This window comes from Cellulosimicrobium cellulans, from assembly GCF_007679345.1.
Classification (GTDB): domain Bacteria; phylum Actinomycetota; class Actinomycetes; order Actinomycetales; family Cellulomonadaceae; genus Cellulomonas; species Cellulomonas cellulans_A.
On record NZ_VEGH01000003.1, the window covers coordinates 57,672 to 167,517 of the forward strand.

Annotated in this window: 119 protein-coding genes (1 of these 119 running past the window's edge); 68 read left to right on the forward strand and 51 right to left on the reverse strand. The window is 76.5% G+C overall.

Going from position 1 to position 109,846, the window contains the following annotated elements:
* The 3 genes from dinB to FS882_RS04640 all read right to left on the reverse strand — a co-directional run.
* Positions 1–392, reverse strand: the start of a protein-coding gene (gene dinB / locus FS882_RS04630; RefSeq protein WP_158371380.1) for a DNA polymerase IV. It extends 850 nt beyond the left edge of the window; 392 of the gene's 1,242 nt are visible here — the first part of the coding sequence; its start codon is at positions 390–392; its stop codon lies off the left edge, out of view.
* A 42-nt stretch (positions 393–434) separates the two neighbouring features.
* Entirely contained in the window at positions 435–815 is a 381-nt protein-coding gene (locus FS882_RS04635; RefSeq protein ID WP_158371382.1) for a hypothetical protein, read from the reverse strand.
* 104 nt (positions 816–919) lie between these two features.
* Positions 920–2,788, reverse strand: coding sequence for an anthranilate synthase family protein (locus FS882_RS04640; RefSeq protein ID WP_158371385.1), 1,869 nt, complete (start codon positions 2,786–2,788; stop codon positions 920–922).
* A gap of 210 nt (positions 2,789–2,998) precedes the next feature.
* Here FS882_RS04640 and FS882_RS21560 point away from each other — a divergent pair, with 210 nt between their 5' ends.
* From FS882_RS21560 to FS882_RS04705, 13 genes are all read left to right on the forward strand, one after another.
* A complete protein-coding gene (locus FS882_RS21560; RefSeq protein ID WP_158371387.1) occupies positions 2,999–3,298 on the forward strand; it encodes an ArsR/SmtB family transcription factor in 300 nt (99 codons plus the stop codon).
* Complete coding sequence (locus FS882_RS21565) at positions 3,295–3,684, forward strand: VOC family protein (protein ID WP_158371389.1); 390 nt, start codon at positions 3,295–3,297, stop codon at positions 3,682–3,684. Before FS882_RS21560 ends, FS882_RS21565 begins: the two co-directional genes overlap by 4 nt.
* Positions 3,685–3,856: 172 nt before the next feature.
* Positions 3,857–4,354, forward strand: a complete 498-nt coding sequence (locus tag FS882_RS04655) for a hypothetical protein (RefSeq protein WP_262348066.1) — start codon at positions 3,857–3,859, stop codon at positions 4,352–4,354.
* A 229-nt stretch (positions 4,355–4,583) separates the two neighbouring features.
* A complete protein-coding gene (locus tag FS882_RS04660) occupies positions 4,584–5,465 on the forward strand; it encodes a manganese catalase family protein (RefSeq protein ID WP_158371392.1) in 882 nt (293 codons plus the stop codon).
* Between the two features lie 10 nt (positions 5,466–5,475).
* The gene (locus FS882_RS04665) at positions 5,476–6,363 is read left to right on the forward strand and encodes a hypothetical protein (RefSeq protein WP_158371395.1); all 888 of its coding nucleotides are present in this window, start codon (positions 5,476–5,478) and stop codon (positions 6,361–6,363) included.
* A gap of 89 nt (positions 6,364–6,452) precedes the next feature.
* Positions 6,453–6,896 (forward strand): phage holin family protein, encoded by a 444-nt coding sequence (locus FS882_RS04670; protein ID WP_410053265.1) that lies wholly within the window; start codon positions 6,453–6,455, stop codon positions 6,894–6,896.
* Positions 6,889–7,530 carry a DUF3618 domain-containing protein gene (locus FS882_RS04675; RefSeq protein ID WP_158371400.1) on the forward strand — a complete coding sequence of 214 codons (642 nt, stop codon included), beginning with the start codon at positions 6,889–6,891 and terminating at the stop codon, positions 7,528–7,530. Before FS882_RS04670 ends, FS882_RS04675 begins: the two co-directional genes overlap by 8 nt.
* Positions 7,531–7,645: 115 nt before the next feature.
* Entirely contained in the window at positions 7,646–8,617 is a 972-nt protein-coding gene (locus FS882_RS04680) for an ABC transporter ATP-binding protein (RefSeq protein ID WP_158371402.1), read from the forward strand.
* Between the two features lie 80 nt (positions 8,618–8,697).
* Positions 8,698–9,366 (forward strand): ABC transporter ATP-binding protein, encoded by a 669-nt coding sequence (locus tag FS882_RS04685; protein WP_158372040.1) that lies wholly within the window; start codon positions 8,698–8,700, stop codon positions 9,364–9,366.
* Entirely contained in the window at positions 9,363–12,758 is a 3,396-nt protein-coding gene (locus FS882_RS04690) for an FtsX-like permease family protein (RefSeq protein ID WP_158371405.1), read from the forward strand. Before FS882_RS04685 ends, FS882_RS04690 begins: the two co-directional genes overlap by 4 nt.
* Positions 12,755–15,478, forward strand: a complete 2,724-nt coding sequence (locus FS882_RS04695; protein ID WP_187365135.1) for an FtsX-like permease family protein — start codon at positions 12,755–12,757, stop codon at positions 15,476–15,478. Before FS882_RS04690 ends, FS882_RS04695 begins: the two co-directional genes overlap by 4 nt.
* A 183-nt stretch (positions 15,479–15,661) precedes the next feature.
* Complete coding sequence (locus FS882_RS04700; RefSeq protein WP_158371410.1) at positions 15,662–15,955, forward strand: hypothetical protein; 294 nt, start codon at positions 15,662–15,664, stop codon at positions 15,953–15,955.
* An 81-nt stretch (positions 15,956–16,036) separates the two neighbouring features.
* Positions 16,037–16,990: a M15 family metallopeptidase gene (locus FS882_RS04705; RefSeq protein ID WP_158371412.1), complete on the forward strand. Its 954-nt coding sequence runs from the start codon at positions 16,037–16,039 to the stop codon at positions 16,988–16,990.
* A gap of 12 nt (positions 16,991–17,002) precedes the next feature.
* Here the strand turns inward: FS882_RS04705 and FS882_RS04710 are convergent, their stop codons facing one another.
* Positions 17,003–17,878, reverse strand: coding sequence for a formate/nitrite transporter family protein (locus FS882_RS04710; protein WP_262348067.1), 876 nt, complete (start codon positions 17,876–17,878; stop codon positions 17,003–17,005).
* 130 nt (positions 17,879–18,008) lie between these two features.
* Here FS882_RS04710 and FS882_RS04715 point away from each other — a divergent pair, with 130 nt between their 5' ends.
* Both FS882_RS04715 and FS882_RS04720 read left to right on the forward strand, forming a co-directional pair.
* The gene (locus FS882_RS04715) at positions 18,009–19,661 is read left to right on the forward strand and encodes a sensor domain-containing diguanylate cyclase (protein WP_158371417.1); all 1,653 of its coding nucleotides are present in this window, start codon (positions 18,009–18,011) and stop codon (positions 19,659–19,661) included.
* 144 nt (positions 19,662–19,805) lie between these two features.
* On the forward strand, positions 19,806–20,606 hold the full coding sequence (locus FS882_RS04720; protein ID WP_158371420.1) for an NAD-dependent epimerase/dehydratase family protein: 801 nt from the start codon (positions 19,806–19,808) through the stop codon (positions 20,604–20,606).
* 13 nt (positions 20,607–20,619) lie between these two features.
* On the opposite strand, the gene FS882_RS04725 is transcribed toward FS882_RS04720, so the two are convergent.
* Positions 20,620–21,231 (reverse strand): DinB family protein, encoded by a 612-nt coding sequence (locus FS882_RS04725; RefSeq protein ID WP_158371422.1) that lies wholly within the window; start codon positions 21,229–21,231, stop codon positions 20,620–20,622.
* Positions 21,232–21,415: 184 nt separating this feature from the next.
* Here FS882_RS04725 and FS882_RS04730 point away from each other — a divergent pair, with 184 nt between their 5' ends.
* The 4 genes from FS882_RS04730 to FS882_RS04745 all read left to right on the forward strand — a co-directional run bounded on the left by FS882_RS04730 (position 21,416) and on the right by FS882_RS04745 (position 24,754).
* Positions 21,416–22,168 (forward strand): hypothetical protein, encoded by a 753-nt coding sequence (locus FS882_RS04730; RefSeq protein ID WP_158371425.1) that lies wholly within the window; start codon positions 21,416–21,418, stop codon positions 22,166–22,168.
* 212 nt (positions 22,169–22,380) lie between these two features.
* Positions 22,381–23,121 carry an ANTAR domain-containing protein gene (locus tag FS882_RS04735; RefSeq protein ID WP_158371428.1) on the forward strand — a complete coding sequence of 247 codons (741 nt, stop codon included), beginning with the start codon at positions 22,381–22,383 and terminating at the stop codon, positions 23,119–23,121.
* Between the two features lie 150 nt (positions 23,122–23,271).
* Positions 23,272–23,829: a flavodoxin family protein gene (locus FS882_RS04740; protein WP_158371430.1), complete on the forward strand. Its 558-nt coding sequence runs from the start codon at positions 23,272–23,274 to the stop codon at positions 23,827–23,829.
* Between the two features lie 70 nt (positions 23,830–23,899).
* Entirely contained in the window at positions 23,900–24,754 is an 855-nt protein-coding gene (locus tag FS882_RS04745; RefSeq protein WP_262348068.1) for an aminotransferase class IV, read from the forward strand.
* 15 nt (positions 24,755–24,769) lie between these two features.
* On the opposite strand, the gene FS882_RS04750 is transcribed toward FS882_RS04745, so the two are convergent.
* Positions 24,770–25,927, reverse strand: a complete 1,158-nt coding sequence (locus FS882_RS04750; RefSeq protein ID WP_158371433.1) for a M20/M25/M40 family metallo-hydrolase — start codon at positions 25,925–25,927, stop codon at positions 24,770–24,772.
* Between the two features lie 59 nt (positions 25,928–25,986).
* Positions 25,987–27,294, reverse strand: coding sequence for an EAL domain-containing protein (locus FS882_RS04755; RefSeq protein WP_158371435.1), 1,308 nt, complete (start codon positions 27,292–27,294; stop codon positions 25,987–25,989).
* A gap of 119 nt (positions 27,295–27,413) precedes the next feature.
* Here FS882_RS04755 and FS882_RS04760 point away from each other — a divergent pair, with 119 nt between their 5' ends.
* The 3 genes from FS882_RS04760 (at position 27,414) to FS882_RS04770 (ending at position 30,669) form a co-directional block, all read left to right on the forward strand.
* Positions 27,414–29,288, forward strand: a complete 1,875-nt coding sequence (locus FS882_RS04760) for a glycosyltransferase (RefSeq protein WP_158371438.1) — start codon at positions 27,414–27,416, stop codon at positions 29,286–29,288.
* On the forward strand, positions 29,233–30,381 hold the full coding sequence (locus tag FS882_RS04765) for a hypothetical protein (protein WP_158371440.1): 1,149 nt from the start codon (positions 29,233–29,235) through the stop codon (positions 30,379–30,381). Before FS882_RS04760 ends, FS882_RS04765 begins: the two co-directional genes overlap by 56 nt.
* A gap of 78 nt (positions 30,382–30,459) precedes the next feature.
* On the forward strand, positions 30,460–30,669 hold the full coding sequence (locus FS882_RS04770) for a hypothetical protein (RefSeq protein WP_154730199.1): 210 nt from the start codon (positions 30,460–30,462) through the stop codon (positions 30,667–30,669).
* A gap of 119 nt (positions 30,670–30,788) precedes the next feature.
* Here the strand turns inward: FS882_RS04770 and FS882_RS04775 are convergent, their stop codons facing one another.
* Together FS882_RS04775 and FS882_RS04780 are read right to left on the reverse strand one after the other, a co-directional pair.
* Positions 30,789–31,373 (reverse strand): Dps family protein, encoded by a 585-nt coding sequence (locus FS882_RS04775; protein ID WP_158371443.1) that lies wholly within the window; start codon positions 31,371–31,373, stop codon positions 30,789–30,791.
* Between the two features lie 133 nt (positions 31,374–31,506).
* The gene (locus FS882_RS04780; protein ID WP_262348105.1) at positions 31,507–32,433 is read right to left on the reverse strand and encodes a DNA ligase; all 927 of its coding nucleotides are present in this window, start codon (positions 32,431–32,433) and stop codon (positions 31,507–31,509) included.
* A gap of 77 nt (positions 32,434–32,510) precedes the next feature.
* On the opposite strand from FS882_RS04780, the gene FS882_RS04785 reads away from it, so the two are divergent.
* The 5 genes from FS882_RS04785 (at position 32,511) to FS882_RS04805 (ending at position 36,703) form a co-directional block, all read left to right on the forward strand.
* Entirely contained in the window at positions 32,511–33,554 is a 1,044-nt protein-coding gene (locus FS882_RS04785; RefSeq protein ID WP_158371448.1) for a Ku protein, read from the forward strand.
* Between the two features lie 3 nt (positions 33,555–33,557).
* Positions 33,558–34,622 (forward strand): PHP domain-containing protein, encoded by a 1,065-nt coding sequence (locus tag FS882_RS04790; protein ID WP_262348069.1) that lies wholly within the window; start codon positions 33,558–33,560, stop codon positions 34,620–34,622.
* 140 nt (positions 34,623–34,762) lie between these two features.
* Positions 34,763–35,044, forward strand: coding sequence for an HU family DNA-binding protein (locus FS882_RS04795; protein WP_147796772.1), 282 nt, complete (start codon positions 34,763–34,765; stop codon positions 35,042–35,044).
* Positions 35,045–35,189: 145 nt separating this feature from the next.
* On the forward strand, positions 35,190–35,612 hold the full coding sequence (locus FS882_RS04800; RefSeq protein WP_154730203.1) for a Fur family transcriptional regulator: 423 nt from the start codon (positions 35,190–35,192) through the stop codon (positions 35,610–35,612).
* 35 nt (positions 35,613–35,647) lie between these two features.
* Positions 35,648–36,703, forward strand: coding sequence for a threonine aldolase family protein (locus tag FS882_RS04805; RefSeq protein WP_158371452.1), 1,056 nt, complete (start codon positions 35,648–35,650; stop codon positions 36,701–36,703).
* Positions 36,704–36,910: 207 nt separating this feature from the next.
* Here FS882_RS04805 and FS882_RS04810 read toward each other — a convergent pair whose 3' ends face one another.
* Positions 36,911–38,803 (reverse strand): DEAD/DEAH box helicase, encoded by a 1,893-nt coding sequence (locus FS882_RS04810; RefSeq protein ID WP_158371454.1) that lies wholly within the window; start codon positions 38,801–38,803, stop codon positions 36,911–36,913.
* Positions 38,804–39,055: 252 nt separating this feature from the next.
* Positions 39,056–39,472: a CoA-binding protein gene (locus FS882_RS04815; RefSeq protein WP_158371457.1), complete on the reverse strand. Its 417-nt coding sequence runs from the start codon at positions 39,470–39,472 to the stop codon at positions 39,056–39,058.
* Between the two features lie 132 nt (positions 39,473–39,604).
* Here FS882_RS04815 and FS882_RS04820 point away from each other — a divergent pair, with 132 nt between their 5' ends.
* The 8 genes from FS882_RS04820 (at position 39,605) to FS882_RS04855 (ending at position 45,163) form a co-directional block, all read left to right on the forward strand.
* Positions 39,605–40,216, forward strand: a complete 612-nt coding sequence (locus FS882_RS04820; RefSeq protein ID WP_158371459.1) for a CDP-alcohol phosphatidyltransferase family protein — start codon at positions 39,605–39,607, stop codon at positions 40,214–40,216.
* Positions 40,213–41,169, forward strand: coding sequence for a DUF881 domain-containing protein (locus tag FS882_RS04825; RefSeq protein ID WP_262348070.1), 957 nt, complete (start codon positions 40,213–40,215; stop codon positions 41,167–41,169). The genes FS882_RS04820 and FS882_RS04825 overlap by 4 nt, the downstream gene beginning before the upstream one ends.
* Position 41,170: 1 nt before the next feature.
* Complete coding sequence (locus FS882_RS04830; protein ID WP_147796766.1) at positions 41,171–41,503, forward strand: small basic family protein; 333 nt, start codon at positions 41,171–41,173, stop codon at positions 41,501–41,503.
* A gap of 5 nt (positions 41,504–41,508) precedes the next feature.
* Entirely contained in the window at positions 41,509–42,300 is a 792-nt protein-coding gene (locus FS882_RS04835) for a DUF881 domain-containing protein (RefSeq protein WP_158371461.1), read from the forward strand.
* A 122-nt stretch (positions 42,301–42,422) separates the two neighbouring features.
* The gene (locus FS882_RS04840; protein WP_158371464.1) at positions 42,423–42,941 is read left to right on the forward strand and encodes an FHA domain-containing protein; all 519 of its coding nucleotides are present in this window, start codon (positions 42,423–42,425) and stop codon (positions 42,939–42,941) included.
* A complete protein-coding gene (locus tag FS882_RS04845) occupies positions 42,938–43,747 on the forward strand; it encodes a MerR family transcriptional regulator (protein WP_316043618.1) in 810 nt (269 codons plus the stop codon). Before FS882_RS04840 ends, FS882_RS04845 begins: the two co-directional genes overlap by 4 nt.
* Before the next feature lie 118 nt (positions 43,748–43,865).
* Positions 43,866–44,432: a bifunctional nuclease family protein gene (locus FS882_RS04850; RefSeq protein WP_158371466.1), complete on the forward strand. Its 567-nt coding sequence runs from the start codon at positions 43,866–43,868 to the stop codon at positions 44,430–44,432.
* Positions 44,433–44,581: 149 nt separating this feature from the next.
* A complete protein-coding gene (locus tag FS882_RS04855; RefSeq protein ID WP_158371468.1) occupies positions 44,582–45,163 on the forward strand; it encodes a MerR family transcriptional regulator in 582 nt (193 codons plus the stop codon).
* 219 nt (positions 45,164–45,382) lie between these two features.
* Here FS882_RS04855 and FS882_RS20855 read toward each other — a convergent pair whose 3' ends face one another.
* From FS882_RS20855 to FS882_RS04885, 7 genes are all read right to left on the reverse strand, one after another.
* On the reverse strand, positions 45,383–46,237 hold the full coding sequence (locus tag FS882_RS20855) for an endonuclease/exonuclease/phosphatase family protein (RefSeq protein ID WP_187365136.1): 855 nt from the start codon (positions 46,235–46,237) through the stop codon (positions 45,383–45,385).
* Complete coding sequence (locus FS882_RS20860; RefSeq protein ID WP_187365137.1) at positions 46,234–49,659, reverse strand: hypothetical protein; 3,426 nt, start codon at positions 49,657–49,659, stop codon at positions 46,234–46,236. The genes FS882_RS20855 and FS882_RS20860 overlap by 4 nt, the downstream gene beginning before the upstream one ends.
* Positions 49,652–50,497, reverse strand: coding sequence for a hypothetical protein (locus FS882_RS04865; RefSeq protein WP_158371470.1), 846 nt, complete (start codon positions 50,495–50,497; stop codon positions 49,652–49,654). Before FS882_RS04865 ends, FS882_RS20860 begins: the two co-directional genes overlap by 8 nt.
* Positions 50,494–52,674, reverse strand: coding sequence for a glycoside hydrolase family 3 N-terminal domain-containing protein (locus tag FS882_RS04870; RefSeq protein WP_158372051.1), 2,181 nt, complete (start codon positions 52,672–52,674; stop codon positions 50,494–50,496). The genes FS882_RS04865 and FS882_RS04870 overlap by 4 nt, the downstream gene beginning before the upstream one ends.
* A gap of 67 nt (positions 52,675–52,741) precedes the next feature.
* The gene (locus FS882_RS04875) at positions 52,742–53,641 is read right to left on the reverse strand and encodes a carbohydrate ABC transporter permease (RefSeq protein ID WP_316043619.1); all 900 of its coding nucleotides are present in this window, start codon (positions 53,639–53,641) and stop codon (positions 52,742–52,744) included.
* A 2-nt stretch (positions 53,642–53,643) separates the two neighbouring features.
* A complete protein-coding gene (locus FS882_RS04880; RefSeq protein WP_158371475.1) occupies positions 53,644–54,594 on the reverse strand; it encodes a carbohydrate ABC transporter permease in 951 nt (316 codons plus the stop codon).
* Positions 54,591–55,883, reverse strand: coding sequence for an extracellular solute-binding protein (locus FS882_RS04885; RefSeq protein ID WP_158371477.1), 1,293 nt, complete (start codon positions 55,881–55,883; stop codon positions 54,591–54,593). The genes FS882_RS04880 and FS882_RS04885 overlap by 4 nt, the downstream gene beginning before the upstream one ends.
* A gap of 186 nt (positions 55,884–56,069) precedes the next feature.
* Here FS882_RS04885 and FS882_RS04890 point away from each other — a divergent pair, with 186 nt between their 5' ends.
* Positions 56,070–57,158 (forward strand): LacI family DNA-binding transcriptional regulator, encoded by a 1,089-nt coding sequence (locus FS882_RS04890; RefSeq protein WP_158371480.1) that lies wholly within the window; start codon positions 56,070–56,072, stop codon positions 57,156–57,158.
* Positions 57,159–57,161: 3 nt separating this feature from the next.
* Here FS882_RS04890 and FS882_RS04895 read toward each other — a convergent pair whose 3' ends face one another.
* Positions 57,162–57,932, reverse strand: a complete 771-nt coding sequence (locus FS882_RS04895; protein ID WP_158371483.1) for a ParA family protein — start codon at positions 57,930–57,932, stop codon at positions 57,162–57,164.
* A 100-nt stretch (positions 57,933–58,032) separates the two neighbouring features.
* Here FS882_RS04895 and FS882_RS04900 point away from each other — a divergent pair, with 100 nt between their 5' ends.
* Positions 58,033–58,719 carry an MBL fold metallo-hydrolase gene (locus FS882_RS04900; RefSeq protein ID WP_158371485.1) on the forward strand — a complete coding sequence of 229 codons (687 nt, stop codon included), beginning with the start codon at positions 58,033–58,035 and terminating at the stop codon, positions 58,717–58,719.
* 118 nt (positions 58,720–58,837) lie between these two features.
* Here FS882_RS04900 and FS882_RS04905 read toward each other — a convergent pair whose 3' ends face one another.
* From FS882_RS04905 to FS882_RS20865, 3 genes are all read right to left on the reverse strand, one after another.
* Complete coding sequence (locus tag FS882_RS04905; protein WP_158371487.1) at positions 58,838–60,100, reverse strand: endo-1,4-beta-xylanase; 1,263 nt, start codon at positions 60,098–60,100, stop codon at positions 58,838–58,840.
* 38 nt (positions 60,101–60,138) lie between these two features.
* Complete coding sequence (locus FS882_RS04910) at positions 60,139–61,143, reverse strand: LacI family DNA-binding transcriptional regulator (protein WP_158371489.1); 1,005 nt, start codon at positions 61,141–61,143, stop codon at positions 60,139–60,141.
* Positions 61,144–61,205: 62 nt separating this feature from the next.
* Positions 61,206–61,373: a hypothetical protein gene (locus FS882_RS20865; RefSeq protein WP_187365139.1), complete on the reverse strand. Its 168-nt coding sequence runs from the start codon at positions 61,371–61,373 to the stop codon at positions 61,206–61,208.
* Between the two features lie 225 nt (positions 61,374–61,598).
* Here FS882_RS20865 and FS882_RS04915 point away from each other — a divergent pair, with 225 nt between their 5' ends.
* Complete coding sequence (locus tag FS882_RS04915) at positions 61,599–62,732, forward strand: AI-2E family transporter (protein WP_262348071.1); 1,134 nt, start codon at positions 61,599–61,601, stop codon at positions 62,730–62,732.
* On the opposite strand, the gene FS882_RS04920 is transcribed toward FS882_RS04915, so the two are convergent.
* On the reverse strand, positions 62,716–63,477 hold the full coding sequence (locus FS882_RS04920) for a class I SAM-dependent DNA methyltransferase (RefSeq protein ID WP_262348072.1): 762 nt from the start codon (positions 63,475–63,477) through the stop codon (positions 62,716–62,718). The genes FS882_RS04915 and FS882_RS04920 overlap by 17 nt on opposite strands.
* Before the next feature lie 109 nt (positions 63,478–63,586).
* Here FS882_RS04920 and FS882_RS04925 point away from each other — a divergent pair, with 109 nt between their 5' ends.
* The 10 genes from FS882_RS04925 (at position 63,587) to bsh (ending at position 70,502) form a co-directional block, all read left to right on the forward strand.
* Entirely contained in the window at positions 63,587–63,922 is a 336-nt protein-coding gene (locus FS882_RS04925) for a cupin (RefSeq protein WP_158371495.1), read from the forward strand.
* Between the two features lie 87 nt (positions 63,923–64,009).
* Complete coding sequence (locus FS882_RS04930; protein ID WP_158371498.1) at positions 64,010–64,735, forward strand: class I SAM-dependent methyltransferase; 726 nt, start codon at positions 64,010–64,012, stop codon at positions 64,733–64,735.
* 89 nt (positions 64,736–64,824) lie between these two features.
* Entirely contained in the window at positions 64,825–65,373 is a 549-nt protein-coding gene (locus FS882_RS04935) for an alpha/beta hydrolase (RefSeq protein ID WP_158371501.1), read from the forward strand.
* A gap of 103 nt (positions 65,374–65,476) precedes the next feature.
* A complete protein-coding gene (locus tag FS882_RS04940) occupies positions 65,477–65,899 on the forward strand; it encodes a YciI family protein (protein WP_158371503.1) in 423 nt (140 codons plus the stop codon).
* Positions 65,872–67,173, forward strand: coding sequence for an RNA polymerase sigma factor (locus FS882_RS04945; RefSeq protein ID WP_158371505.1), 1,302 nt, complete (start codon positions 65,872–65,874; stop codon positions 67,171–67,173). The genes FS882_RS04940 and FS882_RS04945 overlap by 28 nt, the downstream gene beginning before the upstream one ends.
* A gap of 96 nt (positions 67,174–67,269) precedes the next feature.
* Complete coding sequence (locus tag FS882_RS04950; RefSeq protein ID WP_158371507.1) at positions 67,270–67,512, forward strand: hypothetical protein; 243 nt, start codon at positions 67,270–67,272, stop codon at positions 67,510–67,512.
* A gap of 5 nt (positions 67,513–67,517) precedes the next feature.
* On the forward strand, positions 67,518–67,871 hold the full coding sequence (locus FS882_RS04955; protein ID WP_158371510.1) for a VOC family protein: 354 nt from the start codon (positions 67,518–67,520) through the stop codon (positions 67,869–67,871).
* A gap of 267 nt (positions 67,872–68,138) precedes the next feature.
* Complete coding sequence (locus tag FS882_RS04960; RefSeq protein ID WP_262348108.1) at positions 68,139–69,149, forward strand: EAL domain-containing protein; 1,011 nt, start codon at positions 68,139–68,141, stop codon at positions 69,147–69,149.
* 62 nt (positions 69,150–69,211) lie between these two features.
* Positions 69,212–69,382, forward strand: coding sequence for a DUF1059 domain-containing protein (locus FS882_RS04965; protein ID WP_158371515.1), 171 nt, complete (start codon positions 69,212–69,214; stop codon positions 69,380–69,382).
* A gap of 172 nt (positions 69,383–69,554) precedes the next feature.
* Positions 69,555–70,502 (forward strand): choloylglycine hydrolase, encoded by a 948-nt coding sequence (bsh, locus tag FS882_RS04970; protein WP_158371517.1) that lies wholly within the window; start codon positions 69,555–69,557, stop codon positions 70,500–70,502.
* Positions 70,503–70,512: 10 nt separating this feature from the next.
* Here bsh and FS882_RS04975 read toward each other — a convergent pair whose 3' ends face one another.
* A complete protein-coding gene (locus FS882_RS04975) occupies positions 70,513–71,079 on the reverse strand; it encodes a dihydrofolate reductase family protein (protein WP_158371519.1) in 567 nt (188 codons plus the stop codon).
* A gap of 32 nt (positions 71,080–71,111) precedes the next feature.
* Positions 71,112–72,077: a prolyl aminopeptidase gene (pip, locus tag FS882_RS04980; protein WP_316043620.1), complete on the reverse strand. Its 966-nt coding sequence runs from the start codon at positions 72,075–72,077 to the stop codon at positions 71,112–71,114.
* A gap of 78 nt (positions 72,078–72,155) precedes the next feature.
* Between pip and arr the strand changes: the two genes are divergently transcribed.
* Positions 72,156–72,566 (forward strand): NAD(+)--rifampin ADP-ribosyltransferase, encoded by a 411-nt coding sequence (gene arr / locus FS882_RS04985; RefSeq protein WP_158371523.1) that lies wholly within the window; start codon positions 72,156–72,158, stop codon positions 72,564–72,566.
* Between the two features lie 49 nt (positions 72,567–72,615).
* On the opposite strand, the gene FS882_RS04990 is transcribed toward arr, so the two are convergent.
* Entirely contained in the window at positions 72,616–73,401 is a 786-nt protein-coding gene (locus tag FS882_RS04990) for a PaaX family transcriptional regulator C-terminal domain-containing protein (RefSeq protein ID WP_158371525.1), read from the reverse strand.
* 94 nt (positions 73,402–73,495) lie between these two features.
* Here FS882_RS04990 and FS882_RS04995 point away from each other — a divergent pair, with 94 nt between their 5' ends.
* Genes FS882_RS04995 through FS882_RS05005 form a run of 3 tightly spaced genes read left to right on the forward strand, consistent with a single transcriptional unit; the run spans position 73,496 to position 76,430 of the window.
* Entirely contained in the window at positions 73,496–74,587 is a 1,092-nt protein-coding gene (locus FS882_RS04995; protein ID WP_262348073.1) for an alpha/beta hydrolase family protein, read from the forward strand.
* Positions 74,584–75,555: a phosphotransferase enzyme family protein gene (locus FS882_RS05000; RefSeq protein WP_158371528.1), complete on the forward strand. Its 972-nt coding sequence runs from the start codon at positions 74,584–74,586 to the stop codon at positions 75,553–75,555. Before FS882_RS04995 ends, FS882_RS05000 begins: the two co-directional genes overlap by 4 nt.
* A gap of 59 nt (positions 75,556–75,614) precedes the next feature.
* Complete coding sequence (locus FS882_RS05005) at positions 75,615–76,430, forward strand: TIGR02569 family protein (protein ID WP_158371530.1); 816 nt, start codon at positions 75,615–75,617, stop codon at positions 76,428–76,430.
* A gap of 63 nt (positions 76,431–76,493) precedes the next feature.
* Here the strand turns inward: FS882_RS05005 and FS882_RS05010 are convergent, their stop codons facing one another.
* The 3 genes from FS882_RS05010 to FS882_RS05020 form a co-directional block, all read right to left on the reverse strand.
* Positions 76,494–76,727, reverse strand: a complete 234-nt coding sequence (locus FS882_RS05010; protein WP_158371532.1) for a hypothetical protein — start codon at positions 76,725–76,727, stop codon at positions 76,494–76,496.
* Positions 76,728–76,737: 10 nt separating this feature from the next.
* Positions 76,738–77,292, reverse strand: a complete 555-nt coding sequence (locus FS882_RS05015) for a GNAT family N-acetyltransferase (protein WP_262348074.1) — start codon at positions 77,290–77,292, stop codon at positions 76,738–76,740.
* An 83-nt stretch (positions 77,293–77,375) separates the two neighbouring features.
* Entirely contained in the window at positions 77,376–77,786 is a 411-nt protein-coding gene (locus FS882_RS05020) for a VOC family protein (protein WP_158371536.1), read from the reverse strand.
* A 96-nt stretch (positions 77,787–77,882) separates the two neighbouring features.
* Here FS882_RS05020 and FS882_RS05025 point away from each other — a divergent pair, with 96 nt between their 5' ends.
* Positions 77,883–78,872 (forward strand): helix-turn-helix transcriptional regulator, encoded by a 990-nt coding sequence (locus FS882_RS05025; RefSeq protein ID WP_222848131.1) that lies wholly within the window; start codon positions 77,883–77,885, stop codon positions 78,870–78,872.
* Positions 78,873–78,915: 43 nt separating this feature from the next.
* Here FS882_RS05025 and FS882_RS05030 read toward each other — a convergent pair whose 3' ends face one another.
* Positions 78,916–79,335, reverse strand: coding sequence for a hypothetical protein (locus tag FS882_RS05030; RefSeq protein WP_158371540.1), 420 nt, complete (start codon positions 79,333–79,335; stop codon positions 78,916–78,918).
* An 81-nt stretch (positions 79,336–79,416) separates the two neighbouring features.
* On the opposite strand from FS882_RS05030, the gene FS882_RS05035 reads away from it, so the two are divergent.
* From FS882_RS05035 to FS882_RS05045, 3 genes are all read left to right on the forward strand, one after another.
* Positions 79,417–80,685, forward strand: coding sequence for an MFS transporter (locus FS882_RS05035; protein WP_262348075.1), 1,269 nt, complete (start codon positions 79,417–79,419; stop codon positions 80,683–80,685).
* 4 nt (positions 80,686–80,689) lie between these two features.
* The gene (locus tag FS882_RS05040; protein WP_158371544.1) at positions 80,690–81,028 is read left to right on the forward strand and encodes an ArsR/SmtB family transcription factor; all 339 of its coding nucleotides are present in this window, start codon (positions 80,690–80,692) and stop codon (positions 81,026–81,028) included.
* Positions 81,029–81,121: 93 nt separating this feature from the next.
* On the forward strand, positions 81,122–81,793 hold the full coding sequence (locus FS882_RS05045) for an HAD family hydrolase (protein WP_158371546.1): 672 nt from the start codon (positions 81,122–81,124) through the stop codon (positions 81,791–81,793).
* A gap of 70 nt (positions 81,794–81,863) precedes the next feature.
* Here the strand turns inward: FS882_RS05045 and FS882_RS05050 are convergent, their stop codons facing one another.
* Entirely contained in the window at positions 81,864–82,403 is a 540-nt protein-coding gene (locus tag FS882_RS05050) for a TetR/AcrR family transcriptional regulator (protein ID WP_158371548.1), read from the reverse strand.
* An 85-nt stretch (positions 82,404–82,488) separates the two neighbouring features.
* On the opposite strand from FS882_RS05050, the gene FS882_RS05055 reads away from it, so the two are divergent.
* Entirely contained in the window at positions 82,489–83,460 is a 972-nt protein-coding gene (locus FS882_RS05055) for an SDR family NAD(P)-dependent oxidoreductase (RefSeq protein ID WP_158371550.1), read from the forward strand.
* 85 nt (positions 83,461–83,545) lie between these two features.
* On the opposite strand, the gene FS882_RS05060 is transcribed toward FS882_RS05055, so the two are convergent.
* The 5 genes from FS882_RS05060 to FS882_RS05075 all read right to left on the reverse strand — a co-directional run bounded on the left by FS882_RS05060 (position 83,546) and on the right by FS882_RS05075 (position 86,828).
* Positions 83,546–83,944: a hypothetical protein gene (locus FS882_RS05060; protein ID WP_158371552.1), complete on the reverse strand. Its 399-nt coding sequence runs from the start codon at positions 83,942–83,944 to the stop codon at positions 83,546–83,548.
* A 2-nt stretch (positions 83,945–83,946) separates the two neighbouring features.
* Complete coding sequence (locus FS882_RS20870) at positions 83,947–84,405, reverse strand: hypothetical protein (RefSeq protein ID WP_187365140.1); 459 nt, start codon at positions 84,403–84,405, stop codon at positions 83,947–83,949.
* 178 nt (positions 84,406–84,583) lie between these two features.
* Positions 84,584–85,105, reverse strand: a complete 522-nt coding sequence (locus FS882_RS05065; RefSeq protein ID WP_158371554.1) for a putative immunity protein — start codon at positions 85,103–85,105, stop codon at positions 84,584–84,586.
* 42 nt (positions 85,106–85,147) lie between these two features.
* Entirely contained in the window at positions 85,148–85,903 is a 756-nt protein-coding gene (locus FS882_RS05070) for a hypothetical protein (protein WP_158371556.1), read from the reverse strand.
* A gap of 1 nt (position 85,904) precedes the next feature.
* Positions 85,905–86,828, reverse strand: a complete 924-nt coding sequence (locus tag FS882_RS05075; RefSeq protein ID WP_158371558.1) for an ABC transporter ATP-binding protein — start codon at positions 86,826–86,828, stop codon at positions 85,905–85,907.
* 79 nt (positions 86,829–86,907) lie between these two features.
* Between FS882_RS05075 and FS882_RS05080 the strand changes: the two genes are divergently transcribed.
* Positions 86,908–87,561, forward strand: coding sequence for a TetR/AcrR family transcriptional regulator (locus FS882_RS05080; protein WP_158371560.1), 654 nt, complete (start codon positions 86,908–86,910; stop codon positions 87,559–87,561).
* 42 nt (positions 87,562–87,603) lie between these two features.
* On the opposite strand, the gene FS882_RS05085 is transcribed toward FS882_RS05080, so the two are convergent.
* Together FS882_RS05085 and FS882_RS05090 are read right to left on the reverse strand one after the other, a co-directional pair.
* A complete protein-coding gene (locus FS882_RS05085) occupies positions 87,604–88,176 on the reverse strand; it encodes a TetR/AcrR family transcriptional regulator (RefSeq protein WP_262348077.1) in 573 nt (190 codons plus the stop codon).
* Positions 88,173–89,705, reverse strand: a complete 1,533-nt coding sequence (locus FS882_RS05090) for an MFS transporter (RefSeq protein ID WP_158371564.1) — start codon at positions 89,703–89,705, stop codon at positions 88,173–88,175. The genes FS882_RS05085 and FS882_RS05090 overlap by 4 nt, the downstream gene beginning before the upstream one ends.
* 165 nt (positions 89,706–89,870) lie before the next feature.
* On the opposite strand from FS882_RS05090, the gene FS882_RS05095 reads away from it, so the two are divergent.
* The 3 genes from FS882_RS05095 to FS882_RS05105 are packed head-to-tail and all read left to right on the forward strand — an operon-like array spanning position 89,871 to position 92,240.
* Complete coding sequence (locus FS882_RS05095; protein ID WP_262348078.1) at positions 89,871–90,716, forward strand: ABC transporter permease; 846 nt, start codon at positions 89,871–89,873, stop codon at positions 90,714–90,716.
* A 19-nt stretch (positions 90,717–90,735) separates the two neighbouring features.
* The gene (locus FS882_RS05100) at positions 90,736–91,512 is read left to right on the forward strand and encodes a hypothetical protein (protein ID WP_158371568.1); all 777 of its coding nucleotides are present in this window, start codon (positions 90,736–90,738) and stop codon (positions 91,510–91,512) included.
* The gene (locus tag FS882_RS05105; RefSeq protein WP_158371570.1) at positions 91,509–92,240 is read left to right on the forward strand and encodes a potassium channel family protein; all 732 of its coding nucleotides are present in this window, start codon (positions 91,509–91,511) and stop codon (positions 92,238–92,240) included. Before FS882_RS05100 ends, FS882_RS05105 begins: the two co-directional genes overlap by 4 nt.
* Before the next feature lie 103 nt (positions 92,241–92,343).
* Here the strand turns inward: FS882_RS05105 and FS882_RS05110 are convergent, their stop codons facing one another.
* The 4 genes from FS882_RS05110 to FS882_RS05125 all read right to left on the reverse strand — a co-directional run bounded on the left by FS882_RS05110 (position 92,344) and on the right by FS882_RS05125 (position 96,793).
* The gene (locus tag FS882_RS05110; RefSeq protein WP_158371572.1) at positions 92,344–93,699 is read right to left on the reverse strand and encodes a flavin monoamine oxidase family protein; all 1,356 of its coding nucleotides are present in this window, start codon (positions 93,697–93,699) and stop codon (positions 92,344–92,346) included.
* A 106-nt stretch (positions 93,700–93,805) separates the two neighbouring features.
* Positions 93,806–94,360 (reverse strand): TetR/AcrR family transcriptional regulator, encoded by a 555-nt coding sequence (locus FS882_RS05115; protein ID WP_158371574.1) that lies wholly within the window; start codon positions 94,358–94,360, stop codon positions 93,806–93,808.
* Positions 94,361–94,450: 90 nt separating this feature from the next.
* Positions 94,451–95,596, reverse strand: a complete 1,146-nt coding sequence (locus FS882_RS05120; RefSeq protein ID WP_187365141.1) for an FAD-dependent oxidoreductase — start codon at positions 95,594–95,596, stop codon at positions 94,451–94,453.
* 33 nt (positions 95,597–95,629) lie between these two features.
* On the reverse strand, positions 95,630–96,793 hold the full coding sequence (locus tag FS882_RS05125; RefSeq protein WP_158371578.1) for an ABC transporter ATP-binding protein: 1,164 nt from the start codon (positions 96,791–96,793) through the stop codon (positions 95,630–95,632).
* Between the two features lie 70 nt (positions 96,794–96,863).
* On the opposite strand from FS882_RS05125, the gene FS882_RS05130 reads away from it, so the two are divergent.
* Positions 96,864–97,304 carry a TrkH family potassium uptake protein gene (locus FS882_RS05130; protein ID WP_158371580.1) on the forward strand — a complete coding sequence of 147 codons (441 nt, stop codon included), beginning with the start codon at positions 96,864–96,866 and terminating at the stop codon, positions 97,302–97,304.
* Positions 97,305–97,397: 93 nt separating this feature from the next.
* Here the strand turns inward: FS882_RS05130 and FS882_RS05135 are convergent, their stop codons facing one another.
* The 5 genes from FS882_RS05135 to FS882_RS05155 form a co-directional block, all read right to left on the reverse strand.
* The gene (locus FS882_RS05135; protein WP_158371582.1) at positions 97,398–98,072 is read right to left on the reverse strand and encodes a response regulator transcription factor; all 675 of its coding nucleotides are present in this window, start codon (positions 98,070–98,072) and stop codon (positions 97,398–97,400) included.
* Positions 98,069–99,430: a sensor histidine kinase gene (locus FS882_RS05140; protein WP_158371584.1), complete on the reverse strand. Its 1,362-nt coding sequence runs from the start codon at positions 99,428–99,430 to the stop codon at positions 98,069–98,071. Before FS882_RS05140 ends, FS882_RS05135 begins: the two co-directional genes overlap by 4 nt.
* Positions 99,431–99,456: 26 nt before the next feature.
* On the reverse strand, positions 99,457–100,302 hold the full coding sequence (locus FS882_RS05145; RefSeq protein ID WP_158371586.1) for an ABC transporter permease: 846 nt from the start codon (positions 100,300–100,302) through the stop codon (positions 99,457–99,459).
* Entirely contained in the window at positions 100,299–101,273 is a 975-nt protein-coding gene (locus FS882_RS05150; protein WP_158371588.1) for an ABC transporter ATP-binding protein, read from the reverse strand. Before FS882_RS05150 ends, FS882_RS05145 begins: the two co-directional genes overlap by 4 nt.
* 153 nt (positions 101,274–101,426) lie before the next feature.
* Positions 101,427–101,819: a MerR family transcriptional regulator gene (locus FS882_RS05155; RefSeq protein WP_158371590.1), complete on the reverse strand. Its 393-nt coding sequence runs from the start codon at positions 101,817–101,819 to the stop codon at positions 101,427–101,429.
* 66 nt (positions 101,820–101,885) lie between these two features.
* On the opposite strand from FS882_RS05155, the gene FS882_RS05160 reads away from it, so the two are divergent.
* Positions 101,886–102,575, forward strand: coding sequence for an SDR family oxidoreductase (locus FS882_RS05160; protein WP_158371592.1), 690 nt, complete (start codon positions 101,886–101,888; stop codon positions 102,573–102,575).
* 254 nt (positions 102,576–102,829) lie between these two features.
* Here FS882_RS05160 and FS882_RS05170 read toward each other — a convergent pair whose 3' ends face one another.
* Both FS882_RS05170 and FS882_RS05175 read right to left on the reverse strand, forming a co-directional pair.
* A complete protein-coding gene (locus FS882_RS05170) occupies positions 102,830–103,249 on the reverse strand; it encodes an arsenate reductase ArsC (protein ID WP_158371594.1) in 420 nt (139 codons plus the stop codon).
* Positions 103,250–103,266: 17 nt separating this feature from the next.
* Complete coding sequence (locus FS882_RS05175; RefSeq protein WP_158372057.1) at positions 103,267–104,217, reverse strand: metalloregulator ArsR/SmtB family transcription factor; 951 nt, start codon at positions 104,215–104,217, stop codon at positions 103,267–103,269.
* A 451-nt stretch (positions 104,218–104,668) separates the two neighbouring features.
* On the opposite strand from FS882_RS05175, the gene FS882_RS05180 reads away from it, so the two are divergent.
* On the forward strand, positions 104,669–105,352 hold the full coding sequence (locus FS882_RS05180; RefSeq protein WP_158371596.1) for a hypothetical protein: 684 nt from the start codon (positions 104,669–104,671) through the stop codon (positions 105,350–105,352).
* Positions 105,353–105,396: 44 nt separating this feature from the next.
* Here FS882_RS05180 and FS882_RS05185 read toward each other — a convergent pair whose 3' ends face one another.
* Positions 105,397–106,191 (reverse strand): MerR family transcriptional regulator, encoded by a 795-nt coding sequence (locus FS882_RS05185; RefSeq protein WP_158371598.1) that lies wholly within the window; start codon positions 106,189–106,191, stop codon positions 105,397–105,399.
* Positions 106,192–106,269: 78 nt separating this feature from the next.
* Between FS882_RS05185 and FS882_RS05190 the strand changes: the two genes are divergently transcribed.
* From FS882_RS05190 to FS882_RS05200, 3 genes are all read left to right on the forward strand, one after another.
* Positions 106,270–106,626 carry a nuclear transport factor 2 family protein gene (locus FS882_RS05190; protein ID WP_158371600.1) on the forward strand — a complete coding sequence of 119 codons (357 nt, stop codon included), beginning with the start codon at positions 106,270–106,272 and terminating at the stop codon, positions 106,624–106,626.
* 47 nt (positions 106,627–106,673) lie between these two features.
* Positions 106,674–107,462, forward strand: a complete 789-nt coding sequence (locus FS882_RS05195; protein ID WP_158371602.1) for an SDR family oxidoreductase — start codon at positions 106,674–106,676, stop codon at positions 107,460–107,462.
* Between the two features lie 217 nt (positions 107,463–107,679).
* Positions 107,680–108,333 carry a GNAT family N-acetyltransferase gene (locus FS882_RS05200; RefSeq protein ID WP_262348079.1) on the forward strand — a complete coding sequence of 218 codons (654 nt, stop codon included), beginning with the start codon at positions 107,680–107,682 and terminating at the stop codon, positions 108,331–108,333.
* Positions 108,334–108,439: 106 nt separating this feature from the next.
* Here FS882_RS05200 and FS882_RS05205 read toward each other — a convergent pair whose 3' ends face one another.
* On the reverse strand, positions 108,440–108,826 hold the full coding sequence (locus FS882_RS05205; protein WP_158371604.1) for a hypothetical protein: 387 nt from the start codon (positions 108,824–108,826) through the stop codon (positions 108,440–108,442).
* A 546-nt stretch (positions 108,827–109,372) separates the two neighbouring features.
* Here FS882_RS05205 and FS882_RS05210 point away from each other — a divergent pair.
* The gene (locus FS882_RS05210) at positions 109,373–109,828 is read left to right on the forward strand and encodes a hypothetical protein (RefSeq protein WP_158371606.1); all 456 of its coding nucleotides are present in this window, start codon (positions 109,373–109,375) and stop codon (positions 109,826–109,828) included.
* Positions 109,829–109,846: the final 18 nt, after the last annotated feature.

Genomic DNA, 109,846 nt, shown 5'->3' on the forward strand with positions numbered 1-109,846 from the left:
AGCCGGACCGGCGCCGCGTCGACGCGGTGCAGGCCGCGCACGTCCAGGAACGCCTCGTCGATCGACACGCCCTGCACCGCCGGCGTGGTGTCGCGGAAGATCGCGAAGACCGCACGGCTGGCGGCCGTGTACGCCTCGAACCGCGGTCGCACCACCACCAGCCCGGGGCACAGCGACCGGGCCTGCCGCGCGCTCATCGCGGTCCGGACGCCGCGGCGCTTCGCCTCGTAGGACGCCGCGAGCACCACGCCGCCCCCGACGGCCATCGGGCGCCGGCGCAGCCGGGGGTCGTCGCGCTGCTCCACGGAGGCGTAGAACGCGTCGAGGTCGGCGTGCAGGATCCCGGCGACGGGCGGGTCGAGCGGGTCGGGCGGGTCGGGCGGCGAGGGCATGGAACACATGTTCGACCCGGGGTCTGACACCCCCGCCCGGTCCTACAGCGGCGGCCCGTCCATCCGGGTCGCCAGGAGGCCGGAGCCCAGGAGCGCGCCCAGGGCCGCGCCGCCCAGCCCGAAGCCCAGGGCGCCGACGTCCCCCAGCGCGACCAGCCGCACCAGCGACGCCAGCAGCAGGGCGGCGCCCGCCAGCAGGGCCGCCAGCCCGAGCGCCGCGAGCAGCCCGTCGACGAACGTCGCCCGGGTGGCCCCGGGGTCGAGCAGCCAGCCCGTGCCGAGCGCGGCGGCGGCGGCCAGGGGGAGCAACAGCGCGCCGCCCGGCCGGCCGAACCAGCCCGGGACGAGCAGCAGCACGGCGCCCGCCAGGGTGACGACGGCGAGCCAGCCGGAGGCGGTCGAGACGCCGGTGCGCGAGGCCATGGGAGGTCACGCTAGCGGGCGCGCCGCCGGGCCGCCGTCGCGCCGCCGCCGTCGCGCCGCCGCCGCGCCGCCGCCCCGCCGCCGTCGTCCGGTGCCGGCCGGTGTCACCCGGCGTCGGCCGCGGGGGCGAGGGCGTGGCCCACCAGCCGGCGCAGCGTCGCCAGCCCGTCGGAGGACAGCACGCTCTCCAGGTGCCCCTGCACGGAGGCGACGCGCGGGCCGCGCAGCGCGTGCACGACACCGGCGGGGTCGGCGGCCACGTCGAGCCCGAGCAGCGGCGTCCGGGCCTCCCCGGGCAGGTGCCGGGCGGCGAACGTGTTGTAGAAGCCGATCGCCGGCCGCTCGCCGAACACGTCCACCTCCAGCCGCACGCCCTGGCGCGGGGCGGGCAGCGGCGCGACCGGCAGGCCGGCCTGGAGCGCGAGCACCTGGTGGCTCAGGCAGACCGCGAGCACCGGCGCGCCGGTGCCCAGCCGCCGCGCGAGCAGCGCGTGCAGGCGCGCCACCCGCGGGTCGTCGAGGCGGCGCGGGTCGCCGGGTCCGGGCCCGAGCACCAGCAGGTCGGCGTCGGCGTCGTCCGGCACGTCCTGCCACGGCACGACCCGGGCGTCGAGCCCGAGGTGCCGCAGCTGGTGGGCCAGCATCGTCGTGAACTGGTCCTCGGCGTCCACCACCAGGGCGGTGCGGCCCGCGACGGCCGGGTCCGGCTCGATCGCCTGGGGCCGCAGCCAGAACGCCGCGAGGCGGTCGTTGCGCGCGGCCAGCGCTGCCGCGACCCCCGGTTCGTCGGCCAGCACCGGGGCCCCGCCGCCGCCCACCGGCGCCACCGCCCCGATGGCGGTGAGCACCCCCGCGGCCTTCGCGTGCGTCTCGGCGACCTCGCCGTCGGGGGAGGAGTGCCGGACCAGCGTGGCGCCCACCGGCACGGTGACCCGGCCGGTGGCGTCCAGGTAGGCCGTGCGGATGAGGATGGGCGCGTCCACCTCGTACCCGGGCGCGCCGTCGGGCCGCGTCGTGCCGTCCGGCTCCAGCAGCGCCAGCACGCCCGAGTAGTAGCCGCGGGGCGTCGTCTCGTGCCGGGCGATCACCGCGCAGGCGTTGCCCATCGGCGACCCGGTGACCGTCGGCGCGAACATCGTCAGCCGCAGCACCTCCCGCACGTCGAGGTCGGTGCGGCCCTCGAGCACGTACTCGGTGTGCGTGAGCCGGGACATCTGCGCCAGGTACGGCCCCAGGATGCGGCCGCCGTCGGGGCAGACGGCGCTCATCATCTTCATCTCCTCGTCGACCACCATGAACAGCTCCTCGCTCTCCTTGGTGTCGGCCAGGAAGGCGAGGAGCTCGGCGCCGGTCGGCTGCGCGGCGCCGTGCCGGAAGGTGCCGCTGATCGGGTTCATCCGCGCGACGCCCCCGGACACGGACACGTGCCGCTCGGGGGTGGCGCCGGCCGCCGCGAGCCCGGGCGTCCGCACGGCGAACGTCCAGTAGGCGCCGGACTCGCGCTCCAGCAGCGCGCGGAACCAGCCGAGCACGGCCGGCCCGGGCGCGGCGTCGGTGCGGGCCACGAAGTCCCGGCGCAGCACGAAGTTCGCGCCCTCGCCGCGGCCGATCTCGTCCTCGATCACGGCCCGGACGCGGTCGGCGTACGTCGCGTCGTCGACGTCGAAGCCCACGGGCTCCACCGGCACGGCGGCGGGGAGCACCGCCAGCGCGTCGGCGAGCGGCACCCGCTCGCGGTCCCGGACGAGCAGGCAGCGCAGCGGGGCGCCGTCGTCGTGCGCGGCGAAGCCCCGCTCGCGGACCTGCCGGAACGGCACGAGCGCGAGCACCGTGCCGCCGTCGAGCGGCACGTCGGCCAGCCGGTCGACGTCGAGCACGTCGCCGACCAGGACGTCCAGCCAGTCCGCCCCGCGGCGGTGCAGCACCGCGAAGGGGGTGGCGTCGTCGTCGAGCAGGGAGCGGAGCAGGGTCATCGCGGGAGCCGTTCGGTCGGGGACCGGGTGGTCCCGCCGCGCCCGCGGCCACGACCACCCGGATCAGGGGCGGTCGTCGACGCGTCGAGGGGTCCGCCTAGGAGGCGGGCCACCAGCTCTGCGTCGTGAACATGCGCCCACGGTACTGCACGCCCGGCCCGCGACGGCCGGGGGTTGATAGGCAACCGTACGGTTGCCTATGGTGGCGCCGTGGACGAGGTGTTCCGGGCGCTGGCCGACCCGACGCGGCGACTGCTCCTCCAGGAGCTGCGCCGGCGGGACCGGCAGACCCTGTTCGAGCTGTGCACCCGGCTCATCACCGCCCACGGGGTCGCCGTCACGCGGCAGGCGGTCTCGAAGCACCTGGGCGTGCTGGCCGACGCCGGTCTGGTCCAGGTCACCCGGGCGGGGCGCACCACCGTGCACCGCCTCGACCCCGGTCCGCTCGCCGGCGTCGCCGGCTGGCTGGCCGCGATGTCCGCACCCGCAGCTCCCGAGGAGTCCCCGTGATCATCACCACCGCCTCCGTGTTCGTCGACGACCAGGCCAAGGCGCTCGCCTTCTACACCGACGTGCTCGGGTTCCGTCCCAAGAACGACGTCCCGCTCGGGGCCCACCGCTGGCTCACGGTCGTGTCGCCCGAGGCGCCGGACGGCGTCGAGCTGCTGCTGGAGCCGGGGGAGCACCCGGCGGTCGGGCCGTTCAAGGCCGCGCTGGTCGCCGACGGCATCCCATTCACCAGCTTCGGCGTCGCCGACGTGCACGCCGAGCACGCCCGGCTCGAGGCGCTCGGCGTGCGGTTCGTCCAGCCGCCGACCGCGGCGGGTCCGGTCACCGTCGCCGTCCTGGACGACACCTGCGGCAACCTGATCCAGATCGCCTCGGCGGCGGGCTGACCGGCCCGGCGCGCGCGGCCGCCCGCGCCGAGGGGGCCGCCCGCGCCGAGGGAGGCCGCCCGCGCCGAGAGAGCACCCGACACGTCGAGCGGGTAGTCGCCGACTACCCGCTCGACGCGTCCCGTACTCGCTCGCGGTGGTGGGCCCGGGCGGGTCGCCGCACGATGGCCGCATGAGCGACGACGCACCGCAGCAGCAGCCCGCCGACCGGCCCGAGCCCTCGCGGGGCGGTGGCTCCGCCGAGCGGCCCGACGCGGCCCACCTGCCGCCCGAGGGCGTCCCCGACGCCGTGGTGGAGGCCGTCGGCGGCGTGACCGCCGCGTTCGAGGTGGTCGAGCACGCCCGCGGCATGCTCTACGCCTTCCACCGGCTCATCGGCCGGGCCGACGCCGAGCTCGCCGAGGCGCTGGACCGGCTCGCCGACGCGGGGCACCCCGACGTCGCCGAGGAGCTGCGCGCCGAGATCGTCGGCCGGAACGTGCTCGAGGGGCGCTGGACGTTCCAGGTCGTCGAGGACTTCGACGACGGCTACTACCGGGCGTTCGCCGACGCCGAGCGCCGCACCCGCGACCGGCTGGTGGCCGGCCGCCGGCACGTCTACGAGTCGCAGCTGAAGGAGCGCAACCGCACGCACGGGCGCCCGGGCCACGAGGCGCGGCCGCCCGGCTGACCGCCGCGGGCATCGGGGCCGCGGGCGCGCAACCACCCGCTCGGGAGGCGGGTTCACCCGGACGGACCTAGCGTCGTGGCAGGCGACGGGTCTGGTCCCGTCGTCCTCGTGCCGGTGCAGCAGGGCGCCGGCGCCACGCCCGGTCCGGCGTGGCGCCCGACCGGCGCCCCTCCGCGACCGCGGCTCCGCAGACGACACTGCCCCGGGGTCCCGGGGCGCGGAGGTCGCGATGTTCTTCCACCGTCAAGAGCTGCAGTTCAAGTCCACGCCCGACAAGCCGGACGCCGTGTACGCCCGCAAGCTCCAGGAGGTCCTGGGCGGGCAGTACGGCGAGATCACGGTCGCGATGCAGTACGGGTTCCAGTCCTGGAACACGCACCTGCCCGGGAAGTACCGCGACCTGCTGTACGGCATCGGTGCCGAGGAGTTCGGCCACGTCGAGATGCTGGCGACGATGATCGCGCAGCTGCTCGAGAAGGCCCCCATCGGGATCACCGAGGAGGCCGTGCAGAAGGACCCGACCATCGCCGCGATCATCGGCGGCACGGACGTCCAGCACGCCATCGTCGCCGGCGCGGGCGCCCGCCCGGTCGACAGCAACGGCAACCCGTGGAGCGCCGGCTACATCACCGCGAGCGGCAACCTGCTGGCCGACTTCCAGGCGAACGCGAACGCCGAGATGCAGGGCCGCGTCCAGGTGGCCCGGCTCTACCACATGACCGACGACAGCGGCGTCCGGGACCTGCTCGCGTTCCTGCTGGCGCGGGACACCATGCACCAGAACCAGTGGATCGCCGCGGCGCGCGAGCTGCAGGAGGAGGGCTTCGAGGGCATCCCGACCCCGAGCAACTTCCCGATCGACCAGGAGCACCGCGAGGTGTCCTACCAGTACATCAACTTCTCGGACGGGGCCGACGCCGACAAGGGCTCGTGGGCCTCGGGCCCGACCCCGGACGGCCTGGGCGAGTTCACCTACGTCGCCGAGCCGCCCGCCGGCGTGCCGATGCCGCCGCCCACGCAGCCCGACCCGCGGCTGTACGGCACCACGGCCAAGCCCAACCCGGTGGAGAAGGCCACCGGGAAGCTCAAGGACACCTTCAAGAGCGAGTGAGGAGGACGCGATGAGCACCGAGGACAGCGGCGCAGCCGCAGCGGTGGGGACGGCGAAGGAGCAGGCGTCCGGACTGGCGCACGCGGCCGCGGACAGCGGCCAGGGGGTGCTGCACGAGGCCAAGGGCCAGGCGGCGGACGTCGTCCACGAGGCGACGAGCCAGGCGCGGGACCTGCTGGGCGAGGCGCGCGCCGGCCTGACCAGCCAGGCGTCGGACCAGCAGGCGCGGGCCGCCTCCAGCCTCCGGTCGCTCGGTGACGAGCTCGGCCGGATGGCGGACGGCTCGGAGCAGGGCGGTCTCGCGGCCGACCTCGTCCGGCAGGTCGCCGGGCGCACCGGGTCGGTGGCGAGCTGGCTCGAGAACCGCGAGCCGGGTGACGTGCTGGGCGAGGTCACCGACTTCGCGCGGCGCCGGCCCGGGGTGTTCCTGGCCCTCGCGGCCGGCGCCGGCGTGCTCGCCGGGCGGCTGACGCGCGGGCTGAAGGACGCCCCGCCGTCGACCGGCTCGACGGGACCGACCCGCACGACGGGGTCGACCGGTTCGTCCCTGCCCGGCGCGACCACCGGCCTGTCCACCCCGACCGCGGGCTCCGCGGGCGGGTCGCCGGCGGCCACCACGCAGGACCTGTCCCCGGCGCTCGCCGCCACGGGCGGCCCGGGCGTGGTCGCGGGCGGCACGGCGGAGGTGACCGACGTCGACGCCGAGTTCGGCGGCGGGCAGCACCGCGAGCCGGGCCCGGTCGACGACGGTGGTCCGGGCTCCGAGGAGCAGGCCTGGGCGGCGGCGGGCGGCGAGGCCCCGGTCACCCCGACGCCGGGCCACCTCCCGACGGCCGACGACCAGGGCACGGCGGGCGGCGACCCGCTGGCCGGCCTCCGACGCGAGGACCAGCCGTGACCGGGCCGGGGGACCCGACCGTCGCCGCGGCCCCCGGCGCGGGTCCCGGAGGAGCGGGCACGGGCGGCACGGCGGGCGGCGTCCCTCCCCTGGGCGACGCCCCCGGCACGGCGCCGGCGGGGACGGCACCGTCCGGGGCGGGCGAGGACCGCCCGTCGCTCGGCGACCTGATCGGCAACGTCACGCAGGACCTCTCGGCGCTGGTGCGCCAGGAGGTCGAGCTGGCGAAGGCCGAGCTGACGCAGTCCGCCAAGCGGGCCGGCCGGGGGAGCGGCATGCTCGCCGGCGCCGGCGTCGCCGGGCACTTCGTCCTGCTGTTCCTGTCCGTCGCCCTGTGGTGGGCGCTGTCCCACCCGCTGGGTCACTCGTGGTCGGCGCTGGTCGTCGCGGTGATCTGGGGCGTGATCGCGGCGGTGCTCGCGCTGCGCGGGCGCGCCGAGCTGCAGCGGGTCAAGGGAGCGCCGCGCACGGCGGAGACGGTCAAGAAGATCCCGAACGCCCTCAAGGGTGACGAGGAGGCGAACCATGAGTGAGAACCCGGACGAGATCCGCGCCCGGATCGAGGCCACCCGCGCGGACCTGAGCGCGAACGTGGACGCGGTGGGCGACGCGCTGGACCCGCGCCAGGTGGCGCACCGCCAGGCCGAGAGGGTCCGCAGCAAGGTCGGCTCGGTCCGCGACCGCGTCATGGGCACGGTGCACGACGCCCGCGACACGGTGAGCGGGGCGGCGGGCAGCGCGTCGGGCTCGGCGCACTCCGCGGCCGGCTCGGCGTCGTCCGCGGCGCACAGCCTCGCCGAGGGGGTGCAGGGCGCGCCGTCGACGGTCGCCCGCAAGGCGGAGGGCAACCCGCTGGCGGCGGGCCTGATCGCCTTCGGCGTGGGCTGGCTGGCGGCGTCGCTGCTGCCCTCCTCGCAGAAGGAGCAGCAGGCGGCCCAGGCGGTCAAGGACCAGGCGCAGCAGCTCGCCCCGCAGGTCAAGGAGGCCGCGGGCCAGGTCGTCGACGAGCTGCGCGAGCCGGCGCAGCAGGCCGTGGACCAGGTCAAGGAGCGCGCCACCGAGGCGGTCGGCACCGTCAAGGAGCAGGGCACCCAGGCCGCGAGCGACCTGAAGGACCAGGCGCAGGAGTCGGCCCAGGAGGTGCGGCAGGCCCCGCAGCAGGGCTGACCCGCACCGACGACGCCGCCCCGGGGGCAGCACGCTCCCGGGGCGGCGTCGCGCGCGCCGCCCGCCACCGCCGCGACGGGCGGGTAGAGTCCCGCCGTCGTCCGAGGGGGGCACCGTGCAGCGCAGCATCGTGGAGGAGCTCGGCGACCGGCTCGCGGCGCCCGAGGAGTTCGGCAGCCGGGCCCTGGTCGCCTGCGACGCGGTCGTGCGCATCTTCCGGTCCGGCGGGGTGGAGGTGCAGGCCCTGCAGGGGCTCGACCTGCTGGTGCACGCCGGGGAGATGGTCGCCGTCGTCGGCGCCTCGGGGTCCGGCAAGTCGACCCTGCTGCGCATCCTGTCGGCGGCGGACACGCCGAGCGCCGGGCGGGTCCGCGTCGGCCGCTGGGACCTCGGCGCGCTGAGCGCCCGGGACCGGGTGACCTACCGCCGCACCGTGGTGGGCACCGTCCGGCAGCAGACCGCCCGGAACCTCGTGCCCTATCTCACCGCGCGGCAGAACGTCGCGCTGCCCCTCACCCTCGCGGGCGCGCCGCGTCGGCAGCGGACCGCGCGGGCGGGCGAGCTGCTCGACCTGGTCGGCCTCGCGGACGCGGGCGGCCGCCGCCCCGCCGAGCTGTCCGGCGGGGAGCAGCAGCGCGTGGCGATCGCCGTGGCGCTGGCCAACGGCCCCCGGCTGCTCCTGGCGGACGAGCCGACCGGCGAGCTGGACACGGTCACCGGGCAGCAGGTCTTCGACGCGCTGCGCGCCGCGCAGCGGGACGCCGGCACCACGGTGGTCGTCGTGACGCACGACCCGACGGTCAGCGGTCAGGTGGAGCGCACGGTCGCCATCCGGGACGGGCGGACCAGCAGCGAGGTGCTGCGCCGGTCCCACGTGGGCGACGACGGCGCCGCCGCGGTGGTGGCCGAGGAGTACGCCGTCATGGACCGCGCGGGCCGGGTGCAGGTGCCGCGGGAGTACCGCGAGGCGCTCGACCTGACCCGGCGGGTGCGGCTCGCGCTGGAGGCGGACCACGTCGCGGTGCGGCCCGACGACTCCGGGACGGGCGCCGGCGGGCCCGGCCGCCGCCGGCACGGTGCCGCGTGACCGGGGACGCGCGCGCCGCGGAGACGGCCGGGGCCGCCCCGGCGGGGACGACGCCGGGCGGGGGGAGCGCGCCCGGTCCGATGGTCCGGGTCCGCGGCGTGCACCGCACCTACGGGTCCGGCCGGTCCGCCGTGCACGCGCTGCGCGGCGTCGACCTGGACGTGGCACCCGGCGAGCTCGTCGCGCTGGTGGGCCGGTCCGGGTCGGGCAAGACCACCCTGCTCAACGTCGTCGGCGGCCTGGACCGTCCGGACGCCGGGTCGGTGCACGTCGACGGGACCGACGTCGCGGCCCTGGACCCGGCCGGCCAGGTCCGGCTGCGCCGGGACGTCGTCGCGTTCGTGTTCCAGACGTTCGGGCTGGTGCCGGTGCTGAGCGCGGCGGAGAACGTCGCCGTGCCCCTGCGGCTGCGGGCGCTGCCGGTCGCCGACCGCGAGCGCCGGGTGGCCCTGCTGCTGCGGCTCGTGGGCCTGGACGGGCACGCGGGCCTGCGCCCCGACGAGCTGTCCGGCGGCCAGCAGCAGCGGGTCGCGATCGCCCGCGCGCTCGCCGGGTCGCCGCGGCTGCTGATCGCCGACGAGCCCACGGGCCAGCTCGACACCGAGACCGGCCTCGCGGTGATGGCGCTGATCCGTGCGGTCGTCGAGGCGGAGGGCATGGCCGCGGTGGTCTCCACCCACGACCCGGTGATGATCGGGTTGGCGGACCGGGCGGTGCGTCTGGTCGACGGGCGCGTGCTGCCGGCATGAGCGCCGCCTGGGCCCGGGAGGCGCCCGCGCTGGCGCGGCACCGCGCCCGGGCGCAGGCGCCGTTGCTGGCCGCCGTGACCGCCACCGCCCTCGTCGCGCTGACGGTGCTGGCGACGTGCGGTCTGCTGCTCACCTCCGGCCGGCGGGACGCGCTCGATGCCGCGCTGGCCGCGGCCGGGGTGAGCGGGACGCAGGTGGTGGCCCGGGTGGTCCCGCCCGCGGGGGCCGGCGCGGCGGACGCCGACGCGCTGGTGCCCGAGGTGGCGGCGGTGGCCGCGGCCGCCCTCGCCCCGCTGCCGGGCGCCGCGGTGACCTGGACGGAGTCGCCGCTGCTCGCGCTGCCCGCGGACCGCGCGGGCAGCGGGTCCGGCTCCGGTTCCCCGGACGACGCCGGGTCCCCGGACGACGCCGGGTCCCCGGACGACGCCGGGGGCGCGGGCTACGTCTACCTCTCCGACGCGGAGGACCTGCCCGGGGTCGCGCGCCTCGTGGCGGGGTCGTGGCCCGGGGACCGGGCGGGGGACGACGGGGCCGCCGTGGCCGACGCGGGGCCGGGTGCCGCGGGGGCGCCGGGGGCGGTCGACGTCGCCGTGCCGGCCGTCACCGCCGCGGCGCTGGGCCTCGCGCCGGGCGACACGCTCGTCCTGGCCCCGTCGCCCGACGCACCGGCCGCCCCGGCGAGCACCGTCGTGCGGGTGGTCGGCCTCTTCCAGCCTCTGCACCGGGGCGACCCCGGCACCCCGGTGTGGCGGCGGGACCTCCTCGGCGGCGCGGGCGTGGACCCGGACCACCCGCGCCCAGGGACCTCGGGCCGGCAGTCGTCGCCGGCGTACGGGCCGCTCGTGGTCGCCCCCGGCACGCTGCCTGCGGCCGGGACCGGCGTCGGTGCCGTCACGGTGACCCTCGTCCCCGAGCCGGCGGGGGCGCCGGTCGCGGCGCTGGAGCAGGCGGCGCGCGGCGCGGCGCGGCTCCGGCCCGCGCTCGTGGACGCGCTGGGCGGCCGCGTCGACCGCGCGGTCGTCCGGACGTCGTTGCCCGCGACCGTCGGCTCGGCCGCGACCCAGCACGCCGTGGCGGGGGCGGCGGTGCTGACGGCGGGTCTGGTCGGCGTCGCCCTGGCGGCCGCCGCGCTGCTGCTGGCGGGCCGGCTGCTGGCGACGCGACGGTCGGCCGAGCGCGCGCTCCTGCTGGACCGGGGGGCGAGCCGGCGCCAGCTGCTCGGCCTCGCCGTCGCGGAGGCGGCCGCCGTCGTGGTCGTGGCCGGGGCGCTGGCCGTTCCGCTGGGCGTGGCGGGCTACCACGCGCTGACGGCGGTCCCGCTGGTCGCCGGCGCCGGGATCGTGGCCCCCCGCGGCGTGCCGGTGCCCCTCGTGGTGACGGTCGCGGCCGGGGCGGTCGCGCTGCTGGCGGCGCTGGTCGCGCCCGCCGCCGGGCCCCCGGGCGGTCGCCGGCGTGCGGCGCGGGCGTCCCGGTTGGCGCGGTCGGGCGGCGACGTGCTGCTCGTCGCGGTCGCGGTGCTCGCGGCGCTGCGGCTGCGCGCAGGCGGGCCGGGGGACGCGGTGCGGGTGCTGGCGCCGGTGCTCGCCCTGCTCGCGGCCTCCGTCGTCCTGCTGCGCGTCGTGCCGCTGCTGGCGCGCCCCGCGGAGCGGCTCGCCCGCCGGTCGCGGCGGTTCGTGCTGCCCCTGGCCGCGCTCGACGTGGCGCGCCGGCCCCGGGCCGCGGTCGCGCTGCTCCTCCTGGTGCTCGCGGCCGCCGGTGCGACGTCCGCCGCGGGCTGGGCCGCGACCTGGTCCCGGTCGCAGGTGGAGCAGGCGCAGGTGCTCGTGCCCGCCCCGGTGGTCGCGTCCGACGTCCCGGGCTCGCCCACGGAGCAGGGCGCGCTCGTGCGGTCCCTGGCGCACGGCACGGCGCTCCCGGCGACCGACCGGGTCACGGGCTTCGGCACCCTCGCCGTGACCGGGCCCGAGGACGCGGAGCCCCGGCTGATCGCGGTCGACACCGGGGCGGCGGCGTTCGCCGGCCGCCTTCCGGAGGGGGCCAGCTGGCCGGCGCTGACCGCGGGGCTGGAGCCGGACGACGACGACCTCGCGGCGGCCCTGCCGTTCCCCGCGGGCGGTGCCCTCGCGGTCCGGGTGTCGGGGACCTCCGGGAGCGCGTACCCGCTGTCGGTCACGCCGACGCTCGTCCTGGACGACGGCCACGGCGTCCGGGTGCGCGCGGCCGGGGAGCGGGTGCCGCTCGACGGGGCCGAGCACGCCGTGCCCCTCACCACCCCCGGCGCGTTCGCCGCCGCGGACGGCGGGGCGCGGGTGCTGGCGGTCGTGCTGCAGGTGCACGCGGACGCCGTGCTGGACGAGGGCGAGGGCGGGGTCGCCGACGTCGCCGTCGCGGTGCGGTGGGACGGCGCGGACGGCACGGACGGCGCCGACGGCGCTGCGGCCGGCGGGACCGGGTCCGACGGGTCCGGCGGCTGGTCCGCGCGGCCCACCACCGCCACGCTCGCGAACCAGTCGCTCGCGGACCCCGCGGTGACCGCCGGGCCGGGCGTCGTGCGCGGCACCGGCGAGGTGGACGTGTCGCGGGCGTCCTACCTGCCGACCGTGGTCGTGCTCACCGCGTTCCCGCCGGCGGAGGTGCTGCCCGTGCTCGTGACCGAGGACCTCGCGGCGGCCGCGGGCCTGGCACCGGGGGACCCGCTCCAGGTCGCGGTCGGCGGCACGCCGCTGCCCGCGACCGTCGCGGCGGTGGCGCCGTACCTCCCGGGCGCGGTGGACGGCCCGGCGGTGCTCGCGGACCTGCGTGCCCTGGACCGGGTGGCCGTCGGTCAGGCCGAGGCGACCCCGCTGGTGGACGCCTGGTGGCTGCCCGCGGACGCCGACGTCGCCGCGCTGCGGGACGCCGGCGCGGCGGTGACGACCCGGGCCGGCGCCGCCGACGAGCTCCGGGCGGGCCCGCTGCGCGTCGGGGTGCTCGCCGCGCTCGGGCTGCTGGTGGTGGCCGCCGTCGCGCTCGCGCTGGTCGGCTGCGCGCTGCACGCCGTCGAGACCGCGGAGGACCGCGGACCGGAGGTGGCCCGGCTGCTCGCGGTGGGCGCGTCCCCGCGCTCGGTCGCCGCCGTCTCCGTCCTGCAGCACGTGGCGGTGGACGTCCTGGCGGTCGTCGGGGGCACCGCCGCCGGGGCCGCCGTCGCGCGGGCGCTCGCGCCGGCGCTGACGATCTCCGCGACCGGCGGCCGGCCGGTGCCGGAGGTGGCGCCCGTGTGGTCCTGGCCGGCCGCGGGCGGCATCGCGGCGGTGCTGCTCGTCGGGTCCGCCGCGGTGGTGCTCCCGGTCGTGACCGCGCTGGTGCGCCGCGCGTCCGCCGCGCACCTGCGCCTCGGGGACGCCGAGTGACCGGCCGGCACCGGGTCCGAGGCGCTCGCCGGCGCCCCGGTGTCGACCTGTCGACGCTGCCGCGGCGCGCGGCGGCGCAGCCCGGTCCGCTGGTGCTCGTCGCGGTCCTGGTCGCGCTGGTGGTGGCGCTGGTCGCCGCCGTGCCGCGCGCGGTGGCACGCGTGTCCGACGCGGCGGTGCAGGCGGCGGTGGCGCGCGCGGGCGCCGACACCGACCTGGTCCTCACGACCACGACCGCCTTCACCGAGACCGGGCAGGGCTACGACGGCTCCGCGGAGCTCGCGCGGGAGGCCGCGGACGCCGTCGCCTCCGGCCTGGCCCTGCGGCTGGGTCCCGTCCTGCGGCCGCCGGTGGTGTCGACCACGTCGACGCCGCTCGCGCTCCCGGCCGGGTCCGCCGACCCCGGCGCCGCCCGCGGCGAGACGTCGCTGCGGCTGGTGTGGACCCCCGCGGACGACGCGGTCGAGTGGACGTCCGGCGGCGAGCCCGCGGGCCCGGGGACCGCGTCCACGTCCGCGCCGGTCCAGGTCGGGCTCGCGGAGGACGTGGCGGGGGCGCTGGGCGCCTCCGCCGGGGACCCGCTGCACCTCGCCGCCGGCGACGGGACGCCGGTCGAGGCGCTGGTGTCCGGGGTGTTCCGGCCGGCCGACCCGGACGCGGCGACCTGGCACGACCTGCCCGACGTGCTGGAGCCGCGGGTGTCCCGGGTCGGGCCGGCGACGGTCACCACGGCCGCGGCGCTGCTGTCCGACGACTCGCTCGCGGCCGCGGTGGCGGCGGTCGGGCCGCGGGAGGTGCAGCGCACGGTCCGGGTGGCGTTCGAGCCCGGCCGGGTCGGCGCCGCCGCGGCGGAGCGGGTGCTCGGCGAGCTGCCGGCGGTCCAGGCGTCACCGGGCACGGTCGGCTGGGGCGCGGCCGGGGGCGCCCTGCACTCGAGCGCGGTCGGGGTGCTGCGCGCCGCGGTCGCGGAGCTCGCGGCGGCGCGGGCGGCGGCGACGGCGCTCGTCGTCGGCGGGGCCGCGGTCGGGGCGCTGCTCCTGGTCCTCGTCGCGGGCCTGCTCGCGCGCCGGCGGACCGGCGAGCTCGCCACGCGGCGGTCCCGCGGCGCGACGCTGCCCGCCCTCGCGGCCGAGCTCGCCGCCGAGGCGGTCGTGGTGGTCGGGCTGGGCGTCGCGGCGGGGCTCGGGCTGGCGGCGGCCGTCGTGCCCGGCCGGGTGCCGGTGGCCGCGGTGCTCGTCGTGGCGGCCGTGGCGGTGCCGGCCCTGCCGGCGGCGGCACTGCGCGTGGCGCGCGGGGACGCCGACCCCGCGCGGGGCCGGGCGCACGGCGGGGTGCGGGATGCCGGCGCCCGGCGGCTCGCGGCGGAGCTGGCGCTGGTCGCCCTGGCGGCGGGCGCCGTCGTGGTGCTGCGGTCGGGGGGAGCGGGGGACGGCGGACCCGCCCGCGCCGCGGCGGGTGGCGCGTCCGCGGCCACGGCCGCGCCGGACCTGCTCGCGGCCGCGGCGCCCGCGCTGCTCGCCGGGGTCGCGGCGGTGCTCGTCGCGCGCCTGCTGCCGGGGGCCGTGCACCGGCTCGCGCCCCTCGCGGAGCGTTCGCGCGGCGCCGTCCCCGTCCTCGCGGTCGCCCGGGCCCGGTCCGACGGGTTGGCGCCGCTGCCCCTGCTGGCGGTCGCCGCGGCGGCCGCGCTGGTGGTCGTCGGGGCCTCGTGCGTCACGGCCGTGCGGGACGGGCAGGAGGCGGCCGCGTGGGCGTCCGTCGGCGGCGACGCCCGGGTGGCGGGGGAGCCGGACGCCGACCTCGCGGCGGCGGCGGCGGAGTGGTCCGGGGCGCCCGGCGTGACCGCCGCGGTCGCCGCCCGCGTCGCGCGGGACGTGCCGGCGCGCACCGCCGCCGGGTCGACGCGGGTGGACGTGGTGGCCGGGGAGCCGGAGGCGCTCGCCGCCCTGGCGGGGGCGCTGGCGGCCACGGGGCACGCGTCGGCGGCCCCGGGAGCGGGGGACCCGGGGACCGAGGTCGCCGCCGGGGGCGAGGTCGTGCTGCGCTGGGACGGCGAGGAGCGCTCGGTGCACGCCCTGGGCCTCGCGGTGCCCCGGCCGTCCGCGGGCCGGGACGACGCGCGCGCGGTCGTCGCGGTGGACGTGACCGAGCTCGGCGGCGAGGCGGCCGTCCCGCCCACCACGGTGTGGCTCGTCGGCCCCGGGGCCGAGGCGGCGGTCCGCGCGGGCGCGCCGCCGGGGGACGCCGAGGTGACGGCGCGGTCGGCCGTCCTCGCCGACCTGCGGGCGGACGTGCTGCCCCGGGCGCTGGTGGGGGCGGCGGCCGCCTCCGTCGCCCTGCTGCTCGCGTTCGTCGTCCTCGCGGTGCTGGTCGCCGCGGCGGCGGGCGGCCCGGCGCGCCGCCGCACCCTCGACACGCTGCGCACCGTCGGTCTGACCGACCGCGAGGCCGGCGGTGTGGCCGCGGGCGAGGTGCTCCCCGCGGCGCTGCTCGCCAGCGCGGCGGGCGCGGTGGCCGGCTGGGCCGTGCCGCCGCTCGTGCTGGTCCCGCTGGGGCTCGCGGGCACGGGCTCCGGGCTGCCGGCCGCGCCCGGGTCGGTGGCCTGGGCCGCCGCCGCGCTACCCGTCGTGGCGGGGCTCCTCGCGGCCGCCGGGGTGCTGCGGGCCGAGCACGCGCGGCGGCGGACCCGCCGGCTCGGCGAGGTGTTGCGCACGGGCGCCTGACGGCGCGCCGTGGGCCGGAGGTCCCACCCAGGACCGGCCGTCCGCCACCCACCCGGGCCGCCTGCGCCACCTAGCGGTGGCGGTGCGCCACCCAGGCCACCACTCACCCGGCCGCCGGCCGCCCAGTCTGGACGGACGAGCCGCGGCGGACCGGCCGCCCGGCCCGACCCGCGGGAGACGCGCGTGCCGACCCAGTCCCGACCCGCCGCCGTGCTCGACGGCACCACCGACCCGCTGACCAAGGCCCGCCTGCTCGCCGCGGTGCTCGGCCGCCCGATGTCCGGCGCCGAGCTGGACCGGCGGGCGCGCGTCGACGGCGTCGCCGACGCGGTCGACGAGCTGGTGCTCGCCGGCTCGGTCCGGCGCACGCCCGACGGCGGGATCGAGCTCGACCCACGGCGCCGCACGGCGGCCCTCGACGCCCTGGCCCGTGATCTCGGGGCGGGCGACGCGCGGGCACGCCGCCCGCGCGCGTGACGCGGCAGGTCGGGCTGTCCCTGCGGGGCGATCCGTCGGAGACTGGGGGCTGACCCGCCCCCCCGGACCTGGAGCGACCTCGTGACGACGCGCCCGCAGCACCGCCGCCGCCCCACGCCGGGCGCCCACGGGCGGAGCGCACGGCGGAGGTTCGCCCGGCCCGTCCAGGTCGCGTCGGTCGCGGTGCTCGGCGGCCTCCTCGCCGCGGTGGCGTTCCAGGACGTGCCGGCCCCGCCGCGACCGGCCGACGGGCCGGCGGTCGCGGCGCCCGCGCGCGAACCGGCGCCCGCCCCGGCACCGGCCCTCGACCCGCCGGCGCTCGGCGCGCTCCCGGGGCCCGGTCCCACCGGCGTGGCCGCCCCGGCGGTGGTGCTGCCCCCGACCGAGGTCCCGGACGTCCCGGCGGCGGGCACCGCGCTGGTGCCGCCCGCGCCGGCGGGGCTCGACCTCGCGCTGCATTCCACCGACGACCCGGCGAGCCCGTGGGTGGTCGTCAACAAGGCACGCCCCCTGGACCCGGCCGGCTGGGCACCCGCGGAGCTGGCCGTCGTGGCGGGGTACCAGGTGCGCCCGGAGGTCGCCGACCCGCTCGCCCGGATGCTCGCCGCCGCCGCGGACGACGGCGTCACGCTCGCCCTGCGCAGCGCCTACCGCTCGTACGACGACCAGGTGCGGGTGCACGCCGACCTCGTGGCCCGGGTCGGTCAGCAGCGCGCGGAGGAGGTGAGCGCCCGACCGGCGCACAGCGAGCACCAGACGGGCCTCGCGGTCGACGTCGGCAGCACCACCCGGCCGGACTGCGACTTCCAGGACTGCTTCGGGGAGACCGACGAGGGCCGGTGGGTCGCCGCGCGGGCCGGCGAGTTCGGGTTCGTCGTGCGGTACTCCGCCGAGAACCGGGCGGTCACCGGGTACGCGCCCGAGGGCTGGCACCTGCGCTGGGTGGGCACGGACCTGGTGGCGGAGCTCGACCGCCGGGGTGTCACGACGCTCGAGGAGGCGTTCGGGCTGCCCGGCGGCCCGGACTACCGCTGAGCACCGCCCGTCCTACCGCGGGTCGTCCGGCGTGCTCGTCCCGCGGCCCTGCTGGCGCAGCCACTGCGAGTCGTCGTTGACGTAGGCGTAGTAGAGGCCGATCAGCAGCCCGCCGCCGATGAAGTTCCCGATCAGCGCGATCGCGACGTTCCCAGCCGCCAGTCCGACGTCCAGGCCCTCCTGCAGGCCGACGATCGTGAACAGGACCGTGTTCGCCACCGAGTGCTCGAGACCGAGGAACGCGAAGATGAACACCGACGTGATCATCACCAGGCACTTGGTCAGGTCGTCCTTGATCAGCCCGTTGTAGACCAGCAGCATCGCCACGTTGATGCAGAAGTTGCAGAGCACCGCCCGCACCAGCAGGTCGACCCAGCCCCCGGGCCCGTCCGCGACGTAGGCGAGCTTGTGCTCCACCGACGCGACCATCTCGTCGAGCGGGGCGCCGTCGACCAGCGTGGACAGGCGCAGCAGGACCGCGACGAACAGGCCGCCCACGGCGTTCCCGAGGTAGCACAGGCCGAGCATGCGCAGCGCCCGCAGCCAGCTGGTGCGGCGGTGGTACGCCCCGATCGAGACGATCATCATGTTCGAGGTGAGCAGCTCGGACCGCGAGTAGTAGATGAACACCAGCGCCCAGCCGAACACCACGGCGCCCACCAGCCGGCCGACCGGCCGCACCGAGCCGTCGCCGATGCCGGCGAACGCCCCGAGCACCGCGTAGTAGGTGGCGTAGAGCAGCCCGATGAGCACCCCGGCCATGGCCGCGCGCTGCAGGTACCGGCGCGCCAGGCCGCCGGACATCGTCGTCTTCGTCTCCAGCACCTCGAGGGCGGTGCTGATGAACTGCTTGCCCGGGAAGAGGGACTGCGGGTCGGCGGTGCTCACCGCGCACAGCGTGCCACACCGTGCACCCGCACGCCCTCCGGGTGAAGACGCGCCGATCGGCTCATCACCGCAGGTCGCGGGCCCGATCACACAGGTGACCCGCGATGGACCGCGGGCGGGACGAAGGACCATGACGGCCACAGCGACCGACGCATCCGCACCACCGGCAGCACCCACGGACTGGGAGGCGGCGGTGGACGAGCTGGCGCTGCTCGCCGACTCGGACGCCGGCGCCTGCGTGCGCCGGGCCGAGGACCTCATCGCCGAGGCCGCCGCCCGGCGCGCGGGCGGGGCCGAGATGCGGCTCGCCTACTACGCCGCCGTGGCGCACCACGCGCTGGGGGAGGACCGGCGCGCGCTGGAGCGGGCGGTCCGCGCCGAGCACCTCGCGCGCGAGCGCGGCGCCCTGGTCTGGCAGTCGCGCGCGCTCGCCCGGCAGGGCCTGGTGCACCACGAGCTGGGGCACACCGAGGACGCCGTCGACCTGCTGACCCGGGCGGCCGAGCTGCGCCGCGAGGCCGACGACGTGGCGGGGACGGCCGACGTCCTCACCATCCTCGGGTCGGTGTACACGTCCATGCCCCACTTCGCGCCCCAGGCGGCGGGCGTGCTCACGCAGGCCCGCCGGCTCTGGCTGGCCGCCGGGGACCCCGACCGCGCGTCGATCGCGTTGGCGAACCTCGCGCGCACCTTCGTCGAGGCCAGCCGCCGGCTCCTCGCCGACAACCCGCGCGGCGCCCGCGCGTCCGCCCGCCGGGCCCTGGCGCTCGCGCTGGAGGCGGTCGACGAGGCCGACGCGGCGGGGCTCGTGCGCACGGCCGTCGACGCCCGGCTGACCGCGGCCGTCGCGCACCTGCTCGCGGGCGACCGGGAGGCCGCGGCGGTGGTGCTGGACGCGGCCGGCGCCATGCTCGCCCGGTTCCCCGCGGCCGGGCTCCGGCTGTCCCTGCACCGGATCCGGGCCGGGATGCTGCTCGACGCCGGCCGGCTGCCCGAGGCCGTCGCGGAGGCGCGGGCCGGCATGACGGTGTGCGACGCGCTGCGCCGCCCCGCCGAGCGCACCGAGCTGCTCCGCGTGCTCGCCGACGCGCACGAGGCGCTGGGCGACCCGGTCGCCGCGCTCGCCGCGCTCCGCGAGCTGCACGCCCTGACGGTGCGGCTCGGCGACGCGCAGGCCGAGCGGCGGGCCGCCCTGCTGGGTGCCCGGATGGAGGTCGAGCAGGCGGAGCGGCAGGCAGAGGCCGAGCGCCGCCGGTCCGAGGCGCTGGAGGAGCGCAACGCCCGCCTCGCGCACGAGGCCGCCCACGACGGGCTCACCGGCCTGGCGAACCGGCGCACCCTGGACGTCCAGCTGGACCGGTGGGTGGCCGAGCGCGGCGCGTTCGCGGTCGCCCTGCTCGACATCGACCACTTCAAGCGGGTGAACGACACCTACTCGCACCAGGTCGGGGACGCCGTGCTCGTGCGCGTCGCGGACGCCCTGCAGCACGCCCTGCGCCGCGACGACCTGGCGGCGCGGTACGGCGGCGAGGAGTTCGCGGTCCTGCTCGACGGCCTCAGCGGCAACCGGACGGTCGACGTGTGCGACCGGCTCCGGGCGACGATCGCGGGCCTCGCGTGGGACGACCTCATGCCCGGAGCCCGGCTGACGGTGAGCATCGGCGTCGCGGAACGGCACCCCGGCGAGCCGGTCTCCGGCCTGCTGAGCCGCGCGGACGGGGCGCTCTACCGGGCCAAGGCGGCCGGGCGGGACCGGGTGCGGGTGGCCGACCCGGCGGCCTGACCGCCGGCGCGTGGCCCGCGGCTCCGCCGCCGGGCTCCGCCGAGTCGGCGATACCGCACTGCGGGCCGGGCCCGGGTCGCAGACCGCAGACGGAGACTCGGCGCCCGCGCGCGCGACCGGCGGTCCGGCCGCAGAATGCCGGGCATGGAGCAGCGCGACGTCGTCGTCACCGGGGCGGCCGGGCGGATCGGCACCTACCTGCGCACGGCGGACGGCGGGCTGCCGGCCCGCGGCTGGCGGCTGCGGCTCGTGGACGCCGACATCCCGGACGACCCGGCGCCCGCGCCCGACGAGCCGTTCACCGCCGTCGACCTGACCGACGAGGAGGCCGTGGACCGGCTCGTCCCGGCGCTGGCCGGCGCGTCCGGCGTCGTGCACCTCGCCGGGATCCCCTCCGAGGACACCTGGACCCGCGTCCGCCGGGCCAACGTCGACGGCACCTACCGGGTCCTGGAGGCGGCGCGCCGGTCCGGGGTGCGCCGGGTGGTGCTGGCCAGCTCGAACCACGCGGTCGGCTACTACCCGACCGACCGGGAGGCGCGCGTGGACGGGCCCGCGCGGCCGGACTCGTTCTACGGCGTGTCGAAGGCGGCGGCCGAGGCGCTCGGCAGCCTCTACGCGGACAAGTACGGCCTGGAGGTCGTGTCGCTGCGGATCGGGCTGTGCGCCGACCGGCCGGCGAGCACCTTCGACCTCGGGATCTGGCTGAGCCCGGCCGACGCGGTGCGGCTGGCCGACGCCGCGCTGCGCGGCCCGGTCGACGGTCCGGTGGTGGCGTACGGGGTGTCCGCGAACACCCGGGCGTGGTGGGACCTGTCGACGGCACGCGCGCTCGGCTACCGGCCGGAGGACGACGCGGAGCGGTTCGCCGGGGAGGTCGAGCCGTACGACGGCCCCGCGGGCGTCCTCGGGCACGGGATGGTGGCGGCGGACCCGCTGCCCTGACGGCGGACGGCCGTCAGCCCGCGGCGCCCGCGCCTCCCGCCGCGCTCGCGCCCGCCGCCGCGCGGGCCGCGTCCTCGACGCGGGCCCGGTACGCCGCCCACGCGTCGCCGTCGTGGAACGGCAGGTTCGGGTCGTCCGGCCGGGAGCCCACCGCGCCGTCGATCGTCTCCCGCACGATGTCCGCGTGGCCCGCGTGCCGCGCGGTCTCCGCGATCACGTGCACCAGGATGCGGTGCAGGGTGACGTCGGCGCTCTCCGGGCGCCACCACGGGACCCGGCCCGGCGCGTCGAGCGGCAGCGCGGCGATCGTCGCGTCCGCGTGCGCGGCCGAGAACGCGTGCAGCTCGCGGACGGCGTCCAGCGACTCGTCGGCGGGCAGCCACATGTCCGCGTTGGGCTCGGCGTCGTCGGCGAACCAGGGCAGGGCGCGGCCGTGCGGGCGGTCGAACACCTCGCCGAAGTAGTCGAGCTGGACGCTGGCGACGTGCTTGACGAGGCCCGCGACGTTGGTGCCGGTGGGGGTCAGCGGCCGTCTGGCGTCGTACTCGGAGAGCCCGTCGAGCTTCGCGAGCAGGGAGTCCCGGCTCTCGCGCAGGTACTGGTGCAGCGTCGCCTTGTCGTCCATGCGCCCAGTCTGCCCCGGTGGTCCGACAGGCCCCGCGACGGGCGCGGCGGGGCGCGCGGCCGGGCCCGCGGCCGGGGTGCGCAGCCGGGGTGGGACGCCCCGGCGCCCGGGTGCGCACCCGGACGGGGGAGCGCCGTCCGCCGCTCCGGGTGCGCGCCGGCCGGTCCGATCCGAGACTGACCCCGTGACCGACCGGCTGCTCCTGCTCCGCGCCCTGGCGGAGGCCGTCGCGCGCTCGGGCGGGGCGCCCGACGGCGGCGTCTGCCCGCCCGCGGTGGAGCGCCTGTGCAGCGCCGCGGCGGCGCTGCTCGGGGCGTCCGGCGCCGCGCTGACCTGCGCGCCCGCGGGCGCCGCGCGGTACACGGCGTGCGCGACCGACGACGTGGCGGCCCGGCTCGCCGAGCTCGAGGAGCTGGTGGGCGACGGGCCGGCGTCCCGGGCGGCCCGGCACGGGCGCAGCGTCGGGACCGTGCTGGGGCCGGGCGCGCCGGGACGACCCGCCGAGCTGCCGCCCGACGTCCCCGAGGTGCCGCCGGTGTTCGCGGTGCTGGCGGGCGGCGTCGTCGACCCGGGGGCCGCGGTGTCGGTCCGGTCCTGGCCCGTGCGGGTGGACGGACGACCGGTGGCGGCCCTGACCGTGCACGGGCCGGCGCGGTGCGCGACGACCGAGGCGCTGGCGGACGGCCAGGTGCTCGCCGACGCGCTCGGGCCCGCTCTGGTGGGGCCCGCGGTGGCGGCGCGCTCGGCGCGGGCGCGGCGGCACCGGGCGGTCGGGATGCTGGTGGCGCAGACCGGGCTCGCCCCGGACGACGCGGTGGCGCTGCTCCGGGCCCGCGCCTGGTCGGAGGACGTGCCGGTGGCGGACCTGGAGGACGCGGTGCTCGCGCGCCGGGCCACCTTCGCGGACGGCGGCGCCGCCGGCCCGCTGACCGCCTGACCGCCGGTCGGGCGCCCGGATCCGCCCGGATCCGGTGGCTCGCGGGTCACCCGGCAGGGCTAATCGGCGCGACGCGGGCACGATCTCGGGACGAATCGGGCATCTCGACCCGAGGTGCCGTGCCACGATGTCCGTGCGCGCCGGCAGCGCGCGACCGGTGCAGGGTCTCGGCGAGGAGTCCCGCACGTGCTGCCCAGGGGGACGGACGGACGATGGCTGAGGTGTGTGCGGTGTGGCCGGGCACGGAGCCCGCGCGCAGCGTGCTGGCGCTCCTGGAGGACCTGGCCCGCCTGGTGGCGGGCCGGACGGGGAGCCCCGTCGAGGGCGCGGTGCACGCGCAGCGGCGCGGCGCGGACTGGCTGATCGCGTCGGCGGGGGACCGGCTCACCCGTACCGGGGCGGCGGCCGACGGCACCGGCCCGTGGCGCGACGCGGTCGGCGCGGGCGCCCCGCTCGTCCTGGCGGACCTGCGCGACGCGGCCGGCCCGGCGGCCGGGCCCTGGCGCGCCGCGGCGCTGCGCGCGGGCTTCCGCAGCGTCCTGGCGATCCCTGCGCCGTTGAGCCGCGGCGGCACGGCCGCGCTGACCCTGTACCTGGACGAGCCCGGCTCCTGCGACCCCGAGGTCGTGCGCCGCGCGGCGGGCTTCGCCGGGGAGATGGCGTCGCTGATCGAGCTGCACAGCACCATCCCCGCCCGCGACCCGGTGCTCCCGGAGGCGGAGGCGGCGCGGCTCACCCGGGCCTCCGTCGACCACGCGGTCGGCGTGCTCATGGAGGTGCGCGGCTGCGACGAGGAGGAGGCGCGGCACGTGCTCGACGTGCTGCGCGCCTCGCAGGGCCGGACCCTGGAGGCCGTCGCGGCGGCGGTCGTGCGCCGCGCGGTGCGGCCCGGCGGGCCCGGTGGGCGCGGCGGCCTCGGCGGCGGGTCCGCCAAGGCGGCGCGCCGGTCCTGAGCCGCCCCGGCCCGCGGGCGCGCCGGCGTCCCGGCGAGGTGCCCGACCCGGGACCGTGGGCCCATCCGCGCGCCCGACGGCGCCCCTAGCGTGGCCCGCACGAGCGGCGCGGCGTCGCGCCGCCCGCCGCGGGAGCCAGGGGAGGCAGCCATGCGCGCGCACGTCGTGTACGAGAGCATGTTCGGGAACAGCCACGCCGTCGCCGAGGCGGTGGCCGCCGGTCTGCGGGACGCGGCGCCGGGTGCGGACGTCGAGGTGGTGAGCGTGCTCGCGGCGCCCGACGCGCTGCGCACCGACCTGGTCGTCGTCGGCGGCCCGACCCACGCGTTCTCGCTCAGCCGCCCCGAGACGCGGCGGAGCCGCGCCGACCACCTCGAGGACCCCGAGGCCCGCCGCCGCGCGGCGGCCGAGCCCGACGCCGACAGCGGGCGGGGCGTGCGCGAGTGGCTCGAGGGGCTCGACACCGCCGACGGCACCCCCGCCGCGGCCTTCGACACCCGGGTGGACCGGCCCGTGCCCAAGCGCGCGTCGGCGGGCATGGCCAAGCGGCTGCGCCGGGCGGGCTGCCGGGTGGTGCTGCCGCCCGCGGGGTTCCACGTCGCCGGGATGCACGGGCCGCTGGTCGACGGGGAGCTGGACCGGGCGTCGGCGTGGGGACGGGAGGTCGCCCGGGCGGCCGGGCTGACCGGGGCGGCCCACCCCGCCTGACGTGCGCGGCTAGGCTGCCCGGGACGGCCCGCGGAGCGCGCGGGCGCGCGAGGGACGCGGGAGCGCAGCGGTGGCGGACGTGACGTCGACGGTGTTCTGGGTCAACGGGCGCCTGGTGCCCGAGGCGGAGGCGACGACCTCCGCCCGGGACCACGGGTTCGTGGTCGGGGACGGGGTCTTCGAGGCGGTCAAGATCGACCACGGCCGGCTGTTCGCGATGTCCCGGCACGTCGAGCGGATGGCCCGGTCGGCGGCCGGCATCGGCCTGCCGGGCTTCGACCCGGACCTCGTCCGCCGTGCGGCGCAGGAGGTGGTGGCGGCGAACGCCGACGTCCTGACCACCGGCTTCGACCTGCTCCGCATCACCTTCACCGGCGGCCCCGGCCTCCTCGGCAGCGGCCGGGTCGACGGCCCCCCGACGCTGGTGCTGGGCGTCACCCCCGGCCACGACCCGGAGCCCGCGACCGGCGTCGTCACGGTGCCGTTCCGCCGCAACGACGTCGGGGCGCTCACCGGCCTGAAGACGACCTCGTACGGCGAGAACGTGCTCGCCCTCGCCCGGGCGCACGCCGCCGGGGCGAGCGAGGCGGTGTTCGCGAACACCCGGGGGCAGCTGTGCGAGGGCACGGGCACCAACGTGTTCGTGGTGCGCGACGGCGAGCTGCACACGCCGCCGCTGTCCTCGGGCTGCCTCGCGGGGGTGACCCGTGCGCTGGTGCTCGAGTGGCACGGCGCGCGGGAGGTGGACCTGCCCTACGACGCGCTGACCACGTCGGACGAGGTGTTCCTGACCTCGACCGCGCGGGACGTGCAGGCGGTGGTGGCCGTCGACGGGGTGCCGGTCGGCGGGGGAGTGCCGGGACCGGTGACGCGCGAGGTCGCCCGGGTGTTCGCCGCGCGCCAGCGCGAGCTCGTCGACCCCTGATCCCGCGCGGCCGCCTCACACCCGGTGCAGGGTGGCCGCCAGCAGCACCGCGCGCGTCGCGAGCGTCGGCAGCCGCACGTGCTCCGTCGCCGCGTGGGCACCGCCGCCGCCCGGGCCGAAGCCGTCGAGCGTCGGCAGACCCGCCGCGCCGGTGAGGTTCGTGTCGGCCGCGCCGGGCGCGGGCGCCCCCGTGACCTCCTGCCCCACCCGCGCCGCGGCCGCCGTCACCGCCGCGAGCAGCCCGGCCGACGCCGCGCCGGGCTCCCAGGCGGGCCGGCGGGACAGCACCTCGGCGCGCACCTCCGCGCCGGCGCGCACGGGCGCCGGGTCGGTCAGGTGCCGCAGCACGGCCCGCTCGCTCGCCCCGGTCACGAACCGGAGACCCAGGTCGGCACGGGCGTGCTCGGCGACGACGTTCGTCCGGGTGCCGCCCGCGAGGACGCCGACGTTGGCGAGCACGGACGGGTGACCCGCGAGGAACCGGCGGGCCGCGAGCAGCTGGTCGACCAGCTCCTCGGTCGCGGACACGCCCGTGTCCGGGTCGACCGCCGCGTGCGCGGCCCGGCCGGTGACGTGCAGCCGCAGGCGCGTGGACCCGCGCCGCGCGGTCTTCAGCCCCCCGTGCGCGCCGGGGGCCTCGAGGCCGAGCGCGTACGCGGAGCCGCGGGCGGCGTCCCGGATCAGGCCGGTGGTGGCGGGCGAGCCCACCTCCTCGTCGGGCGTCACCAGCAGCCGGACGGGCCGGTGGCCGAGCCCGGCGTCCCGCAGCAGCTCCGCGGCTGCGAGCGCCACGACGATCCCGCCCTTCATGTCGTACGTGCCCGGCCCGTGCAGGACGTCGCCGTCCCGGCGCACCGGCACCGCGCCGACCGCGTGCACCGTGTCGTGGTGCGCGAGCAGCAGCGCGGGGGCGTCGTGGGCGCGCGGGCCGCGGCCGGGCAGCTCCAGCACGACTGCGTCCCCGGCCGCCGGGTCGGCGGTCGGGGCCCGCCCACCGCGGAAGCCGGCCACCCGGGCGTCCGCCACCACGAGGTCGGCGAGCGCGTCCAGCGCGTCGACGGCGCCGGTCGGGGTCTCCTGGCGCACGTAGCGCTCCAGGCGCCCGGCGTCCGCAGGCAGCCGGCGCCGGGCGGCCTCGTCGAGCCCGGCCAGGGCCGCGGCCTCGCCCCTCATGCCCCGACCGTAGGCGCGCCGGCCCGCCCCCGCCCGCTCGGCGCCGGAGGGCCGGTGGGTCAGGTCGCCGGGTCCGCCCGGAACCGGCGCAGCAGGCTCTGGGCCGCCTCCGCCACCAGCCCGTGGTCGTGCGTCACCGCGAACGCGAACTCCCGTTCGTCGTCCTCGGGCGACCCGACGGGCGCGCCGACCGCCGCGGAGTGCCGGGAGCGCGGCCCGTCGATCTCCCGCCCGACCAGGGCCACCGACTCGTGCGCCCCCAGCACGACCACCGCCCACTCCCGCGCGAGCGGCTCGGCCGGGTCGAGCGAGGCCCAGCGCACCGCCGGGGGCAGCGCGGTCGGCAGCCCGGTGCCGACCGCGCCGACGAAGGGCAGCGCCTCGGCCAGCCGCGCGTAGCGCCGCGCCGACCGCCCGGTGAAGAACCGCTCGTCCTGGAACGCGCCGAGCACCACCGGGGGCACCCGGTGCGCGACCGCCGCGGCCTCGAGGGTCCGGGACAGGGGCAGCAGCAGGCGCTTCGGCGCGAGCCGGACCGCCCGCCGGGTGCCGATCACCTCGAACGGCGTCGCGGCACCCCCCGACGGGGCGTGCGGGCGCGGCAGGCGACCGGCGTGCCGCTCGCCCGCCGGCAGCGTGCGGTGCGGTCGCCCGAGGAACCAGCCCTGCCCGAGGTCCGCGCCGAGCACCAGCGCCCGGGTCAGGTCGTCCTGGGTCTCGATGCCCTCGGCGACCACGCGGGCCCCGGTGGCCTCGGCGCGTGCCCGGACGGCGCCCGCGACCGTGATCGTCTCCGGGTCCTCGAGCGTGCGCAGCAGCTGCAGGTCGAGCTTGATGATCTCGGGCGCCAGCAGGGGGATGAAGGCCAGGGACTCCGGGACCGCCCCGACGTCGTCGAGCGCGATGGCGCAGCCGGCGGCGCGCAGCCGTGCGGCCGCGTCCAGCATCCCCGCGGGGTCCAGGGCGAGCGCGCGCTCGGTGATCTCCACGACCACGCGGACCTGCGGGCCGCGCTGCGCGAGCGTCTCGAGCACCAGGGGGAGGTGCCGCGACAGGGTCCGGGGCTCGATGTTGAGGAACAGGGTGTGCGAGGCGCCGCCCGCGGCGGCCGCGGCGTCGGCCAGCGCGCGCGACATGGCCGCCCGCTCGAGCTCCCCGAGGAGCCCGGCCTGCTCGGCCGCGTCGAGCACCTCGAGCGGCGAGCCCCAGCCCGAGTCCGCGGGGGTCCGCAGCAGGGCCTCGCGCCCGAGCACGTCGCCCGTCGCGAGCTCCACGACCGGCTGGTAGGCGCAGTGCACGCCGCCGGTGCGGAGCAGCTCCGGCACGGGCAGCCGACCGGGGTGCTCCGGCGCGGACAGGACGGTCACCACGTCCCCATCGGCAGGTGGGGACGGATGTTGAAGCTCCCGGCCGTCGGCGTGTGCGGGGCGGCGCGGGCCGCGCGCGCGGGCTAGCGTGTCCGCGAGCTCGGACAGGGGGGACAGGCGTGGCGCGACATCAGCAGGACCGGCGGGTGGGGGACCACCTGGTCGACCGCGGCCTGGTCAGCAAGGCCACGCTGGACGCGGCGGAGCGGGTCGCGGCGGACTCCGGGGCCTACATCGGCCAGGTGCTGATCGCGATCGGCGCCCTCGACTCGGAGTCCCTGACCCGCGCGCTCGCCGACCTGTGGGGCCTGCCCTACGTGGTGCCGACCCGGATCACCGAGGCGCTGGACGCGGAGGGCGCCGACGTCGGCCGGGTGCTCGCGGAGCAGTGGCTGCCGCTGGAGCGCCGGGGCGACGGGACCCTGGTCGTGGCGGTGGTCGACGAGCCGACGGCCGAGCGGCGCGCCGCGATCGCCGCCGCGCTGGGCGAGGAGCCGTACCTGGTGCTCGCGGACCGGTGGGACTTCCAGCAGGCCGTCCTCGACCGGTACGGCGCCGACCTGCGCGACCGGGCGAGCCTGGGGCTGTGGGGCCGCTCGCCGGCGCAGTCGGCCCGCACGGTCCTCGTCACCTGGCAGAAGGTCGCGCTCGTGGTCGCGCTCGTTCTCGTGGTGCTCGCCGCGGTGGCCGACCTGCGCGCCGTCGTCGTCACGCTGTCCGTGGTCGTCGGCCTGGCGTTCCTGGTCGGGACGGGCTTCAAGTTCTGGGCGTCGCTGCGCGGCGCGCGGATGGAGCACGTGACCCGCACCGACGCCGCCACGCTCGCCGCGCTGCCCGACCACGAGCTGCCCCGGTACACGGTCCTGGTGCCCGTGTACAAGGAGGCGAACATCGTCGCGAACCTCATCGGCAACCTCGGCGCGCTCGACTACCCCGCGCACCTGCTCGAGGTGCTGATCCTGGTCGAGGAGGACGACACCGAGACCCGCGCGGCGGCCGAGGCGGCGCACCCGCCGGCGCACTTCCGGTTCATCACCGTGCCCGCGGGCGCCCCGCAGACCAAGCCCAAGGCGTGCAACGTCGGCCTCGAGTTCGCGACCGGCGAGTACCTGGTGATCTACGACGCCGAGGACAAGCCCGAGCCCGACCAGCTCAAGAAGGCGGTGCTGGCGTTCCGGCAGGCCGGGGAGGAGCTGGTCTGCGTGCAGGCCGCGCTCAACTACTTCAACGCCGACGAGAACGCGCTGACCCGCATGTTCACGCTCGAGTACTCGTTCTGGTTCGACTACATGCTGCCCGGCCTGGAGTACGGGCGGCTCGCGATCCCGCTCGGCGGCACGTCGAACCACTTCCGGGTCAGCGGGCTGCGCCGGCTCGGCGGCTGGGACCCGTACAACGTGACCGAGGACGCGGACCTGGGGATCCGGGCGTCGGCGGAGGGGATGCGGGTCGGCGTCATCGACTCGACGACCTACGAGGAGGCGAACACCTCGTACCCGAACTTCGTCCGGCAGCGGTCCCGGTGGATCAAGGGCTACATGCAGACGACGCTCGTGCACCTGCGCCAGCCGTTCCGGCTCGTGAAGGTCGCGGGGCTGCGGCAGACGCTGTCGTTCCTGTTCCTGGTCGGGGGCACGCCCGCGACGTTCCTCGCGGTGCCGCTGCTGTACGCCGTGTTCCTCGCGTCGCTGCTCCTCGACCCGGACCAGCTGTCGTTCCTGTTCCCCGGCTGGGTGCTCTGGCTGTCGCTGTTCAACCTCGGCGTCGGCAGCGCGCTGATGATCTACGTCTCGATGATGGGCGCGTTCAAGCGCCGGCGGTACGGGCTGGTCCTGTGGGGGCTGGCGAACCCGGCGTACTGGCTGCTGCACTCCGTCGCCGCGTACAAGGCGCTGTGGCAGCTCGTCACGAAGCCGCACTACTGGGAGAAGACCGCACATGGCCTCACTGGCGTCACCGCTGCCGCGCACGTCCCCGCGGCGGTACGCGGCTGACACCTGGCCGGCCCGGCCGGCCGCCCGCTGGGGCCTGCGGGTCGCGCTGGCGCTGCCGTTCGTCGCCGTCGCGCTGGTCTCCCGCGCCGCCGGCTGGGTGCCGGCGGCCAACGAGGCGCTGGCCGAGCGCGGCGCGCTGGTGCGGTGGGGCGACAGCGGGCTCGCCTGGATCGCCGAGGTGTTCCCGCCGCTGTCCGCCGCGCTGGCCTCGGTGCTCGGCGGCAGCACGCTCGCGATGAGCGTGCTGGCCGCCGGGGTGCTCGGGTTCACGCTGCAGCGGCTCGCCGCCGTGCTCGTGCGCGAGGGGCTGGGCGGCTGGGCGACCGCGGCGGTGCTCGGCACCCTCGTGCTGACCCCGCCGCTGTACTACCTGGCGTCGAACGACCTGGTGTCCCTGCTGGGGCTGGCGCTGCTCGTGCTGGCCCTGGACGGCATCGCCGCGTTCGTCGAGCAGCGGTCCACCGAGGCCGGCTTCCGCGCGGGGATCGCACTGGGCGTCGCCGTGATGCTCGACCCGGGCGCCTGGCTGTACGCGCTGACGCTGGCGGCGGTGGCCCCGTTCTTCGCCCGCCGCGCGGGCCGGTCCGGCTGGCGCGCCAACGAGGCCACGGTCGCGGTGCTGCTGTTCCCGGCCGTGGCCGCGATCGGGTTCTGGCTCTACGCGTCGTGGTGGTTCTCGGCCGACCCGCTGGGCGGGATGGAGGCGGCGACGCCGGCCGGCTGGCTGCCGGGCGGCGCCGGGGCGTCGGCGGTCGAGGCGCTGCGGCAGATCGCCCTGGCGCTGCTGGCCGCGCCGCTCGTGCTCGTGGCGACCACGGTGCGCGCGGTCCGCGACCCGTGGTCGCTGATCGCGCCCGGGATCGCGGTCGTGGGGCTGTACCTGTCGCTGTGGCTGGGCCTGCGCGAGGCGGCCGGCCAGACCTGGGTCGTGCTGACCGCGCTCTACGTGCTGCTGCTGGTGCCGCGCGCGCCGAGCCCGCGCCGGCGCGCGCTGATCGTGGTCGCGGCGCTCGCGCAGCTCGCGATCGGCTGGCTCGTGGTGCTGACCTCCGGCGGGACCCTCGGGGACTGGGCGCGCGCGGTCCTGGCCTGACCGGCTCGCCGGCCGCCCGCGGCCGGCACCCGCGCCCCCGGGGTGGTGGCGGCCGGGCCGACGCGGTACAACCGAGGCATGACGACCCGCCCCCGTGACCTCACCTCCGACACCGCCGCCGACCACCGCGCCGAGGCGCTGCCCTCCGAGGCCGAGCTGCGCGCCACCGACGTGCGCTCCGGCGGCGACGCGTCCCGGGCGCCGCGCACCCTGCGGGACAGCGAGCTGCTGCCGGACGACGAGGCCATCGCGGCGTCCGACGACTGGGACGACCCCGAGCGGCTCTGACCGCCGGCCCCCGGCGGGGCCCCGCACGCAGCACGAGGCCCCGGCCACCTCCTGGTGACCGGGGCCCCGGCGATCCGTGGGCCGCGTCGGGTCGGCGCCCGGCGCGGCCGTGCGGGGCGTCAGACCGTCGACGGGTCCTTCGCGGCGGCGCCGGCCTCGCGCGCCGACTCCTGCTCGCCCTCGGCGCCGGCGGTGCTGAGCTCGCCGCCCGCGTTCTCCAGGTGCGCCCGGACGAACCAGTGGAACAGCTCCAGCTCGTGCAGGTGGCCGACGAGCAGGTCGTTGGTCACGGTGTCGAGCTCCTCCGTGGCGGCGGCGGCCTCGCGGTGGTCGGTCACGACGCCGACGTAGACCTCGTTCAGCGCGCCGAGGTGCTCGATCGCACCCGCCCGGCCGATGGAGTAGTCGTCCCAGCTCCGGTCCTGGACCAGGGCGCCCGGGGTGCCCACCGGGGCGACGCCCAGGGTCGCGATCCGCTCGGCGATCTGGTCGACCATGGCGCGCACGGCGTCGACCTGCGGGTCGATCATCTCGTGCACCGCGATGAAGTGCGGGCCGGTGACGTTCCAGTGGATGTGCTTGAGCGTGAGCGCGAGGTCGTTGAGCGCGTTGAGGCGCTGCTGCAGGATCGCGGCGACCGTCCGGCCGTCCTCGACCGACAGCGACGGGACCGTGTACTTCGGGAGCTCCGTGCGGCGGACCATTCGTCTCCTCCTTGCGTCCTCGGCGCCCGACGGCGCCGGCTGGGACCCACGCTGCCCCAACCCTCGAGGTCGCGCAATCGCAGGTCGGACGGGGCGCGGGGGCGCCGCGGCCGGACCACGGGGACGAACCGGGTCAGACCTCCCAGGGGTCCGCGGCGGTGTCGTCCCGGCGACCGCGGAGCACCGGCTGGCGGAGCCGCCCCGACGGGGTCCGGGTGAGGTACCGGACGTCGAGCAGCACCCGCGGCTCGACCCAGATCGTGCCCCGCGCGTCGACCGGCTCCAGCCGCTCCGCGAACGGCGAGGTCGCCCGCTCGAGGGTCCGCAGCGCCGCCGTCAGGTCCCGGGCCAGGGCTCCCGCGAGCCCGCTGCCGGCGCGGCACAGGAAGTGCAGGTCGCCCCCCGCGTCCGGCGCGCCGAGCAGCACCGCCCCCATCCGGCCGCTGCCCGTCGTCTCCGGGCGCCAGCCGCCGATGACCGCGGTCCGCGTGCGGTGGTGCACCGCCTTGACCCAGTCGGCCGAGCGGCGGCCCGGCTGGTACGTCGACGCGGCCCGCTTGGCGACGACGCCCTCCAGGCCCTGGGCCCGGGTGGCCGCCCAGATCACGTCGCCGTCCTCGTACACCGGGGACAGCTGCACGTGCTCCGGCAGCGCGACCGTCTCCAGCGCGGCGCGGCGCTCGGTGAACGGCCGGCGGGTCAGGTCCTCGCCGGCGAGGACCGGCACGTCGAACACCAGGTAGCTCACCGGCACCCGGCGGGCGAGGGCGGCGGCCCGGGTGCGGTCCCGCACGTGCATCCGCTCGGCGAGGGCGGGGAACGACGGCACGCCGTCGCGCATCGCGACCACCTCGCCGTCCAGGACGGTGCCGGCGGGCAGCGCCGCCAGCGCGTCCAGCTCGGGGTACGCGAGCGCGGCGTCCCGGCCGTTGCGACCGAGCAGCCGGAGGCGGTCGCCCGTGGTGTCGGCGAGGATGCGCACGCCGTCCCACTTCACCTCGAACCGCCAGCCCGGGCCGTCGGGCAGGCGACCGGGAACGGCCACAGGGGTGGCGAGCATGGGCTGCACGGGTCCATCCTGCCCACAGCACGCGAAGTCGTCGCGGGGGAGCCGCCCCGCCGGGGAGGGTGGTCACTGTGCGCGCGATCTGGAAGGGCGCCGTCGCGTTCGGGCTGGTCAACGTGCCCGTGAAGCTGTACGCGGCGACGGGCGAGCACGAGGTGCCGCTGCACCAGGTGCACAAGAAGGACGGCGGCCGGATCCGGTACCGCAAGGTGTGCTCGATCGAGGACGAGCCCGTCGAGTACAGCGAGATCGCGAAGGGCTACGAGACCGACGACGGCCAGCTCGTGGTCCTCACCGACGAGGACCTCGAGCAGCTGCCGCTGGCCACCGAGCGCGAGATCGAGGTGATCGAGTTCGTGCCGGGCGACCAGGTGGACCCGATCCTGCTCGCCAAGACCTACTACCTCGAGCCGGACCGCACGGCCGCGAAGCCGTACGCGCTGCTGCGCGAGGCGCTGACCAGCACCGACCGGATGGCGGTCGTCAAGGTCGCGCTGCGGCAGCGGGAGTCGATGGCCGTGCTGCGCGTCCGGGACGACGTGATCTGCCTGCAGACGCTGCTGTGGCCGGACGAGGTCCGCGAGGCGGACTTCCCGATCCTCGACCAGGACGTCACCGTCAAGCCGCAGGAGCTGGCGATGGCGTCCTCGCTGGTCGAGTCCCTGGCCGGCGACTTCGACCCGTCGGGGTTCGAGGACCGGTACCGCGCGGCGCTCGAGCAGGTCATCGAGGCGAAGGTCTCGTCCGGCCGGACGCAGGCCGTGCCGCAGGCCGAGGAGGTCGGCGAGGGCGGCCAGCCCGCGGGCGAGGTGGTCGACCTGCTGGCGGCGCTGCAGCGCAGCGTGGAGAAGGCGCGCGGCGGCGGATCCGCCTCGTCGGCGGGGGAGGGCGCCGCCGAGGCGCCCGACGACGAGAAGCCCGCGAAGAAGGCGCCGGCACGCAGGTCCCGGTCGAAGGCCGCTGCCGCCGACGACGAGGCCGAGGCCGAGGAGAAGCCCGCCCGGAAGCCGGCCGCCACCCGGTCCCGGGCGAAGAAGGCCGACGACGAGAAGCCGGCCGAGCACAAGGCGGCCGACGAGAAGCCCGCGCGCACCCGGCGCAAGCGGGCGTCCTGACGCGTGGCGAGCGCACCCGGCGACGCCGCTTCCGTGCACGAGGCCGTCGTGGCCGCGCTCCGGCGCGCGGCGTTCCTGCTCGAGCGCGGCGGCGCGACGTCGTACCGTGCCGACGCGTTCCGGGCCGCCGTCCGCTCGCTGGAGCGCACGGGCCCCGACGAGGTCCGGGCGCGGCTCGCCGCGGGCACGCTGACCGATCTGCCGGGCGTGGGCGCCCGCACCGCCGAGGTGGCCGCGGACGCCGCGGCGGGCGGACCCGTGCCGTACCTGCTCGACCTGGAGCAGAAGTACCCGGCGGCCCAGCCGACCGGCGACGGCGCCGCGCTCCGGGCGGCCCTGCGCGGCGACCTGCACGCGCACACCGAGGCCAGCGACGGCTCGACCACCGCGCAGGAGATGGTGCTGGCCGCGATGGAGCTCGGGCACGAGTACCTGGCGATCACCGACCACTCGCCCCGGCTCACCGTGGCCAACGGCCTGTCGCCCGCGCGGCTGCGCGCCCAGATCGAGCAGATCGAGGCGCTCAACCGGGCGATCGCGCCGTTCCGGGTGCTGACGGGCATCGAGGTCGACATCCTCGACGACGGCTCGATCGACCAGGAGCCGGACCTGCTGGACCGGCTCGACGTCGTGGTGGCCTCGGTGCACTCGAAGCTCCGGATGGACGCCGCGTCGATGACCCGCCGGATGCGCGCCGCCGTCGCGAACCCGCGGGTCGACGTGCTGGGCCACTGCACCGGCCGGCAGCTCACCGGCAAGCGGCAGCGGCCGCAGAGCGAGTTCGACGCGGCGGCCGTGTTCGCCGACTGCGCGGAGCACGGCGTCGCCGTCGAGGTGAACTGCCGCCCCGACCGGCTGGACCCGCCGCACGCGCTCCTCGACGTCGCGGTCGACGCCGGCTGCCTGTTCACGATCGACACCGACGCGCACGCGCCGGGGCAGCTGTCGTGGCAGCCGGTGGGCTGCGACCGGGCCGTCGCGCACGGCATCGGACCCGACCGGGTGCTCGACGCGTGGCCGCTCGACACCCTCCTGACGCACCTCGGAGGCCGCAGAGTCGCTGCCTGAGCGACACACCGACCGCGTGGCGATGCGGAGAAGCGCGCTGCCTGCCGTTATGGTCGTCCGCGTCGGTCCGCCGGAAGCTGACGCCCCACGCAGGCGCCGAGCGGCCCGCGCACCCAGTTCGAACACATAGGAGCACATCCGTGAGCGTGAACCGCACCGAGCTCGTCCAGGCCATCGCCGCCAAGGCCGGGCTCACCAACACCGCCGCCGACGCGGCCCTCAAGGCCTTCCAGGAGGTCCTGGTCGAGCAGCTCAGCGCCGGCGAGAGCGTGACCATCCCGGGCCTGCTCGCGGTGTCCCGTGCCGACCGTGCCGCGCGCACCGGCATCAACCCGCAGACCGGCGAGAAGCTGGACATCCCGGCCGGCTTCCGCGTGAAGCTCACCGCCGGCAGCGCCCTCAAGCGCGCCGTCGCCAACTGAGCGACACCGCAGCACCGCACGCGAGCCGGGGACCCGACGGGTCCCCGGCTCGCGGCGCGCCCGGGAACGGATCGCCCACCCGCGCGCGTTGAGTAGCATGGTCCGCCGTCCCGCCGAGGGGCGCGCGGAGGAGGGAGCACGCACGATGGCCGTCACGCAGCGCACCACGAAGCAGCGCACCGAGATCCTCGGGCTGCTCGACGACCTCGACGAGTTCCGCTCCGCCCAGCAGCTGCACGACCTGCTGCGGTCCCAGGGGTCGACCACCGGCCTGGCGACCGTGTACCGCGCGGTGCAGGCGCTCGCCGACGCGGGCGACGTCGACGTGCTGCGCTCGCCGGACGGCGAGGCCGTGTACCGCCGCTGCGTGCGGCGCAGCCACCACCACCACCTGGTCTGCCGCTCCTGCGGCAAGGCCGTCGAGATCGACGGTCCCGGCGCCGAGGCGTGGGCCGAGCAGGTGGGCGCCGCGCACGACTTCTCCGACGTCGAGCACACCATCGAGCTGCTCGGCACGTGCGCCGAGTGCCGCGCCCGCCAGGCCGCCGAGGCCGCCGCGACCCGCTGACCGGGGTACCCGCCGGAGTGGGGGAGGATGGGCGGGTGGACAGACTGCACGACCCCGCCCGGCACGACTTCGCCTCCGACAACTACGCCGGGGTGCACCCGGAGATCCTCGCGGCCCTCGGGACCGCCAACGACGGGCACGTCCCGGGCTACGGCGCCGACCCGTACACCGAGCACCTGCAGGACGTGCTCCGCGGCCACTTCGGCGCCGACGCGACCGCGTACCCGGTGTTCAACGGGACCGGCGCGAACGTGGTCGCCCTGCAGACGATGCTCCCGCGGTGGGGCGCGGTGATCTGCGCCGAGACCGCGCACATCAACACCGACGAGAACGCGGCCCCCGAGCGGGTCGGCGGGATCAAGCTGCTGACGGTCCCGACGCCCGACGGCAAGCTGACCCCGGAGCTCGTGGACCGGCACGCGCACGGCTTCGGCGACCAGCACCGCGCCCAGCCCGGCGTCGTCTCGATCACCCAGGCCACCGAGCTCGGCACGGTGTACTCGCCGGACGAGATCCTGGCGATCACCACCCACGCGCACGCCCTCGGCCTGCGGGTGCACCTCGACGGCTCGCGGCTCGGCAACGCCGCCGCGGCGCTCGACCTCCCGATGCGCGCGCTGACCACCGACGTCGGCGTCGACGTCGTGTCCCTCGGCGGCACCAAGAACGGCATCCTGTTCGGCGAGGCGGTCCTCGAGCTGACCCCCGGGTCGACGCCGGGCATCGCGTTCCAGCGCAAGGTCGACATGCAGCTCGCGTCCAAGATGCGGTTCGTGTCGGCGCAGCTGATCGCGCTGTACGAGGGCGACCTGTGGCTGCGGTCCGCGCGGCACGCCAACGCGATGGCGCAGCGGCTGCGGGCCGGCGTCGAGGCCGTGCCGGGCGTGCGGGTCACGCAGGCGACGGACGCCAACGCCGTGTTCGCCGCGCTGCCGGCGGGGGTCGCGGACGCGCTGCGCGAGGTGCGGCGGTTCTACGACTGGAACCGCGCCACCGGCGAGGTGCGCTGGATGTGCGCGTTCGACACCACCGAGGCGGACGTCGACGCGTTCGTCGCGGCGGTCGGCCGCGCGGCGTCCGCGGCGGCCTGACCCGCACGTCGTGGGCCGCCGCCCGCGCTCGAGGCCGCCCGCGTCCGCGGCGAGATAGGACGTGCGCGCCGAGATAGGACCGCAGACGGCCCTATCTCGCCGGGGCGGTCCTATCTCGGCGCTGGGGCGCGGGCGTCGGGTGTCCGGCGGGCGCGACACGCGAAGGGGCCCGGCACCGTGGTCGGTGCCGGGCCCCTTCGTCGCGGGTCAGCGCGGGGTGGCCGAGCGGCGCGGGCGCGAGTCCCGGCCGCCGAAGTCCCGGCCGCCCTCGCGGGAGCCGTAGCCGCCGTCGCGCGAGCCGTAGCCGCCCTCGCGGGCGCCGTCCCGGCCGGTGCGCGGGCCGTGGTGCGCCGGGCCGCGGGACGCGCCGCGCTCCGGACGGCTCGCGGCGCGCGGGCCCTCGTCCACGCGGATGCGCAGCGGGCGGCCGGCGACGCGCGCGCGGCCGATGCGGTCGAAGGCCTCGGGGGACAGGCCCGCGGGGATCTCGACCAGCGAGAACGTCGAGAAGATGTCGATCTTCCCGAGGTCCTTGCCGGTGAGGCCGCCCTCGTTCGTCAGCGCGCCGACGATGCCGCCGGGCTGGACGCCGTCCTTCGAGCCGACCGCGAGGCGGTAGCGCGGGCCGCCGCTGCTCGGGCGGGCGGCGCTGCGCGGGCGGCCGCCGTCGGCGCCGTCCCGGCGGGGGCCGCCGCGCTCCGGCGCGAGGTGCGCGCGGGACAGCGCGTCGTCCAGGTCGTCGCCCTCGGTCGGGCGGGGCGCGGGGCCCTCGTCGCCGACGGCCAGGGCGGCGAGCACGGCGACCAGGTCGCTCGCGTCGACGTCCGGGTGCGCGGCCAGGAACTCCGCGGCGGCGGTCCGGTACAGGTCCAGGCGGCCGACCTCCCGGCGCGCAGGCACCCGGGCGAGCAGGGCGGCGACGCGGTGCGCCGACACGTCCGCCGGCGACGGGATCTGGATCTGCTCGAGCTGCTGGCGGGTGGTCCGCTCGATCGCCCGGAGCTTGCCGTTCTCGTTCGGGGTGACGAAGGTCAGCGCCTCGCCGGTGCGGCCCGCGCGGCCGGTGCGGCCGATGCGGTGCACGTAGGCCTCGGGCTCGCCCGGGACGTCGAAGTTCACGACGAGCCCGATGCGGTCGATGTCGAGGCCGCGCGCCGCGACGTCGGTCGCCACGAGGACGTTGATCGCGCCGGAGCGGACGCGCTCGACGATCTTCTCCCGGTCGCCCTGCGCCACGTCGCCCGAGATGTAGGCGGCGGCGACGCCCCGCTCGACGAGCGAGACGGCGACGTCCTCGGCCGCGCTGCGGGTGCGCACGAACACGATCGCCGCGTCGGCGTCGGACACCGCGAGCACGCGGGCCAGGGCGCCCGCCTTGTGCCGGAACGGCACGACCGCGTAGGTCTGCCGGACGCTCGACACGGTGGACGACTGCCGGGCCACGGTGATCTCGACCGGGTCGGTGAGGTGCTGCGCGGCGACGCGGCGGATGGCCGGCGGCATGGTCGCGGAGAACAGCGCGACCTGCTTGGAGGCGGGGGTGGCGGAGGCGATGCGGTCGACGTCGTCGACGAAGCCCATGCGGAGCATCTCGTCGGCCTCGTCGAGCGCGAGGAACCGCACCGCGTCCAGCTTCAGGGAGCCGCGGTCGAGGTGGTCGATGACGCGGCCGGGGGTGCCGACGACGACCTGGGCGCCGCCGCGCAGCGCGCGCTGCTGCGGCAGGTACGGCGAGCCGCCGTAGACGGGGACGACCTCGAGGCCGGGCATCTTCGACGCGAACGACTCGAGCGCCTCGGCGACCTGCATGGCGAGCTCGCGGGTCGGGGCCAGCACGATCGCCTGGACCTCGCGGAGCTCCGGGTCGACCGCGGCGAGCAGGGGCAGGCCGAACGCGGCCGTCTTGCCGGTGCCGGTCTGGGCCACGCCGGTGATGTCGCGGCCGGCCAGCAGGGCGGGGATGGCCTCGGCCTGGATGGCGGTGGGGGTGGTGAAGCCGAGCCCGAGGACGGCCTCGCGCAGCGGCGCGGGCAGGTCGAGGTCGGCGAAGGTGAGGGCGGGGGCGGTCTCGGGCAGGGCAGGGTCGAGCACAGACGTCATGGAGGACAGCACCGTTTCGTGTCGCTGGGGGGAGCTGTGGGCCGCCCGGGTTCCGGTCGGCCACGCGGTCGCACTCCCACACCCACACATCACGAGGCCGCCACGTCAGGAACAGGGGGTGGGGCCTCGGCACGCACATCACGGGACACTGCGACTGACTCCGAGTGCCACCAGTCTACCGGCGACGGCGCCCGGACGGGCGGACGGGGCGCGGTGACCTCCGGCACACGGCTCCTCGCGGGGCAGGGCGGCTCACCCCAGCCCGAGCCGCCGCCCCTCGATCGCGGGGCAGGTGTCCATCACGACGTCGAGCCCCGCCGCCGCCGCCCGCGCCGCGGCGGCCTCGTCGACCACCCCGAGCTGCAGCCACACCGCGCGCGCCCCGACGGCGATCGCCTGGTCGACGACGTCGCCGGCGAGGGTCGAGTTCACGAAGACGTCGACGACGTCGACCGGTCCGTCGACCTCCGCCAGGGTCCGCACGCCGGTCGCCCCGTGCACCGTCTCGGCCCGGGGGTGCACGGGCACGACGGTCTGCCCGAGGTCCTGGAGGTAGGCGGCGACGCCGTAGGCCGCGCGCGCCCGGTTGGTGGACAGGCCGACGACGGCCCAGGTGGCGGGCGTGCGGAGCAGGCGGTCGATCACGGCGGGGTCGTTCACGTGGGCCATGCCGCCAGCGAACCACGGCCGGGGCCGCGTCGCGCGGGACCCGACGCGGCCGGGGGCGCGGGGTGACCCGGGCAGCGGTCCCCACCTGCGTAGGATGTGGCCGGTCGATCGGGTGTGCGAGGCGGGAGAGCTGTGGCAGAGCGGGACGTGGTGAGCGACCGCGTCCTCACCGTGCCGAACGTGATCAGCCTCGTGCGGCTGCTGATGGTGCCGGTGTTCGCGGTGCTGATCGCGGCGGGGCACGACGGCTGGGCCCTCGGGGTCCTCGCGGTGTCCGGCGCCAGCGACTGGCTCGACGGCGTGCTCGCGCGCCGGCTCGGGCAGGTGTCGCGGCTCGGCCAGGTGCTCGACCCGGCGGCGGACCGGCTGTTCATCCTCGTCACGCTGCTCGGGCTCGCGGCCCGCGGCGTCGTGCCGTGGTGGCTGGTCGTCGTGCTGCTGGCCCGCGAGGCGATGCTGCTCGTGATGCTGGTCGTCCTGGCGCGGCACGGCTACGGCCCGCTGCAGGTGCACCTGGCGGGCAAGGCGGGGACGTTCGCCCTGCTGTACGCGTTCCCGCTGCTGCTGCTCGCGCACTGGGGCGGCATCGTCGGCGACCTGGCGTCCGTGCTCGGCTGGGCCTGCGCCTGGTGGGGCGTCGGTCTGTACTGGTTCGCCGGCGCGCTGTACGTGCGCCAGGCGTGGGTGCTGCTGGGGCGGCGCGGCGGCGCGGACGCGGGTGAGCCCCGCACGGTGGCCGCGTGACGGACCCCCGCCCGGGGGACCGACCCGGCCGGGGCCCCGCGGGGAGCCCGGCGTGGCGTCGTCCGGACGCCTCGATGTCGCTGCTGACCGAGGTGACCCAGCACCCGCTGGACCCCGAGTACCGGGAGGCCGCGGAGCGCCGCGCCGCGGCCGGCAGACCCCGGCGCCGGGGCGGGGTCGGCACGGTGGCGGTGGCCGCCCTGGCGGTCGCCCTCGGTGCGGCGACCACCTGGTCGGTCCTCGCGCTGCGCGCCCCGCAGCCGTCGGCGATCGCCGCGCGCGAGGTGCTGGCCGGTCAGATCACCGAGCGGAGCGCCGAGGTGGACCGGCTGCGCGAGCGCAGCGGCGCGCTGTCCGACGAGATCGCGGTGCTGCAGCAGCAGGCGCTGTCCGGGGTCGACGCGCCGCTGCTCGACCGGCTCGCCGTCGACTCCGTGGCGTCCGGCGCGACGGCGGTGACCGGCGACGGCCTGCGGATCACCCTGCAGGACGCCGACACGGACGACGACGACCCGAACGGCCGGGTCCGCGACTCCGACCTGCAGCTCGTGGTCAACGGGCTGTGGGCCTCGGGCGCCGAGGCGGTCGCCGTGAACGGCGAGCGCCTGGGCCCGACCACCGCGATCCGCACCGCCGGGGACGCGATCCTGGTGGACGTCGTGCCGCTGGTCGGGCCGTACACGGTCGAGGCGATCGGCGACCCGCAGGGCATGCAGACCGCGCTCGCGCGCACGTCCGGCGGGCAGCTGCTCGCGGTGCTGCAGTCCACCTACGGCATCCCGACCCGCGTGTCGTCGCAGCGGGACCTGCACCTGCCCGCCGCCGGCACGGTGACGCTGCGGTCGGCGCGGCTCCCGGAGGGCGTGCCGGTCCTGCCCGGCGCGGCGCCGTCGGCGACGGGTTCCGCGTCGCCGTCGGGCACACTGTCCACGGACGAGAACGAGGGGGACTGAGTTGATCGCGGTGATCGGCCTGATCGTCGGCGTGGTGGCGGGCCTGGTGCTCGAGCCCACGGTGCCGGCGGCGCTGCAGCCCTACCTGCCGATCGCGGTGGTCGCGGCGCTGGACGCGCTGTTCGGCGGCTTCCGGGCCGTGCTCGACGGGCTGTTCGACGACCGGGTGTTCCTCGTGTCGTTCCTGTCGAACGTCGTCGTGGCCGCGCTGATCGTGTTCCTGGGCGACCAGCTCGGCGTCGGCTCGCAGCTGTCCACCGGCGTGGTGGTCGTGCTCGGCATCCGGATCTTCTCCAACGTGGCCGCGATCCGGCGGCACCTGTTCAAGGCGTGACGGACGTGAGCGGCACCGGCCCCGAGGACACGACGCCGTCCGCCGGCACGCCCGGCCCGGCGGCGCCCGGCCCGGTCCGCGGCTGGCGCGCCCTGGGGCCCGCGCTGCGCCCGCGCGCCACCCGCGCCCAGGCCCTGACCGGCGTGCTGTGCGTCGCGCTGGGCTTCGCCATCGCCGTCCAGGTGCGGCAGACGGACACCGAGAGCCTGACGGTCATGCGGGAGTCCGAGCTGGTGTCGCTGCTGGACCAGACGACCCGCCAGGCCGACGACCTGCAGCAGCAGGTGACCGAGCTGGAGCGCACCCGCACCGAGCTGCAGTCCGCCGGGTCCAGCCGCGAGGCGGCCCTCGAGGCGGCGACCCGGAGCGCGGCCGCGCAGGGCATCCTGTCCGGCCGGCTGCCCGCGGAGGGCCCCGGGATCACGGTGACGGTGTCGGACCCGTCCCGCTCGGTGTCCGCCCTGACGCTGCTCAACCTGCTGGAGGAGCTGCGCAACGCGGGCGCCGAGGCGATCCAGCTCAACGACCAGCGCCTGACCGCGTCGTCCTACGTGCTGGGCACCGACGACGGCATCGAGGTGGACGGTGCGCCGGTGGCGCCGCCGTACCGGTGGGTCGCGATCGGGGAGCCCGGCACCATGTCGACCGCGCTGGCGATCCCCGGCGGGGCGGTCGCCAAGGTGCAGATCGACGGGGGGACGGCGACGGTGTCGACCGAGGACCTCGTCGAGGTCACCGCCACCCGCGACGTGCCGGACCCGCAGTACGCCGAGCCGGAGGCCTCCGGCGACGGCTGAGCACCACCCGCCCGGGTGCCGACACCCGGTCGGCGGGGTGTGCGCAGGTCCTCCGGGCGCATAGGCTGTCCGGGACCCCGGTGCAGGTCGGGGGCGCGGATGAGCAGGTCTGGGAGGGTGTCATGAGCGACGAGCAGCAGGTGCCGGGCGGCGAGCCGCGCCCGGCCGCGCCCGACGGGGCGCCCATCTCGGCGGCTCCCGACACCACCATCAGCTTCGGCTCGCTGGGCGCGCTGGACGCCGAGCCGGCGGGCCCGGTCGGCCTCACCGCCGAGCAGGCCGCGGCCGTGCAGGCGCTGCCGCGCACCTCGGCGCTGCTCGTGATGCAGCGGGGGCCGAGCTCCGGGGCCCGGTTCCTGCTCGACGCCGAGCGGACCGTCGCCGGCCGCAGCCCGAGCGCCGACATCTTCCTGGACGACGTGACCGTCTCCCGCAAGCACGCCGAGTTCGTCCGCGAGCTCGACGACTTCGTGGTGCGCGACGTCGGCTCCCTCAACGGCACGTACGTGAACCGGGAGCGGATCGACTCGGCGGTGCTGCGCGCCGGCGACGAGGTCCAGATCGGCAAGTTCCGGATGACGTTCCACCCCAGCCCTGCGGCACGGCAGGGCGGCGCCCAGCCCGCCGGTCCGGCGCAGTGAGCGCTGCCCGGTCCGCCCGGCGCGCGGACGCGGGCCCGGACGTCGCCGGCGGCGCCGCGCACCCCGCGCCCGGCGCGGCGGCGCCGTCCGGCCAGGACGCGCCCGGCCCGTGGCCGCGCGGGCTGTCCCGGCAGGCGAGCATGCGGATCTCCGACGTGCTCGCCGCGCTGCGGATCGAGTTCCCGGCGGTGACGAACTCCAAGCTGCGGTTCCTCGAGGAGCAGGGCCTGGTCGAGCCGGTGCGCACGCCCGCCGGCTACCGGCAGTACAGCCCGGCGGACCTGGAGCGGCTGCGGTACGTGCTGCGCGAGCAGCGGGACCGGTACGTGCCGCTCAAGGTGATCGGCGAGCGGCTGGCCGCGCTGGACGCCGGCGAGGAGTCCGAGCCGGTCTCGCTCGTCGTGACCGAGGACGGCGTGCCGCGCTCGGGGGCGGGCGACGCGCGCTACACCACCGCCGCGCTGGCCCGGGAGGCCGGGGTCGAGGAGCAGCTCGTCGCGGACCTGGTGCAGGCGGGCGTGCTGCGCCCGTCGGCGTCCGGGCACCTGGACGCGTGGGCGAAGGACGTGGTGCAGGCCGCTGCCGCGCTCGCCGAGCACGGCCTGGAGGCCCGGCACCTGCGTGCGTTCCGGAGCGCCGCCGACCGGCAGGTCGACATGGTGGAGACGGTCGTGGCGCCGTGGCGCGGTCAGTCGTCGCCGTCGGCGCGCGGCCGTGCGAGCACCGTGGCGGCCGAGGTCGGCGAGCTGTGCACCCGCCTGCACACCGCGCTGGTGCGCGCGGGCGTGGCGGACCTGGCGCCCTGACGCGACCGGCGGGACCCGTGGACGGTCCGCTACGCGGGTCGCACGCCCGCCCGGTGCGCACGCCCGCCCGGTGCGCGCGCCCGGTGCACGGTGCGCCCGCTCGTCGTAGCGTGGACGCATGCACGAGGACGACCTGGTCCAGCTCGAGGTGCTCGGCGTGCGCCGCCACCCGGGCGACGACGAGCTCGTCGTGCTGCTGCTCGAGCCGGTCGGCGAGCTGATCGTGCCGATCGCGATCGGCCCCACGGAGGCCGGCGCGATCGCGACCGCCCAGGCGGGGGTGGTCCCGCCGCGGCCGATGACCCACGACCTGCTCCGGGACGTGCTGATCTCCCTGGACGTGCGCGTGGTGCAGGTCGAGATCACCGAGCTCGTCGGCGGGGTGTTCCACGCGGCGCTGGTGCTGGGGGAGCGGCGGACGCGGGTGGACGCCCGCGCCTCGGACGCGATCGCGCTGGCGGTGCGGGTCGGCTGCCCGGTGCTGTGCGCGACGGACGTCCTGGCGGAGGTCGGCATCGAGGCGGCGCCGGTGTCCCCGGAGGAGGCAGACGAGGCCGCCGCGGGCAGCAGCCCGGACGAGCAGGTCGCGCAGTTCCGGCAGTTCCTGGACCACGTCTCGCCCGACGACTTCGAGCGCGGGGAGCCGGGCGGGAGGGACCGAGGTTCAACCTCAGGTGGAGGGTAAGACACGCCGTGCGCGACACGCCGGGCGCGGTGGGCGTGGCGGTCGTTGACCGCCCCCGGCGGCGGCCCTAGCGTGGCACCCAGAACAGCACAGCACTGCATCTCCCGACACGCCGCCCCGGCGCGCGGGCGCGACGAGTGGAGGACCCCGTGACCGGCACCGAGCAGACGGCGGAGGCGGCAGGCGCCGTCCCGCAGCGGGCGCAGGGCCTCCTGTTCGGCGACGAGCTGCCGGACCTCGACGTCACGACCGGCTACCGCGGCCCGACCGCGTGCCGCGCCGCCGGCATCACCTACCGCCAGCTCGACTACTGGGCCCGCACCGGGCTCGTCGAGCCGTCGGTCCGCCCGGCCACCGGCTCGGGGACGCAGCGGCTGTACTCGTTCCGGGACATCCTGGTGCTCAAGGTGGTCAAGCGGCTGCTCGACACCGGCGTCTCGCTGCAGCAGATCCGCGCGGCCGTCGGGCACCTGCGCGAGCGCGGCGTCGACGACCTCGCCCAGATCACGCTGATGTCGGACGGCGCCAGCGTCTACGAGTGCACCTCCGCCGACGAGGTCATCGACCTGGTGCAGGGCGGCCAGGGCGTGTTCGGCATCGCGGTCGGCCGGGTCTGGCGCGAGGTCGAGGGCACGCTCGCGCAGCTGCCGACCGAGCGCGCCGAGGACGAGGGCGTCGCCCACGCGCACGACGAGCTCGCGGAGCGGCGCCGGGCGCGCACCGCGGGCTGACGCCGCCACGACACCGGGACGGCCCGGACCCCGCACCGGGGTCCGGGCCGTCGCCGTGCGCGAGGCGGTCCACCACGCGGGCGTGGCGGGTGGCCCCGGGCGGCCTCCGGCGGGCTCCGGTGGGCTTCGGTGGAGCGTCCGGCCGGACACGCCGGCGCGTGTCGGGCCGAACGCTCCACTCGTCCCCACCCGACGCCGGGCGCGCGGGACTGGTCCCGATCAGGCCGTGGCCGGGGCGGGGAGACGCAGGGTCGCCACGACCGGGTCGTGGTCCGACGGGTGCCGGCCGCCCGGGCGGGCGTCCAGGACGGCGTACGCCTCGACCGGGACGTCCGGGCTCACCAGGACGTGGTCGATCCGCTGCCGCACGGCGCCGGGACCGGGCTCGGGACCGTCCGGGTCGAGCAGCTCGGTGAACGTCGTCGGCGGCCCGGTCGGCGGGGTCGCGCTGACCGCACGCGCGTCGACGAGCGCGACCCTCGCCGCCGGGCCGTCACCCCGGTCCGCGACGCCGCCGCCCGGCGCCCCGCCCAGCAGCACCTCCAGCGGCTCCGACCCCGGCTCGGCGTTGAGGTCCCCGGTGAGCACGACCGCCGCGCCGCCCGCGCCGAGCGCCGCCGCCCGCGCCCGCAGCAGCCGCGCCGACTCCGCCCGCGCCCGCGTCCCCTCGTGGTCGAGGTGCGCGTTCAGCAGCGCGAACGCCGATCCGGTCGCGCGGTCCCGCAGGCGCGCCCACGTGCACAGCCGGCGGTACCGCGCGTCCCAGCCCGTGCTCGGCACGTCCGGGGTGGGGGAGAGCCAGAAGTCCCCGGTCTCCTCCACCGCGACCCGCGCGGTCCGGTACAGGATCGCCGCGTGCTCGCCGGTGCCGTCCCCGTCCCGCGACCCGCCCACGGCGGCGAACCCGGTCCCGTCGGTCAGCGCCGCGAGGTGCGCGGCCGTGCCCTCCTGCGTGCCGAGCACGTCCACGTGGTCCAGCACGGCGCGGACCAGCGGCCGCCGGTCGTACGTCGCCGTGGCCGGCCAGTGGGCGACCCACAGGTTGTACGTGCCGACCCGCAGCGCCGCGGTCACAGCCGGGTGCCGGCCGGCGTCGTCACCTCGAGGACCCGGGCGCCGTCGAGCAGCGCCAGGTCCACCGCGGCGCTCGCCCACCGGTACGGGTGCGGCACCGGCGTCGCCGCGGCGACCCGGCCGTCGACCCGGACCTCGACCGCCGTGGCGGCCGGGTCGACCCGGTAGCGCACGGTCCGGCGGGCGCCGGCGAGGTCGAGCGCGACGGTCAGCCCGTCGTCCTCCGGCGCGAGCGTCGGACCGACGACCAGCACGTCGTGCCGCTCCTCCAGCCCGAGCAGCCCGTGCAGCACCTGCCGCAGGTAGATGCCCGGCCCCGAGGAGTACACCCGCCAGCCGTCGGCGGTGGGCACCTCGCCGGTGCGCAGCCGCTCGAAGTCCCGCGCGGCGGCGTACCGGTCGGGGAACGCCGCGTCCGAGGACGACGTGTAGCAGGTGCGCTGCCGGGGCAGGGCGCTCGGGACGCGCTCCCGCATCCCGATGGGCGACAGCCGCAGCAGCTCGTCGCCGACGCCGGCGCGCCCGAGCGCGGCCAGCGCCTCCGCCCACCGGATGTGCGCGTGCGCGTACATCAGCCCGACCTCGCGCCCGAAGAACGCCGCCTGCTCGGCGCGGCGGAAGGACTCCGTCTCGCCGTCGGCGAACCGCGTGGGGCGGTCGGTCAGCCGCACGCCGTCGGGGAACAGCAGGTGCTCGCGGATGATCGCCTCGTGCCGGTCGGCGCCGTCCTGGTCGAGCACCCCCGCCAGCACCAGCTGGGTCATCGGGATCAGCCGGTAGGTCAGGCCGGTGGAGGTGTCGCGCGGGTGGATCACGGGTGTGGCCACGCCGTCGGCGACGGTGACGAACCCGGCCGCGACCCCGTCCGGCAGCATGTGCCGGCGCAGGTCGGCGGCGACCGCGGCGCCCAGGGCGTCCAGCCGGGCGACCAGGTCGGCGGCGCCCGGCGCCGCCCGCAGCTGCTCGGCGGCCAGGCCGAGCGACTGCACCGCGAGGGCGGTGGTCCAGGTCGACGCCATCGAGGCGCGCATCTCGGAGCGGGCCGGCTGCAGGGTGTCGTCCCAGTCGCCGTCCCCGTACGCGGGCAGGGAAGTGCCGGGGACGAGGTCCGTCTCGAGGTGGCGGAGCAGCGCGTCGACGTGGTCGGCGACGGTCGCGTGCTCGCCGGTGCGGAACGGCACCGCGGCGCCGAGCACCCCGACGTCGCCGGAGGCCCGCAGGTACTGGCCGAGCGCGAACAGCGGCCAGTGCACGACGTCGCCGTGGGCGTGCGCCTGGTAGATCTCGGCGTACTCGTCGAACATGAACCACTGCGGGAACGTGCCGTCCGTCGCCTGGGCACCGAGCACCCGCAGCACGACGTCCCGGCAGGCGTCGAACCGCCCGGCCGCCAGCAGCAGCTCGAACGGGCCCTGGCAGACGTCGCGGGTGCCCCAGGCCGCGCCCTGGTACTGCTCCAGGCCGTGCGGGACCAGGTAGTGCACCCGTGCGTCGTTGGCCCACCAGGGCAGCAGCGTCCCGAGCTCGGCGAGCCGGGAGCCCGCCGCCACGGTCAGCCCGCGGGTCAGCCGGGCCAGGGTGGCGCGGTGACCGGCGGCCTCGCGCGCGGTGTCCAGCCCCGCGGCGACGACCTCGGCCGCGCGCCCGGCGCTCGCCCCGCCGTCGCGGTCCGCCATGGTCGCGACGCGCAGCGGGGCGCCCGGGCCCGCGGTGCCGCGCACGGTGACCACCGAGGTGCCGCGCGGCCGGCCGTCCGCGAACAGCGGGTCGTCGCCGGCGACGTCCGCGCCCGGGGTCGCGGCGAGCACGTACGCCAGGCCGGGGTGGTGGTCGCGGGTGGGCGTGCCCTCGTCGGCGGTGAGGACGACGGCGCCGTCCTGCGCGCGGGCGTGCCACGCGCCGCCGCCGAGCTCGACCTCGGTGCTGACCAGGACGGCCAGCGGTGCGGTCGCGGCGATCTCGAGCAGCAGCGCGTCGCGGTCCGAGGCGGCGACCGTGCGCACCTCGACGCGCACCCCGTCGAGCGCGTAGACCCAGCGGGCCTCGCCGACGTCGAGCACGAACGCCGACGGCGCGCCGAGCATCCGCCACGCGCCGTCGACCTCCACGAGCACCCGGACGCCGTTCGCGCGCAGCAGGTTGAGGTGGTTGCGGTGCACGGTCGTGAACGTGTCGAACGTGGTGTTGCCGAGGACGGTGTGCGAACCGACGACGCCGTGCGCGTAGACGGTGGTCGACAGCACCGGCCGGTCCGGGCTCAGCGCGTCCCCGGCCAGCAGCACGTGCCCGTGCGGGCGGACCAGGTCGAGGTCCTTCTCGCCGCGGACGACGTGCACGCCCGCGGGCGTGAAGTACGACAGCACGCGTCCCGCGGCGTCGCGCTCGACGTGCCGGGCCCCGTCCCCGAGGGCGAGCAGGGCGTCGTCGGTCAGCGGCGCCCCGCCGAGCAGCGGAGCGGTCGCGAGCAGCGAGCGCGCGGCCAGGGCGTCGCCGTCCGGCCCGACGGGGTCGCCGGCGCGGTCCGCGGCGTCCGCGCGCGCGTCCGCCAGTCCCATCAGTCCCGGCACCTCCGCCGTGAGCTCGGGCAGCGCGTCCAGCATCGACCCGCGGCGGTCGTCCCAGTACCGGCCCACGACGTGCAGCACCAGCGGCTCGGCGAGCGCCGACGGCCGGGACAGCAGGCCCGCCATCGCCATCTCGTGCTGCCGCACCCGGTCGGGCCAGGGCGCGCCGGAGAGGAACGCGGGCGTGCCCCCGGCGCGCGCCGCCGGGCCGTAGAGGTCGAACCCGTCGGTGCCCGCCGCGGCGGACCCCTCGGCGACCGCCAGGGCGAACAGCGGCAGCACCGGCGCCGAGGTCATCGTCTGCCGGGACAGCACGACCGTCCCCAGCGCGGCCTCCTCGGCGAGGCGGTGCGCCACGTACTGCGCGACGTACGGCTCCGAGGAGGACGCCGCCTGCGCCGGGGCGAGGGACAGGTCCTGGAGCGCGGCGACGTCCCAGGTCGCGCCGGCGAGCGGGTCGGGGCCGCCCGCGGGCGCCTCCGCCCGCGCGAGCGCCACCCGCCACACCAGCGCCGTCCGGTCGGGGTCGAGCACGAGGTCCGCGGTCCAGGCGACGCCCAGGCCGGCGCCGGTCCAGCGCACCGAGCCGGACCCGGCCCGCCAGGTCGCGCCGGAGCGGCTGCCGGTGAGCGGGACGTGCGCGACGGCACCGTCGGCCGCGGTCCGGCGCAGGAACAGCCCGGCGATGCCGGCGTCGTGCACGCCGATCCGGTACTGGTTCACGAGGCGGTCGCCGGGTGCGGCGATCTCGGCGACGTCACCGGCGGGGGTGATCCGGACGGCGAGGCCGCCGCCCGCGTCCACGGTGCGGGTGCGGTCGGTCCGGTCGCGGTGCAGGCGGGTCAGGGTGTCAGGCATGTCGGGGTCCCCGGGGGTCGAGCGGTCGGGTGGTCGTCGTCGGACGGGCGTCGGCGGTCAGGAACCGCGCGACCGCGTCGCGCAGCATCCCGGCGGTGGTGCGGTACCAGAGCCACACCCACACGCCGCCGAGCAGGACGAGGAGCAGGTCGGAGGCCGCGGCCGCCACGGCGACCGCCCCCGCGAGGAGCGCCAGCGTCCCGAGCGAGGCGCGCCACCGCGCGACCAGGTAGTAGGCGCCGGCCTGGAGCGCGGCGGGCAGCGGCAGGCGGAAGAAGGTGCGCAGCGCGAGGGCGTGCAGGGCCACGACGAGCAGCAGCACGCCGGCGCCGGGGGCGAGCCCCGCGACGAGGGCGGGCACGCCGGACTCCCGCGCGCCGGCACCGACGGTCGCGACGAGCGCGCCGAGCAGGCACACGGGCAGCGCGACGGCGGCCGCGTCGCGCCAGCCGAGCCGGTAGCCCCGCCCGAAGGCGCGCACCAGCGGCACCCGCACGTCGACGTAGTGCTCGCGCACCGCGTACAGGCCGGCGGACAGCGCCGGACCCGCCGGGACCGCGGCGAGGGCGACGAGCCAGGCGAGCGACGGGTCGGGGCGCAGCAGCAGGCCGAGTGCGACGAGCGGCAGGTTCGCCGCCGCGAGCAGCGCCGCGAGGCCCGCGCCCCAGGCGAACGCGGTGACCGCGCGCCCGAACGGGCCGTCGCCGACCTCGTCCCCGCGGCGCCGGCCCGGCTGGGCGGGGTCGCGGTCGGCGGGCGTGACGGGGAACGTCGTCGGGTCGACGGGGTGCTCGGCGGGCGGCAGCCCGTCCGTGGCGCCGTCGGCGGCGGCGCTCACGACCCCGCCCCGGCCACGACCGCGAACCCCGCGCGGAGCAGGTCCCGCGGCCGGCTGCTCGGTCCCACCAGCAGCTCGAAGCCGCCCGGCTCGACCACGCGCCGCCCGGCGGCGTCGACGATCGTGCAGTCCGCGGCCGGCACGGCGAGCGGGACCCGGGTGCTCTCGCCCGGCGCGAGCTCGACCTGCGTGTAGGCCTTCAGCTCGCGGTCCGCCCAGGACGCGGACGTGACCAGGTCGCGGACGTACACCTGCACGGTCTCCAGCGCGGGGCGTGCACCGGTGTTCGTGACCGTCACGTGCGCCCGCACCACGTCGTCCGCCGTCACCTCGGGGGTGTCGACGGTGAGGTCGGCGTACGCGACCGTGGTGTAGGACAGGCCCTCGCCGAACGCGAACGCCGGGTCCTGCGTGAGGTCGGCGTAGCGGACCCCGTGCTGGCCCCGGACCTGGTTGTAGTAGATCGGCTGCTGGCCGACGTGCCGGGCGAACGAGATCGGCAGCCGGCCGCTGGGCTCGACGCGCCCGAGCAGCAGGTCCGCCAGCGCGCGGCCGCCGGTCATCCCCGGGTGGGCCGCCCAGACCAGCGCGTCGGCGGCGAGGGCGGACGGCGGCAGCACCATCGGCTTCGACGCCTGGAGCACGACGACGAGCGGCGTGCCGGTCGCCGCGACGGCGTCGAGCAGCGCGATCTGCCCGCCGAGCAGCTCGAGCGTCGCGGTCGAGGTGCCCTCGCCCACGAGCTCGATCCGGTCGCCGACCACGGCCACCACGACGTCCGCGTCCCGCGCCGCGGCGACCGCCGCGTCGAGCTGCGCGGGGTCCACCGGCGCGGGCGCGACGACCCGCGGACGGGGCTGGCCGTCGGGGAAGAACGGCCCCTCGGGGTCGTCCTCGTGCGTGAGGATCTCGGCGCCGGGGGAGTACGTGACGGTCCAGCCGTCCGGCACCCCGTCGCGCAGCCCGTCCAGCACCGTGGTGATCATGTCCCGCGGCTGGCCGTGCGCCATGTGCCCGACCTGGCCGGAGGAGCCGGCCCAGTCACCGAGCTGGGTCTGCGGGTCGTCGGCCAGCGGGCCCACCACGGCGACGGTCCGGGGGCGGTCGCCTCCGAGCGGCAGCAGCCCCTCGTTCCGCAGCAGCACCAGCGACCGCCGGGTGAGCTCCAGGTTGAGGTCCTGGTGCGAGCCGATCACCGCGCCCATGGTCGCGAGGTCGGGCCGCCGGCGGTCCTCGAACAGCCCGAGCTCGAACTTGAGCGTGAGGATCCGGGACACCGCCGCGTCGAGGTCGGCCTCGGCGATGAGCCCGCGGGCCACCGCCTCCTGCGCGCCCTCGAAGAACCCCGCCGTCGTCATGATCATGTCGTTGCCGGCCCGGACGGCTGCGGCGGACGCGTGCACGTGGTCGGGCTGCACCTGCTGCTCCCAGACCATGCGCCCGACGTTGTCCCAGTCGGTGACGAGCATGCCGGTGTAGCCCCACTCGCCCCGCAGGACGTCGGTGAGCAGCCAGTCGTTCACGGTGATCGGGACGCCGTCGATCGTCTGGTACCCCAGCATGAACGTGCCGCAGCCCTCGCGGGCCACCCGCTCGAACGGCGGCAGGAACCACGACCGCAGCTTCCGCGGCGACAGATCCGCCTCGGACGCGTCCCGGCCGCCCTGGGTCTCCGAGTACCCCGCGAAGTGCTTCGCGGTCGCGAGCACCGCCGTGGGGTCGGCCAGGCCGTTCCCCTGGTACCCGCGGACGGCCGCGCTGGCGAGCTCGCCGATGAGGAACGGGTCCTCGCCGAACGTCTCGTTCACGCGCCCCCAGCGCAGGTCGCGGGCGACGCAGAGCACGGGGGAGAAGGTCCAGTGCAGGCCGGTCGCCGCGGCCTCGACCGCGGTGGCCCGGGCCATCCGCTCCACCAGGTCGGGCGACCAGGTGGCCGCCATGCCGAGCTGGGTCGGGAAGATGGTCGCGCCGTCGCAGAACGAGTGCCCGTGGATGGCGTCCTCGCCGATCAGCAGCGGGATGCGCAGCCGGGTCTGCTCGGTCAGGTCGTGCGCCTCGAGGACCAGCTCCGGCGAGGCGTGCAGGACCGAGCCGACGTGCTTGTCCAACACCTGCTCCTTCAGGCCGTCAGGGGCCGACAGCTGCATCATCTGCCCGACCTTCTCCGCGAGCGTCATGCGCGCGAGCAGGTCGGCGACGCGGTCGGCGACGGGCAGGGCGGGGTCGAGGTAGTCCACGGTGCTCCTACTTGATGCCGGTCATGGCGATGCCCTGCACGAAGTGCTTCTGCATGGCGATGAACACCGCGAGCACGGGCACGATGATGAGGACCGAGCCGGCCATCTGGAGGCCGAACTCGGCGCCCTTGTCGCCGGTCGGGCTGGTGTACAGCGCCAGCGCCACGGGCAGGGTGTACAGCGAGTCCCGCTGGGACACGATGAGCGGCCACAGGAAGCCGTTCCACGAGCCCATGAACGTGAAGATCGCGAGCGTCGCGAGCGGCGCGCGGCACAGCGGCATGACGATCCGGGCGAAGATCCGGAACTCGCCGGCGCCGTCGATGCGGGCCGCGTCGAGCAGGGAGTCGGGGATCTCGAGCATGAACTGCCGCATGAGGAAGACGCCGAAGGCGCCCACCATGCCGGGCAGGATCATGCCCCAGTAGGTGCCGACCATGTTGAGGTTGGCGACCAGCACGAACTGCGGGATCAGCGTCACGATGCCCGGCACGAACATGGTCCCGAGGACGACGGTGATCAGCACCTTCTTGCCCGGGAACTCCAGCTTGGCGAGCGCCCAGCCGACCATCGAGCAGAACAGCAGCGTGGTGGCGACGGAGACGACGGCCAGGAAGACCGAGTTCAGGAAGTACCGCGTCATGTCGAACTCGAAGAACCACGCGCGGAAGTTGTCGAGCGTCGGCGCCTGCGGCCACCAGGTGATGGGCCGGCGCATGATCTCGGCGTTGGTCTTGAACGCGCCGAGGATCATCCACACGAACGGCAGGAGCGTCCCGGCGAGGCCGACCGACAGGACGGCGAGCAGGGCGATCCTGCCGGGCGTGACGCGGCGACGGCGGCGCCGGACGACGGGCGCGATCGGCACGGCGGTCGTCGCCGGCGCGAGGGGGGTCGAGGTGCTCATGGTCATGTCCTCTGCCGGAAGAACCGGAACTGGATGATGGCGAAGATGCTGATGATCGCGAACAGCACGTACGCGCCGGCCGCGCCCACCGAGTAGTTGCCCCACTGGAACTGGTTGAACACGTACAGGGCGATGGACGTCGTCGACTGCAGCGGACCGCCGTTGGTCATGACGAAAGGCTCGTCGAAGAACTGCATGAAGCCGGTGGTCGTGAGGATCGCGTTGAGCAGGATCGTCGGCATCATCATCGGGATGGTGATGCGGAAGAACCGCTGGACCGTCGTGGCGCCGTCCATCATCGCCGCCTCCTTGACGTCGGAGGGGATGGCCTGCAGGCCGGCGAGGAAGATCACCATGCTCGACCCGATGCTGCGCCACACCGCCATGAGGGTCAGGGCGGGCAGCGCGGTGCGGGTGTCGCCCAGCCAGTTCGGGCCGTCGATCCCGATGTCCGCGAGCAGGGAGTTGATCAGGCCGTTCGGCTGGTACATGATCCGCCACACCACCGCAACGGCGACGATGGTCGTCACCACCGGGGTGTAGTAGCCGACCCGGAAGAACGTCGCCGCCCGGCGGCCGAGCGAGTTCAGCATGACCGCGAGCACCAGGGCCGAGAACAGCGACAGCGGCACGCCGACCACCACGAAGCCGAGGGTGTTCCGCAGGGCCCGCAGGAACGTCGTGTCGGACAGCACCTCCGCGAAGTTCGACAGTCCGACGAAGTCGACGGCGAACGGGGTGCGGATGTCGTTGACCCGCAGGTCGGTGAAGGCCATCCCGAACGAGCTCACCAGGGGGACGAGCCCGAACACGCCGAACGACAGCACGAACGGCGCCGCGAACAGCCAGGCGATCAGGGCGGTCCGGCGCCGCCGGGCGGCCAGGGACACGGACTTCCCCGGCCGCCGCGACGTCGCGGGCGGCGTGCGCCGCTGCGTGGTGGTGCTGGTCACCAGCCGAAGCCGATCTGGTCGGCCTGGTCCTGGATCGCCTTCGCGGCCTCCTCAGAAGTGACCTCGCCGTGCGCGACCCGCTCGGCGTAGATGCCGATCTGCTCGGCGATCTGCGACCACGACGGGTAGCTCGGGGTCTCGACGGTGTTCGGCATCTGCTCCTTGAGCACCGACATCACCGGGCTGTCGTCGATCGGCGCGTACTCCGCCGACTCGACGCGCGACGGGAACGAGCCCGCGAGGTCGAACAGCGTCTTCTGCTGCTCGTCCTCGAGCAGCCACTGCAGGAAGGCCCAGGAGGAGTCCTGGTTGTCCGAGGACGCGAACACGCCGAGGTTGCCGCCGCCGATGTAGGAGTCGTTGTTGGCGGGGCCGGACGGCAGCGGGACGTACCCGATGGAGTCCTCGGTGAAGCCCTCGGGCGCCGCGCCGGTGTCGATCAGGTCCTGGTACGTGCCGACCATCCACGGACCCGAGATCAGCAGCGGGGAGCCGCCGTTCTCGAACGTGGCCTCGGTCTCGGACAGCGGCGCCTCGCCGCGGTCGAAGAAGCCCTTGTAGAAGTCGAGCGCCTCGACGAACTCCGGGGTGTCGAAGGTCCAGGCGTCGCCGTCGGTGACCGAGCCGCCGGCCTGCGACAGGAACGGCACGATGACCTGCGCGGGGTTCTCGATCGGGCGCGGCAGGCTCAGGCCGTACTCGCCGCCAGGGCGCGAGGCGAGCGCGCCGCTCAGCTCCTCGAGCTCGTCCCAGGTGGTCGGGGCGTCGTACCCGAGCTCGGAAGCCAGGTCGGCCCGGTAGAACAGGAACCGGGTCTCGACGTACCACGGCACCGAGTAGAGGCCGTCCTCGCCGGTCACCGAGGCGACCGCGGCGGGGTAGAAGTCGTCCTCGGCGAACACGCCGTCGGGCACGGGTGCGAGGCCGCCCATCGCGATGACCGAGGCGGTCTGGTCGGCGCCGGTCATCACGATGTCCGGGCCGGTGCCGGAGGCGACGGCGGTCTGGTTCATCGTGATGATCTCGCCCCAGGGGACCTCGGTGACCTTGATGGACGCCTCGGGGTTGTCCTCGGTGAACTGCTCACCCAGGGTGCGCAGCGCGTCGCCGTTGCCGGCCGCCGCCCAGATTTCGATCTCCCCGGTGGCCTCGTCGGCGACGGTGCCGGCCTCGGCCGCGCCACCGCCCCCGCCGGTGTCGTCGGACCGGCCGCAGGCCGCGACCGGCGCGAGGGCCAGGGTGGTGACGGTCGCGGCGACGAGGGCGCGCCGGACGGTACGTCGGGTCATGTGTTCCTCCTTGAACGGGGGTCTGCGCCCGCGCCACGGCGCGCGGACCGACCTGCCCCAGCACGGGTCCGAAAGCGTGTAATGCGCTTTACAAGAACCGGAATCTAAGCGTGTAGACTGGCGCTGTCAACCCGGTCCCGGGGCGTGGCCGAGCGTCGGCCGCCACTCGATGTCGAGGAGTTCCGCGTGGCACGCCGCCCCACCGTCTACGACGTCGCCGAGCGCGCCGGGGTGTCGATCACGACCGTGTCCTTCGCGTTCCGGCAGCCCGGCCGGGTCGCATCCGCCACCCGGCGCGCGGTCCTCGACGCGGCCCGCGAGCTGGGCTACGTCCCGTCCGCCAGCGCCCGCGGCCTGGCCCGGGGCGCCACCGGGGCGTTCGGGCTGTACTCGTTCGACATGATGCTCGCCGACGCCGACGGGTCCGCCGCGCCGGTGCCGCTCGAGGCCGCGGCGGTGCCCGAGGGCGACCCCCGCGTCTTCCCGCTCTACGTCGACGAGGTCGAGCGCGGGTTCGCGCTGGAGTGCCGGGAGAACGGGCGCGCCCTGCTGCTCGCCTCCGGGGCGCCGAGCGGCGCGGCGATGTACGACATCGCCGGGCGGGTCGACGGGCTCGCGATCTTCCCCGGCACGCACAGCCTGGACGCGGTGCACGCCATCGCGCAGTCCGTGCCGCTCGTCGCGTTCAGCACCCCCGGCTCGGACGCGTCGTTCAGCCACGTCGCGGTGGACAACCGGGCGGCGATGACCGGCCTGGTCGAGCACCTCGTCGGCGTGCACGGGGTGCGGGACCCGGCGTTCGTGGGCGAGGGGTCGATGTACGACTTCGCCGAGCGGCTCGCCGGGTTCCGGGACGCCGTCGCGGCGCTGCTGCCGGACGCGCCGCGACCGGGGCCGGCGCACGAGGGGCTCGCGTCCCCGGAGTGGCTCGCCGCGCTGACCGACCTGGCCGCCACCGACCGGCTGCCCGAGGCGCTGGTCTGCCAGAGCGACCAGGCCGCGCTCGTGGTGCTGGACGTGCTGGCGGAGCACGGCGTCGACGTGCCGGGGCGCGTCCGGGTCACCGGGTTCGACGGCATCCTCGCGGGCCGGCTGTCGACCCCGGCGCTGACGACCGTCCGGCAGCCGTTCGAGCACATGGGCCGGACCGCCGTGCGGCTGCTGCAGGAGCGGGTCGCGGACCCGGCGGCGGCGTCGCAGTTCCGGACGCTGCCGACCCGGCTCATCCCGCGCGCGAGCTGCGGCTGCGCCGGTGGGGAGCCGGCGGCCGGCTGACCGTCAGGCGCGCGGGGCGCGCAGGGCCCGGTCGAGCAGCTCCTCGAACGCCCCGGCCACCTCGCGCGCGCCCTGCCCGGGCCACGCGTGCACCGGCTGCGCGGCGCCCTGCGCCTGCTGCAGCGCCGCGCGCTCGGGGACGAACGGGGTCAGCACCAGAGGGCCGTACAGGCCCCGCAGCTCGTCCAGCCGGAACGCCTGCTCCACCGAGCGCGCCTTGACCCGGTTCACCACCACGCCGAGCGGCTGCAGCTGCCCGGCGGGCCCGCGCCGCAGGTCGTCGATCGTGCGCATCGCCCGGCCGACCGCCGTCACCGAGAACAGGCCGGGCTCCGTGACGACGACCGCCCGGTCGCACGCCGTGAGGCCGGTGCGGGTCAGCCCGCCCAGCGACGGCGGGCAGTCCACCAGCACCAGGTCGTAGTCGTGCACCCAGGCCAGGGCGAAGCGCAGCCGGTCGACGTCGGCGTCCGCCCCGTCGTAGGCGTCGTGCCGCGAGGACGCCGCCGACCCCACCAGCACGTCCAGGCCGGCCTCGGCCCAGGCGCTCGGCGCGGTGGCGGCGGCGATGCTCTCCGCGGTGGGCTGGTCGAGCACGCCCGCGACGTCCCCGGCGGCGCCCGCCGTGGCCAGCGCCAGCGTGCTGTCGCCCTGCGGGTCGAGGTCGACGACCAGCGTGCGCAGCCCGCGCTCCAGCGCCGCGGACGCCAGCCCGAGGGTCACGGATGTCTTCCCCACGCCGCCCTTGAGCGAGCACACTCCCAGCACCAGCACGGGCACACGGTAACGGGCGGGCCGGGGTTCACGGAATCGCCCGCCCCCTACGCGGACCGCCCGGCTCGACGTCGCGCCCACCTGGGGCGATGCTGGCCCCATGTCCGAGAGCACCACCGGCGGCACCGCCGAGATCACCCACTGGGGCCACGCCTGCGTCCGCCTGGAGCGCGACGGGCAGCGGCTCGTCCTCGACCCGGGGTCGTTCAGCGACCCCGCCGTCCTGGACGACGCCGACGCCGTCCTGGTCACCCACGAGCACGTCGACCACCTCGACGTCGACCGCCTCGCCGCCGCCCTCGGCGCCCGCGACGGGCTCACCGCGTGGGCCCCGGCGGGCGTCGCCGCGCAGCTCACGGACGCCGGCGCGCCGGCGGACCGGGTGCACCCCGTGGCCGGGGGCGAGACGTTCGACGCGGCGGGCTTCGCGGTCCGCGCCGTGGGGGAGTGGCACGCCGTCATCCACCCCGACGTGCCCCGCGTGCACAACGTCGCCTACCTGGTCGACGGCGCGCTGCTGCACCCCGGCGACTCGTTCACCCCGCCGCCCGCCGGCACCGAGGTCGACGTGCTGCTCGTGCCGGTCGCCGGCCCGTGGATGAAGCTCGCCGAGGCGATCGACTACGTCCGGGCCGTGCGGCCGCGGGTGGCGGCGCCGATCCACGACGCGATCCTGTCCGAGCCGGGACGCGCCCTGGTGGACCGGCTGGTGGGCGGCATGGGTGGCGCGGGCACGTACGTCCGCATCACCGCGGGCGCGCCCTACTCCTGGACCCCGGGCGCCTGACCGGCCCGTCGCCGAACCTTCAGCAGGTGCGGGGTTCCGGCCCCCTGAACCCCGCATCTGCCGCACGTTCGGCGGGGCGGACGGTGCGAGCCCGGGCTGGGATGGTCGGGCGGCGGGGTCAGGTCGGGCGGGCCTCGGTGCGGGGGGCCGACGCGGCCAGCGTCAGGGCCGCCTCGCGACCGGCCGCGGTCACGCGGTAGTCGCCGCGGTAGGCATCGAGCACGAACCGCCCGTCGGCGTCCGTGCGGACCGGCGTCGGGTCGAGCCACCACGCGCCGCGCACCAGCGCCCGCAGGGCGTCGTACGCCGGCTTGGGCGTCCCGTCCGCCCGCAGCAGGCCGGCCGGGGCGCCGAGCCAGGCGCCCGCGTCGCACAGCCCCCAGTACGTCGCGGCCTGCACCGCCGGGTGCCCGAACAGGGTGCGGTAGTGCCGCTCGACCTCATCGGCCTGCCGCGCCTCGCCCTCCGGCGTCGACGGCCAGGACGGCACCTTCCAGTCGTTGAGGTCCTCGATCTCCGGCGGCATCAGGTCCCCGGACAGCAGCGTGGTCTCGGTGAGGTGCAGCGGCAGCCCGAACCGCGCGAACCGGTCGAGCACCCCGAGCGTCCACTCCTCGCCGCGGTACCCCTGGTGCATGTGGGTCTGCAGCCCGATCGCGTCGATCCCGACGCCCGCGTCCAGGCAGTCCCCGATCAGGCGCTCGTAGTCGGCGGAGAGGTCGAAGTCGTTGAGCAGCAGCGTGGCGCCCGGGTTCGCGGCCCGGGCGGCGTCGAACGCCAGCCGGGCCGTCGCCACCCGGCCGTCGCGGGCGCACAGCCGGGTCAGCCCGTTCGGCTCCTTGTCGAACACCGGCATGATGACGACCTCGTTGATCGCGTCCCAGGTGTCCACGACGCCGCGGAACGCGGTCACGTCCCGGGTGATCCGGGCCCGCACGGACGTCGCGACCTCGTCCTCCGGGAGGTCCCGGAGCCAGGCGGGGGCCAGCGTGTGCCACGCGAGCGGGTGGCCCTTGACCCGGACCCCGCGCGCGGCGAGCCAGCGCGCCGCGGCGAGCAGCCGGTCGGTGTCCGGACGGTCCTGCTCGGGCTCGAACCGCGACCAGTAGAACGGCAGGGTGGCCGTGTCGAACAGGTCGAGCCACCGGTCGAGGACGGTCGGCAGCACCTGCGGAGCCGGGTCGTCGGGGCCGGGCCGCTCGTCGTTCGCGGCCGCGATCGCCTCGAACGCGGTGCAGCCGAACCCGAACGCGTGCCGGGTCTGGGCGACCTCGACCTCCGTGTCCGGCACCGGGCGGCCCGCTGCGTCGAGGACCGTGACGACGGCGCGCGCGCCGCGGTGGTCGAGGTCGGCGGGCCGGGGGACGCGGACGTCCTGCATGGGGCTGCACTCCTTCGTGCGGGGGAGGTGACGGGAGATCAGGCAGGCGGGGCCGTCGACCCGCGGCGCACCAGCGACGTGGGGAGCCGCACGTGCGGGTCGGGCGCCCCGCCGTCGTCGAGCAGCGCCGTCAGCAGGCCGATCGCCGCGGCGCCCATGCCCTGGATCGGCTGGTGCACCGTCGTCAGCGGGGGGTCGGTCTGCGCGGACTCCGGGATGTCGTCGAAGCCGATCACCGACAGGTCGCCGGGGACCGTCAGGCCGAGCTCGCGCGCGACCTCGATGGTCGCGATCGCCGACAGGTCGTTGGCCGCGAACACGGCCGTCGGCCGGTCCGGCAGGCTGAGCAGCTCGCGCGCCGGCTCCCGGGTCGGCTCCTTGCGGTAGTCGCCCTCGCGGACCAGCACCTCGTCGACCGGGACCCCCGCCGCGGCCATCGCCCGGCGGAAGCCCTGCTCGCGGAGCCGGGACGACTCCAGGTCGGGACGGCCGCCGACGAACGCGATCCGCCGGTGCCCGAGGCCGAGCAGGTGCTCCGTGCCGAGCACGGCCCCGGCGAGGTTGTCCGAGTCGACCGTGGGGAGCCCGGTGGGTCCGGTGTGCGGGTCGATCGCGACCACCGGGATCCCCGCGTCCGCCTCGACCACGGTCGGGGTCACGAGCACCGCGCCGTCGATCAGCGTGCCGCTCAGCCGGGACAGGTACCGCCGCTCCCAGCCCGCGCCGCGACCGTGCAGCCCGCCGGTGTAGGCGAGCAGCTCGTACCCGGAGTCGGAGTCCGCGAGCGCCGCCGCGGCGCCCTTGAGGATCTCGGCGGAGAACGGCTCGAACTCCGCGACGAGGATGCCGAGCACGTGCGTGCGGTGCGAGCGCAGGCTCCGGGCGACGAGGCTGGACTCGTACCCGAGCCGGTCGATGACCTCCATGACCCGGCTCGAGGTCGCCTGCGCCACCCCGTACCGGCCGTTGATGACCTTCGACACCGTCGCGACGGAGACGCCCGCGTCCCGCGCCACGTCGGTGATGGTCACTCGCTGCCCCATGCGGGGGATCGTAGCCGCGCGCAGGGCCCTGCCAGGCCGGACGCGACGCGAGGCGCCGGGTGTCAGCGCCGCCGGGCGAGGTCCCCCGTCCCGTGCGCCGCGGGGTCCATCGCCAGCCGGAGCGCGACGTCGAGCGGCAGGCGGGTGCGGGCCCGGCTGCGGCGCGCCAGGAGCGCCTCGCGCTGGCGGGCGCGGGCGTCGTCGAGGCGGTGCGGTCGGTCCTGGGCCATGGTCCCAGCCTGCCCCGGGGCGGTGGCCTGGGTCATCGTCCCCGGGGTGGAGAGGCGGGTACGACGATCGGTGGACCCGGGCGGCGGCGCCGGGCGCGGCGGCGCGCCCGCTCGCGACCCGGCCCCCCGCCCCGTACCGTCCCCGGCAGACGGACACCGGAAGGGGTGGGCGGGCACATGTGGTTCGGACGACGGAGGGCGGCCGCGCCGACCGGTGGGGACGCCGTGCGCGCGGCGGAGGTCGCGCGGGACGACGCGTCCCGCGGGCCGGGCGCCGGCGCGCTGTGGGCGGACGGCTTCGGCCGGGCGGGCACCCGGTCGGTGCAGACCCTCGCGCTGCTCGCGCTGCTGACCGTCGCGGTGTTCGCGCTCACCCGGCTGACGCTCGTCGTCGTGCCGGTGCTGATCGCCCTGGTGCTGGCCTCCGCGATCCACCCGCTGGTGTCCTGGCTGCGCCGGCACCGGCTGCCGTCGATCGCGGCGACCTGGATCGCGCTCGTGCTGATCGTGGGCGTGCTCGGCGGCGTCCTCACCGCGGTCGTCTACTCGGTGATCCACCAGTGGGACGACCTCGTGGACCAGGCGGTCGCCGGCGTCGGGGAGCTGCAGGACTCGCTGTCCGGGCTCCCGATCCAGATCAGCGACGACCAGATCGCCGACGCCCGGACCGCCGTGACCGACTTCCTCACGTCGAGCAGCTTCGGCGCGGGGGCGATCGCGGGTGTGTCCGCCACCGCGAACTTCCTCACCGGGTTCGTGCTGATGGTCGTCGTGCTGTTCTTCTTCCTCAAGGACGGCCCGACCATCTGGGAGTTCCTGCTCCGGCCGTTCGAGGGCGCGCGCTACGAGCGCGGGCAGCGGGTCGGGCACCGGGTGGTGACGACGATGGGCGGCTACGTCCGCGGGACCGCGATCGTCGCGGCCGTCGACGCGATCGGCATCGGCGTCGGCCTGGTGATCATGGGCGTCCCGCTCGCGATCCCGCTGTCCGTGCTCGTGTTCCTGCTGGCGTTCATCCCGCTGGTCGGGGCGACGCTCGCCGGCGTCCTGGCGGCGCTGGTGACCCTCGTGGCGCTCGGACCGGTCGAGGCGCTGATCGTGGTCGGCATCGTCGTCCTGGTGAACCAGCTCGAGGGCAACTTCCTGCAGCCGGTCGTCATGGCGCGGTCGCTGGCGCTGCACCCGCTGGTCATCCTGGTCGCCCTGACCGTGGGCACCGTGCTGGCGGGGATCACCGGCGCCGTGCTGGCCGTGCCGATCGCCGCGTCGATCTGGGGTGCGATCCAGGTGTGGAACGGCCCGCACGAGCCGGCCCGCCCCGCCCAGCAGAAGCGCCGCGAGGTCACCGAGGGGCGCTGACCCGGGCTCGGTCCGGGGTGCGCCAGACGGAGACGTGCGAGTTGCTCTCCGCGGTGAACGGCGCCTCCGAGAAGTCCGCCCAGCGCTCGGCGAGCCGCATCCCGGCGATCCGCGCCATCAGGTCGAGCTCCGCGGGCCACGCGTACCGGTGCGGCGACCGGCCGGTGGTCACGGAGCCGTCCGGCTCGACGGTGTAGTGGTGCGACACCAGCCGCTGCTCGACCACGTCGTACCGGTCGAACCCGAGGTGCCCCTCGCTCACGTCGAACGGCAGCGCCACCTCGCCGGGCGGCAGCCGGCGCAGCTGCGGCACGAACACCTCGCAGACGAACGCGCCCCCGGGTTCGAGGTGCCGCGCGGCGTTCGCGAAGCACGCGACCTGCGCGTCCTGGGTCATCAGGTTCGTGATGCCGTTGAACACCAGGTACACGAGCCGGAACCGCCCGGGGGCGGTCGCCGTCGCCATGTCGCCGATCGTCACCGGCACCCGGTCGGCGCCCGGCTTCGCGGCCAGCCGCGCCGCCATCGGGGCCGACCGCTCGATCCCCGCGACCGGCACCCCGCGGTCCCCCAGCGCCAGGGCGACCCGCCCGGTGCCGACGGCCAGCTCCAGCGCCGGGCCGCCGTCGGCGCGGGCCGCCAGGAAGTCGACCGTCGGGCCGAGCACCCCGGGGGCGAACATCGCGGCGCTCGACGCGTCGTACCGCGCGGCGACCTGCTCGGTCCAGATGTCCTCGTCCGTCACGGTCCCGAGGCTGCCACCGGGGGGACGCGCGGGCCAGGGAATAGCGGCCGGGTGCCGGGCCGTGTTGAGTAGGACGCGTCACCGCCGACGACGCCCGGAGGAGCCCCGCATGGACGTGCACCAGCTCGCGCAGGATCAGATCGACCTCGCCCACCAGGACCCGCACGGGCGCAGCGCCCAGATCGTCGTGCACGACGGGCCGCTGCGGCAGACCGTCATCGCGCTGCGCACGGGGACCGCGCTCGCCGAGCACAACTCGCCGCCCGCGGGCAGCATCCTCGTCCTGCGCGGCACCGTCGCCGTCTCCAGCGCCGGCCGCGTCGACACGCTGCCGGCGGGCTTCCTGGCGACGCTGACGCACGACCGGCACGGTGTGGAGGCGCTCAGCGACGCGGCGATCCTGCTGACCACGGTGACCGGGACCGGCGAGCCGTCGCACGGCTGACCCGCCACGCCGGCGGGCCGGACGGCCGGGCGCGCGGCGCGGGAATGCCGTCGCGCGACCCGGCCGCCGGTCCGTAGCGTGACCGGTGTGCCGGACCCGATCTTCGCCGACCCGCGGCTCGCAGCGCTCTACGACGTGTTCGACGACGACCGCGCGGACCTCGACCTGTACCGCGCGGTCGCGCGCGAGGTCGGCGCGCGCCGGGTGCTGGACGTCGGCTGCGGCACGGGCACCCTCGCCCTGCTCCTGGCGGACGACGGGCTGGCGGTCACCGGCGTCGACCCGGCGGCCGCCTCGCTCGACGTCGCGCGCGCCAAGCCCGGTGCCGACCGCGTCACCTGGCTGCACGGCGACGCGACGACGCTGCCGCCCCTGGCGGTCGACCTCGTCACCATGACCGGCAACGTCGCGCAGGTGTTCCTGGCGGACGCCGACTGGTCGGCCACCCTCCGCGGCATCCGGGACGCGCTGGCGCCGGGCGGCCACGTGGTGCTCGAGACGCGCCGGCCCGAGGCCCGCGCGTGGGAGGCGTGGGCCGGCGGCGACGGCGGCGGCGCGCGCGACGTGCCAGGCACCGGGCGGGTCGTCGAGGAGTTCGCCGTCACCGCCGTCGACCTGCCGCTGGTGTCGTTCCGCTCGGTGTTCCGGTTCCCGGACGGCGCCGAGGTCGCGTCGGCGTCGACGCTGCGGTTCCGGACGCTGGACGAGGTGCGGTCGTCGCTCGCCGCGGCCGGGCTCACGGTCGTCGACGTGCGGGACGCGCCCGACCGGCCGGGGCTGGAGCACGTGGTGCTCGCCCGCCGGGAGGCCTGACCACGGCCGGCGGGACGCGGGCGGTCGGCGCGGGCGCGCTGTGGTCCGACCCGTCGTCGGCCGCGGACCCGCGCGGCCGGCACCTGGTCGTGCTCCTGCACGGCGCGGGCGGCGTCCCCGAGGACATGGCGCCGTTCCTCGCCGCGCTGCCGGCCGGCGCGGTGGGGGTGGCCCTCGCCGGGCGGCTCCCCGTGCGCGACCGGTGGGCGTGGGCGGACACCAGGCGGAGCGACCCCACCGGGTTCGAGGAGTCGGCCGCGGGGGTCGCCCGCTGGCTGGACGCGCAGCCGGGGTGGTCGTCGGCGGGGCTCGTCGGCTTCTCGCAGGGCGGCGCCGTCGCGGTGCAGCTGCTGCGCGCCGCCCCCGACCGGTACCGGTACGCGGTCACCCTGTCGGCGTTCCTCGCCACCGCCCGGGACCCGCGCGACCCCGGCGTGGCGCGGGTGCGGCCCCCGGCGCTGTGCTGCCACGGCGACCGCGACGACGTCGTCCCCGACGCCTGGGCGGACCGCCTGGCGTCGTGGGCCGGGCGGCACGCGGCGGCGACGACCCGGCGGTACCCGGGCCTCGGCCACACGATGGACGACCGGGAGACGGCGGACGTGGCGCGGTTCGTGGCGGAGCACGCGCGCGGGTGACGGAGCGCTCGCCCCACCGCCCGTGTCGATCCGCGGGTTCCCCGTTCGACACCCGGGTGAGAGGGTCCGGACGAGGGACCCGCGACCAGGGAGGGGCAGCACCGTGAAGTACATGCTGATCATGCGGACCACCGACGAGTGGGCGCCGGGCGCCACCGGCGTGGAGAACGAGGACATGATCGAGAAGATGAGCCGGTTCAACGAGGAGCTCATCGCCGCCGGGGTGCTCGTCGCGATGGAGGGGCTGTCCGACGACCCGGCCGAGAGCGTCGTCGTCGACTACGCGCAGACCCCGCCGGTCGTCACCGACGGCCCGTACAGCGAGGCCAAGGAGCTGTTCGGCGGCTACTGGATCCTCGACGTCGCGTCCCGGCCGGAGGCGGTGGAGTGGGCCCGGCGCGCCCCGCTCGACGGGCCGGGGGTCAAGGTCGAGGTGCGGCGGATCGCGAGCATCGACGAGTTCCCCCAGGACAACCCCTGGATCCAGCGGGAGCGGGCGTGGCGCGAGGCGACGGGCCAGCTCTGACGGGGGACGCGCCGGGGGAGGGCCGCGCCGCGGTCGAGGCGGTCTGGCGGGTGGACGCCGCCCGGATCGTCGCGACCCTGGCGCGGTCCACCGGCGACCTCTCCCTCGCGGAGGACGTCGCGCAGGACGCGCTCGCCGAGGCGCTGGTCGCGTGGCCGCGGACGGGCGTGCCGGCGAACCCCGCGGGGTGGCTGGTCACGACCGCCCGCCGGCGCGCCGTCGACGCGTTCCGGCGGCGCGCCGCGGGCGACGAGCGGTACGCCGCCCTGGCGCGCGCGGCGGGGCGGCCGGGGGAGCAGCGCGACGCGGACCTGCTCCGGGACCCCGACGCGATCGGCGACGACGTGCTCGCGCTCATGTTCGTCGCGTGCCACCCGGTCCTGTCGCGGGAGGCGCGGGTCGCGCTCACGCTGCGGGTCGTGGGCGGCCTCACGACCGAGGAGATCGCGCGCGCCTTCCTGGTCCCGACCGCCACCGTGCAGGCGCGGATCACGCGGGCCAAGAAGACGCTGAGCGCCGCGCGGGTGCCGTTCGCCGTCCCGGAGGGCGCCGAGCGGCGCGAGCGCCTGGGCTCGGTGCTCGCGGTGGTGTACCTGGTGTTCACCGAGGGGTCGACCGCGACCTCCGGGGACGGCTGGCTGCGCCCGGACCTCGCGCACGAGGCGGTCCGGCTCGCCCGCGTGCTCGCGCACCTCGCGCCGGACGAGCCTGAGGCGCTCGGTCTGCTCGCGCTGCTCGAGCTCACCGCGGCCCGGTTCCCGGCCCGCGTCGCGGCGGACGGCTCGGCGGTGCTGCTCGAGGACCAGGACCGCCGCCGCTGGGACCGGGACGCGATCCGCCGGGGCCGCGCCGCGCTGGCGGCCGCGGGGCGGGTGGGGCGCGGCCTCGGCGCGTACGGGCTGCAGGCCGCGATCGCCGAGTGCCACGCGGTCGCGGCGTCGGTCGCCGCCACCGACTGGGAGCGGGTGCTCCTGCTGTACGAGGCGCTCGGCCGGCTGGCGCCGTCGCCCGTCGTCGACCTCAACCGCGCCGTCGCGCTGGCGATGGTGCGCGGCCCCGCCGCGGGGCTCGCCGTGGTGGACGGGCTGGTCGCCGCCGGGGCCCTCGACGGCTCGCACCTGCTGCCGTCGGTGCGGGGGGAGCTGCTGCGCCGGCTGGGCCGCGACGCCGAGGCGCGCGACGACCTCGCGCGCGCCGCGGCGCTGTGCCCCAACGCGGCGGAGCGGCGGGTGCTGCAGGCGAAGATCGCCGCCCTCGGGCCGGCGGCGGGCTGACGGGCCCGACCGCGCCCGCCCGCACCGGCCCGCCCACGACCGCCCGCCGACGCCCGGCCGCGCGGACGGGCGAACGCCCTGTACAGCGCCACCGCCGTGCTGGCACGCTCGGAGCAGACGACCGACCCGGACGGGGGAGCGATGCCCGACGACGACCGGCCCGACCCGACCGACCGCCGACCGCTCGGCGGGCGGCCCGGCACGAACGGCGCCCCGTTCGGCACCAGCGTCCGCGACGCGCCGTCCCGCACCCCGCGCTCGACCGGGGTGCTGCTGGCCGAGGCCGCCCCGTTCCTGCTGCTCGCCGCGGTCGTCGTCCTCGTGCTGGCCGGGCGGTGACCGGCGTGGAGCGCGTGCTCGGCATCGGGGGCTACTTCCTGCGGGCGCGTGACCCGGAGGCGCTCACCCGGTGGTACCGCGAGCTGCTCGGGATCCAGGACGACGCGCACGGCCTGTGGCAGCAGGCGGCCGGTCCGACCGTCTTCGCCGCGTTCGAGCCCGACACCGACTACTTCGGGTCGCCGGAGCAGACCACGATGCTGAACTTCCGGGTCCGCGACCTCGACGCGATGCTCGCGCAGCTGCGGGAGCGTGGCGCGGACGTCGCGCCCGAGACGCAGGACATGGCGGGCGTCGGGCGGTTCGGCTGGGTCACCGACCCGGAGGGCAACCGCGTTGAGCTCTGGCAGCCGGCCTGAGGCCGAGCACGGGCGGGACCCGGCCGGCGGGCGCGCGGGCCCGGGTGAACCACGCCGCGCGCCGGGTGAAACCCCTGGCCACGTGCACCGGGGCGCACCGCGGCCCGTCCGCGGCACGTACCGTCGGCACCCCGGGCCGGCCGCCGCCGACCCCCGTCGCCCGGAAGGAGGGTCGTCATCGACGCCGAGCCGACGGCCCCGCCGATCGACGACCCGTGCTGGCGGGACGCCCTCGGCCGCGTCCTCGCCGACCCCGGCGCGCACGTCCTGCACGCGCAGCCCGTCGTCGACCTGGCCACGGGTCTCGTCGCCGGGTACGAGCTGCTGTCCCGGTTCGACGGCCCGTGGCGTGCCGCCCCGGACGCGTGGTTCGCGGCGGCGCAGCACTGGGGCGCGAACCCCGCTCTCCAGGCGCGCGTGCTGGAGAAGGCCGTCGTCGCGCGCGGGGACCTGCCGCCGAACACGTTCCTCACCGTCAACGTGGACCCGCACCTGCTCGCGGACGACGCCGTGGCCGGTGCGCTGCTGCAGCACGCCGACCTGTCCCGCGTCGTACTGGAGCTGACCGAGCACACCCGGCTGGACGAGGGCGGCCGGGTGCTGGCGGTCCTCGACCGCGTGCGGGCCGCCGGCGCGCTCGTCGCGATGGACGACGCCGGCACGGGGTACGCCGGCCTGGAGCTGCTCCTCGCGCTGCGCCCCGACGTCGTGAAGCTCGACCGGGCGCTCATCACCGGCATCGACGCGGACCCCGTGAAGCGGGCGCTGGTGGAGGTGTTCGGCGACTTGGTCGGCCGGATGGACGGCTGGATCCTGGCCGAGGGCATCGAGACCCGCGCCGAGCTCGACGCGCTGATCGCGCTCGGCGTGCCGCTCGGCCAGGGCTGGGCGCTCGGCCGCCCGCAGCCGCAGATGCTCGCGGCGCTGCCGCCCGAGGACGTCGCGCACATCCGCGGGACGGCGTCGCGCGCGTCCCTCACGGGGAACGTCGCCAGCGTCGTGCGACCGGCCACCGCCGGGCGGGACCGCGACCGGGCGGAGGTGCTGCTGCGGGACGACGGCATGGTCACCGAGGTCCGGGACGGCACCGGCCGGTGGGTGCCGGCGATGACGGTCGCGCCCAGCGCGGCGCTCGCCGAGGTGGCGCGGCGCGCCATGCTCCGTCCCGAGCCGCGGCGGTGGGACCCGCTGGTCTGCACCGACGTGAACGGTGCCGTGGTCGGGACCGTGCCGCTCGACGCCCTCGTGCTCGCGCTCTGCGACTCGCCCGGCGCCTGACCGGCACCGATGAACGAGGGACCCCGCCCGGGGTCCCGCGAACCCAGGAAGAGGACACCACCATGAAGGCATTCCGCTGCGGCGACGTCGTCCCGGGCTGCGCCCGCGCGTTCACCGGCACGGAGGACGAGATCCTCGCGCTGGTGGCGCAGCACGCGCAGCACGACCACGGGCTCACCGAGATCCCGGCCGAGCTGGTCGTGCAGGTGCGGGGGGCGATGGTCACCGCCTGAGCCGGGCGCCGGCCCGTCGGCGCCGGCCGGTGTTGCCCGACCGCCGGACCGGGGCCAGTCTGGACGTGCGGACCCGGCAGCGCAGGGGAGCCCGGGCCGCTCCGACGCGCGAGGCCGACGACGTCCGGCGAGCAGCCCCGTCGTGGCCCCGCCCACGGCAGGGGGCAATCACATGTGCACAGGCATCAGGTTCTCGGACGGCGACGGCCATCTCTACCTCGCCCGCAACCTCGACTGGACCAGCGGCTACGGGGAACGGGTGGTCGTCACGCCCACCGGCTTCGTCCCGACCTCGCCGTTCGGTGCGGTCGAGGGCGTCGAGCACGCCGTCATCGGCATGGGCATCGTCGCCGAGGAGACGCCGCTGTACTTCGACTGCGGCAACGACGCGGGCCTGGTCGTCGCCGGGCTCAACTTCCCGGGGTACGCGGAGTACGCGCCCGGGCCGGTGGCGGGATCCACCAACGTCGCCGCCTACGAGTTCCCGCTCTGGGTGGCGTCCCGGTTCGCGTCGGTCGACGAGGTCGAGGCGGCCCTGGCCGACGTCGTCATCGTCGACCGGCCGATCAACGACACGTACCCCAGCTCGATGCTGCACTGGATCATCGGGGACGCGACGCGCGCGATCGTGGTCGAGCACACGAGCAGCGGGATGCACGTCTTCCACGACGACGTCGACGTGCTGACGAACCAGCCCGGGTTCTCCTGGCACCACGAGAACCTGCGCAACTACCTCAACCTGTCGCCGGAGTTCCCGAAGGAGGTCGACCTGGGCCGGGCGCGGCTGACGCCGTTCGGGTCGGGGTCGCACATGCGCGGCATCCCGGGCGACTACTACTCGCCGTCGCGCTTCGTGCGCGCCGCGTACGTCCACGCGCACTACCCGCCGCAGGACACCGAGGAGGGCAACGTCAGCCGCGCCTTCCACACCCTGCAGCAGGTCGCGATGGTGGACGGCAGCGCGGCGATGGGGTCGGGGGAGTTCGAGAAGACGATCTACACCGGGCTGTTCTCGTCCCGGACGTCGACGTACTACTGGAACACCTACGACGACCCGGCGATCCGGAGCGTCGCCCTGGCCGACCACGCCCCGGACGGCGCGGAGCTCGTGGTCGTCTAGCGGCCGGGCATCAGCCGCCGGGCGCCGCGGGCGCCCGGCGGTACCGCTCGTAGACCACGCGCCCGCCGAACGTCCGGGTGTCGAGCAGCTCGAGGACCAGCGCCTCGGCGAGCGGCGGCAGGAGCGGCGTCCCGCCACCGAGCACGACCGGGTTCCGGAAGACGCGCACCTCGTCGAGCAGTCCGAGCGCGATCGCCTGCCCGGCGAGGTCCGGCCCGCCGATCGACACGTCCCGGTCCGTCGAGCCCAGCGCGCGGGCGACCTCCTCGGCGACCGGTGCCGTGGCCAGCCGGGCGTTGCCCTCGACCCGATCGAGCGTGCGGCTGAACACGACCTTCGGCAGCGCCGCCCACACGTCGGCGAACGCGTCCCCGAGCGGCGTGCCGCGCATCAGCGGGTCCGTCTCCCAGGGGAGCATCGTCTCGTACAGCCGCCGGCCGCACAGGTACGCGCCGAGCTCACCGACCTGCGCGAGGCTGAACCGGAACTGGTCCTCGCTCGGCGCGCTCCAGGCGAAGCCCCCGTCGCGGTCCGCGACGAAGCCGTCGACGGACACGCTCATCGAGCAGATCAGCACGGCGCGAGCCTACGACCGACCCGGTGAGGCGGTCACTCGTCCGGCGTGCTCGGGCGGGCCCGGTCCGCCAGCCGGTCGATCGCCCGGCTGGTGAGCTCCATCTCCTGCTCGCCGCCGTGCCCCTCGGACTCGACGACGTGCAGCTCGCTGCCGGGCCAGGCCGCGTGCAGCCGCCACGGCGTGACGACCGGGCCGCTGATGTCCCGGCGGCCGTGGACCAGCACCCCCGGGATGCCGGCGAGCTCGTGCGCGCGGCCCAGCACGGCGTGGTCGCCGGCCAGGAAGCAGTCGTGCGCCCAGAAGTGCGTGACGAGGGTGGCGAAGTTCGCCCGCTCCCGGGGGTCGGCGTGCAGCGGGCCCGGGGTCCAGGCCGGGTCGAGCGACACGTGGGTCGACTCCCACGCGTCCCACGCGTCGGCGGCCGCCGCCCGGACGTCCGGGTCCGGGTCGCGCAGGCGACGGGCGTAGTGCTCGACCACGCGGACGCCCTCGGGCACGTCGGCCGCGAACCGGGCCCACGCCTCCGGGAACACCCGGCCGACGCCCTGCGTGATCCAGTCGATCTCCTCCCGGCCGCCGGTGGTGACCGCCGTCAGCACGAGCGCGGTCACGCGGGCCGGGTGCGCGAGGGCGTACGCCAGGGCGAGCGTCGACCCCCAGGAGACGCCGTGCACCAGCCACGACGCCACCCCGAGGTGCTCCCGCAGCGCCTCGAGGTCCGCGACCAGGGCGTCCGTGGTGTGCTCGTCGAGGCGCTCGAGGTCGTCGACCGCCCACGGCGTGCTGCGCCCGCAGCCCCGCTGGTCCAGCCCGACGACGAGGTAGCGGCCCGGGTCGAACCGACGGCGGTACCCGCCGGGGCCGAGCCCGCTGCCCGGGCCGCCGTGCAGGTACAGCGCGGGGCGGCCGGCGGGGTCGCCGGACGTCTCCCAGTACAGCCGGGCGCCGTCGGGACGGTCGAGCAGGCCGTGGTCGAACGGCTCCGTGGGCGGGTGCACGCCGTCCACCGTACGAGCGCGCGCCGCCGGGCGGGAGGCGTGCGGCGGCACCGCCGTCGACGGGCCTAGCCTGTGCGGGTGAGCGACGCGCTGGACGAGGGACCGTTCTTCCACGGCACCAGGGCCGACCTGCCGGTCGGGGGCCTGCTGACCGCCGGCTTCCGGTCGAACTACCGCCCCGAGATCGTCATGAACCACGTGTACTTCACCGCGCTCGTCGACGGTGCGGGCCTCGCCGCCGAGCTGGCCGCGGGGGACGCCCCGCCCCGGGTCTACGAGGTCGAGCCGACCGGGCCGTACGAGGACGACCCGAACGTCACGGACAAGAAGTTCCCGGGCAACCCCACCCGGTCGTTCCGCAGCGCCGAGCCGCTGCGGGTGGTCCGCGAGGTCGACGACTGGCCCCGGCTGAGCCCGGAGGCGCTGGCGGCGTGGCGCGCGCGGCTGGCGTCGCTGCTGGCCCACGAGCGGGGCGAGATCATCAACTGAGCCCGCACCGGGTGCGGCGGTCGACCGCGACGCCGCTCGCCCCGGCGGGTCACGCCGGTGCGAGCCAGTCCCGGCGGACCCGGTCCCGCGCACACCGCCCGGGCCAGTCGGGCGGCAGCAGCTCCGGGGGGAGCAGCGGGTCCGGCCCCATCGCCCGCTCGAGCGCCGCGTGCACGGCGACGTACCCGGCCAGCGCGGCGGCCGGTCCGCCCCGGGTCGCGGGTCCCGACCACCGGTCCATCACCCCGAGCAGGTCCGTGTAGGCGTCGCGCAACGCGCCGAGCGGCCACAGGTCACCCACGACGTCCGCGAGCGGCCGGCCGGCGTGCTGGACGCTGCGCGCGGTCGCCGTCGTGAGGTACCCGCCGACGCCGCCGTCGTGCTCCGCCTCGAGCGCGGCCGACAGGTCGTGCGGGCTCACGAAGAGCCCCGGGGTCAGCGGTGCGGCCCCGAGCCGCGACAGGGCCGCGCGCAGCGCGTCCCGCAGCGCCCGGTGCGACTCGGGCACCGAGAACGCGAGCAGGTGCCAGTGCCCGTCCCACCCGGGCTCGCCCGCGTCCTGCCGCAGGGCGAAGTCCCAGTACGCCTCGTCGAGCAGGGCGCGGCGCCGGCCGCGTGCGGTGCTCCGCAGCGACCCCGCCCGCCCGCGGCCGGTCTGCTCGACGATCCCGGCCTCGCTCAACCGGCGGATCGCCAGTCGGAGCGGCTGGTCGGCGACGCCCAGCAGGTTGGCCGCGTCGTAGACCGTCGAGAGCGCCGCCCGGCCGTGGGTCGCGAGGCTGAGCTCGACGACCTCCCGCGGCGTCGGGGCCCACGGATCGCGAGCGGCGCTCACGCGGGCACCTCCGGCGGGACCGCGCGCGCCCGAGGACCACCGCGGAGGACGAGGGTCGGGGTCACACCGGTAGACTATCGGGTACATTACGGTCGTGGCCAGGACGATAGTTCAGCGGCGGTGGCGACGGCGGGCCGTGGCCCTCGTGGTGGTGGCGGCCGTGATCGGCGTGCTCGTCGCGGTCGCGGCCACCGGCCACGCGTTCGCGATCGAGGAGCGCCGGGTGCGCATCGAGACCGCCGCCGGGGTGCTCGACGCGGTGCTGGCGACCCCGCCCGGCGCGGTCGAGCCGACGGGCGTGGTGGTGTTCGTGCACGGCGACGGGCCTGTCGACGCGACCAGCGACGGCTTCTACCGCCCGATCTGGGAGGACCTCGCGCGCGCCGGGTACGCCTCGCTGTCCTGGAGCAAGCCCGGCGTGGGCGGGTCGACGGGCGACTGGCTCGACCAGTCGCTGGCCGACCGCGCGGCGGAGGTCGGCGCGGCGCTGGACTGGGTCGTCGAGCAGCCGGGCGTCGACCCGCGGCGGGTCGGGCTGTGGGGCGCGAGCCAGGGCGGCTGGGTGGTCCCCGCCGTCGCGGCGCGGCGCGACGACGTCGCGTTCGCGATCCTCGTGTCGCCCGCCGTGAACTGGCTGCGTCAGGGGCGGTACCACCTGCTCGCGTCGCTCGACCACGAGGGCGCGTCCGCCGCGGACCGGGAGCGCGCGATCGCGGCCAGCGACGACACCCGGCGGCTGCTCGACGAGCGCGCGGACTACGCGCGCTACCGCGAGGAGACGATCGACCCGGAACCGATGACCCGGGCGCGGTGGGGGTTCGTCGCCCGCAACTACCGGGCGGACGCGACCCCGGACCTGGTGGCGATGGCCGGGCGGGACGTGCCGACGTTGCTGCTGCTGGCGGACGGCGACCTGAACGTCGACGCCGACGAGACCGAGCGGGTGTACCGCGACCTGCTCGGCGAGGACGTCCGGGTGCGGCGGTTCGCGGGCGCCCGCCACTCGCTCGCGCGCGCCGCCGTGGAGGACGACGCGGTGCTGGGCCTGGTCACCGGCGTGCTCGCTCCCCGGCGGGTGTTCGTGCCGGGGTACACCTCCGCCCAGCGGGAGTTCCTGCTCGGGCTCGAGCACGGCCGTCCGACGGCCTCGTCCAGCCGCACCCCCGGGCTAGGGTCGGCCCCGTGAGCGAGCCGCCGGTGACCATGCTCTGGGAGTCCGTCGACGCCCGGGAGGCGCTGGCGCAGCGGTTCGGGCTCGTCGACGGCTCCGCGGCCGCGGCCCACCTGTCGGCTGCGCTGGCGGAGCACTGGGGCCGGCGCGTGACGTGCTCGCGGCTGGTCCTGAGCGACCAGAACCTCCTGGCGTGGGAGCACGGCGACGGCGGGTCGTCCGTCGTCAAGGCCTGCGCCACACAGGTGGCGTTCCCCCGCCTCGCCGTCGTCGCGGAGGTCGTCGCACGGCTGGGCGGGCTGGGCCTGCCGGTGGCCGCGCCCGTGCCGGCGCTCGACGGGACGCACCGGGTCGTGGTCGACGGGGCGGTGCCGCTGTCGGTCATCGTCATGCCGCTGGTCGAGGGCACGCCGCTGGACCCCGAGGACGCCCCCGCGCTGCGTGCCACCGGCGCCGCCCTGGCCCGGATGCACGCCGCCCTCGCGGGGATCGACCTCGCGCTGCCGGGACCGGTGCCGCCCGCCGTGCTCGGAGCCGACCGGCCGCGTCCCGTGCTGCCGCTGCCGGGCGACGCCCCCGCGCGCGCCCGCGCACCCCGGGCGGCCGCACGGCTCGACGCCCTGCTGGCGGGACTGCCGGACCTCGACGGCACCCCGACGCTGGTGCACGGCGACGTGCGCGGCGCGAACGTCCTCGTCGCCGACGGCCGGGCCGTGCTGCTCGACCACGACACCATGGGGCTCGGGCACCGCGTGCTCGACCTGGCCCGCGGCGCCGTGACGATCGCGACGCAGTTCCGCAGCTGGGACCCGCCCCCGCCGGGCGCGATCCGGCACGTGCTGGACGGGTACCGCGAGCAGGCGGCGCCGACGCCGCTCGAGGAGGGGTGGCTGGCGGCCGGGCTGCTGGCGGAGGGGCTGCGCCAGGTCCCCGCGGGTGCCGACCCGGCCGGCTGGGCGGCGGCGGTGGAGCGCGACGCCTGACCGCGCCCGGGTCCCGGCGCGGGCGCCGGCCCTGCGCGCTCGCGCCGTAGCCTGCGCCCATGGACGAGGACGCCCACGCCACCGTGGCGCCGCCGGCGCGGGTGCGCGCGTCGTTCGGCTGCACCGGCGAGCCGGAACCGCTCGCCGGGGGCCGCGGGACCGCGTGGCGCTGCGGCGATCTGGTGCTCAAGCCGCTCGACGGCCCCGCTGGCGCCGTCGCGTGGGCCGAGCGGGTGCTCGGCGGCCCCCGCCGCTCCGACGAGGTCCGGTGGACCGCCCCGGTCCGGTCCGTCGGGGGCCACCTGGTCGTCGACGGCTGGACCGCGTGGACCCACGTCGAGGGGCGGCACGAGCCGCGACGCTGGGCGGAGGCGATCCGCGCGGGCGAGGCGTTCGCCGCCGCGCTGGCGGGGTCGCCGCGGCCGGGATTCCTCGACGCCCGGTCCGACCCGTGGGCGGTGGCGGACCGGGCGGCCTGGGGGGAGTGCGACGTCCCCGGTGCCGACGACGTCCCGGAGATCCGGGCGCTGCGCGCCGCCCTGCGTCCGGTGGACCTGCCCGCGCAGGTGGTGCACGGCGACCTGACGGGGAACGTGCTCCTGGCCGCGGCGTTGCCGCCGGCCGTCATCGACCCGTCCGTGTACTGGCGCCCGGTCGGGTACGGGTCCGCGGTCGTGGTGGTCGACGCGCTGGCGTCCGAGGGCGCGACGGTCGACCTCCTGCGCGCCCCGCGCGTCCGTGACGAGCTCCCGCAGCTGCTGCTGCGGGCGGCGCTGTTCCGCCTGCTCACCGACCACCTGACCGGCGCCCCGCCGTCGGCACGCGCGGCGTGGGGTCCGGTGGTCGCGACGCTCCGCCGCCTCGCGTGTCCGTGAGGACGCCGAGGTCCTGCGGGGGAGTCGGGCGGGGCGCCGCGGGACCCCGGTCCGGGCCGCCGGTCAGTCGTGCTCCGCGGCCGGCGCCCGGCGCCGCAGCACGACGGCGGTCGAGCTCGCGAGGTAGGCCAGCCCGCCCAGCGTGAACACGGTGGCGGCCGTCACCGGGATCCAGCCGCCGCCCGGCTCGAGCCACGCCCAGCGGAGCACGCCGAGCAGCAGCCAGAGGCCGCCGAGGACGAACCCGAACGCGGGGGTCCGGGTCATCTGCCACCACGGCTTGGTCGTCGCCTGCACGGCCGCCACCCTACGGGCGCGGGTCGGTCGCCAGCATGCCCATGAGGACCGAGTCGACCCACGTGCCGTCCCACAGCAGGGTGTGCCGCGCGCGGCCCTCGACCTGGAACCCGATCTTCTCGTACGAGCGCTGCGCGCCGGGGTTGAAGGAGAAGACGTCCAGCGCGATGCGGTGCAGCCCCACCTCGTCGAACGCCCAGGCGACGACCGCCCGTCCCGCCTCGGTGCCGTAGCCGCGGCCCCGCACCGCCGGGCCCGCCAGGGCGATCCGGTAGTTCATCGCGCGGTCCTCCTCGGCCAGGTCGTTCAGGACCACCTCGCCGACGTACGCGCCCGCCTCGTCGAGGATCGCGAAGTCGGCCCGCTCGTCCGCCCCGGGCAGCCGCCGCAGGTGCTCGTGCACCTGGTCGCGGGTGAACGAGCCCCGGGTGCCGGTCAGCCGCATCGCGTCCGCGTCCTCGAGGGACGCCAGCGTGGCGTCCAGGTGGTCGGGACCGAGCTGCACCAGCTGGAGCCGGTCGGTCCGGAGGGCGGGCTGGGCGGCGAGGGACGAGGTGATCGACACGGCCGTCACGGTAGGGAGGCCGGGGCGACCGGGTCGAGCGGAAATCGCACCCGACGCCGGCGCGGGCGTCGGGCGCGGGCGCGTCAGGGCTGCGGCTGCCCGGCGGCCGGCCGCGGGGCTGCCGCGTCGACCGGGGTGAACAGGTTGACCAGGGTGCCGTCGGGGTCCCGCAGGAGGAGCGAGCGGTTGCCCCAGGGCATGTCGGTCGGCTCGTTGACGAACGTGTCGACGACGCCGCGCAGGTCCCGGTACGCCGCGTCGACGTCGTCGACGAGGAAGTCGAGGGCGACGCTGCGGTTGGCGCGGGCCTCCGCGGCGCCGTCGCCGAGGAGGGGCACCGTCGCCGTGCTGGCGACCGCGAGCGTGCCCGACGGGGTGCGGATCTCCCCGAACCACGGATGGAGCCGCGTGGCGGCGACCCCCGTCACCCGCTCGTAGAAGGCCAGCACCGCGTCGACGTCGTCGGTGAAGATCCGGGTGGCTGCGAGCTGCATGGTGCTGTCTCCTCGTGGTGCGGGGAACGGGTCGCCGAGGACGCTAGGCGCGATACCGGGCATGATCCGCCCGGTATCGGCGCGATGATGGCTCCCGTGGCTGACCCGACCGCACGCACGCTGCAGCTGCTGGACCTCCTGCAGTCCGCGCACCAGCGCACCGTCGCCGAGCTGGTGGACCGGCTGGGTGTGGACGAGCGCACCGTCCGCCGGGACGTGCGCCGGCTCGCCGAGGCCGGGGTGGACGTCGAGTCCGTGCGCGGGCGGTACGGCGGCTACCGGCTGGCGCCCGGCGCGCGCGTCCTGCCGGTCACGTTCTCCGGCGAGGAGGCGGTGGCGGTGGTCCTCGGGCTGGCCCGGGGCGGCTCGGCGCCGGCCGGGCAGGACGTCGCGGCGCAGACCGCGCTGGCGAAGGTGCGGCGCGCGATGCGACGCGAGGACGCGGCGCGGGGCGACGCCGCGCTCGGGGTGATCGCCCGCGGCGAGCCGGACGCGGAGCCGCGCCCCGACCCCGGGGTGATGCTCACGCTCGCCGACGCCGTCGCGTCGTCCCGGGTGGTCGAGCTGCGCCACCACCGGGACGGGCGCCCGTCGTCCCGGCGGGTGGTCCACCCGTACGGCCTCGTCGCACGGGAGCGCCGGTGGTACCTCGTGGCGTCCGACACGGGCACCGGGGAGGACCGGGCCTTCCGGGTCGACCGGATCCGCTCGGCGCGCTCGCTCGCCGAGACGTTCGCGGAGCCCGGGCCGCACGACCCGGCGTCCTGGCTGACCGAGCATCTCGCGACGGCGGACTACGCCTGGACCGTCGTGCTGCACGTCCGGGCGACCGAGGACCACATCCGGGCGCACCTCCCGCCCAGCGTCGCCCGGCTCGAGCGGCAGGACGCGGGCGCGGGGACCGCGGGGCCGCCGTGGCACCGGGCCGAGATCCGCGCCGAGAGCCTGGACTGGATCCCCACCGTCGTCGCCGCGCTGGGGTGCGAGGTGCGGATCGAGCGTCCGGACGAGCTCCGCGACCGGGTGCGGGCGGTCGCGGCCCGGCTGCTGGCCGCGGCGGACGACGGGACGCCCGGGCTGCGCTGACCGCCGCCCGCCGCGCGGGGCGGCGGTGGCCGGTGCGCCCCGGTCAGCGGGCGGGCACCGCCACGTCGTCGGGCGCGTCGGGCGCGTCGGCGGTCCGGTGGACCACGTGCCCGGACAGCTGCGGCGGCACCGGCCGTGCGCCCGGCCCGCCGGCCCGCAGCCACCCCTCGAGCACCGCGGTGCTCCGCTCGCCCGCGAGGCGCTCGAACCAGACGGGTCGCGCCCCCGCGCGCCGGCACGCGCCCGAGGGTCGCGCGACGACCACGTCGCCGCGCTCGCACTCGTCGAGGCACTCGACCTCGGTGAGCCGGGCCGCACCGCGGCCGGCCACCGCGCGCAGGCGCGCCAGCTGGCCGCCGGGCAGCGGGTCGTCCTCGCCCAGCGTCTCGCCGGCGCACAGGGAGCAGGCCGTCAGGCCGGGGAGCGTGGCGTCCCTGCTGGGCTCGGTGGGGGTCTCGGGCACCGGACGACGATACGCGGCGGACCGTCGCACCCGGGCCGCCGCAGGACTTACGCGCTCGCGCAAGTGTGCAACGATGAGCGGGTGCTGTCTGCTCTCGCCGTCCCGACGTACCGCCGGCTGTTCACCGCCCAGGCCATCTCCCTGGCGGGCACCGGCCTGGCGACCGTCGCGCTGGGCCTGCTCGCGTACGACGTCGCCGGTGCCGGCGGCGGGCTGGTGCTCGGCACGGTGTTCGCCCTCAAGATGCTGGCCTACGTCGCGGTCGCCCCGGTCGCCGCCGCCCTGGTGCACGCCGCGCCGCCGCGCGCCGTGCTGGTCACGGCCGACCTGGTGCGGGTCGTCGTGGTGCTCGGCCTGCCCCTGGTGTCCGCCGTGTGGCAGGTGTACGTCCTGGTCCTGGTGCTGCAGGCGGCCTCCGCGGTGCACACCCCGGCGTACCAGGCGGTGCTGCCCCGGGTGCTCGGGGACGAGCGCCGGTACACGCAGGCGCTGTCGCTGTCCCGGCTCGGCGAGGACCTGGAGATGGTCCTGTCGCCCCTGCTGGCCGCGGCGCTGCTGCTGGTGGTGCCGGGCTCCGACCTGTTCGTGGGCACGGCGATCGGGTTCGCGGTGTCCGCGCTGCTCGTGTCGCGGCTGGAGCTCGGCGGTGCCGCCGGTGGCGCGGACGACGACGCGGACGGCGGCGGGAGCGGTGACGTCGACGGCCGCGTCGACGACCCGACGACGTTCGGGCGGCGGGCGCGCCGGGGGATCGTCCTGATGGTCCGCACCCCCGCGCTGCGTGCGGTGCTCGCGCTGAACATGGTCGTGGCGGCCGGGGGCGCCTACGCGCTGGTGCAGTACGTCCTCGTCGCCCGTGAGGTCTACGCCCGGGGTGACGGGGTCGCGGTGCTGCTGATGGCCGCGCTCGGCGCGGGCTCGATCACGGTGGCCGTGCTGCTTCCCCGGGCGCTCGAGGCGCTGCCGGAGCGCGCGCTGATGCTCGCCGGCGGCGGGGTCGTCGTGGCCGCGACCGCCGGGGTCGCGGTGGCGCTGCACGTCCCCGGCACCCGCGGTCTCGTCCTCGTGGGGGCGCTGTTCGCCCTGGTCGGCGCGGGGTGGGCCGCTGCGGAGACCCCCGTGGGCCGGATCATCGCCCGCACGACCCCCGAGCGCGACCAGCCCGCGGTGTTCGCCGCGCAGTTCTCGCTGTCGCACGCGTGCTGGCTCGTGACCTACCCGGTGGCGGGGTGGCTCAGCGTGCTCGGGCTCGGCCCGGCAGCCCTCGTCCTCGCCGGCCTGGGCGCGGCGGCTCTCGCGGCGACAGCCGCGCTGTGGCCCACCCGGGAGGTCAGCCACGTGGCACGCTGAGCGGGTGACCGCCGAGACCTCCCGGGCCGCCGCCCCGGACGCCGACCTCGACACCGCCGTCGACGTCCTGCGCCTGCTCGCCGACCGCACCCGCCTCGCGATCCTCGGCCTGCTGCACGACGGGGAGCTGTCGGTCGGGGCGATCGCGGAGCACCTCGCCCGCCCGGTGCCCGCGGTCTCGCAGCATCTCGCCAAGCTGCGCGGGGGTCGCCTGGTCACCACGCGGCGCGACGGCGCGACGGTCTACTACCGGATGGCGAACGAGCACATCGACGCCCTCGTGCTCAACGTCCTGCACCAGGCCGAGCACCTGCGCTACGACCGCCCGCCGCACCACCGCTGACCGGCGCGCGCCCGCGCGCCGCCCGGCTGCTCAGCGCCCGGCCCCCCCCGCCGTCGAGCGCGGTGCGGTGCGGTGCGGTGCCAGGCTGGTGCCGTGACCACCACGCAGCTGCCCGCGGACCTCCGTGCCGTCGTGTTCGACGTGGGCGAGACCCTCGTCGACGAGTCGGGGGCGTGGAGCCGGCAGGCGAGAGCCGCGGGCGTCACGGCGTTCAGCCTCATGGCGGCCGTGGGTGCCGCGATCAGCCAGGGACGCGACCACCGCGACGCGTGGGCGCTGCTCGGCGTGCCGGCACCGCGGCCGGTGCCCGACATCGACGGCGCGGACCTGTATCCCGATGCGGTCGGCTGCCTCCGCGCGGCGCGTGCGGCGGGGTTGGTCGTCGGCGTCGCGGGCAACCAGCCATCAGGAGCGGAGGCCGCCGTCGAGGGCCTCGGGGTCGACCTCGACTTCGTGGCCGCGTCCGCGACGTGGGGCGTCGCGAAGCCGTCGCCCGAGTTCTTCCGACGCGTCGTCGCCCGGACGGGCGTCCGCCCGCACCAGGTGCTGTACGTCGGGGACCGGCTCGACAACGACGTCCGGCCGGCTCGCGCGGCGGGCCTGCGGACCGCCTGGCTCCGACGGGGGCCGTGGGGCCTCCTGCAGCAGCTGCGGCCCGACGAGGAGAGCCCGGACCTCGAGCTCCCGGACCTGGCCGCGCTCACCGAGGCGCTCCGCGCCGCCGCGACCGGGGACGGGGGCGCGCAGCCCGGGTCGCCGGTCTGATCCGGTGCGGTCGGCTCGCGACGACCGCCTCGCGGGGCCCGGTGACGCTGCGACGACTGATCGACCGACCTCAGTCCGGCCGGAGGCCCGCCTGCAGGACGGCCGCGATCGTCGCGCGGTCCTCCGGCGCGCCGAGCCTGGCGGCGTGCTCGAACCCGCAGACCAGGTGCATGAGCTGCTCCAGGGTGAGTCCCGGCCGGACGTCGCCGGCGCGCTGGGCGCGCTCCAGCAGGACGGCGGCGCTCCGCGTCAGCTCGGCCTTCGCGTCGCGGACCTCGGGGGAGGCGCCGTCGGCCGCCAGGAGCACCTGCTGCAGCCCGTCGTCCGCGAGCATCAGGTCCAGCACGGCGGAGAGGAACCCGTGGAACGCGGGACCTGCGGCGTCGACGGCCACGGCGGCGCGGGCGGCGTCGAGCGCCCGCTGGACGGTGCCCGCGGTGAGCTCCTCGACGAGGGCGTCGACCGTGGGGAAGTGCCGGTAGACGGTCCCGACGCCGACCCCGGCGGCGCGCGCGACGTCGTTGAGCCGGAGCGTGCCGCGGTCCTGGCCGGCGGCGGCCTCGAGGATGCGTTCGCGGCTGCGGGCGGCGTCGGCGCGGAGCGGGGACATGACGACCACCCTACCCGAAACGGATGAACCATCCGGTACGGTGACGATGACCGGATGACCTATCCACTTCATGACGGGGACGCCCATGACCGCGCACACCACCACCCAGCAGCCCACGACCGACGAGCCCCGCTGGGACCCGGCCCGCCCGCCGCGCCAGGACGGACGCACCGTCGTGGTCACGGGCGCCACCGCCGGCATCGGGTACTTCGCCGCCGAACAGCTCGCGGCCGCGGGCGCCGACGTCGTGCTCGCCTCGCGCTCCGCCGCCCGGCTGGCGGGGGCGCGGGAGGCGATCCTCGCCCGGACCCCGGACGCGCACGTGCGGACCGTCGTGCTGGAGCTCGGCTCGCTGGCGGCGGTCGACGCGGCGGCGGCGGAGCTCGCGGCGCTCCCGCGCCTCGACGGCGTGTTCCTCAACGGCGGCGCGATGTCCATGAGCACGCGCGCCCGCACGTCCGACGGCCACCCGCTGCTGCTCGGCACGCACGTCCTCGGGCACGTGCGGCTGCTCGCCGGGATCCTGCCCGCGCTGACGGCCACCGCCGTCGCGCACGGGGGAGAGGGTCGGGTGGTGCACGCCTCGACCGGCTTCGTCGCCCGTTTTCGGCCGGGTTTCGACGACCCCGCCCGGGTCCCGCGGCTCGGTGTCGTCGCGTACTCCCGGGCGAAGGCCGTCACGGAGGTGCTCGCGTTCGAGCTGGACCGGCGGCTGCGCGCGGCCGGGCGGCCCGTGGCCTCGGTGGTCACGCACCCCGGCGTGGGCGTGGATGCCCGGACGCCGCACCGCCCGGGCATCCGCGACGCGGGCACGCCCTACCGGCGCAATCCGTACACCCCGTGGGCGCAGGGCAAGGACGCCGCGGCCTGGCCCGGCGTCCGCGCGCTGACCGATCCCGGCGTCCGCGGCGGCGACTACGTGGCGCCCCGCGAGGGGATGCGGGGTCTGCCGGTGCGGGTGCCGACGCCCGCGCGGACCGCCGACCCGGGGGCCGAGGCGGTGCGCCGCGTCTGGGAGCGGGTCGAGTCCCTCGCGGGCGTCGAGCTGCGCGTCTGAGGAGCCGCCCGCCGGGGCGCCGGATCAACCCGGCGGCGTAGCCGGGTACTGCGCCCGCAGTACCCGGCCGCAGCGGGACAGCTCGTCAGGCCCGGTGTCCCGGAACGGCCTCGCGGTCCCAGTCGATCGCGAACCGGCGCGGCTCGAACCGCACCACCCAGACCGGCAGCCGCTCACCGACGTGCACGGGCCTCGGCAGCACCTCGGTGTGCGTCACCCGGGGCTCGCCGGGCGCGTCGATCCGCAGCACCAGCTCCGCCCGCCGCGGTCCGTCGCCGGTGGCGGGGAGCGCGGCGACCGCCTCGACCAGTGCGGTGGTGGGCACGCCGTTGTGCGCGCCCACCACCCCGCTGACCAGCGCGTCCTGGTACGCCCGGACGTCGTCCGTGGCCTGGACCCCCGCGCTCAGCGCGTCGGCCACGGAGGGCCGGCTCTGCGCCCGGCCCCACCGGACCAGGCGGACCAGGTCGCGCAGCGCCCCCATGATCAGGCGCGGCCCTCGCGCACGATCCGGCCCATCTCGCGGCCGACCGCGGGGTTGGTCTGGGCGCGGGCGGCGAACTCCTCGGCCGCCGCCGTCCACGCCGGACCGTCGACGCCGAGGCCTGCCGCGACGCCGGCGAGCGCACCCTGGTCGTAGCCCACCGCCTGCGACTGGGCGATCACGGTGGCGTACTGCTGCCAGGTCACCCCGTTGGCCGCGGGGGCGAAGGCGGCCTCGTCCGCGGACCCGCCCGTGTTGCGGAAGTCCGCCTCGGCCTGGGTCGCGGGCTGGGTCATCGCCTGGGCGACCAGCGCCTGCTGGTCGGCCGCGCTCATCCCGGCCACCCCGGCCGCGTGCGGGGCGCCGGAGGCCGCGCGCGCAGCGGCCACCGTGGCGTCGGCGTCGCGGCCCGCCTGCTGCGCGCCGCCCACCGCGTCCTTGATCCGGTCGAAGATCCCCATCGTGGTCCTTCCTCACGTCTCGGTCCTCGTCGGGGTCAGGCTTACCAAGCGCCTGGTCGGGAATCAAACGCAGGCGACGCCCGATGCCGGGGATCGACCCAGGTCAGCGTCCTGCGGGGCGTTGATCCGCCCGCGCGGGACGTCGAGGCGGCGCCCGCCCCGAGCGGGCGCCTCGCCCCTATGCCTGTGCCCGGATGGTCGAGTCCAGCGCGCTCATGAGCGCGGCGACCCGCGTGCTCCCGCGCGGCGCCTCCGGATACCGGAGCAGGATCTCCGGCAGCGGGGGAGCCGCCCGCTCGGCCAGGCGGCGCACGACCTCGTCCCCCGTCGCTCCCGTCCTCAGCTCGACCACCCGCGCCGCGCACGCGGCGGCACGCAGGATGTGCCCAACCTGGGTCGCCTCGGCGATCGGGTGGAGGTAGGCCGCCGCAGCCGCGTCGCCGCACGCGAGCGCGGCGAGCCGCGCAGGTTCCGTGGCGACGGATCGCGCCGCCCGGTGCGCGGCGAACGCCGCGGTGCGGTGCAGGGTCGAGCGGGCGGCCCCGTCGGCGAAGGTCTGCGCCGCGGCGATCGCGTCCCGTGGGCGGGGATCGTCCGGGGCGACGGCCTCGAACTCGGGGAGCAGGTCCCGGGCGCAGTCGACCGCGAACCGGACGACGGCGCGCAGCTCGTCCCCCGTCAGGTCGACCCGGTGCGCCATCTCCCCATCATCCCGCCCGCGCAAACGGCCGGGGGCCGGACCTCACGCGTCGCGTGTCCGGAGCGTGACGTGGGCGGCCAGCGTCGTCCAGAGGGTGAACACCGCCATCACCGCGAGCCCCGCGGGGCCCGTCAGCAGTCCGGTGCCGGTGGTCGTGTAGGAGGCCTGTCCGGCCGTCGTGGGCCAGTACGTCCCGGCGAGGTCCCCGAGGGCCCCGGGCAGCCCGGGTGCGAGTGCCGGCACGAGCAGAGCCACGGTCACGACGACGGCGAGTGCGCCCGAGGAGGAGCGCGTGATGGCGCCGAGCGCGACGCCGAGCACGGCGGTGAGCACCAGGTAGCCGATCGCGCACAGGACCGCCCGGACGGTGTCGGGATCGGTCAGGTCCGCCGTCGGCAGCCCCGCGGCGGCCAGGGCCGCCTGGCTCGCGCCGAGGCTGCACGCCACGGTGAGGACGGCGGTCGCCAGCGCGACCAGGGCGGTGACGCCGAGCTTCGTGACCAGGAGGATCGCGCGGCGGGGCGCGATCGTCAGGCTCGTGACGATCTGACCGGTCGCGTACTCGCTGGTGAACGCCTGGGCGCCCAGCGTCGCGACGAGGATCTGCCCGACGAGGATGCCCTTGAAGCTGACGCCGGTCGGGTCGAAGTCCGCGGGCAGGTCGGCCTGCCAGCCGGCCACGAGGCCGCTGATGCCGAGCAGGCTCACGACCACGGTGACCAGGACGGTGCCGGCAGCGAGGACCCAGGTGGTGCGGACGCTGCGGGTCTTGATCCACTCCGAGGCGAGGAGGTCCATGTCAGGCGGCGTCCTTCTGGGTCGAGGTCATGGTGAGGAAGACGTCCTCGAGCGAGTCGCGGACCGCGGTCAGCTCGGACAGCTCGATGCCGGCGGTGGCGGCGACGCGGCCGACGTGGTCGGTCGCGGTCCCCTCGACGTCGATCCCGTCCGCGCCGGCGGCGCCGGGTGCGGCCCGCAGCCCCGCGCGGGCGAGCGCGTCGAGGAGCCCGGCTCTGTCCGGCGTGCGCGCGCGGACGTGCTCGGTGGTGTGGTCGGCGATGAAGGCGGCCAGGGGCTGGTCCGCCAGCAGCCGTCCGTGGTGGATGACGACGAGGTGGTCCGCGGTCAGCTCCATCTCGCCCATGAGGTGGCTGGAGAACAGGACCGTGCGGCCCTCGGCCGCCAGGTCGCGCATCAGCGAGCGCGCCCACCGGATCCCCTCGGGATCCAGGCCGTTGAGCGGTTCGTCGAAGATCACGACGGCCGGGTCCCCGATCAGCGCGGTCGCGATGCCCAGCCGCTGCTTCATCCCGAGCGAGAAGTCGCCGGCGGGGCGGTTCCCGACGCCCCCCAGCCCGACCAGCTCCAGCATCTCGGGCACCCGGGACCGGGGCACGCCTCCGGCGCGCGCCACCGCCGCGAGGTGGTCCGCGGCCGCGCGGCGCGGGTGGACCCCCCGGGCGTCGAGCATCGCGCCGACGACGCGCATCGGGTGCGGCGTCTCCGCGAGCCGCAGGCCGCCCACCGTCGCCGCACCGCTGGTGGGCTTGTCCAGTCCGAGGAACATCCGCAGCGTCGTGGACTTCCCCGCCCCGTTGGGGCCGAGGAAGCCGGTGACGACACCGGGCCTCACGGCGAAAGACAGGCCGTCGACGGCGGTGAGGTGCCCGTAGCGCTTGTGCAGGGCGTGCGCCTGCAAGGTCACCGGGTTCATGGTCTGCATGGAGCGCGACACTACACCGTGTCGTGTAGATCTACACCGCACGGTGTAGCATCGGCGGCGAGCACCACGGAGGAGAGCGATGACGACGGTGGGCGACAAGCCCGTGCGCGAGGGCCAGGCGCACAAGCGTGCGGCGATCCTGACCGCCGCCAGGGAGCTGTTCGTGCAGACGGGCGTGGAGCGCACCAGCATGGATGCGGTGGCCGCGCTCGCCGGGGTGTCGAAGCGGACGGTCTACGACTACCACGGGGACAAGCGGCGCCTCCTGCTCGGCGTCGTGGAGGACGCGGGGGAGCGGGCACTGGCCACGCTCCGCGAGCTGGTCGCGCAGCACCTCGACGACGCGAGCATCGCGGACGTCGCCGAGCTCGACGAGGCGCTCACCGCGCTCGCCGCCGACCTCGGCCGCTCCCTGCTGCTGTCGTCGGACTACCTGGCCGCCGTCCGGCTGATCAACGAGAACGAGTCGCTGCTCCCGGAGCTCGACGACCACCCGCTGGACGAGGCCCACGCGCAGGTCCTCAGCGAGCGTGTGGGCCACTTCGCCCGCGCCGGCCTGCTCGACGCCGAGGAACCGGGGCTCGCCGCCGCGCACTTCCACGCCCTCACCGCGCTGCGCGTGCTCAACGAGCCGGCGCGCCGGCGCGCCGAGAGCGCGCACGTCCGGCAGATCATGACCGACGGCGCGCGTGCGTTCATGCGCGCCTACGGTGCGCGCGACGCAGGGGCGTGACCGGCGCGGCGGCTCGAGCGCGAGCCGCTGACCTCGTGCCGGCTAGGTGCGCGGCTCGGTGAGCGCGAGCAGGCCGTCGCGGGCGACGGCGACCGCATCGGCGTCGATGTACTGGCCGAGCGCGACGGCGGCCGCGACGCCTTCCGCGCCGAACTGCACGATGAGCGCCGTCTCCCGTGGGAGACCGTCGCGGGAGAAGGTCTCGTTCCACCACCGGGCGTCGTCGCGCAGGAGCTCGGCGACCTCCGGGATGACGTCGACGCCGTTCCAGTAGGCGGAGGGCGCGAACGCCGCGGTGACATCCTGGTTCGTTCCGCACAGCGCTCGCACGTACCCGCGGAGGACCTTGCCGGGGTGGTTCTCCGCGAGGTCGACGTGCCGCATCACCTCGTCGCGGAAGCGCCGCAGGCCGGTGTCGACGACGGCGATGATGAGAGCGTCCCGGTTGGGGAAGTGGTGCAGCAGCCCGCTCTTGGAGACCTCTGCCCGGGCAGCGACGTCGGCGAGGCTGAAGCCGGTGCCTCGCTCCTGCAGCAGGTGGCCGGCCGCGTCCACCAGCGCACGGCGGGTGCGCTCCCGGTCGCGGGTGGCGGGCTGTGTGCCGGAGGCGTTCACGATGCGATGTCCTTTGCGACCGGGGACGGGATGGTGCGCCAGGCGGTGACGGCGGCGACCGCCAGCAGCGCCGCGGCGATCAGCGAGGTGACCTGCATGGCACCGGTGAACGCGTGCTGGGCGTCACCCATGATGGCAGCCGCACCGGGACCCGCGTCCTGCAGAGCGACGGCGGCGCTGGCGAGGGAGTCCTGGACGGCCGCGCCGAGCTCGTCGGGCAGGGCGGTGACGTCGAGCCGGCTCCGGTACAGCGCGGTCTGGAGGGACCCGAGGATCGCGATGCCGAGGGCGACGCCGAGCTCGTACGCGGTCTCGGAGATGGAGGAGGCCGCCCCCGCGCGCTCCTTCGGGACCGCCCCCACGACCGCGTCGGTCGCGAGGGTGGTGGACAGGCCGGCGCCGAGTCCGCAGATCGCGATCGCCGCGCACAGCAGCCAGTACCCCGGTGCACCCTCGGCCCCGGCCAGGACGACGAGGCCGATGGCGGACGTGGTCATCCCGACCGCGATCGCCCGGCCGCGCCCGAGGCGGGCCAAGGCGGTGCCGGCCACGGCGATCACGAGCATGGAGGCGATGGTGGCAGGCAGCTCGACGAGGCCGGCCTGCAGCGGGCTGAGCTCGCGGACGAGCTGGAGGTACTGCGAGAAGAAGAACAGCAGGCCGACGAACGCGAAGATCGCGATGGTCTCCGCGACGACCGCTCCGGAGAACGCGGGGACCTTGAACAGCGAGATGTCGACCAGAGGGTGCGTGAGGTGCCGCTGGCGTCGGATGAAGAACGCGCCGGCGACGGCGCCGATCGCGGCGCTGACCAGGACCGAGGGGTCGAAGCCGCTGCCGGCGAGGTGCTTGATCGCGTAGACGATCGGCACGATGAAGGCCACGGACAGGGCCGCGGAGGCCAGGTCGATGCGGTTGGCCGCGGGGTTGCGCGACTCGGGCAGCAGGGCCAGGCCGGCCCCGACCACCACGAGCATGACCGGCACGTTCAGCAGGAACACCGAGCCCCACCAGAAGTGCTCGAGCAGGAGCCCGCCGACGAGCGGGCCGATCGCTGCTCCGCCGGTCGCGCCGGCGGCCCAGACGGCGATCGCCGTGGCCCGCTGACGGGGGTCGTCGAAGAGGTTGCGCAGGATCGACAGCGTCGAGGGCATGATCGTGGCCCCGAACACGCCCAGCAGGGCGCGCGCGGCGATGAGCAGCTCGGCGTTGGGCGCGAACGCCGCCAGGGCCGAGCTGACGCCGAACCCGATGCTGCCCAGCAGCAGCAGGCGCTTGCGCCCGAAGCGGTCGGCGACGTTCCCCATCGTGACCAGCAGCCCCGCCAGCATGAACGAGTAGATGTCGCCCATCCAGAGGATCTGGGTCGAGGTGGGCCCGAGATCGGCTGTCAGCGCGGGGATCGCGAGGGTCAGGACCGTCCCGTCGACGGCCAGGAGGACGACGGCCAGCGTCAGGACGATCAGCGCGAACCAGGCGCGGCGACCGGCGCGGACGGGTCCGGGCGCGCCGGAGGGGGTCGAGTTCATACCTCGATACTATACGATCCGGTCTGCAGAACCGACCGCATGGTCGGTTGGAGAGAGGTGGGACCGGTGGCCGTAGGGGTCGGAGAAGCGGACGTGGCAGCCCAGCGCCCCGGGGATCTCGCTGCCGATCGTGCGGCCCGGCTCGCGGAGGAGCCGTGGCGGGTCGTGAGCACGGCACCGGGCCTGTTCCGGGGGTCCGTGTCCTCGGTCCGCGGCATCGCCGCGCACGGCGAGCTGCTCGGGCTGCTGATCCGCCGGGAGATCAAGTCCCGGTACAAGGACTCCGTGCTCGGCTTCTTCTGGAGCACCACCCGGCCGCTGACGATGCTCCTGATCTACTGGCTCGTGCTCGGCAAGATCCTGGGGGCGCAGCGTTCGGTCCCGGAGTTCGCGATCTTCGTGTTCAGCGGGCTGACCGCCTGGCAGTTCTACTCGGAGATCGTCCAGCAGGGCACCGCTTCGATCGTGGCGAACGCGGGCCTGGTGAAGAAGGTCTACGTCCCGCGGGAGCTCTTCCCGCTGAGCACGCTGGGGTCGGCCACCTTCAACTTCGTCGTCCAGCTCGCGATCCTCATGGCGTTCACCGCGGTGCGCGGACAGTTCCCCACCGGCTCGCGATGGCTCTACGCGGCGGCGGGCATCGTGCTCCTGATGGTGCTCGGCACGGCCGTGTCGCTGCTGCTGTCGGCGCTGAACGTGTACCTGCGCGATGTGCAGCACCTTGTCGAGGTCGCCTTCATGGTCCTGATGTGGGCCTCGCCGATCGTCTACTCCTGGGGCCTGGTGACCCGTGCCACGCCGGACTGGGTCCAGGAGCTGTACCTGTGGAACCCGATGACCCTGGTGGTCTTCGCCTTCCACCGCGCCTTCTGGGTCGCGGGGGACGGCGAGCCGTTCCCGTCCGACCTGAGCCCGCGGTTCGCGGTCGCGCTGGTGGTCTCCCTCGTCCTGCTCTGGGTCGCGCAGCGGGTCTTCGCGCGCCTGCAGGGCAACTTCGCCCAAGAGCTCTGACCTCACCCGGAAGGTGCCCATGGCCCCTCGTAACGAGCAGATCCGCGCCGCCCTCGCCCGACGGCTCGCGCGCGCGGTCACCGCGGTGGCGCGCACGCCGACGCGGGATCCTCAGGCGTCCGTCGCGTTCCTCGCCCTCGACGGGTGCCTGCTCGGCTGGCGCGCCGGGGTGTACCCCGACGACCTCGAGTGGTGGAACCGCTCACTGGGAGCGGTCGCCGACTACGCGGGCGTCCCGCACCCGAGGCCGCGGTGGAGCGCGCCCTCCGAGCAGTGGGACCAGGTCGTCGTGCGCGACGACCGGCCGCTGGTCGACGCGGTGCTCACCCTGGTGCAGCACGGGGGCGTCGAGGCGCTGACGCTCACGCGCGTCGCCCAGGTCGCCGACCGGGACCCGCAGTGGTTGCAGAGCATGTACGGGTCGATCGACGAGCTGCTCGGCGAGGTGCTCGAGGAGGTCGTGGGCGACGGGTTCGACGACCTCGCACCCCTGCACCTGCACCCCACGCGAGCCGGCGTGGTCTCGATGCTCGACGTCCTCAGCGACGACCGCCGGAGCGCCGCGCTCCTGCGGCTGATGATCCTGACCGGCGTCGAGGCCGACCGCAGCGCGGCGGAGGCGGCTCAGTGCCTCTCGCCGGTGGTGCTGCCCGGCTGGCACCTGCTCGACCACGACGAGTGGACCGCGGCGCTCGCGATCGACGCCTGGGCGCTGGGGTCGGTGCCGTGGGGGCCCTATGCCACCGGGTTGATGGAATCCGCCGTCCTCGACGAGCTCCAGGCGATGATCCGGTGACCGGCCCGATCCTCGCGCAGGGTGCGCAGCCGGCCCCCGACCCCGGTGACATGGACGTGCGGGCGGTGTCGGGTCAGGTCCTCGTGGTCGGGCTCGGCGCGCTCGGCGAGTCGGTCGTGCGCGCCCTCGACGCCAGCGGGCTGTCGGTCCTGGGCGTGGACCACGACGCCGACCGGGTGGAGCACCTCGGCCTGCCCGCCGTGCACGCCGACGCCACCTCCGTCACGCAGCTCGACTCCGCCGGCGCGTTCGACAGCAGCGCCGCCATCATCTGCCTCGGCAGCGCCCTCGGTGCCGCCGTGCTCGCCACCGGCTACCTGGTCGACCACCACGTGCGCCCGGTCTGGGTGACCGCGCGCGACGCCCGCCACGGGCGCGTGCTCCGCAGCGTCGGCGCCGACCGCGTCCTGCATCCCGACCGCGACGCCGCTCTGGCCATCACCGCCGCCATGCTCCACCCCGGGGCCGACACCCTGCGCGCGTCCGCCGACCGGGTCGTCGCGATCGTCCCCGCACCCCCGGAGCTGCGGGGCCGGCACACGCTGGAGACCGCGCGCCACCTGTTCGGGGTGGACGTCCTCGCGCGGATCGGGCACGACGGGCGCCCGACGCCGCCGGCGCACTGGCTGGAGATCAGCCCCGGAGACCACCTCGTGGTCAGCGGACCGGACGCGCGGGTGGCAGGGCTCCGGGCGTGGACGACCTTGTCGCAGCTCCCCGGGGCCTGACGCAGCGGATCAGCGCCCCGACCCGCGGGTGCGTCCGCGACGTGGACGTGCGAGAGGTGCCTGGACGGGGGCGCCACCGAGGGGCCCCCGTCCAGGCGTCCGGTCAGCGCTCGCCGTCGAGCCGCGCGGCCACCTCCGCGGCCGCGCGCTGCCCGGACAGGATCGCCCCGTTCATCGTGCCGGACGTGGCGTCGGCCGTCTCGCTGCCCGCCCAGTGCACCCGACCGACCGGCTCGCGGAGGAAGCGCCCGAAGGAGGTCCAGCCCCCGGTGCCCACGGCGGGGTTCGGCCCGCCGGGCGCGAAGTCGTCGTTGCCCCAGGCGAAGTCGGTGTAGTCGATGTGCTGGCGAGCACGCTCGCCGTAGAGGTGGACGAGGTGACGCACGACGCGGCGGCGCCGCTCGGCCTCGCCGAGGCCGTCGAACCCGCGCGCGTCGCAGAACACCATCAGGATGCCCGGCCCGTCGGGGCCGGGGCTGACGTCGAAGGTCAGGAAGACGGTGCGGTCGTCGGAGACGCTCTCCCCGGACAGGCCGGCGTCCCGCCAGAACGGGCGGTCGTACGCGACGAACGCCTTGCTCAGGGCACCGAACCGCCAGCTGCGCGACATCCCGTAGTGCGGGGCCGGGAGCGCAGGGCTGAACTCGATGGTCGAGCGGTGCGCGGGCGCCGCCGTCACGACGACGTAGCGGGTGTCGATGCGGGCGTCACCGCTGTGCACGGTGACGCGGTCGTCGGCGGTCTCGATGCGCTCGACCGGAGAGCTCACGACGACGCGGGACCCCAGCGACTCGGCCAGCCCGCTGACCAGGGTGTTCGTCGTCCCCAGCACGCGGTCCTGCTGGTCCCCGCCCTCCACGGCGAGCATGTGCTCCAGGCCGCCCAGGGTCCGGATGTACCGCATCACGTTGAGCAGCGACAGGTCGCTGGGCGGGGCACCCCAGTGGACCAGGCAGACCATCGTCATGAACTTGCGCGTGTCCTTGAGGGCGCGCTTGGCGGTCAACCACTCGCCGAACGACATCTGGTCGTACTCGGCGGCGCGCGGGTGGTTCCACGGCTCGGCGACGGGGAGCTCGTCGACCATCTTCTGCAGCACCCCCATCACCCGGTTGAGGTCGAGCAGCACCCAGGGCGCGAGCGCGGTGGCGCTCTCCACCCGCCGCCGACCACCGAACGAGATCAGGCCCTTGCCCTCGTGGAACTGGGGGACGATCGTGCCGCCCAGACGCTTGACGAGATCGTGCACGGCCGTGTGGTCCGGGGCGATCCAGGTCGCGCCGGCGTCGACGGGGACACCGGCGACGGCTGTGGGGCGGATCCGGCCGCCGACCCGGTCCCGCCCCTCGAGGACCAGGACGTCGCGCCCGGCGCGTGCGAGCTCGTCCGCGACGGTCAGGCCTGCGAGTCCGGCGCCGACGACGACGACGTCGGCAGATCGGGTGGGGGGAGGGGTCATGGCGTGCTCCGTTCTCGCGACCGGCGGCCGCGTCGTCCGACGAATACTGGACTGACTTGTCAGTACAGTATCAGAGCGGTAGCAGCCCGACCCTCCGTGCGGCCGATCAGGCGGGGGTGACGGTGAGGTGCTCCAGCTCCGCGCGCAGGGCGGCGATCTCGTCCGGTTCGGGGCGCAGCCCCCAGCCCGCGAGCAGGCCGGCTCCTTCGATGGACGTCAGGACGACGGTCCGCGCCCCGAGGGAGAGCCCGTCCTGGGCCATCTCGCGCTTCCACCGGGCGCCGTCCTCCGCGACGATGTCCGCGACGCCCGGGGCACTGGCTAACGCGGCCACCAGGAACAGGCGCTCGCCCACGGCGTCGAGGCCGTCGCCGTCCAGCGACGCGCGGACGAAGGCGCGGGCGAGGCGGCCCGGCGCCGGGCCGTCCTCGATGACGTCCCGCACCGCCTGGTCGAACCGGGCGAAGACATCGCGTGCCAGGGCGAGCCACAGTGTGTTCTTCGAGCTGTAGTGGTAGATCACCGCCCCGCGCGTCAGGCCGGCGGCAGCCGCCACGTCGTCCAGCGTCGCGCGTGAACCCTGTGCCACCACGACCCCCTTGGCGGCGTCGAGGATCAGCCGCTTGGTGTCCTGGGGGGCTCGGCCTGCTGTTCGTCCCATGCCTCTCACTTCCGGATGCTGGTGCTGGGTTGCGGGGCCCAGTGTGTCAAGGGTCGGGTGCGCGAGCGGCGCGGGCCGCTCGCGCACCCGTCAGGCTCGAGCGGTGCGCCCGCGACGGAGGAGCCGGTTGGCCGTCGCCGGGACGGTCGCCAGCAGGTCGCCGAACCCGCCGGCCAGCGCCGCTGCGCGGCTCGTGCTGCGCGTCGCGGTGCTGAGCTCCACGGCCCTGGCGGTGATGCTCTGCGCGGTCTGCGCGAACGGCCGCATCTCCGCCTCGAACCTCGCGAAGGCAGTAGTCAGGTCATCCGACTCGTCCAGCGCCTCGGCCAGCGCCTTCGCTCCGGGCAGCGACGCGTGGGCGCCCATGCCCGAGACCGGGTCGATGCAGTGGGCCGCGTCGCCGAGCAGCACGACGCGGCGCGTGGACCACCGCGGCAGGCGGACCTGCGAGAACCGGGTGAACTTCACGTCCTGCGACACGCGAGCCGCCTGCGCGACCACCCTCATGTCCGGGCCGAGGCGCTCGACCACGTCGCACACCCGCTCGACCAGCCGGGGCGCGTCCAGCGGGGTGTCGTCCGCGACCGGCACGAGCGTCATGACGGACGTCTGGTACGTGTCCATGTAGGGGTAGATCAGCGACAGCGTCCCCTCGCGCGGTGCGATCACCGCGCGGCCGCCGGGGAGCGGGACGTCGGCGTTGATCCACACGTGCGTCAGCCCGTTCCGGTACACGCTCTGGGACTCCGGCGCCACGGTCAGGCTGCGCACCGTCGAGTGCAGCCCGTCCGCCCCGACCACCATGTCGAAACCCTCGGACGAGCCGTCGCTGAACCGCGCCACCACCTCGTCGGTCCGGTGCTCCAGCGCCTCCAGGCCGAGCCCCATCCGCCTGTCGACGGCAGCGGGGACGTGTGCGGACAGCCGCGACAGCAGCACCGCGCGCCGCGCCAGCCGCCAGCCGTCACCGGTGTCGATCGTGAGCTCCCGCAGCCGCCGCGCGCCCCAGCGGAACGACACCTCCGGGGCGGCGAACGTCGCCTCCTCCAGGATCCCGGCCCCGCCCATCACGCGCAGCACGCGCGACGCCTCGGCGTCGAGCTGCAGCAGGTAGCTGCTGGGGTAGGGGTCGAGCTCCTTGTCGACCAGGACGACGTCCCACCCGTACCGGTCGAGCCACCACGCCGCGGCGCAGCCCGCCAATCCAGCGCCCACCACCAGTGCCCGACCGTTCACCACGACGTCTCCTCTCAATACTGTACTGACACGTCAGTATAGTTCACGAGCGGGGTCGTGGATGCGCAGAGCACGCACCAGCTCGCGGTACAGCTCGTCGTGGACCAGCAGCTCGTCGTGCGTTCCGCGCGCCCGGATGCGACCGGCCTCGAACACCACGATCTCGTCCGCCTCGAGGACGGTGGACAGCCGGTGGGCGATCGTGATGACGGCGCGCTCCCGGGCGACCTCGGCGATGACCTGCTGGACGGCCGCCTTCGTGAGTCCGTCGACCTGGGACGTGGCCTCGTCCAGCAGCAACGCGTCGGGCGCGTGGAGCGGGGCGCGCGCCAGGGCGATCCGCTGCCGCTGCCCGCCGGACATCGTCGCGCCGATCATCGGCGTGTCCAGCCCCTCGGGCAGTCCCTCGACGGTCTCGGTGAGGCCGACGGCGGCCAAGGCCGCCCACTGGGCCTCGTCGTCGGCGCCGGGGGTCGTCAGGGTGAGGTTCTCCCGCACCGTCCCGGGCACCACGGGGGTCTCCTGCTCCACGTACGCGAAGCGCGCGCGCACCTGAGCCAGGGAGAGCTCGTCGTACGGCACGCCGTCGAGCAGGATCCGCCCGCCGTCCGGGTGCAGGAACCGCAGGATGAGAGACAGCGTCGTGGTCTTGCCGGCCCCGGAGGGTCCGACGAGGGCGATGTGACCCCGCCGCGGCACCACGAGGTCGAGGCCCTCGACCACCGGGGCGGCGGACGGCGCGTACCGGGCGCGCACGCCCTCCATCACCAGCAGCGGCACCTCGGGCCGTGCGCCCCTGCCGACGTCGCGGGCCGCGCCTGCAGGGCCGTCCTCGGCGGGCATGGCCTGGACCTCCGCGATGCGGCCGGCCGCCGCGATCCCCGCCTGCAGCTGCGTGACGTTCGAGGCCAGGCTGGTCACGGGCTCGAGCAGCTGGAACGCGTACATCATGAACGCCACCAGGCTCGACACCGTCAGCAGGCCCGAGTCCACCCGGGCTGCGCCCAGAGCCAGCACCACGATCACCGCCAGCTGCATCCCGCCGCCCGCCACCGTCCAGGCCGCGGCCTCGATGCGCACCGACCGCACGCTGTGCCGGGCGGACGCGCGGGCGGCGTCGGTGACGCGGGCTTGGTGCGCGCGCTCGGCCCGCCCCGCCTTGATCGTGCGGATGGCGCGCACCGCACCCTCGAGCAATCCGCCGAGGGTTCAACAGCATCGACGTCGCCGGCATGAACGAGGGCACTGGCTGGCGAACGACGTGCTGATGTTCATCGGCGGGGGGAGTGCGGGCACCGCCGGCGGGATCAAGATGACCACCTTCGCCGTCCTGCTCTTCGCGATCTGGTCGGAGCTGCGCGGCGACCCGGACGTCACGGTCTTCCGCCGGCGCCTCTCCTCGGCGACGCAGCGCCAGGCGCTCGCCGTGGCGCTGCTCGGCGTGGCCGCCGTGGTGGGCCCCGCGGTGCTGATCACGATGACGTCGCCGTTCACGGGGGACCAGGTGCTGTTCGAGGTGGTCTCCGCCTTCGGCACCGTCGGCCTGTCGACCGGGATCACCGCCGACCTCGCGCCGTGGCACCAGCTGATCCTCGTCGCGCTGATGTTCGTGGGCAGGCTGGGACCCGTCGCGCTGGGCGCGGCGCTGGCGCTGCGCGAGCGACGGCGGCTCTTCCGGTACCCGGAGAGCGCGCCGGTCATCGGGTGACGCCCCGAGGGGGTGGCGGCCTCGGCGGTGCCGCTCGGCGCGGACCGCGGTCTCACCCTCTGTCCCGGCCGGGTGCGGCACGCGCGGGAGACGTCAGGCGCGCCCGACGTGCACGAGACCCGTCTCGTAGGCGAGGACGACGGCCTGGACGCGGTCACGCGCCCCGAGCTTCGGCAGGATGCGCGCCAGGTGGGTCTTCACCGTCGCCTCCGACACCTGGAGCTGGACGGCGATCTCGCCGTTCGAGCGGCCCTCGCCCACGCAGCGCAGCACCTCGAGCTCCCGCGGGGTGAGCACCGCCAGCCGCGGGTCCACCCCGTCGTCCGACCGGGTGCCGCGCGCGGGCAGGGCGCGGGAGAACATCGCGAGCATGCGCCCGGTGATCCGGGGGGAGACCACCGCGTCGCCGGCCGCGACCGTCCGCACCGCCGCCACCAGCTCGGTCGGCGCGGCGTCCTTCACGAGGAACCCGCTGGCGCCGGCCTGCAGCGCCGCGAAGGCGTACTCGTCGAGGTCGAACGTGGTGAGGGCGAGCACCCGCACGTCGGGGTCGGCCGCGACGATCTCCCGTGTGGCCTCGATGCCGTCGGTCCTCGGCATCCGCACGTCCATGAGGACGACGTGCGGCCGCAGGGCAGCTGCCTGCTCGACGGCCGCGCGCCCGTCGCCCGCCTCGCCGACGACCTCCAGGTCGCCGGCGCTCTCCAGCAGGAGGCGGAAGCCCATGCGGACGAGTGCGTGGTCGTCCGCCAGCAGCACCGTGGTCATGCGTTCCCCTCCGCGTGCGGCAGCACGGCCCGGACGCGCCAGCCGGTCCCGTGCGGACCGGCCTCGACGGTGCCGCCGAACGCCGCGGCGCGCTCGCGCATCCCGAGCACGCCCCGCCCCGCGCCCGCGCCTCCGGGGATCGCACGTGCGTCCCCCTGGTCGGTCACGACGAGCTCCACCGACCCGGCGGTCCGGCGCACGGCGAGCGCGGCGCCCGCGGTCCCCGGCGCGTGCCGCAGCACGTTCGTCAGCGCCTCCTGCGCGATGCGGAACACCGTGAGCTGCAGGGCAGCGGGGAGCGTGGCCAGGCCGCGGTCGTCGAGTCCGGTCGCGTGCAGCGCGAGGCCCGCGGTGCGGAACCGGTCGGCGAGCGCCCCCAGGTCCCCGGTGCCGGGCTGCGGGGTGAGCGGCGCCCCCGGGCCCGCCGCGCCGCCGGGCTCGTCCTCGTGCAGGACGTCCAGGACCCGGCGCATGTCGCGCAGCGCCCCCTGGCCGGTCGCGACCAGCTCGCCGAGCGCCGCCCGGGACCGGTCCGGTGCCTGGTCCAGCGCCGCGGCCGCACCACCGCCGAGGGTCACCATCACCGAGACGCTGTGCGCGACGACGTCGTGCATCTCGCGGGCGATGCGTGCGCGCTCCGACGCCCGGGCGAGCTGCACGCGCTGCTCCTGCTCGCGGGCCACCGCGTTCGCCTGCTCGACGAACGCCGCGAGGTGGAGCCTCCGGTTCCGCACGCTCGCACCGGTCGCGACGGCGAGCAGCGCGAGCACGACCACCGGCGCGGCGGTCTGGAACCAGACGGTGCCCCGGAGGTCGCGGCCCGCCCCGTCCGGGTCGAGACCGGCCGCGAGGGCGCCGACGACCGGCGGCAGCGGGAGCAGCCACGCGGCCAGGAGCAGCGAGGTGACCGTCCCGGCGAGCACGGCCCACGTGACCGCCGGGTCCCGACGGGTGGCGACGGTGAACAGCGCGACCGCCGTCCCGACCTCGAAGCCCGACGTCGCGCCGGTCGCCGCCAGCGCCCCGACCCCGAGCAGCGCCATCGCGACGGCCACGGGCACCGGCCGGCGGCGTCGTACCAGCAGCGCGATCGCCCCCGCCACGGTCAGCCCGAGGGAGGCGAGCTGCATCTGCAGCACCCGGTCGCCGCCGAACCGCGCGTACAGGGAGTACATCGAGTCAGCTCCGACGCCCAGCAGCAGCGCCCACCCTGCGAAGCCGGCGGCCACGAGCAGGTCCACCACCGCCGGGCGCCGCCGCAGGAACCGGCGGACCGGTCCGAGCGGGCGCGCGGACAGCTCGGTGAAGATCGGCGGGGTGGTCAGCCCGTCCTCGTCGGTCCTGTCCTGCGCGGCCACGTCCGTACTCTCCCAGACCTGCCGCGTCAGGCATCCCGTCGGCGCAGCAGCACCGACGCCGCGACCAGCACCACCGCCACCCAGGCGAGCATCACGCCGTAGCCCTCCCAGGGCGACAGGGTCGTGGTGCTCGACGTGGTGATCACCGACCCGACCGCGTCGGACTGCAGCAGGCGGTTGCCCGCGCTCGCCGGCAGGAACGACGCGAACGTCTGCAGCGGCTTCCACGGCACCGCGCCCAGGCCGTTCTCCAGGACGAGCAGCAGGCCCAGCACGGTCGCGATCCCCGCCGCCGAGCTGCGCACGATCGCGCCGATGCCGAACGCCAGGGCCGTCGCCGCACCGAGGTACAGCGGGACGCCCAGCAGGATCCGCAGGTCGTCCGCACGGGTCAGGTCGATCGACATGCCCGTGCGCTCGAACCACGGCGTCCCGGCCGCCCACGCGAGCGCCACGCCGAGCAGCGAGGCGACCATCACCACGGCGACCGTGACGAACAGCTTCGCCCACAGCGCCGGGAGCCGACGAGGTGCGGCGGTCAGCGTCGACCGGATCTGCCCGGTGCCGTACTCCCCGGCGATCGACAGCACCCCGAGCGTGCAGAACACCAGCTGCGTCAGCGCGACGCCGGACGTCACGTACACCGCGCCGACGAGGTACGGGGAGCCGACCGCCTCGGGCACCGCGGAGATGCTCGAGAAGCGCATCGCCGCGAACGCCGGGAGGAACGCGACACCCACCAGCAGGGACCACCACGTCGAGCGCAGCGTCCGCAGCTTGATCCACTCGGCGGCGACGAGGCGGGGGAACGTCACCGGCTGCGCGACGGGCGTGGAGCGCGCGGGCAGGTCGGCGAGCGTGAACGTGGTCATCGGGCACCTCCGGTGGTGCGGGTCGTCCGGGACGTGGGGGAGGTGCGGTCGTCGACCGCGTCGGGCGAGCCCGAGCGGTACTCCACCTCGGTCGCGGTGAGCTGCATGTAGGCGTCCTCGAGGGAGACCTGGACGGGGGCCAGCTCGTGCAGCACGACCCCCGCGCCGGTGGCGACCTGCGCGACCTCCGGAGCCTCCGCCCCGGTCACGTCGAGCAGGTCGGGCCCGGCGGGCGCGACCTCGACGCCCGGCAGCGCCCGCAGCGCGGCCGCCAGCTCCTGCGCCATCGGCGTCCGCACCCGCACGACCCGGGTCCGCGCTCGCTCCACGACCTCCGCCACGGGCGCGTCCGCGAGCACGCGCCCGCGGCCGAGGACGATCAGGTGGTCCGCGGTCAGCGCCATCTCGGACATGAGGTGCGACGACAGCAGCACCGTCCGGCCCTGCGCCGCCAGGCCACGGAGCAGGTTCCGCACCCAGACGACGCCCTCCGGGTCCAGCCCGTTCACGGGCTCGTCCAGGATCAGGGTCCGCGGGTCGCCGAGCAGCGCCGCGGCGATGCCGAGCCGCTGGCCCATGCCCAGCGAGAACGTCCCGGCCCGCTTGCGCGCCACGGGCAGCAGGCCGGTCTCCTCCATCACGGTCGTCACGCGGCGCGGGGCGATCCCGTGGGTCGCCGCCAGCGCCAGCAGGTGCGCCCTCGCGGACCGTCCGCCGTGGACGGCCTTCGCGTCGAGCAGCGCCCCGACCTCGCCCAGCGGGGCGCGGTGCTCCGCGTAACGGCGGCCGTTCACGGTGACGGAACCGGCGGTCGGGCGGTCGAGCCCCACGATCATCCGCATCGTCGTGGACTTCCCCGCGCCGTTCGGACCCAGGAACCCGGTGACCGCACCGGGTCGGACCGTGAAGCTGATGCCGTCGACCGCCACCTTCCCCTCATACGTCTTGGTCAGGCCGGTGGCCTCGATCATGCGTCCTCCTCGCTCGGTGTCCTCCGAACGTAGGAGCGAGGCCTGCGGCGCCGGGACCTCCGGCGGGACGAGATGCGGTGGGCGCCCGGGTACAACGGCTGGATGACAGCGTCATCCCGGGGGCCCCACCGGCGGCCGAGGGTGCTCGCGTCGTCACGACGCGGTCGCGCACCCGCTCTCGCCGGCGTACCGGCCCTGACCCGCGCGGTTCGCCCGCCCGTGCCGGATCACCTCGTCGAGCCTGTCGCGCGTCGCGGTCAGCTGGTCGAGCTGGCCCTGCACGCGGGCGCGCTCGGCCAGCAGCCGGTCGAGCATCTCCTCGGTGAGCCCGCCGTGCTCCATGCAGGGCAGGATCCGCAGCACGGCCTTGCTGCTGAGACCGGCGGCGTAGAGGTGCTGGATGAACGTGACCCGGTCGACCGCCTCGGGGGCGTACCGGCGCTGGCCGCTCGGGCTGCGCTCGGCGGTGAGCAGCCCCTGCTCCTCGTAGTAGCGCAACGCGCGCACGCTCACGCCGGCCCGTGCGGCGACCTCCCCGATGCGCATCCGTCTCCTCGACCGCTCGACCTGGACTTGACCCTGACGTCAACGTCAGGTCCTAGCGTGCCAGACATGACAACCGCACTCATCACCGGGGCCAACCGCGGCCTCGGCCACCACTTCGCCGCCGAGCTCCTCGCCCGGGGGGCGACCGTCTACGCCGCCGCCCGCGAGCCCGCGACGATCGACCTCCCCGGCGTCCGGCCGGTGGCCCTGGACGTGACCGACCCCGACGCGGTCGCTGCGGCCGCCGAGCTGGCCGCCGACGTCGACCTGCTCGTGAACAACGCCGGCATCTCGACCGGGTCGCGGCTGCTCGGGGACCTGGACGGCGTGCGCGCCGAGATGGACGTCAACTTCTGGGGCGCGCTGTCGATGGTCCGCGCCTTCGCCCCGGTCCTCGCGGCCAACGGGGGCGGGGCGATTGTCAACATCGCCTCCGCGCTGTCCTGGTTCGCCGCTCCGGGTGCCGGGGCGTACGCCGTGTCCAAGGCGGCGAACTGGAACATGAGCAACGCCCTGCGGCTGGAGCTCGCCGCACAGGGCACGCGGGTCACCTCCGTGCACCTCGGGCTGGCGGACACGGACATGGCGGCGGGGCTCAAGGGGCCGAAGACCGACCCGGCGGTGGTCGTCCGCACCGTGCTGGACGCCGTCGAGGCGGGCGACCTCGAGGTCGTCGTCGACGAGTGGAGCGCGACGGTCAAGGCCTCGCTGGCGGGCGACCCCCGCGCGTTCTACGACCGCTTCGGTCCGGCCTGAGCGGAGCGGCGGCCCGACGGGCGGAGCAGCTCGGCAGCGTCATCGGCCGCCGGAGAGATGCGGGTGCCCGGCGGGAGGGTCGGGATCTCCGACGTGGTCGCCGAGGACCACCTGACCCCCGAGCAGCGGGCGGAGCGCGGCTCCTCCGTCGGGTGCATCGCCGGGGCACCCGGTCGCCGAGGGCATGCACGGCGCGATCGTGCGCGCCCGCAAGCCCGGGCCCTCGGAGGCGTGAGGCGCCCCCGACGCGGGGGTCAGGCGGTGACGGGCTCGACCCCGAGCTCGGACAGCAGGGTGAGGACGCGGCCGCGGATCTCGTCGCGGATCGGGCGGACCGACTCGATGCCCTGGCCGGCCGGGTCGGCCAGGGCCCAGTCCTCGTACCGCTTGCCGGGGAAGATCGGGCAGGCGTCGCCGCACCCCATGGTGATGACGACGTCGGACGCCTTGACCGCGTCGGTGGTCAGCACCTTGGGGCGCTCGGCGCGGATGTCGATGCCCTCTTCGAGCATCGCCTCCACGGCGACCGGGTTGATCTGCTCGGCGGGCATCGACCCGGCCGACCGGACCTCGACGGCGCCGCCGGACAGGTGCCGCAGGTAGCCGGCGGCCATCTGGGAACGGCCGGCGTTGTGCACGCAGACGAACAGGGCGGACGGCTGGGTGTCGGTCATCTCGGTCTCCACGTCGGTCAGGCGGTGGGCGGGGTGAGGTCGGGCAGCAGGTCGGTGAGCAGGGCGCGCACGCGGCGGTCGATCTCGTCGCGGATCGCCCGCGCCCCGGTCTCGGACGCCAGGGCGGGGTCGCCGACGACCCAGTCCTCGTACCGCTTGCCGGGCAGGACCGGGCAGGTGTCGCCGCAGCCCATCGTGATGACGACGTCCGCGGCGCGGACCGCGTCGTCCGTCAGCGGCTTGGGGAACGCCTCGGGGTCGGCGCCGAGCTCGGCGAGCAGCGGGCGGACCGCGGCGTGCACGTCCGCCGCCGGCGCGGACCCCGCCGAACGGACCGCGACCGCGTCGCCGGCGTGGTGGCGGAGCAGGGCGGCGGCGAGCTGGGAGCGGCCGGCGTTCGCGACGCACACGAACAGCACCTGCGGGCGGGCGTGCGCGGCGCGCGTCGCCCGAGCGGTGTCGATCAGGCGCTGGCGGGCGAACCGCTCGGCGTCGACCAGCAGGCGCGACCCGGCGCCCGAGGACCGGGCCAGGCCGGTGTAGGACTCCCGGACCACGCTGAGCACCGCGCCGGGGTCACGGTCGGGGAACGCCGCGGCGAGCCGGTCGGCGATCCGCGCCAGCGCGTCGTCGGCCTCGGCGGGCCCGGCCGGCGCGGCCGCGCTCGCGGCGTCGACGGCGGCGGGGGCGAACGAGTCCAGCAGGGTGGTGACCGCGACCCGCAGCGCCGGCCGCACCCGGTAGTACACCCAGGTCCCGCGGCGCTCGGACGTCAGCAGCCCGGCCTGCTTGAGCCGCTTCAGGTGGTGCGAGACGGTCGGCTGCGAGACCTCGGCGACCGTGGCCAGGTCGCCCACGCAGGCCTCCCCGGCCGGGGACGTCGCGATCAGCGACAGCATCCGCAGCCGCAGCGGATCACCCAGGGCCCTGAGGGTCCCGGCGACGTGCGCGGCGGCGTCGGCGCCCATCGCGTGGTCGGCGGGCGAGGTCGGCGGCGTGCGGGCGACCTCGACGGGGCGATCGAGCGCCGGAAGGTGGCGGACCGGCTCGGTCGCGCGCTGGTTCGACACGGCTCTATATTGACATGCGTCGAACCCGCGTGGCGACACCGGTAGCCGGGCCACCCCCTCGGGCAGGTGTTGCTGCCGTACCCGTTCGGGGCCGTGGTCATCGCGGTGGCGGTCGACCTGGTGACGAACCTGGGTCGGCCGGGCTGACCGGAGTGCGCCGGACCGCGCGGTGGGCGCCGGGTCGGCGACCGACGGGGTGGTGACGCCCGGCGGGGGGAGCGGCTGCGCGACGTCGACGTCGGCCGAGCGCTGACGAGGACGACGCGCACGTGGAGGTCCTGCGGCGATCGTCCCGGCGTGAGGTGGAGTCACGGGCCCGCGACCGCGGGACGCCCCTAGTGTGCGCGGCGTGGACCACTCGACAGGCACGGGGTGGCTGGTCGAACCGGCCACCGTCCTCCCGGCCGACCCCGTGCGCGCCGCCCGCTGGCACCGCTGGGGACGCGCGCTGCGGTGGTCGGCCGGCGCGTCGTTCGTCATCACCGTGCCCGTCGCCCGGTGGGCCGTCGTCGCGACGCTGCCGGTGGTCGTCGGCGACGTCGTGGTGCAGCCGACGTACGCGGGCGCCGTCCTCGCTGCGCTCGGCAGCGTCGCGGCGGTCGTCGGGTCGCTGGCGGAGCTCCGGGCGGAGGACCTCGGCGCCCGACCCGGGAGCCGTCGGTGGTACGTGCGGTGGCCGGTGAACGCGCTCAAGGCGGTCGCCGTGGTCGTCGCGTGGTGCGCCGCCGCCATCACGTTCTGGTGCGGGACGTTCTCGTCCGACCTGCGGGTGCTCGACCCGGCGAGCGCCGGCGGGTGCCGGGTGGCGGTCCTGCAGGACCTCGGCGGCGGCACGATCGCCGTCCTGCCTCCGGGTGCCACGAGGCCGGAGGCGGTCGGTTCGTACGCGTCAGACGACGGCTACGAGCCGATCTCGCGCGGCACCTACGCGCTCACCTGGGACGGCGAGACCGCCGAGCTCGAGCTGCGCGGCACCGAGCACGACCGGGTGTGGCAGGACGGCGCCGAGCGGATCGACTGCTCCGCCTTCTGACGCGCCGACGGGCGAGCGCCGGTGATCTCTGCCGTGCGCCGGTGTCACGCGACGCGGAACACCGGCCACCCGATCTCCGTCCGCCAGGCGGCCGGGTCGCCGGTGTCCCGCGGCCCCACGCGGTAGACCTCCCGCACGGGCCCGGCGACCGCCATCGCGTTCCCCACGACCCACGCGCCGAGCTCGCCGTAGGTGACGTCCACGCCGTCGTGCTCGCCGACGTGGGTGGTCACCGCCAGCTCCGCGGCCGGGAGGGTGACGGCGCGCACCCGTCCGGTGCGCGGCGGGTCGGAGGTCGGCAGGTAGACCAGCGCCCGACCCCGGCCCTCCTGGAACAGGGCGTCGTCGTACGTCCCCCCCGACGGTCCGGTCGCGTCGGCGCCGACGGCCGACTCCAGCTCGGCCATCGCGCCGGCGAACCACGCCTCCACGTCGTCGTGCCCGATCACCGCCTCGACCGCCGCGACCCGGCGGGCGGGCTCGGCGCGCAGCTCGACCGCGATCGGCGCGGGGCCGGGCCGGAGCAGGCGCCGCAGCGAGGCGACCGCCGCACGGGTGCGGTCGAGCTCGGACTCCAGGCGCTGGAGGTGCCCCGCGACCAGGGCCGACCGGGCGCCGGGGTCCGACGCGCGCAGGATCAGCCGGACGTCGCCCAGGGGGACGTCCAGCTCGCGGAGGCGGTGGATGACCTGGGCGGTGGGGATCTGCTCGACGGCGTAGTACCGGTAGCCGGTCGTGCGGTCCACGACGGCCGGCTCGAGCAGCCCCGCCTCGTGGTACCGGCGCAGCGTCCGCACGCTCAGGTGGGTCAGCCGCGAGAACTCGCCGATGGTCAGCACGCACCCAGTGTGGGGGCTCTCCCCGGGGGAGGGTCCACCGCTTGACCCGGCTCCTCGGGGAGGCCGCACGGTGACGACATGACACACACCCAGCACACCGACACCGTCCCGACCACCGTCCGCGACTTCCTCGCCGCCAGCACCGTGCACGACGCCGACGCGGCCTCGGCGTTCCTCGTCGAGGACGTCGTGGTGGTCGACCAGGGCGAGACCTTCCGCGGCCACGACGAGGTGCGGGCGTTCCTTCGCGACGCCGGCACCGAGTTCGAGTACACCACCGAGCAGATCGGCGCCCGCCGCGTCGACGACGACCACTGGGTCGTGACGCTGCGCCTCGAGGGCACCTTCCCGGGCGGCGTCGCCGACCTGGACTACCGCTTCACCCTCCGCGGCGGCCTCGTCGCCGAGCTGGTCATCGCGAACCACGAGTCGTGAGCCGGACCGAGACCGAGCACCGCGGATCCGAGACGGGAAGAGGGAGCATGTCCAGCAAGGACCGGGACCGCCTCGACGGGCGCCGCGCGCTCGTCACGGGCGGGTCGAAGGGCTCGGGCAGGGCGGTCGTCGCCCGCCTGCGCGAGATGGGCGCCGACGTGTGGACCACGGCGCGCACGATGCCCGACGGGTACGACCGCCCCGACAGGTTCATCGAGGCGGACACGTCGACGGTGGACGGGGCGCGGCTCGTGGCGGACCGCGTCGCCGAGGACGTGGGCGCGCTCGACGTCCTCGTGCACGTGGTCGGGGGTGCGTCGACGCCGTCGGGCGGGTTCGCGGTCATCACCGAGGAGCAGTGGCTCACCGAGCTCAACCTGAACCTCCTGGGCGCGGTGCGACTCGACCGGGCCCTCCTGCCGGCCATGGTGGCGGCCGGGTCGGGCGTGGTGCTGCACTTCACCTCGATCCAGCGGGAGCTGCCGCAGTACGACGCGTCGCTGGCGTACGCGGCGGCGAAGGCGGCGCTGCGCACGTACAGCAAGGGCCTGGCCAACGAGCTCGCGCCCCGCGGCGTGCGGGTCGACGCGATCAGCCCCGGAGGCATCGAGACCGAGGCCTACGAGCGCTTCGTGGACCGGATCGCCGAGGGGCGCGGGATCACCCGCGAGGCCGCCGAGCAGACGATCCACGACTCCCTCGGCGGCGTGCCCCTGGGCCGGTTCGCCCAGCCCGAGGAGGTCGCCGACCTGGTCGGCTTCCTCGTGTCGGACCGCGCCTCGGCGATCGTGGGCGCCGAGTACGTCATCGACGGCGGCACGGTCCCGACCGTGTGACCCGGCGGCGGCCATCCGCGCTGGCACCCGCGCTGCACGTCTCGGTGCCGGTCGTCGCCGTCGCAGCGATCGGACAGGGCGTCGGCCCGGCGACGGAGCGGCGACGTGGCTCTGCGCATCAGGATCGGTCGATCGCCACCAGCCCGCCATGCCGAACGGCGCCGTATCGTTCGCTCCACGACGCTGATCCTCGAGCCGACGTGTGGAGAGCCTGCCTGTGCCGACCGACGAGACCTCTCCCGACATCGCTCCCGGGCGCCGCGGCCCCCGGGTCCGGATCGTCCACCTGACGGGCGCCGTGTTCGACGCTCTGGCCGCCGGTGACCTCGCCCGTGCCGACTCCCTCAGCCCTGTCCGGTTGACCGCGTACTTCGCCGGACCGGACTGGCGCGGCGTGTGGGCGATGCGGAGCGAGCAGGCTCGCCGGGACCCTGCCAGCACGGCCTGGGTCACCGGCGTCATCTGGGACGAGGACCAGTCCCTGCCCGCCGGGCGCGCCGGCTTCCACGGGCCACCGGACGGCGACGGCATGGTGGAGATCGGGTACGCGGTCGATCCCGCGCACCGTCGCCGTGGCTACGCCCGCGCGGCGCTCGAGGCGCTGCTCCGGCGGGCTCGGGACGAGCCGACCGTCCGTACGGTCCGGGTCACGATCGCTCCGGCGAACACCGCTTCCCGTGACCTGGTGGTGCAGTACGGGTTCACCGCCGTGGGGGAGCAGTGGGACGAGGAGGACGGTCTGGAGGTCATCTACGAGGTCGCCGCCGACGCCGGAACCGCGACGCCGGTCGTTCCGGCTGATCTCGCACCACGTTCCGGTGCTGGCGGTGCAGGCCGTCGTGCGGAGACCCGACTCGTCGGGGACCTCTAGTCGTCCGTGGGCCTGGGATGCCCCTGTGCGCGGTCATCCGCCGGTCAGGGCACTGCACAGACGCCTCCTGGTGCCCGTGCGCATCAGGATCGGTCGGGCCGCGGACCTACTCGGGCACCTCGGTCGCAGCCTGGCGAGCGACGCGCTGAGCGGCGCGAGAGGCACGGACGGAGCCCACGCCGAGCGCCAGGACGGTACTGGTCACGGACGCGCCCAGAGCGACCACGTACACGGCAGGAGCCAGCTGCAGGGGGACGGAGAGCGCTGCGATCACGGCGGCGGTGCCGAGGAACGGAGCCATGGCGCTCGCCGCCGCGACGTGGCCGGCGCGCCACGCCTGGTCGCTGGTCAGCAGAGACGGCAAGCGGATGCCTGCGGAGCGGCTCCTGCCGGCTCCGTGCACGGGCTGAGAGACGAACATCCACACGGCCGCGTCGACGAGGATCAGGAGAACGGCGCAGGCGATCGCTGCTGCCCAGCCAGGGCTCGTCATTTCCCACCCCTCACACCGAGTTGCGCGTCTCGCCGCACGCTACAGCCTGCGGGTTCGTGGTCTCGGCGTCGTCCTGGTGCACGAGACCGAGGCGGACGTCATCCGCAACGGTGTCCGGGTGGCCCACGCGGGGCATCGCGCCAGCGCTCGTGGCGGGACAGAGGTGGGAGCCGGGGGAGGCCCCCCACGGGTCGCCTCGCTCCCGGCTCCTTCGTCGATCGGTCCTGTTCCCGGGCGTGAGCCGGGCGTGAACCCGCGTGCGACGCGGTGGCCGCCGCACCTCGGACCTCGTAGCATCGCGGGCCGGGGCAGGAGCTGATCCCCCGTCTGTTCCGCCGGCGTGGGGGCGACGTCGCGTCCGGTGGCCTCATCGAGGGGAGCACGGCGATCCGTACCGCGCACCGTTCCACGGCTGATACCCGCACGAGAGCGTCCTCCCGTTCGTGGCAGGCGGCTCCGCGCTCCCTCGTCGCCGGGATGGCCTGCGTCACGGCCCTGGGTGCCTGCACGGGGGCCGGACCCGATCCCGGACGTTCCGCGGAGCCGGTGGCGTGCAGCTTCATCGATGACGCCACCGTCCGCGAGGCCCTCGGTGACGCGGTCAACGACCCCACCGACGCCACCACCCGGCTCACGGATGCCGCCGACGTGCTGGGCTGTCGGTGGACGACCGCGGTCGGGACCGCCCTGACGGTGACCCTCACCCGCACCCAGGCGGACGACGCCTCGGCGGCCGTCGACCGGTGGGCCGGGGGATGCGCGACACCTCAGCCGCTCGACGTCGCGAGCGCCACCGGCAGCATCTGCCAGGACACCGCGTTCGACGCCGCGGGGTCGGAGCTGTACGCCACCTGGTCCGGGGACGACCTCACCATGCGGCTCGGTCTCCAGCGCGACGGCGGGGCAGAGCCCGAGGACGCCGAAAGGCTGCGGGCGGTCGCCGACGACCTCGTGCGGAACGTGACGCCCGACGCCTACGACGACGCGGAGTCGTCGTCGTAGGGTCGCGCTGCTGGCGAG

What these genes read in the sequence shown, in the direction of transcription:
- FS882_RS04965 (WP_158371515.1), top strand. Translation starts at nt 69,212, where the DNA reads ATGAAGGCATTCCGCTGCGGCGACGTCGTCCCGGGCTGCGCCCGCGCG.
- FS882_RS04690 (WP_158371405.1), top strand. Translation starts at nt 9,363, where the DNA reads ATGAGCGCCGCCTGGGCCCGGGAGGCGCCCGCGCTGGCGCGGCACCGC.
- FS882_RS04655 (WP_262348066.1), top strand. Translation starts at nt 3,857, where the DNA reads ATGAGCGACGACGCACCGCAGCAGCAGCCCGCCGACCGGCCCGAGCCC.
- FS882_RS04635 (WP_158371382.1), bottom strand. Translation starts at nt 815, where the DNA reads ATGGCCTCGCGCACCGGCGTCTCGACCGCCTCCGGCTGGCTCGCCGTC.
- FS882_RS05070 (WP_158371556.1), bottom strand. Translation starts at nt 85,903, where the DNA reads ATGGACCTCCTCGCCTCGGAGTGGATCAAGACCCGCAGCGTCCGCACC.
- FS882_RS04800 (WP_154730203.1), top strand. Translation starts at nt 35,190, where the DNA reads ATGGCCGTCACGCAGCGCACCACGAAGCAGCGCACCGAGATCCTCGGG.
- FS882_RS05150 (WP_158371588.1), bottom strand. Translation starts at nt 101,273, where the DNA reads ATGATCGAGGCCACCGGCCTGACCAAGACGTATGAGGGGAAGGTGGCG.
- FS882_RS04640 (WP_158371385.1), bottom strand. Translation starts at nt 2,788, where the DNA reads ATGACCCTGCTCCGCTCCCTGCTCGACGACGACGCCACCCCCTTCGCG.
- FS882_RS04905 (WP_158371487.1), bottom strand. Translation starts at nt 60,100, where the DNA reads ATGCAGGACGTCCGCGTCCCCCGGCCCGCCGACCTCGACCACCGCGGC.
- FS882_RS05055 (WP_158371550.1), top strand. Translation starts at nt 82,489, where the DNA reads ATGACCGCGCACACCACCACCCAGCAGCCCACGACCGACGAGCCCCGC.
- FS882_RS04720 (WP_158371420.1), top strand. Translation starts at nt 19,806, where the DNA reads ATGGAGCAGCGCGACGTCGTCGTCACCGGGGCGGCCGGGCGGATCGGC.
- FS882_RS04870 (WP_158372051.1), bottom strand. Translation starts at nt 52,674, where the DNA reads ATGACGCTCGCGGAGAAGGTCGGGCAGATGATGCAGCTGTCGGCCCCT.
- FS882_RS05195 (WP_158371602.1), top strand. Translation starts at nt 106,674, where the DNA reads ATGTCCAGCAAGGACCGGGACCGCCTCGACGGGCGCCGCGCGCTCGTC.
- FS882_RS05160 (WP_158371592.1), top strand. Translation starts at nt 101,886, where the DNA reads ATGACAACCGCACTCATCACCGGGGCCAACCGCGGCCTCGGCCACCAC.
- FS882_RS04765 (WP_158371440.1), top strand. Translation starts at nt 29,233, where the DNA reads ATGGCCTCACTGGCGTCACCGCTGCCGCGCACGTCCCCGCGGCGGTAC.
- FS882_RS05155 (WP_158371590.1), bottom strand. Translation starts at nt 101,819, where the DNA reads ATGCGCATCGGGGAGGTCGCCGCACGGGCCGGCGTGAGCGTGCGCGCG.
- FS882_RS04750 (WP_158371433.1), bottom strand. Translation starts at nt 25,927, where the DNA reads ATGAGGGGCGAGGCCGCGGCCCTGGCCGGGCTCGACGAGGCCGCCCGG.
- FS882_RS05135 (WP_158371582.1), bottom strand. Translation starts at nt 98,072, where the DNA reads ATGACCACGGTGCTGCTGGCGGACGACCACGCACTCGTCCGCATGGGC.
- FS882_RS04735 (WP_158371428.1), top strand. Translation starts at nt 22,381, where the DNA reads ATGGCTGAGGTGTGTGCGGTGTGGCCGGGCACGGAGCCCGCGCGCAGC.
- FS882_RS05065 (WP_158371554.1), bottom strand. Translation starts at nt 85,105, where the DNA reads ATGGCGCACCGGGTCGACCTGACGGGGGACGAGCTGCGCGCCGTCGTC.
- FS882_RS04725 (WP_158371422.1), bottom strand. Translation starts at nt 21,231, where the DNA reads ATGGACGACAAGGCGACGCTGCACCAGTACCTGCGCGAGAGCCGGGAC.
- FS882_RS05060 (WP_158371552.1), bottom strand. Translation starts at nt 83,944, where the DNA reads ATGGGGGCGCTGCGCGACCTGGTCCGCCTGGTCCGGTGGGGCCGGGCG.
- FS882_RS04810 (WP_158371454.1), bottom strand. Translation starts at nt 38,803, where the DNA reads ATGACGTCTGTGCTCGACCCTGCCCTGCCCGAGACCGCCCCCGCCCTC.
- FS882_RS04815 (WP_158371457.1), bottom strand. Translation starts at nt 39,472, where the DNA reads ATGGCCCACGTGAACGACCCCGCCGTGATCGACCGCCTGCTCCGCACG.
- FS882_RS04685 (WP_158372040.1), top strand. Translation starts at nt 8,698, where the DNA reads ATGGTCCGGGTCCGCGGCGTGCACCGCACCTACGGGTCCGGCCGGTCC.
- FS882_RS04715 (WP_158371417.1), top strand. Translation starts at nt 18,009, where the DNA reads ATGACGGCCACAGCGACCGACGCATCCGCACCACCGGCAGCACCCACG.
- FS882_RS05090 (WP_158371564.1), bottom strand. Translation starts at nt 89,705, where the DNA reads ATGAACTCGACCCCCTCCGGCGCGCCCGGACCCGTCCGCGCCGGTCGC.
- FS882_RS04780 (WP_262348105.1), bottom strand. Translation starts at nt 32,433, where the DNA reads ATGCTCGCCACCCCTGTGGCCGTTCCCGGTCGCCTGCCCGACGGCCCG.
- FS882_RS04770 (WP_154730199.1), top strand. Translation starts at nt 30,460, where the DNA reads ATGACGACCCGCCCCCGTGACCTCACCTCCGACACCGCCGCCGACCAC.
- FS882_RS20870 (WP_187365140.1), bottom strand. Translation starts at nt 84,405, where the DNA reads ATGGGGATCTTCGACCGGATCAAGGACGCGGTGGGCGGCGCGCAGCAG.
- FS882_RS04850 (WP_158371466.1), top strand. Translation starts at nt 43,866, where the DNA reads ATGCACGAGGACGACCTGGTCCAGCTCGAGGTGCTCGGCGTGCGCCGC.
- FS882_RS05115 (WP_158371574.1), bottom strand. Translation starts at nt 94,360, where the DNA reads ATGGGACGAACAGCAGGCCGAGCCCCCCAGGACACCAAGCGGCTGATC.
- FS882_RS05190 (WP_158371600.1), top strand. Translation starts at nt 106,270, where the DNA reads ATGACACACACCCAGCACACCGACACCGTCCCGACCACCGTCCGCGAC.
- FS882_RS05170 (WP_158371594.1), bottom strand. Translation starts at nt 103,249, where the DNA reads ATGACCGACACCCAGCCGTCCGCCCTGTTCGTCTGCGTGCACAACGCC.
- FS882_RS04660 (WP_158371392.1), top strand. Translation starts at nt 4,584, where the DNA reads ATGTTCTTCCACCGTCAAGAGCTGCAGTTCAAGTCCACGCCCGACAAG.
- FS882_RS04840 (WP_158371464.1), top strand. Translation starts at nt 42,423, where the DNA reads ATGAGCGACGAGCAGCAGGTGCCGGGCGGCGAGCCGCGCCCGGCCGCG.
- FS882_RS04775 (WP_158371443.1), bottom strand. Translation starts at nt 31,373, where the DNA reads ATGGTCCGCCGCACGGAGCTCCCGAAGTACACGGTCCCGTCGCTGTCG.
- FS882_RS04910 (WP_158371489.1), bottom strand. Translation starts at nt 61,143, where the DNA reads ATGGGGCAGCGAGTGACCATCACCGACGTGGCGCGGGACGCGGGCGTC.
- FS882_RS05130 (WP_158371580.1), top strand. Translation starts at nt 96,864, where the DNA reads ATGTTCATCGGCGGGGGGAGTGCGGGCACCGCCGGCGGGATCAAGATG.
- FS882_RS20865 (WP_187365139.1), bottom strand. Translation starts at nt 61,373, where the DNA reads ATGGCCCAGGACCGACCGCACCGCCTCGACGACGCCCGCGCCCGCCAG.
- FS882_RS05175 (WP_158372057.1), bottom strand. Translation starts at nt 104,217, where the DNA reads ATGGGCGCCGACGCCGCCGCGCACGTCGCCGGGACCCTCAGGGCCCTG.
- FS882_RS04675 (WP_158371400.1), top strand. Translation starts at nt 6,889, where the DNA reads ATGAGTGAGAACCCGGACGAGATCCGCGCCCGGATCGAGGCCACCCGC.
- FS882_RS04925 (WP_158371495.1), top strand. Translation starts at nt 63,587, where the DNA reads ATGGACGTGCACCAGCTCGCGCAGGATCAGATCGACCTCGCCCACCAG.
- FS882_RS05100 (WP_158371568.1), top strand. Translation starts at nt 90,736, where the DNA reads ATGGCCCCTCGTAACGAGCAGATCCGCGCCGCCCTCGCCCGACGGCTC.
- FS882_RS04885 (WP_158371477.1), bottom strand. Translation starts at nt 55,883, where the DNA reads ATGACCCGACGTACCGTCCGGCGCGCCCTCGTCGCCGCGACCGTCACC.
- FS882_RS05020 (WP_158371536.1), bottom strand. Translation starts at nt 77,786, where the DNA reads ATGCAGCTCGCAGCCACCCGGATCTTCACCGACGACGTCGACGCGGTG.
- FS882_RS04900 (WP_158371485.1), top strand. Translation starts at nt 58,033, where the DNA reads ATGTCCGAGAGCACCACCGGCGGCACCGCCGAGATCACCCACTGGGGC.
- FS882_RS20860 (WP_187365137.1), bottom strand. Translation starts at nt 49,659, where the DNA reads ATGCCTGACACCCTGACCCGCCTGCACCGCGACCGGACCGACCGCACC.
- FS882_RS05005 (WP_158371530.1), top strand. Translation starts at nt 75,615, where the DNA reads ATGGACGAGGACGCCCACGCCACCGTGGCGCCGCCGGCGCGGGTGCGC.
- FS882_RS05080 (WP_158371560.1), top strand. Translation starts at nt 86,908, where the DNA reads ATGACGACGGTGGGCGACAAGCCCGTGCGCGAGGGCCAGGCGCACAAG.
- FS882_RS05110 (WP_158371572.1), bottom strand. Translation starts at nt 93,699, where the DNA reads ATGACCCCTCCCCCCACCCGATCTGCCGACGTCGTCGTCGTCGGCGCC.
- bsh (WP_158371517.1), top strand. Translation starts at nt 69,555, where the DNA reads ATGTGCACAGGCATCAGGTTCTCGGACGGCGACGGCCATCTCTACCTC.
- FS882_RS05205 (WP_158371604.1), bottom strand. Translation starts at nt 108,826, where the DNA reads ATGACGAGCCCTGGCTGGGCAGCAGCGATCGCCTGCGCCGTTCTCCTG.
- FS882_RS04665 (WP_158371395.1), top strand. Translation starts at nt 5,476, where the DNA reads ATGAGCACCGAGGACAGCGGCGCAGCCGCAGCGGTGGGGACGGCGAAG.
- FS882_RS05145 (WP_158371586.1), bottom strand. Translation starts at nt 100,302, where the DNA reads ATGACCACGTTCACGCTCGCCGACCTGCCCGCGCGCTCCACGCCCGTC.
- FS882_RS04740 (WP_158371430.1), top strand. Translation starts at nt 23,272, where the DNA reads ATGCGCGCGCACGTCGTGTACGAGAGCATGTTCGGGAACAGCCACGCC.
- FS882_RS05050 (WP_158371548.1), bottom strand. Translation starts at nt 82,403, where the DNA reads ATGTCCCCGCTCCGCGCCGACGCCGCCCGCAGCCGCGAACGCATCCTC.
- FS882_RS04875 (WP_316043619.1), bottom strand. Translation starts at nt 53,641, where the DNA reads ATGAGCACCTCGACCCCCCTCGCGCCGGCGACGACCGCCGTGCCGATC.
- FS882_RS05075 (WP_158371558.1), bottom strand. Translation starts at nt 86,828, where the DNA reads ATGCAGACCATGAACCCGGTGACCTTGCAGGCGCACGCCCTGCACAAG.